102 protein-coding genes, 1 tRNA gene, 1 rRNA gene and 1 pseudogene (1 of these 105 running past the window's edge) are annotated in these 113,618 nt (G+C 66.0%); 58 read left to right on the forward strand and 47 right to left on the reverse strand.

Going from position 1 to position 113,618, the window contains the following annotated elements:
• The 3 genes from CFB49_RS00005 to CFB49_RS00020 form a co-directional block, all read right to left on the reverse strand.
• A 16S ribosomal RNA gene (locus CFB49_RS00005) occupies window positions 1–128 on the reverse strand; the annotation flags it as partial.
• A gap of 576 nt (window positions 129–704) precedes the next feature.
• Window positions 705–1,235, reverse strand: coding sequence for a cytochrome b (locus CFB49_RS00015; protein ID WP_172843425.1), 531 nt, complete (start codon window positions 1,233–1,235; stop codon window positions 705–707).
• Window positions 1,235–2,320 (reverse strand): catalase family peroxidase, encoded by a 1,086-nt coding sequence (locus tag CFB49_RS00020; RefSeq protein WP_089490575.1) that lies wholly within the window; start codon window positions 2,318–2,320, stop codon window positions 1,235–1,237. Before CFB49_RS00020 ends, CFB49_RS00015 begins: the two co-directional genes overlap by 1 nt.
• 158 nt (window positions 2,321–2,478) lie before the next feature.
• Here CFB49_RS00020 and CFB49_RS00025 point away from each other — a divergent pair, with 158 nt between their 5' ends.
• On the forward strand, window positions 2,479–3,000 hold the full coding sequence (locus CFB49_RS00025) for a sigma-70 family RNA polymerase sigma factor (RefSeq protein ID WP_089434307.1): 522 nt from the start codon (window positions 2,479–2,481) through the stop codon (window positions 2,998–3,000).
• A complete protein-coding gene (locus CFB49_RS00030) occupies window positions 2,997–3,755 on the forward strand; it encodes an anti-sigma factor family protein (RefSeq protein ID WP_069618831.1) in 759 nt (252 codons plus the stop codon). The genes CFB49_RS00025 and CFB49_RS00030 overlap by 4 nt, the downstream gene beginning before the upstream one ends.
• 246 nt (window positions 3,756–4,001) lie before the next feature.
• Here CFB49_RS00030 and CFB49_RS00035 read toward each other — a convergent pair whose 3' ends face one another.
• Both CFB49_RS00035 and CFB49_RS36595 read right to left on the reverse strand, forming a co-directional pair.
• Window positions 4,002–4,604, reverse strand: coding sequence for a hypothetical protein (locus CFB49_RS00035; RefSeq protein ID WP_089490493.1), 603 nt, complete (start codon window positions 4,602–4,604; stop codon window positions 4,002–4,004).
• A 570-nt stretch (window positions 4,605–5,174) separates the two neighbouring features.
• Window positions 5,175–5,492, reverse strand: coding sequence for an Imm53 family immunity protein (locus CFB49_RS36595; RefSeq protein WP_069618829.1), 318 nt, complete (start codon window positions 5,490–5,492; stop codon window positions 5,175–5,177).
• A gap of 707 nt (window positions 5,493–6,199) precedes the next feature.
• On the opposite strand from CFB49_RS36595, the gene CFB49_RS00045 reads away from it, so the two are divergent.
• Window positions 6,200–6,276: transfer RNA gene (locus CFB49_RS00045), tRNA-Val, on the forward strand.
• A 309-nt stretch (window positions 6,277–6,585) separates the two neighbouring features.
• Window positions 6,586–7,101, forward strand: a complete 516-nt coding sequence (locus tag CFB49_RS00050) for a DUF2628 domain-containing protein (RefSeq protein ID WP_069618828.1) — start codon at window positions 6,586–6,588, stop codon at window positions 7,099–7,101.
• 100 nt (window positions 7,102–7,201) lie between these two features.
• Here the strand turns inward: CFB49_RS00050 and CFB49_RS00055 are convergent, their stop codons facing one another.
• Window positions 7,202–8,083 carry a sigma-70 family RNA polymerase sigma factor gene (locus CFB49_RS00055; protein WP_089490494.1) on the reverse strand — a complete coding sequence of 294 codons (882 nt, stop codon included), beginning with the start codon at window positions 8,081–8,083 and terminating at the stop codon, window positions 7,202–7,204.
• Window positions 8,083–8,559: a carboxymuconolactone decarboxylase family protein gene (locus CFB49_RS00060; RefSeq protein WP_089490495.1), complete on the reverse strand. Its 477-nt coding sequence runs from the start codon at window positions 8,557–8,559 to the stop codon at window positions 8,083–8,085. Before CFB49_RS00060 ends, CFB49_RS00055 begins: the two co-directional genes overlap by 1 nt.
• A 577-nt stretch (window positions 8,560–9,136) precedes the next feature.
• Between CFB49_RS00060 and egtB the strand changes: the two genes are divergently transcribed.
• The 5 genes from egtB (at window position 9,137) to CFB49_RS00090 (ending at window position 12,800) form a co-directional block, all read left to right on the forward strand.
• Entirely contained in the window at window positions 9,137–10,360 is a 1,224-nt protein-coding gene (gene egtB / locus CFB49_RS00070) for an ergothioneine biosynthesis protein EgtB (RefSeq protein WP_069618825.1), read from the forward strand.
• Complete coding sequence (gene egtD / locus CFB49_RS00075; protein WP_089490496.1) at window positions 10,344–11,357, forward strand: L-histidine N(alpha)-methyltransferase; 1,014 nt, start codon at window positions 10,344–10,346, stop codon at window positions 11,355–11,357. The genes egtB and egtD overlap by 17 nt, the downstream gene beginning before the upstream one ends.
• Window positions 11,358–11,650: 293 nt before the next feature.
• On the forward strand, window positions 11,651–11,941 hold the full coding sequence (locus CFB49_RS00080) for a hypothetical protein (protein WP_089490497.1): 291 nt from the start codon (window positions 11,651–11,653) through the stop codon (window positions 11,939–11,941).
• 37 nt (window positions 11,942–11,978) lie between these two features.
• Window positions 11,979–12,233: a hypothetical protein gene (locus CFB49_RS00085; protein ID WP_089490498.1), complete on the forward strand. Its 255-nt coding sequence runs from the start codon at window positions 11,979–11,981 to the stop codon at window positions 12,231–12,233.
• Between the two features lie 198 nt (window positions 12,234–12,431).
• Window positions 12,432–12,800, forward strand: coding sequence for a hypothetical protein (locus CFB49_RS00090; protein WP_006477219.1), 369 nt, complete (start codon window positions 12,432–12,434; stop codon window positions 12,798–12,800).
• Between the two features lie 266 nt (window positions 12,801–13,066).
• Here the strand turns inward: CFB49_RS00090 and CFB49_RS00095 are convergent, their stop codons facing one another.
• The 3 genes and pseudogenes from CFB49_RS00095 to CFB49_RS35405 all read right to left on the reverse strand — a co-directional run.
• Window positions 13,067–16,093: a type III restriction-modification system endonuclease gene (locus CFB49_RS00095; RefSeq protein ID WP_089490499.1), complete on the reverse strand. Its 3,027-nt coding sequence runs from the start codon at window positions 16,091–16,093 to the stop codon at window positions 13,067–13,069.
• A complete protein-coding gene (locus tag CFB49_RS00100) occupies window positions 16,093–18,111 on the reverse strand; it encodes a site-specific DNA-methyltransferase (RefSeq protein WP_089490500.1) in 2,019 nt (672 codons plus the stop codon). Before CFB49_RS00100 ends, CFB49_RS00095 begins: the two co-directional genes overlap by 1 nt.
• 358 nt (window positions 18,112–18,469) lie before the next feature.
• Window positions 18,470–18,619: pseudogene (locus CFB49_RS35405) on the reverse strand (ABC transporter substrate-binding protein); the annotation flags it as partial.
• Window positions 18,620–18,687: 68 nt separating this feature from the next.
• Between CFB49_RS35405 and CFB49_RS00105 the strand changes: the two are divergent.
• Window positions 18,688–19,656 carry a response regulator transcription factor gene (locus CFB49_RS00105; protein ID WP_256979892.1) on the forward strand — a complete coding sequence of 323 codons (969 nt, stop codon included), beginning with the start codon at window positions 18,688–18,690 and terminating at the stop codon, window positions 19,654–19,656.
• A gap of 58 nt (window positions 19,657–19,714) precedes the next feature.
• On the opposite strand, the gene CFB49_RS35410 is transcribed toward CFB49_RS00105, so the two are convergent.
• From CFB49_RS35410 to CFB49_RS00120, 4 genes are read right to left on the reverse strand one after another with little or no spacing between them, the layout of a single operon-like run.
• Window positions 19,715–20,017 carry a hypothetical protein gene (locus tag CFB49_RS35410; RefSeq protein ID WP_143329228.1) on the reverse strand — a complete coding sequence of 101 codons (303 nt, stop codon included), beginning with the start codon at window positions 20,015–20,017 and terminating at the stop codon, window positions 19,715–19,717.
• Window positions 20,018–20,056: 39 nt separating this feature from the next.
• A complete protein-coding gene (locus CFB49_RS00110; RefSeq protein ID WP_089490502.1) occupies window positions 20,057–22,204 on the reverse strand; it encodes a peptidase domain-containing ABC transporter in 2,148 nt (715 codons plus the stop codon).
• Window positions 22,205–22,244: 40 nt separating this feature from the next.
• Window positions 22,245–23,504, reverse strand: a complete 1,260-nt coding sequence (locus tag CFB49_RS00115; protein ID WP_089490503.1) for an HlyD family secretion protein — start codon at window positions 23,502–23,504, stop codon at window positions 22,245–22,247.
• Window positions 23,501–24,859, reverse strand: coding sequence for a TolC family outer membrane protein (locus tag CFB49_RS00120; protein ID WP_249190578.1), 1,359 nt, complete (start codon window positions 24,857–24,859; stop codon window positions 23,501–23,503). The genes CFB49_RS00115 and CFB49_RS00120 overlap by 4 nt, the downstream gene beginning before the upstream one ends.
• Window positions 24,860–25,429: 570 nt before the next feature.
• Here CFB49_RS00120 and CFB49_RS00125 point away from each other — a divergent pair.
• The 3 genes from CFB49_RS00125 (at window position 25,430) to CFB49_RS00135 (ending at window position 27,900) form a co-directional block, all read left to right on the forward strand.
• A complete protein-coding gene (locus tag CFB49_RS00125; RefSeq protein WP_089490505.1) occupies window positions 25,430–25,918 on the forward strand; it encodes a CPBP family glutamic-type intramembrane protease in 489 nt (162 codons plus the stop codon).
• Between the two features lie 375 nt (window positions 25,919–26,293).
• Complete coding sequence (gene mchS3, locus CFB49_RS00130; RefSeq protein ID WP_143329229.1) at window positions 26,294–26,719, forward strand: MchS3 family protein; 426 nt, start codon at window positions 26,294–26,296, stop codon at window positions 26,717–26,719.
• A gap of 269 nt (window positions 26,720–26,988) precedes the next feature.
• Complete coding sequence (locus CFB49_RS00135; protein WP_179234844.1) at window positions 26,989–27,900, forward strand: cupin domain-containing protein; 912 nt, start codon at window positions 26,989–26,991, stop codon at window positions 27,898–27,900.
• 428 nt (window positions 27,901–28,328) lie between these two features.
• On the opposite strand, the gene fliR is transcribed toward CFB49_RS00135, so the two are convergent.
• The 9 genes from fliR to CFB49_RS00180 form a co-directional block, all read right to left on the reverse strand.
• Window positions 28,329–29,111 carry a flagellar biosynthetic protein FliR gene (fliR, locus tag CFB49_RS00140; protein ID WP_089434317.1) on the reverse strand — a complete coding sequence of 261 codons (783 nt, stop codon included), beginning with the start codon at window positions 29,109–29,111 and terminating at the stop codon, window positions 28,329–28,331.
• Window positions 29,112–29,139: 28 nt separating this feature from the next.
• A complete protein-coding gene (gene fliQ, locus CFB49_RS00145) occupies window positions 29,140–29,412 on the reverse strand; it encodes a flagellar biosynthesis protein FliQ (protein WP_006401718.1) in 273 nt (90 codons plus the stop codon).
• A 17-nt stretch (window positions 29,413–29,429) separates the two neighbouring features.
• Entirely contained in the window at window positions 29,430–30,191 is a 762-nt protein-coding gene (gene fliP, locus CFB49_RS00150; RefSeq protein WP_069618817.1) for a flagellar type III secretion system pore protein FliP, read from the reverse strand.
• 36 nt (window positions 30,192–30,227) lie between these two features.
• On the reverse strand, window positions 30,228–30,803 hold the full coding sequence (gene fliO / locus CFB49_RS00155) for a flagellar biosynthetic protein FliO (protein ID WP_089490508.1): 576 nt from the start codon (window positions 30,801–30,803) through the stop codon (window positions 30,228–30,230).
• Window positions 30,800–31,288 carry a flagellar motor switch protein FliN gene (fliN, locus tag CFB49_RS00160; protein ID WP_069618815.1) on the reverse strand — a complete coding sequence of 163 codons (489 nt, stop codon included), beginning with the start codon at window positions 31,286–31,288 and terminating at the stop codon, window positions 30,800–30,802. The genes fliO and fliN overlap by 4 nt, the downstream gene beginning before the upstream one ends.
• Complete coding sequence (fliM, locus tag CFB49_RS00165) at window positions 31,281–32,279, reverse strand: flagellar motor switch protein FliM (RefSeq protein WP_069618814.1); 999 nt, start codon at window positions 32,277–32,279, stop codon at window positions 31,281–31,283. Before fliM ends, fliN begins: the two co-directional genes overlap by 8 nt.
• 22 nt (window positions 32,280–32,301) lie before the next feature.
• Window positions 32,302–32,802, reverse strand: a complete 501-nt coding sequence (gene fliL, locus CFB49_RS00170; protein ID WP_176730209.1) for a flagellar basal body-associated protein FliL — start codon at window positions 32,800–32,802, stop codon at window positions 32,302–32,304.
• A gap of 255 nt (window positions 32,803–33,057) precedes the next feature.
• Window positions 33,058–33,780 carry an LrgB family protein gene (locus CFB49_RS00175; protein WP_089434319.1) on the reverse strand — a complete coding sequence of 241 codons (723 nt, stop codon included), beginning with the start codon at window positions 33,778–33,780 and terminating at the stop codon, window positions 33,058–33,060.
• Window positions 33,781–33,793: 13 nt separating this feature from the next.
• Window positions 33,794–34,267, reverse strand: coding sequence for a CidA/LrgA family protein (locus tag CFB49_RS00180; protein ID WP_069618811.1), 474 nt, complete (start codon window positions 34,265–34,267; stop codon window positions 33,794–33,796).
• Between the two features lie 142 nt (window positions 34,268–34,409).
• Between CFB49_RS00180 and CFB49_RS00185 the strand changes: the two genes are divergently transcribed.
• Entirely contained in the window at window positions 34,410–35,336 is a 927-nt protein-coding gene (locus CFB49_RS00185; RefSeq protein WP_089434320.1) for a LysR family transcriptional regulator, read from the forward strand.
• A 72-nt stretch (window positions 35,337–35,408) separates the two neighbouring features.
• On the opposite strand, the gene CFB49_RS00190 is transcribed toward CFB49_RS00185, so the two are convergent.
• Both CFB49_RS00190 and CFB49_RS00195 read right to left on the reverse strand, forming a co-directional pair.
• Window positions 35,409–36,971 carry a DHA2 family efflux MFS transporter permease subunit gene (locus tag CFB49_RS00190; protein WP_006491289.1) on the reverse strand — a complete coding sequence of 521 codons (1,563 nt, stop codon included), beginning with the start codon at window positions 36,969–36,971 and terminating at the stop codon, window positions 35,409–35,411.
• Between the two features lie 178 nt (window positions 36,972–37,149).
• Window positions 37,150–37,638, reverse strand: a complete 489-nt coding sequence (locus CFB49_RS00195; RefSeq protein ID WP_050015756.1) for a MarR family winged helix-turn-helix transcriptional regulator — start codon at window positions 37,636–37,638, stop codon at window positions 37,150–37,152.
• 175 nt (window positions 37,639–37,813) lie between these two features.
• Between CFB49_RS00195 and CFB49_RS00200 the strand changes: the two genes are divergently transcribed.
• Together CFB49_RS00200 and CFB49_RS00205 are read left to right on the forward strand one after the other, a co-directional pair.
• The gene (locus CFB49_RS00200) at window positions 37,814–38,110 is read left to right on the forward strand and encodes a multidrug ABC transporter ATPase (protein ID WP_089490576.1); all 297 of its coding nucleotides are present in this window, start codon (window positions 37,814–37,816) and stop codon (window positions 38,108–38,110) included.
• Window positions 38,111–38,400: 290 nt separating this feature from the next.
• Entirely contained in the window at window positions 38,401–39,972 is a 1,572-nt protein-coding gene (locus CFB49_RS00205; protein WP_089490509.1) for an efflux transporter outer membrane subunit, read from the forward strand.
• A 25-nt stretch (window positions 39,973–39,997) separates the two neighbouring features.
• Here the strand turns inward: CFB49_RS00205 and CFB49_RS00210 are convergent, their stop codons facing one another.
• From CFB49_RS00210 to gspG, 8 genes are read right to left on the reverse strand one after another with little or no spacing between them, the layout of a single operon-like run.
• On the reverse strand, window positions 39,998–40,786 hold the full coding sequence (locus tag CFB49_RS00210; protein WP_089434419.1) for a type II secretion system protein N: 789 nt from the start codon (window positions 40,784–40,786) through the stop codon (window positions 39,998–40,000).
• 36 nt (window positions 40,787–40,822) lie between these two features.
• Window positions 40,823–41,329 carry a type II secretion system protein GspM gene (gene gspM, locus CFB49_RS00215; protein ID WP_089434420.1) on the reverse strand — a complete coding sequence of 169 codons (507 nt, stop codon included), beginning with the start codon at window positions 41,327–41,329 and terminating at the stop codon, window positions 40,823–40,825.
• Window positions 41,326–42,699, reverse strand: coding sequence for a type II secretion system protein GspL (gene gspL, locus CFB49_RS00220; RefSeq protein WP_089490510.1), 1,374 nt, complete (start codon window positions 42,697–42,699; stop codon window positions 41,326–41,328). The genes gspM and gspL overlap by 4 nt, the downstream gene beginning before the upstream one ends.
• A 26-nt stretch (window positions 42,700–42,725) precedes the next feature.
• Entirely contained in the window at window positions 42,726–43,835 is a 1,110-nt protein-coding gene (gene gspK / locus CFB49_RS00225; RefSeq protein ID WP_089490577.1) for a type II secretion system minor pseudopilin GspK, read from the reverse strand.
• Between the two features lie 2 nt (window positions 43,836–43,837).
• Window positions 43,838–44,527, reverse strand: coding sequence for a PulJ/GspJ family protein (locus CFB49_RS00230; RefSeq protein WP_089434322.1), 690 nt, complete (start codon window positions 44,525–44,527; stop codon window positions 43,838–43,840).
• On the reverse strand, window positions 44,505–44,906 hold the full coding sequence (gspI, locus tag CFB49_RS00235; RefSeq protein WP_089434422.1) for a type II secretion system minor pseudopilin GspI: 402 nt from the start codon (window positions 44,904–44,906) through the stop codon (window positions 44,505–44,507). Before gspI ends, CFB49_RS00230 begins: the two co-directional genes overlap by 23 nt.
• A gap of 2 nt (window positions 44,907–44,908) precedes the next feature.
• Window positions 44,909–45,478: a GspH/FimT family pseudopilin gene (locus CFB49_RS00240; protein WP_069618802.1), complete on the reverse strand. Its 570-nt coding sequence runs from the start codon at window positions 45,476–45,478 to the stop codon at window positions 44,909–44,911.
• A gap of 39 nt (window positions 45,479–45,517) precedes the next feature.
• Window positions 45,518–45,970: a type II secretion system major pseudopilin GspG gene (gene gspG / locus CFB49_RS00245; RefSeq protein ID WP_012492990.1), complete on the reverse strand. Its 453-nt coding sequence runs from the start codon at window positions 45,968–45,970 to the stop codon at window positions 45,518–45,520.
• A 175-nt stretch (window positions 45,971–46,145) separates the two neighbouring features.
• On the opposite strand from gspG, the gene CFB49_RS00250 reads away from it, so the two are divergent.
• Entirely contained in the window at window positions 46,146–46,556 is a 411-nt protein-coding gene (locus CFB49_RS00250; RefSeq protein ID WP_006477247.1) for a type II secretion system protein N, read from the forward strand.
• 37 nt (window positions 46,557–46,593) lie between these two features.
• Here the strand turns inward: CFB49_RS00250 and gspF are convergent, their stop codons facing one another.
• The 3 genes from gspF to gspD are packed head-to-tail and all read right to left on the reverse strand — an operon-like array spanning window position 46,594 to window position 51,654.
• Window positions 46,594–47,811 carry a type II secretion system inner membrane protein GspF gene (gene gspF, locus CFB49_RS00255; protein ID WP_069618801.1) on the reverse strand — a complete coding sequence of 406 codons (1,218 nt, stop codon included), beginning with the start codon at window positions 47,809–47,811 and terminating at the stop codon, window positions 46,594–46,596.
• Window positions 47,812–47,815: 4 nt separating this feature from the next.
• On the reverse strand, window positions 47,816–49,306 hold the full coding sequence (gene gspE / locus CFB49_RS00260) for a type II secretion system ATPase GspE (RefSeq protein ID WP_012492991.1): 1,491 nt from the start codon (window positions 49,304–49,306) through the stop codon (window positions 47,816–47,818).
• 5 nt (window positions 49,307–49,311) lie between these two features.
• The gene (gene gspD, locus CFB49_RS00265) at window positions 49,312–51,654 is read right to left on the reverse strand and encodes a type II secretion system secretin GspD (protein ID WP_089434325.1); all 2,343 of its coding nucleotides are present in this window, start codon (window positions 51,652–51,654) and stop codon (window positions 49,312–49,314) included.
• 366 nt (window positions 51,655–52,020) lie between these two features.
• Between gspD and CFB49_RS00270 the strand changes: the two genes are divergently transcribed.
• Together CFB49_RS00270 and CFB49_RS00275 are read left to right on the forward strand one after the other, a co-directional pair.
• Window positions 52,021–52,518, forward strand: coding sequence for a lytic transglycosylase domain-containing protein (locus CFB49_RS00270; protein WP_069618799.1), 498 nt, complete (start codon window positions 52,021–52,023; stop codon window positions 52,516–52,518).
• A 154-nt stretch (window positions 52,519–52,672) separates the two neighbouring features.
• The gene (locus CFB49_RS00275) at window positions 52,673–53,986 is read left to right on the forward strand and encodes a GTP-binding protein (RefSeq protein WP_069618843.1); all 1,314 of its coding nucleotides are present in this window, start codon (window positions 52,673–52,675) and stop codon (window positions 53,984–53,986) included.
• A 129-nt stretch (window positions 53,987–54,115) separates the two neighbouring features.
• Here the strand turns inward: CFB49_RS00275 and CFB49_RS00280 are convergent, their stop codons facing one another.
• Window positions 54,116–54,394, reverse strand: a complete 279-nt coding sequence (locus tag CFB49_RS00280; protein ID WP_006401505.1) for an HU family DNA-binding protein — start codon at window positions 54,392–54,394, stop codon at window positions 54,116–54,118.
• A gap of 388 nt (window positions 54,395–54,782) precedes the next feature.
• Here CFB49_RS00280 and mnmC point away from each other — a divergent pair, with 388 nt between their 5' ends.
• From mnmC to CFB49_RS00325, 7 genes are all read left to right on the forward strand, one after another.
• A complete protein-coding gene (gene mnmC, locus CFB49_RS00285) occupies window positions 54,783–56,714 on the forward strand; it encodes a bifunctional tRNA (5-methylaminomethyl-2-thiouridine)(34)-methyltransferase MnmD/FAD-dependent 5-carboxymethylaminomethyl-2-thiouridine(34) oxidoreductase MnmC (RefSeq protein ID WP_089490511.1) in 1,932 nt (643 codons plus the stop codon).
• Between the two features lie 671 nt (window positions 56,715–57,385).
• Window positions 57,386–58,600, forward strand: a complete 1,215-nt coding sequence (locus CFB49_RS00300) for a cation:proton antiporter (RefSeq protein ID WP_069618797.1) — start codon at window positions 57,386–57,388, stop codon at window positions 58,598–58,600.
• A gap of 14 nt (window positions 58,601–58,614) precedes the next feature.
• Window positions 58,615–59,730: a YbdK family carboxylate-amine ligase gene (locus CFB49_RS00305; RefSeq protein WP_006490006.1), complete on the forward strand. Its 1,116-nt coding sequence runs from the start codon at window positions 58,615–58,617 to the stop codon at window positions 59,728–59,730.
• A 505-nt stretch (window positions 59,731–60,235) separates the two neighbouring features.
• The gene (locus tag CFB49_RS00310; RefSeq protein WP_043887672.1) at window positions 60,236–60,874 is read left to right on the forward strand and encodes a MarR family winged helix-turn-helix transcriptional regulator; all 639 of its coding nucleotides are present in this window, start codon (window positions 60,236–60,238) and stop codon (window positions 60,872–60,874) included.
• Between the two features lie 28 nt (window positions 60,875–60,902).
• Entirely contained in the window at window positions 60,903–61,613 is a 711-nt protein-coding gene (locus CFB49_RS00315; protein WP_089434424.1) for a glutamine amidotransferase, read from the forward strand.
• A 218-nt stretch (window positions 61,614–61,831) separates the two neighbouring features.
• Complete coding sequence (locus tag CFB49_RS00320; RefSeq protein ID WP_069618796.1) at window positions 61,832–62,944, forward strand: NADH:flavin oxidoreductase/NADH oxidase; 1,113 nt, start codon at window positions 61,832–61,834, stop codon at window positions 62,942–62,944.
• 177 nt (window positions 62,945–63,121) lie between these two features.
• Entirely contained in the window at window positions 63,122–63,652 is a 531-nt protein-coding gene (locus CFB49_RS00325; protein ID WP_069618795.1) for an SET domain-containing protein, read from the forward strand.
• 159 nt (window positions 63,653–63,811) lie between these two features.
• Here CFB49_RS00325 and CFB49_RS00330 read toward each other — a convergent pair whose 3' ends face one another.
• Window positions 63,812–65,296 carry a sensor histidine kinase gene (locus CFB49_RS00330; RefSeq protein WP_089490513.1) on the reverse strand — a complete coding sequence of 495 codons (1,485 nt, stop codon included), beginning with the start codon at window positions 65,294–65,296 and terminating at the stop codon, window positions 63,812–63,814.
• A 124-nt stretch (window positions 65,297–65,420) separates the two neighbouring features.
• Window positions 65,421–66,113, reverse strand: coding sequence for a response regulator (locus CFB49_RS00335; protein WP_006401494.1), 693 nt, complete (start codon window positions 66,111–66,113; stop codon window positions 65,421–65,423).
• A gap of 122 nt (window positions 66,114–66,235) precedes the next feature.
• Between CFB49_RS00335 and CFB49_RS00340 the strand changes: the two genes are divergently transcribed.
• Window positions 66,236–66,466 carry a DUF3717 domain-containing protein gene (locus tag CFB49_RS00340; RefSeq protein ID WP_006401493.1) on the forward strand — a complete coding sequence of 77 codons (231 nt, stop codon included), beginning with the start codon at window positions 66,236–66,238 and terminating at the stop codon, window positions 66,464–66,466.
• Window positions 66,467–66,558: 92 nt separating this feature from the next.
• Here the strand turns inward: CFB49_RS00340 and CFB49_RS00345 are convergent, their stop codons facing one another.
• Both CFB49_RS00345 and phhA read right to left on the reverse strand, forming a co-directional pair.
• On the reverse strand, window positions 66,559–66,936 hold the full coding sequence (locus CFB49_RS00345) for a 4a-hydroxytetrahydrobiopterin dehydratase (protein ID WP_256122001.1): 378 nt from the start codon (window positions 66,934–66,936) through the stop codon (window positions 66,559–66,561).
• Window positions 66,937–67,012: 76 nt separating this feature from the next.
• Window positions 67,013–67,906 (reverse strand): phenylalanine 4-monooxygenase, encoded by an 894-nt coding sequence (gene phhA / locus CFB49_RS00350; RefSeq protein ID WP_218828011.1) that lies wholly within the window; start codon window positions 67,904–67,906, stop codon window positions 67,013–67,015.
• A 138-nt stretch (window positions 67,907–68,044) separates the two neighbouring features.
• On the opposite strand from phhA, the gene CFB49_RS00355 reads away from it, so the two are divergent.
• Window positions 68,045–68,530 carry an Lrp/AsnC family transcriptional regulator gene (locus CFB49_RS00355; protein ID WP_006408082.1) on the forward strand — a complete coding sequence of 162 codons (486 nt, stop codon included), beginning with the start codon at window positions 68,045–68,047 and terminating at the stop codon, window positions 68,528–68,530.
• 66 nt (window positions 68,531–68,596) lie between these two features.
• Here CFB49_RS00355 and CFB49_RS00360 read toward each other — a convergent pair whose 3' ends face one another.
• Both CFB49_RS00360 and CFB49_RS00365 read right to left on the reverse strand, forming a co-directional pair.
• A complete protein-coding gene (locus tag CFB49_RS00360) occupies window positions 68,597–69,130 on the reverse strand; it encodes a class IV adenylate cyclase (protein ID WP_089490515.1) in 534 nt (177 codons plus the stop codon).
• A 195-nt stretch (window positions 69,131–69,325) separates the two neighbouring features.
• On the reverse strand, window positions 69,326–70,225 hold the full coding sequence (locus CFB49_RS00365; RefSeq protein ID WP_089490516.1) for a LysR family transcriptional regulator: 900 nt from the start codon (window positions 70,223–70,225) through the stop codon (window positions 69,326–69,328).
• 162 nt (window positions 70,226–70,387) lie between these two features.
• On the opposite strand from CFB49_RS00365, the gene CFB49_RS00370 reads away from it, so the two are divergent.
• From CFB49_RS00370 to CFB49_RS00495, 26 genes are all read left to right on the forward strand, one after another.
• The gene (locus tag CFB49_RS00370) at window positions 70,388–72,073 is read left to right on the forward strand and encodes a GMC family oxidoreductase (RefSeq protein ID WP_089490517.1); all 1,686 of its coding nucleotides are present in this window, start codon (window positions 70,388–70,390) and stop codon (window positions 72,071–72,073) included.
• 430 nt (window positions 72,074–72,503) lie between these two features.
• Window positions 72,504–73,283, forward strand: a complete 780-nt coding sequence (locus tag CFB49_RS00375; protein WP_006477266.1) for an ABC transporter ATP-binding protein — start codon at window positions 72,504–72,506, stop codon at window positions 73,281–73,283.
• Complete coding sequence (locus CFB49_RS00380) at window positions 73,280–74,035, forward strand: ABC transporter ATP-binding protein (RefSeq protein ID WP_050015804.1); 756 nt, start codon at window positions 73,280–73,282, stop codon at window positions 74,033–74,035. The genes CFB49_RS00375 and CFB49_RS00380 overlap by 4 nt, the downstream gene beginning before the upstream one ends.
• Window positions 74,036–74,112: 77 nt before the next feature.
• Window positions 74,113–75,312 (forward strand): ABC transporter substrate-binding protein, encoded by a 1,200-nt coding sequence (locus CFB49_RS00385; RefSeq protein ID WP_069618790.1) that lies wholly within the window; start codon window positions 74,113–74,115, stop codon window positions 75,310–75,312.
• Between the two features lie 127 nt (window positions 75,313–75,439).
• The gene (locus CFB49_RS00390) at window positions 75,440–76,324 is read left to right on the forward strand and encodes a branched-chain amino acid ABC transporter permease (RefSeq protein WP_089434335.1); all 885 of its coding nucleotides are present in this window, start codon (window positions 75,440–75,442) and stop codon (window positions 76,322–76,324) included.
• Window positions 76,324–77,301 (forward strand): branched-chain amino acid ABC transporter permease, encoded by a 978-nt coding sequence (locus tag CFB49_RS00395; RefSeq protein WP_069618788.1) that lies wholly within the window; start codon window positions 76,324–76,326, stop codon window positions 77,299–77,301. Before CFB49_RS00390 ends, CFB49_RS00395 begins: the two co-directional genes overlap by 1 nt.
• Window positions 77,302–78,093: 792 nt before the next feature.
• Window positions 78,094–78,261 carry a hypothetical protein gene (locus CFB49_RS36185; protein ID WP_179234845.1) on the forward strand — a complete coding sequence of 56 codons (168 nt, stop codon included), beginning with the start codon at window positions 78,094–78,096 and terminating at the stop codon, window positions 78,259–78,261.
• 101 nt (window positions 78,262–78,362) lie between these two features.
• Window positions 78,363–79,520: an ABC transporter substrate-binding protein gene (locus CFB49_RS00400; protein ID WP_069618787.1), complete on the forward strand. Its 1,158-nt coding sequence runs from the start codon at window positions 78,363–78,365 to the stop codon at window positions 79,518–79,520.
• Window positions 79,521–79,690: 170 nt separating this feature from the next.
• Window positions 79,691–80,746, forward strand: a complete 1,056-nt coding sequence (locus tag CFB49_RS00405; protein WP_089490518.1) for a branched-chain amino acid ABC transporter permease — start codon at window positions 79,691–79,693, stop codon at window positions 80,744–80,746.
• Between the two features lie 4 nt (window positions 80,747–80,750).
• Complete coding sequence (locus tag CFB49_RS00410; RefSeq protein ID WP_084044263.1) at window positions 80,751–82,535, forward strand: branched-chain amino acid ABC transporter ATP-binding protein/permease; 1,785 nt, start codon at window positions 80,751–80,753, stop codon at window positions 82,533–82,535.
• A complete protein-coding gene (locus tag CFB49_RS00415; protein ID WP_069618785.1) occupies window positions 82,535–83,290 on the forward strand; it encodes an ABC transporter ATP-binding protein in 756 nt (251 codons plus the stop codon). Before CFB49_RS00410 ends, CFB49_RS00415 begins: the two co-directional genes overlap by 1 nt.
• Before the next feature lie 511 nt (window positions 83,291–83,801).
• Window positions 83,802–85,781, forward strand: coding sequence for a tRNA uridine-5-carboxymethylaminomethyl(34) synthesis enzyme MnmG (gene mnmG / locus CFB49_RS00420; protein WP_089490519.1), 1,980 nt, complete (start codon window positions 83,802–83,804; stop codon window positions 85,779–85,781).
• The gene (gene rsmG / locus CFB49_RS00425; protein WP_089490520.1) at window positions 85,778–86,464 is read left to right on the forward strand and encodes a 16S rRNA (guanine(527)-N(7))-methyltransferase RsmG; all 687 of its coding nucleotides are present in this window, start codon (window positions 85,778–85,780) and stop codon (window positions 86,462–86,464) included. Before mnmG ends, rsmG begins: the two co-directional genes overlap by 4 nt.
• Window positions 86,465–86,515: 51 nt before the next feature.
• A complete protein-coding gene (locus CFB49_RS00430; protein WP_050015824.1) occupies window positions 86,516–87,295 on the forward strand; it encodes a ParA family protein in 780 nt (259 codons plus the stop codon).
• Window positions 87,296–87,326: 31 nt separating this feature from the next.
• Window positions 87,327–88,220 (forward strand): ParB/RepB/Spo0J family partition protein, encoded by an 894-nt coding sequence (locus CFB49_RS00435; protein ID WP_089490578.1) that lies wholly within the window; start codon window positions 87,327–87,329, stop codon window positions 88,218–88,220.
• A gap of 10 nt (window positions 88,221–88,230) precedes the next feature.
• Entirely contained in the window at window positions 88,231–89,361 is a 1,131-nt protein-coding gene (locus CFB49_RS00440; RefSeq protein WP_089490521.1) for an SLC13 family permease, read from the forward strand.
• Window positions 89,362–89,929: 568 nt separating this feature from the next.
• Window positions 89,930–90,454, forward strand: a complete 525-nt coding sequence (locus tag CFB49_RS00450; protein ID WP_050015828.1) for an ATP synthase subunit I — start codon at window positions 89,930–89,932, stop codon at window positions 90,452–90,454.
• A gap of 110 nt (window positions 90,455–90,564) precedes the next feature.
• On the forward strand, window positions 90,565–91,416 hold the full coding sequence (gene atpB / locus CFB49_RS00455; RefSeq protein ID WP_006477281.1) for a F0F1 ATP synthase subunit A: 852 nt from the start codon (window positions 90,565–90,567) through the stop codon (window positions 91,414–91,416).
• 75 nt (window positions 91,417–91,491) lie between these two features.
• Complete coding sequence (gene atpE, locus CFB49_RS00460; RefSeq protein ID WP_006482730.1) at window positions 91,492–91,761, forward strand: F0F1 ATP synthase subunit C; 270 nt, start codon at window positions 91,492–91,494, stop codon at window positions 91,759–91,761.
• 129 nt (window positions 91,762–91,890) lie between these two features.
• A complete protein-coding gene (locus tag CFB49_RS00465; protein WP_006477283.1) occupies window positions 91,891–92,361 on the forward strand; it encodes a F0F1 ATP synthase subunit B in 471 nt (156 codons plus the stop codon).
• A 2-nt stretch (window positions 92,362–92,363) separates the two neighbouring features.
• Window positions 92,364–92,903 carry a F0F1 ATP synthase subunit delta gene (locus tag CFB49_RS00470; RefSeq protein WP_014895498.1) on the forward strand — a complete coding sequence of 180 codons (540 nt, stop codon included), beginning with the start codon at window positions 92,364–92,366 and terminating at the stop codon, window positions 92,901–92,903.
• A gap of 44 nt (window positions 92,904–92,947) precedes the next feature.
• Window positions 92,948–94,489 (forward strand): F0F1 ATP synthase subunit alpha, encoded by a 1,542-nt coding sequence (atpA, locus tag CFB49_RS00475; protein WP_006756467.1) that lies wholly within the window; start codon window positions 92,948–92,950, stop codon window positions 94,487–94,489.
• Between the two features lie 118 nt (window positions 94,490–94,607).
• On the forward strand, window positions 94,608–95,483 hold the full coding sequence (gene atpG / locus CFB49_RS00480; RefSeq protein WP_034209645.1) for a F0F1 ATP synthase subunit gamma: 876 nt from the start codon (window positions 94,608–94,610) through the stop codon (window positions 95,481–95,483).
• Between the two features lie 66 nt (window positions 95,484–95,549).
• Window positions 95,550–96,944, forward strand: coding sequence for a F0F1 ATP synthase subunit beta (gene atpD / locus CFB49_RS00485; protein ID WP_034188169.1), 1,395 nt, complete (start codon window positions 95,550–95,552; stop codon window positions 96,942–96,944).
• Between the two features lie 121 nt (window positions 96,945–97,065).
• Window positions 97,066–97,491: a F0F1 ATP synthase subunit epsilon gene (locus tag CFB49_RS00490; protein WP_006477288.1), complete on the forward strand. Its 426-nt coding sequence runs from the start codon at window positions 97,066–97,068 to the stop codon at window positions 97,489–97,491.
• A gap of 255 nt (window positions 97,492–97,746) precedes the next feature.
• Window positions 97,747–99,474 (forward strand): AMP-binding protein, encoded by a 1,728-nt coding sequence (locus CFB49_RS00495; RefSeq protein WP_089490522.1) that lies wholly within the window; start codon window positions 97,747–97,749, stop codon window positions 99,472–99,474.
• Between the two features lie 736 nt (window positions 99,475–100,210).
• On the opposite strand, the gene CFB49_RS00510 is transcribed toward CFB49_RS00495, so the two are convergent.
• Window positions 100,211–101,023, reverse strand: a complete 813-nt coding sequence (locus CFB49_RS00510; RefSeq protein ID WP_089490524.1) for a transporter substrate-binding domain-containing protein — start codon at window positions 101,021–101,023, stop codon at window positions 100,211–100,213.
• Window positions 101,024–101,172: 149 nt separating this feature from the next.
• On the opposite strand from CFB49_RS00510, the gene hemE reads away from it, so the two are divergent.
• From hemE to CFB49_RS00530, 4 genes are all read left to right on the forward strand, one after another.
• Complete coding sequence (gene hemE / locus CFB49_RS00515) at window positions 101,173–102,267, forward strand: uroporphyrinogen decarboxylase (protein ID WP_306426961.1); 1,095 nt, start codon at window positions 101,173–101,175, stop codon at window positions 102,265–102,267.
• 451 nt (window positions 102,268–102,718) lie between these two features.
• Window positions 102,719–104,980 carry a primosomal protein N' gene (locus CFB49_RS00520; protein WP_069618777.1) on the forward strand — a complete coding sequence of 754 codons (2,262 nt, stop codon included), beginning with the start codon at window positions 102,719–102,721 and terminating at the stop codon, window positions 104,978–104,980.
• 430 nt (window positions 104,981–105,410) lie between these two features.
• Window positions 105,411–109,343, forward strand: coding sequence for a trifunctional transcriptional regulator/proline dehydrogenase/L-glutamate gamma-semialdehyde dehydrogenase (gene putA, locus CFB49_RS00525; RefSeq protein WP_089490526.1), 3,933 nt, complete (start codon window positions 105,411–105,413; stop codon window positions 109,341–109,343).
• Between the two features lie 84 nt (window positions 109,344–109,427).
• The gene (locus CFB49_RS00530; protein ID WP_050015844.1) at window positions 109,428–110,567 is read left to right on the forward strand and encodes a branched-chain amino acid ABC transporter substrate-binding protein; all 1,140 of its coding nucleotides are present in this window, start codon (window positions 109,428–109,430) and stop codon (window positions 110,565–110,567) included.
• Between the two features lie 188 nt (window positions 110,568–110,755).
• On the opposite strand, the gene CFB49_RS00535 is transcribed toward CFB49_RS00530, so the two are convergent.
• The 3 genes in view from CFB49_RS00535 to CFB49_RS00545 are tightly spaced (at most 50 nt apart) and all read right to left on the reverse strand, a layout consistent with a single transcriptional unit that may run on beyond the window.
• Complete coding sequence (locus tag CFB49_RS00535; RefSeq protein ID WP_249190576.1) at window positions 110,756–111,361, reverse strand: hypothetical protein; 606 nt, start codon at window positions 111,359–111,361, stop codon at window positions 110,756–110,758.
• A 20-nt stretch (window positions 111,362–111,381) separates the two neighbouring features.
• A complete protein-coding gene (locus CFB49_RS00540; RefSeq protein WP_089490528.1) occupies window positions 111,382–112,893 on the reverse strand; it encodes a class I adenylate-forming enzyme family protein in 1,512 nt (503 codons plus the stop codon).
• 50 nt (window positions 112,894–112,943) lie between these two features.
• A protein-coding gene (locus CFB49_RS00545) for an acyl-CoA dehydrogenase family protein (protein WP_089490529.1) crosses the window boundary here: on the reverse strand, window positions 112,944–113,618 show its final stretch. The gene runs 978 nt beyond the window's last position; the window shows 675 of its 1,653 coding nt (coding positions 979–1,653); its start codon lies off the right edge, out of view; the stop codon is at window positions 112,944–112,946.

Consider the following 113,618-nt stretch of genomic DNA (forward strand, 5'->3'; position numbering starts at 1 on the left):
TGTTCCGATGTATTACTCACCCGTTCGCCACTCGCCACCAGGTGCAAGCACCCGTGCTGCCGTTCGACTTGCATGTGTAAGGCATGCCGCCAGCGTTCAATCTGAGCCAGGATCAAACTCTTCAGTTTAAACCTGTTACTGTTTTCGGTTCAGTTAAGAACCGGTCGCTCACTCAAAGCTGACAGGAATATGAATTGCTTCATAAACCTGACTTACTTTAGTGTGAGACTCTTGATACTTTCGCTTTCTGATCCGAGGATCAGCTCGCTGCCATCAAGCGCCCACACTTATCGGCTGTTAATTTTTAAAGAGCATTCTGCGAGGAACTTCGTGTTTCCCGGCAGCGCTGCGTTTTCAGCAGCAGAGAAGCGAGATTATCAACCGTTTTTTGAGACTCGTCAACAACTTTTTTAACTACTTCGTTGCGACGACTGCGGTTTAATTTCGCGTGCACTGGAATCGATTAAACCGACTTCAACAGCACCGCTTCCCTCTTCTTCCCCCGCGCTGCGTTTCCGTTAGCGCGAAAGAGGCGTGATTCTATGCATCCGCCCCGGTCTCCGCAACCCCTTTTGTGAAATATTTTTGACGTGCTATGGCGGGGACCGTTGAGCCCTTCCTGGCGCCCATATATAGGCGACACGGCGGCGCAGCCTCGGTCGCCCGTGAACTGCCCCGCCGTATCGAACACAACCGTCCGTCGATTACCGCCCCACCATCGCCCTCACCACGCCGTCCCGCCGAATCAGCCCGTGATACAGCGCCGCGGCAAAGTGCGCGAGGAACGTCAGGAAGAAGAGATAGGCCAGCACGCGATGTGCAACCCGAAGCCAGGCGAACGTCACCGGATCAGCCGATACCAGCGCCGGCAGTTGCACGCCGCCGCCCAACGTCACCGGATACCCGCCCGCCGACAGCATCGCCCAGCCGATCAGCGGCATCGCCACCATCAGCGCATACAGCACCAGATGCGACCCGTGCGCGGCCACCTTCTGCCACCACGGCAGATCGTCGGGCAACGCCGGCGGCTTCGACAGCATCCGCACCACGATCCGCACACACACCAGCACCAGTACGGCCACGCCCAGCGGCTTGTGAATCGCCACCAGGATCTCGTGCCGCCCGGAAACCGACGCCACCATCCCCACCCCGATGAAAAGCATCGCGAGAATCATCGCGGCCATCACCCAGTGCAGCACCCGCGCCGGCAAACTAAACGTCGTCGAAGCCTTCATCACCGTCCCTCCCCACTCACTCGCGCCACGCCTGCCACGCCGGCCTCTTCACTCGTGCGCCGCAGATACGAATCCGCATACGCGGCCGAGCGCGCCGCCAACAACGGATCGCCCGACACCTGAATCCCCTGCGGCAGCACCGTCGGGTCGTAATTCACGTCGCGGCACGGGCCGCTGTCCTGCGCCTCCACGCGATCGAGCACGAGCGTGCCCGCATCGATCGTCGTGCGCTGCGCGGGCCAGACCTTCGTCGCGTCGTCCACCGGGTCGCCGGGCTCCGCCAGCGTGACCAGCAGCTTCCACTTCTGCGGGCCGGCCGCGATGCGCTGCGTCACGTCCTGCTGCAGCACGTTCGGATCCGCGGCCGTCGCGACGTCGCCGGCGCCCGCCGTCTGCTCCGGCACGACGCGCCACCGCACCGCCTGACGCTTGCCGGCCGCGTCGACGAAGTAGAACGCGTTCAGCCCGTAATAGCTTTCGGTGACGTAGCTCGCGCTCGGCTTCGCACCCTTCACCCATTGCAGGAACGCGCCCGCTTCCGGATGTGCGCCGAAAAACGCCTTCACCTTCGCCGGATCGGGCTTGCCCGTCTTCGGATCGGGCCGGGTCGCGAGCGTCTGTTCGTAGAACGCCTGCGGCGTCGCGACCGGAAACACCGGCATCGCGTTCATCCCGGTCCGCCATTGCTCGCCGTCCGGCGCGGTGAGCTTCAACGCGAGGCTGCGGATCGGTACGCTGCTGTCCGGCGCATAAGGATTCCCGCCCGGTAACGCGAAACGCCCGACCACCGGCGTGCGCACCGCCTTGAAGAACGGCGCGACCGAATACGCGCTCGCGGCGCCGTTGCCTTCGAAGTAGCCGGTCACGCACACGCCCTTCGCGTGATTACGCCGGTAGCCGGGATGGATGCCGCTGTTGGTCTGTAGCGCGTCGACGAGCCGGTGCGGGGTCAGACGCGCCGGCGCGAGCCACCCGCCGGCATATCCGAACGCCACGGCCATGCCGGCCACCGCGCCGCCGATCACGGCCCAGCGCCACCCGCCCCGCCCGGGCTCGCGCTGCGGCGAAGAAGAAGATTGCTTCATGAATGCACTCCCGATCGTCAGATCATTGTCGAACGCGTGTAGGACGCCGCCCACGCCGCTTTATTCCATGAAGAATTTTTTCGTATGCTGGAGGGAATAACCGATGCCGGCCGGCGTCCTACGCGGCATCTACAACCCTTTCGGCAACCGGCCCGGCCATGCCCTCCACCGCCCCCGACGACGAAGCATTGCGCGAACTCATCCCCCGGCTGCGACGCTTCGCGCTCTGGCTGGCGCGCGACGTCCACGCGGCCGACGATCTCGTCCAGTCGACGCTCGAGCGCGCGCTGTCGCGCTGGACGAGCCGTCGCGACGACGCGTCGCTGCGCAGCTGGCTCTTCACGATCCTGTACCGGCAATTTCTCGATGGCAAACGCAGCGCGAAGCGCTACGCGTGGCTGCTCGGCCGCATCCGCGACGACGACGAAGCGCACTGGCCGTCCGCCGAACGCGAATTCGCGGCGCGCGCGACGCTCGAAGCGTTCGGCCGGCTCTCGGACGAGCAGCGCAGCCTGCTGCTGCTCGTCGCGGTCGAGGGCTTCACCTATCAGGAAGTCGCCGACCTGCTCGAGGTGCCGATCGGCACCGTGATGTCGCGGCTCTCCCGCGCGCGCCAGGCGCTGCGCCAGCTCAGCGACGGCGAACTTCCTGCTCCTTCTCTCCGATTGATGAAGAAATGAACACGCCTCCGAACGAACACGACCTTCAGGCCTATGTCGACGGCCAGCTCGACGACGATGCGCGTGCCGCGGTCGAGCGCTATCTCGCGCTGCATCCGGCGCGCGCCGAACAGGTGAAGCAATGGCAGCAAGACGCGCAGCGGCTGCGGGCCGCGCTGGAAAGCGTGCGGATGCCGGCGGACAATCCCGCGCTGGATCCGGCCGCGATTCGTGGCCGACGGGCCGAGCGCGCGCGGATGCGGTTCGCGATGGCGGCTTCGTTCGTGTTCTGCGTCGGGCTCGGCACGTTCGGCGGATGGCAGGCGCGCGGGTGGAACGCGGCGCCGCCCATCGCGCCGATGAGCGATGCGGTCAAGGCTTACCAGATGATGGTGGTCGATCGGACGGCCAAGGTCGATTACCGGCCGACCGGTGCGGGCGATTTGCAAGGGTGGCTCACCAAAGGCGTGGGCGCATCGGCGAAGCTGCCGGATTTGAGCGCGGCGGGGTTCAGGCCGGTTGGTGGGCGGCTGTTCACGACGGACAGCGGGGCGACTGCTGCAATGGTGCTCTATGAGGATGATGCGGGACGGACGCTGAGCTTCTATCTCCGGCCAGCGGAATCGGGACATCGGCTGCTGCCGAACGGGCAACGCGTGGATGGCGCACTGCTCGCGCGGTATGGGTCGGTGAATGGGCTCAACTATGCGGTGGTCGGGCCGGCCGGGAGTCTTGGCGAGAAGGCAGTGGTGCAGGCGCTCGATCAGCAGACTTGAAGCAGTAGGATGCGCGCCCGGCTGGCGGTGGGTGGCAGCTGCCAGCGGCTTTTGTGGGGCGGCCCGACGGGCTTGAACGGGGCCCGCTCACCATTCGCATGCACAGCGTTTCGACTGACTTTCCCCGGCTGTTATGCACATTGAGCCGCGCCGGCGCCCTCACCTTTGGAATCACAGGGTTTCGAGTCGTCGCTGAACGGGATTTCCACATCGATCACGGGTAAGCGATCTGGCTTCCAAGGCGGGCTACGATCCTGTCCGTCCAGGTAGAGTCGCCACGGAGACCCGGCTGCCGGCAAGCATCTTGTTCGTTCGGCGCACAAACACCCAGTGCCAAACCCAGAGGAAAACCGCGACGCCGCCGGCGATGGAGCCAATGATATTGGGTATCAACGAAAGAACCTGGGCAGCACACCACCCGATGCCGCTGATCCGACCGAACGAGCGCAAACCCGACAGCGCCGGATTGATACGAGACTCCGCTTCCAGGGACTTCGCGACGTTGGAAATAATGAAGAAGTCCTCGATGAAGTTGTAGGGCAAGAGGAACATCAGCCAGACGCTGTTGGGTTCGGCCACACGCGATCCCCGGCTGACCGATTTCAGGATAGCCCTGAGGTCGCTCGCGTAGGCATAGACCAGAGCCAGGAAAACCGCGATGACGACGATGCTTCCGATTGGCCCAAGCACCGCTATTTCACCGAGAACGCCGCCGTCTTCGGAGGGATAGACAAGGGGATAGGCGAGCCCAAAGGCAATGGGGATGCTCAGAATGGCTTTGAGAATGGTCCGTGCCGTTGTGCCCATGTGTATCGGATGATGGAATCGATGCGTTGTCACCGGCAGCATAGCGAACGATCATCCTCGCCGGGCGACTTTGTCCTGCCCTATGCCGCCTTCTCTCGCGACGCCAGCCGAGTCGGCGTTTGAACCGCACCGGGAAATCGTGGCGTCGAGTTGAATGGAAGCGCGATATCCACGCCCCGTGAGGTCGCGCGAACACTCTCACCGAATTCCCGTACGCTCACCCGTTGAATGCACAGGATTTCGAGTGCCTTGGCTGGTCGATATCCACACGGCGTTCGAGTTGATTCGCATGGTCGAATGCATGGCGCTCACCTGTCCGGCGCACAGCGATTCGACTGGTTGGGCGTGCGGGTTGTCCACATACGCGATGTCGACAAGCGCACGACTCCCGATGTACGTTTCGCATGCACCCAGTTCTCAAGGCGTGCTTCTCTCCGTCCAGTCGCGTGCCCAAACATTCTGAGCGGCTTATCGAGGTCATGATTCGCCGAGATCCGGACCCAGCTTGTGATCCGTGCAAACGCTCACCTTTTGCCGGCACAGCGTTTCGCATCGTTTTGTGCCGCGGTTATCCACATATGAAGGCCGCGCGTTCCTTCATCGCTTCCGAAGTCACCTGGTCAGACAGACCCTGAGAATCTCGCCGGTTTCCGGAAAGACGACATCCTTCATCGACGTCCCGAGCGGATTCGCGTCATCGAAGCCGTGTCGATGGCAAACGAGCGGTTCCATTAGCGCCTCCGGTTGCGGGTAGCGCTTGTGGCGCCCTCGTCCTGCTTCGATTTCATCGTGTCCCTCGATCGCCCGATTGATCGCCTTGCCGGATGACATGCCGTCGAGCGTGGCGATCTCGATGCCGTGCACGTGTTCCCACACGCCATCGCAGTGAGATTCGTACCAGCGCTGCAGTGCAGTCAAGGAATCGGTCATGTCCCTGTGCCTGTCAGTTCATCCGGCTCACACCGCGGCGAGCCATCCGACGATCGCGTCGATGTTTTCGTCGGAGAGTTGCCCGACACGTTCGACACCCCCCGTAGCCGAGATCGAACTTCACGTTGAATCGCTCGCCCGTGTAGCGGCAACACAGTGCCGGCGATTTTACAGACACGAAGGCTCACGTATCGCTCGAGCGCTTCACAGCATTCCGCTTCGGCTGTCCGTGCGCTGCACGCAGTGCATATCCCGCACGGATCACAGTCGACGGACTGTGCTTATCCAAAGGTGTTAACAGAGTTCGTATATATACGTAGTGATAGTTAACAAACCCTGTGCCCCACAGTGGATAACCTCCGTAACGCACTGAATTTTCAACGCGAACCGAAATGCATAACCCTGGGTGCGCGACGTGAACAGCGTCCGGCAGCACAGAACAACTTTTCGTCGATTCACAGCCGCGCGGACATATCCTCAATCGTTCCACTGTGAATCCAGAGCGTTCCCGGACGGTTATCCAGAGGGCAATGTGGATAACACCACAGCACATCGACGCGTTTTCCTGTGATGCGAACAGATGAAGCTTCAGCGTGCCCGCATCGCCAGGCCACGTCGATCGCGAGCCACCGCGCACGCCGATTCGAAAAATTTTGACGAAGGGGCTTGTGCTCCCCCGAAACCCTCTCTATAATTCGCGGCTTCTTAGGCTCGTAGCTCAGTTGGTTAGAGCACCACCTTGACATGGTGGGGGTCGTTGGTTCGAATCCAATCGAGCCTACCAACGAACAAAATGAAGGGGTCCGGCAGCACAACTTGCCTACAGGCAACGCGGCTCGCCAACATACAAACGCCACGCGGCAACCTCGCGTGGCGTTTTTCTTTTCCGGTCCGAAACAACGCATGAAGCCCCGATGCGTTGCGCGAGCCACGGCCCGGCATCGCATCGTCATCAACCTCCGATTCGCCACACAGCTGCCGCTGCGCGGCGCGTAGAATCGTGTGCGCATCGACGCGGCGGCATCGCCCGTCACCCGACTTCCACCGCATCAAAACAACGACGCGCAATCCGCGCAACTGAGAGCACACGATCATGTCCGAGGCCACGACCGCCGCTTCATCCGCGAGCAACGACGAAATCGCCGCTTACGTCGGCACGAAGGCCGCCTGGTACGAACGAAAATGGGCGATCGCCGACTCGCGCAAGAGCCGGCAATCGTGGAACTGGGCCGCGTGCTTCCTGGGCCCAGCCTGGATGGCGTATCGATGCATGTACTGGCAGGCGGCCGTCGTGCTCGCCGTCACGCTGGGCATCACGCTGGTCGAGTTGCTGTACTTCCCGACATACTTCGAATCGAGCACGCTCGACCCGATTACCATCGGGATCGCGGTCTCGCTCGGCTGGTGCGGGAACAGCCTCTACAAGCGATACGTCGAACGCCAGATCGAAAAACTGCGCCCGCACGCGACGTCTCGCGAATCGTTTCTCGCGCTGCTCGAGGCGCAAGGCGGCACGAACTGGCTGGCGGCGGCCGGTTTCGCCGTCGCGACGCCGCTGCTCGGCGTACTGCTGTACATGATCGGCAACGTCGGAGGCGCGACGTCCTGATCGCGATAGCCGGCGATCGGCCACGCAGCGCAGAACGAAGAGGGCGGACGGCGCCGTCGCCATGCATCCACATCGCATACGGCGCACGCTCGCGCCGCCCTCAATGCAGATGCTTCAATTTGTCAGGATTCCGCACGACATAGATCGCGACGATCTTCCCGTCGTCGATCTCGAGCGCCGTCGTCTGCAGCTCGCCGTCGGCTTCCAGCGTGACGAAACCGGGCAACCCGTTGATGAACCCGGCCCGCACGAGCTTCGACGCATGCGTCGTGAACAGCTCGGCCAGGTACGCGTGCACCCGCATCACGCGTTCGAAGCCGAACACCGGCTTGCCGGCCGCCGTGCGCTTGCCGCCGCCGTCCGAATGCAGGCTCACGTCCTCGGCTAGCATCGCGCCGAGCGCGCGCATGTCGCCGCTGCGTGACGCCGCGAAGAACGCTTCGGCGAGTTCGATCCCGCGCTGCTTCTCGACATGAAAACGCGGTCGCGCCTCGCGCACGTGCGTGCGGGCCCGCGCGGCGAGCTGCCGGCATGCGGCCGGGTCGCGCTGGATCGTCGTGGCCACTTCGTCGAATTCGACGCCGAACACGTCGTGCAGCAGGAACGCCGCGCGTTCGAGCGGCGACAGCCGTTCGAGCGCGAGCAGCAGCGGCAGCGTGACATCGTCCTGTTCGTCTTCCTCGACGACCGGCTCGGGCAACCACGGGCCGATATAGGTTTCGCGCTGGTGCCGCGCGGACTTCAGTTGATCGACGCACATGCGCATCACCATGCGGCGCAGGAACGCCTCGGGCACGCGCACCTCGGTGCGGTCGACGTTCATCCAGCGGATGAACGCCTCCTGCACCATGTCCTCGGCATCCGCGACGGAGCCGAGCATCCGGTACGCGACGCGGATCAGCGTGCGACGCAGCGGATCGAAGCTCGCCGCGGCGTCGGCCCGTTCGTCGGCGCGGCCGCCGGCCGGGTCGAGGCTCGGCATCAAGCCACCAGCTTCGCGGCGGCGGCCTTCGCGTCGGCCGGGTCGACCCATAGCCCGAAGCCGACGGCGAGCCGGTTCCAGCCGTTGATCACGTTGATCATCACCGTGAGTTTCACCTGTTCCTCTTCGCTGAAATGGTCGTTCAGCGCCGCATAGGCCGCTTCGTGCGCCGCGTGGCCCTCCGACAGCCGCGTGAGCGCCTCGGTCCAGCCCAGCGCCGCGCGCTCGCGGTCGGTGTAGCAGGGCGCTTCGCGCCACGCGGACAGCAGGTAGATGCGCTGCTCGGTCTCGCCTTGCTCGCGCGCCTCGACGGTGTGCATGTTAAGGCAGTTCGCGCACGCGTTGATCTGCGACGCGCGGATCTTGACCAGCTCGATCAGCGTCGGCTCGAGGCTCCCGGCCGCGGCGACCGACACGGTCATCCACTGCTTCATCAGCGTGGGAGCGGCGGCAAACGGATTGAGTTTCGCAGTCATGTTGCTTCTCCTTTCGTGTGGGTTCCGCCGATATGACGAGCGAGCACCCCGCGCGTGTGACATCGACGCAGAAAATTTTTTACGGCCGGAGAAGAAAGCGACGTCACGCGAAGGGCGGAGCCGTTGAGCGGCGCACCAAGAAGGTCGCGATATCGACTGACGAATCGGCCGCCTGACGCCGCTCCTGCGGCGCATGCGCGCCATCGACCTTTCACGCATGCCGAGCGGCTGTCACCGGACGTCAGTAGGGCGCGGCCGCGGGCACGCGTATTGCGTTTGCCGGCCAGCCCGCTACGAAGGGCGCCGACGGTTCATTACTTACGCGTGCCGACGTCATGAATGCTTTCATTTTTCTTTCGTCTTCGTTTCATCCGAAATCCGATTCGCGACGTTCACATTTCTGGACCATACTGTTCTGCACGGGCAGATGAAGTGAAGCCGCATGAGCGGCCCGGCGCGCGCGCCGGCTGCCCGACGACGCAGCAGCAAATCGCCCGTCAGCCGCGCGCATCCCAGCGCAAGGCTTTCCCTTTTCCGGCAACGCAACGCAGCGAATCGCGACGTGAACGGTAAACCGATGAGCCTTCTTGCATCACAGCTTCAGCGCCGTTACCAGGACGTGCGCGCCCATAGCGTCGCGTTGACCGCGACGCTGTCCGCCGAAGACCAGGCCGTGCAGTCGATGCCCGACGCGAGTCCGACGAAATGGCATCTCGCGCATACGACCTGGTTCTTCGAAACCGTCGTGCTGATGCGCCGCGTGCCCGGCTACGCGCCGTTCGACGACGCGTTCCAGTTCCTCTTCAATTCCTATTACGAAGCGCTCGGCCCGCGCCATCCGCGGCCGCAGCGCGGGCTGCTTACACGTCCGTCGCTGGGCGACGTGCATGCGTACCGGCAATACGTCGACGACGCGATGCTGCGCACGCTGGCCGGCGCCGATGCGGCGCTGCTCGACGCGATCGCGCCCGAGCTCGTGCTCGGCCTGCATCACGAGCAGCAGCATCAGGAGCTGATCGTCACCGACATGCTGCATGCGTTCTCGTGCAACCCGTTGAAGCCGGCGTTCCGGCCGCATAACGCGACGGACGGCGACGCGCTCGCCGCGGGCGACGCCGGCCCGCTGCGCTGGCTGCCTCAACCCGGCGGCCTCGTCGAGATAGGCCACGACGGCGACGCGTTCTCGTTCGACAACGAACGGCCGCGCCACACCGCGCTCGTGCGGCCGTACGAGATCGCGAACCGCCTCGTGACGAATGCGGAATTCGCGGCGTTCGTCGCCGACGGCGGCTATACGCGTCCCGAGTTCTGGTTGTCCGACGGCTGGGCCACCGTACAGCGGGAAGGGTGGCAAGGCCCCGCGTACTGGATGCCGGACGACGACGATGCGGCCGCCACGCGCGTGCGGCGCACGTTCGGCCTGCACGGCGTCGAACCGCTGGCGCCCGACGCACCGGTGTGTCACGTGAGCTTCTACGAGGCCGCCGCGTATGCGGAATGGGCCGGCGCGCGGCTGCCGACCGAATTCGAATGGGAAACCGCGTTCGCGGCCGACGGGATCCGGCAGATGCTCGGGCACGTGTGGCAGTGGACGCGTTCGTCCTACGAGCCGTATCCGGGCTTTCGGCCGCTGGCCGGGGTAGCAGCCGAATACAACGGCAAGTTCATGGTCGGCCAGCAGGTCCTGCGCGGCAGCAGCATCGCGACGCCGCCCGGGCACGAACGGCCGACGTACCGCAATTTCTTTCCGCCGGCGGCACGCTGGCAATTCACGGGGGTGCGACTTGCGCGAGACGTCTGACCTGACGGCCACGAGCGGTGGCCTGCAACCCGCCCGCGATTCGCGGCCGAGCGCGTTCGAGCGCGACCTGATCGACGGACTGTCGCGCACGCCGCGCAGCATCTCGCCGAAATACTTCTACGATGCGGCCGGCTCCGCGCTGTTCGACCGCATCTGCGAACTGCCCGAGTACTACCCGACACGCACCGAGCTCGGCATCCTGCGCGATCGCGCGGCCGAGATCGTGCGGCGCGTCGGCCCGCATGCGGACATCGTCGAATTCGGCGCGGGTTCGCTCGAAAAGATCCGCGTGCTGCTCGACGCGTTCGCGGACAATTACGCGAACGCGCCGGCGCGTTACGTGCCGGTCGACATCTCCGCCGATTACCTGCACGGCGCCGCCGCGCGGCTGCGTGCGGCCTATCCGTGGCTGGACGTCGCGCCGCTCGCGGCCGATTACACGAAGGCCGAGCAACTGGCCGAGCTGACCGAAACGCCGCGGCGACGCATCGGCTTCTTTCCCGGCTCGACGATCGGCAACTTCTCGCCGGAAGAGGCCGACACGTTCCTGCGTGACGCCGCACGGCTGCTGCGCGGCGGCGGCCTGCTGGTGGGTGTCGATCTCGTGAAGGACGAGCGCACGCTGCATCTCGCATACAACGACGCGCAGGGCGTGACCGCGCAGTTCAACCTGAACCTGCTGGTGCGCGCGAACGCGGAGCTCGGCGCGGATTTCGACGTCGACGCGTTCTCGCACTGCGCGTTCTACGACCGCGAGCGGCAGCGCATCGAGATGCATCTCGTCAGCGACGTCGCGCAGACCGTGCACGTGCGCGGCCACGCGTTCCGCTTCGAAGCCGGCGAGCGCATCCACACGGAGAACTCGCACAAGTTCACGATCGACGGCTTCCACGCGATGGCACGCCGCGCGGGGTTCGCACCCGATACCGTGTGGACCGACGCGGACAACCTGTTCAGCGTGCACTGGTTGCGCAGCGTCGACGATATCCGCGCGTAACGCGCACTGTTGCGAGCCGCCCGCGCCGCAGGGCGAGGGCGGTTCGCTCCCCGTGCACACCGGCGGGTTCGATCCGATCGCCGGTTTCGTGCCGAAAATCCCCCTTTTTACCGACCCTGTGCATCGCTGCAACGGTGTGTGGAACGTCGCCTTTCCCTTGCTCCATCAGGCTTTGCGGGCACCCGTAAACGTCCGTTACCTGTCTCGCATACCCGTTTCACCTGTGTCAGCGTCCGGTGCCTAGACTCCGAACCGTAGTCACATGACGCACGACACGTGCAGGGAGTCGCGAAATGAGCAAGAAACTTATTCTCGGTGCAGTTCTCGGTGTAGCGGCGCTGGCAGCCTCGGGCGTCGCGTCGGCCCACGTCGACCTGTCGGTCGGCATCGGCGTGCCGGGCGTCTACACGGCGCCGGCGCCCGTCTACGTGGCGCCGCCTCCGCCGGTGATGTACGCGCCGGTCGGCTATCGCGACTACGGTTGGCGCGGCGACGGCTGGCGTCAGCGCGAATGGCGCCGCCATGAATGGCGCGAGCACGAGTGGCGCGATCGCGGTGGCTGGCGTGGCGGCCGCTGGGATTAAGCGGTCCATCTGATCGTCGCAACAGGAGAGTGAAAACATGATGTCAGTGCGATACATCAGGCTGTGTGCCGCCGCCACTGTCGTTGCGCTCGCAACGATCGGCACCGCGCATGCGGCGGGCTGCATGAAGGGCGCGGTGGTCGGCGGTGTGGCCGGCCACTATGCGGGGCACCACGCGGTGGTCGGCGCGGTCGGCGGCTGTATCGTGGGCCATCACATGGCAAAGAAGCACGCGCAAGAACAGGCCGCGCAGCACAAGGCCGCCGCGCAGGGCATGCAGCCGGCGCAGTAAGCGACCTCGTCACCGGGGCGATGCCGTGGCGTCGCTCCGGTGCTTCGTTCCCACCGTTCCTGCGTGCGCGTACACCGCGGATTGATCCGACGAATGCGTGGCGCGCGCGCGTCGTTACGATCATTTACAACGTCGTGCGGCGCGAATTTCGCGCGTTCATACAATGCAGTCACATCAACGCGCTCCGGGGAGTACAAGATGAAACAGCAACGATATCTGTCCGTCCTGACGGCCGCGCTGCTCGCGCTCGGCTCGGTGTCCGCCCATGCGGCGGCCGGCGGCAATGGCGGGGGCAACGGGGGCGGCCATGGCGCAGGAGGCTCGGGCGGCAACGCGGGCGGCATGTCCGGCGGCCACATGAGCGGCCAGGCGCTGAGCAACTCGAACGGCATGCACGCGGGCGACCGCGACAAAGGCCTCGCGCGCGCGGCCGACCGTTCCGACACGATCGCCGATCGCGCCGGCACGCAGCCGGGCCGTGGTCACACGCACGCGCATGGCCATACCGCGCATGCGTCGACGTCCACGCATCATTCGCATCGCAACGCATTCGGCCGCACGCTGTAAGTCCGGCCAGGGAATGCAGAAGAAGGGCGCTTCGGCGCCCTTCTTTCATGGAGAAAACGCAACGTGACGGGGCGGGTAAAAACATCGTGTCGACCCGATTTGCAACCAGCCGTAACCGCGGCGCCCGCCCGCGAGAATACGGATCGCTTTCACGCGGATGACAAGATGAGAACCGGCGGGAGCAACAGGCGCCGCCGGCACTCGGCACGATCGATAAAGGCGGAGCCACGCTGATAAAAATGGGCGGCTCGTCGCCGCCCTTCGTCTTACCGCCCGGCGCCCGCCAGCGGCGCCGCAGGTTCGAACAACGCATCGGGCTGCGCGACGCGCACGAAGCGCGCTGCGCCGTCGCCGTCGACCAGCGCACGGAAATGCGCTTCGCCGCACGCGAGCTTCGCGCGCTCGTGCTCGCTCGGCACGTGGCCGTCGGCATTCGGCGTATCGACGACGAAGTACAGCCGCTCGCCGCCGTCCTGTTCCGCGAGCACGGCCCAGTCCGGGTGATAGCTGCCGAGCGGCGTCTGCACGCGGAACCACGCCGGCAGCTTCGCGTACAGCTTCACGCCGTCGTGCGCTTCGAGTGCATCGGCGAACGCGCGCTCCGCGTCCGTCTCGCACACGACTGCCTCGTGGATCGACTTGCGCGCGTCGAGCCGCAGGTTGCGCAGGTAGCCGGTCAGCGCTTCGCTCTCGAACGATTCGAGCGCATGCACGTGGCGCTCGCCGAGCTTGCGGTACGCGATGCCGGCAACCAGCGCGAGCCGCTTGCAGCGGTTGATCGCGTCGGCCGCGACCGCGATGAACTGCTGCGGATTCACGCGGAAATCGTCGAGCCGGCCGCTGTCGGCGAGGATCGTCGCAAGCGAACGGCGCGTGAGCTGCGTGCGGTCCTGCAGCTCGGTGAGCAGGTCGGGCAGCGGCAATTCGCCTTCGTCGAGCAGCACCGTGCCGGCGCCGGCCACCTCGATCGCCTCGATGCCGGCCTTGCCGATGTCGATCTCGGCCTTGCGCCACTGCAGCCGCGCACGCGCGATGTCCGGCGCGTCGCGCAGCGCGGCCGTGCAGTCGCGCACCAGCTTCGCGTTGTCGAACTCGACGCGGTACACGGTGCGGTGGCGGATGCGATCCCACAGCGCGCGAAACTCCTCGCCGAACACGACGGCCTTGCCCGACGCATCGCGCCGCAATGCGATCGCGCGGCGCTCGTCGGCATTGCGCACCGCGAAGCGGCCCGACAGCTTGCGCAATGTCGCGACGATCGGCGCGCGCAGCGGTTCGAACGCCGCGGGCAGCACGAGCGCGCTCTGGCGCAGCGCATCCTTCAGCCGGTCGAGCACCTTGCCCTGCGCGTCGACGTAGCCCTGCTCATGCAGATGGTTCCACAGCACGCGCGACAGCTCGATGCCGAGCGCATGCGCGGGGCCGTCGTCTTCCTGCACCGGCAGCGCCGCGAACTGGTGTTCCTCGACGATCCCGAAACGGATGCCCGTATCGGCCTCGATTTCCTTCTGCAGGTTCTCCGCGAACGACTCGTAGCGCTCGGTCGCGATCACGGTCAGCGTGTTCACGCCCGGGTCGCGCACGCGTTCGCCGTCCTGGTCGACCGCGAGGCGCAGCCCGCGGCCGAGCGTCTGGCGGCGCTCGCGCTCGGTCTGGATGTCGCGCAGCGTGCAGATCTGAAACACGTTCGGGTTGTCCCAGCCTTCCTTCAGCGCCGAGTGCGAGAAGATGAACTTCAGCGGCGTGTCGAACGACAGCAGCGCTTCCTTCTCGCGCATGATCAGGCCGTACGCGCGCTCCGCGTTCTCGCGGGCCGCCGCGCTGCTTTCGCTCGTGTCGGTCCAGCCGCCCTTGCGGTCGATCGAGAAGTAGCCGTTGTGTGCGCGCTCGACTTCCTTGGCGATGTCGACGCCGTCGAACAGCGCACGGTAGGCCGGCACGCGCGCCGCGCGCGCATATTCCTCTTCGAAGATCAGCGCGTAGTCGCCCTTTACCGGCACGCCGTTCTCGTCGTAGCGGCGATAGCGTTCGACCGAATCGACGAAGAACAGCGACAGCACCTTCACGCCGCGCTCGGCGAGGCGCAATTCCTTGTCGAGATGCTCGCGGATCGTGCGGCGGATCATCTCGCGCTGCACGGCGAGCGTGTCGATGTCGCCGAACGCCTCGCCGAGCGACAGGAACGCCTCGCCTTCCGGATGGCGCAGCTCGACGTATTCGGCGCCCTTGACCGCGTGCACTTCGCCGATCCGCAGCCCCGCGTACAGCGCGCGTTTCGTCAGCCGCTCGAGATCGTCGCCGTCGGTGGCCGACACGATCTGGCGCTTCACGCCGGCCGCCGTCGCGACGTCGAGCTCGACGCGCGCGCTGATTGCGCCGCGCCGGTTCGACACGCCGACGAGCCGCACGTACGGCTTGTTGTGCGCATCCTCGACGATCGCCGACGCGATCTCGATCTGCTTGACGAGCTTGCGCTCGTACGCGTCGACCGCATCGAGCCGGTACACCATGTGGTGCCGGTCGACGTGCGTGGCCGAATAGCGCAGCGTGCAAAGCGGCGCCATCGCGGCGAGCGCTTCGCGCCCGCGCCCTTCGAGCCCGCCGTCGACGCTCTGCGGTTCGTCGACGATCACGATCGGCCGCGTCGCGCGGATCAGGTCGATCGGCTTCTCGCCGCCGGTCTTCTCGCTGTCCTTGTAGAGATTGTTGATCTCTTTCTTGTTGATCGCGGCAACCGTCATCACCATGATCTGGATCGCCGCGCTCGCCGCGAAGTGGCGCACCTGGCCGAGCTTCGCGGAGTCGTACAGGAAGTAGTCGTACGGCACGCCCGCGTACAGCGCGCGGAAATGATCCTCGGTGATCGAGAGCGTCTTGTGCACGCCTTCCTTGATCGCGATCGACGGCACGACGATCACGAATTTCGTGAAGCCGTAGCGGCGGTTCAGCTCGAAGATCGTGCGCAGGTACACGTAGGTCTTGCCGGTGCCCGTCTCCATCTCGACGGTGAAGTCGCGCGAGCCGGGCAGGCCGGACGGCGGCAGCCCGCCGCGCAACTGCACGTCGGCGAGATTGCGCGCGAGCGCGTCGTCGGTCAGCGACAGCCGGTTGCCGACGCCTTGCTCCGATACCGCGAAGCCGAGCGAACCTTGCGCGGCAGCCGTCGTGCCGGGCGCGGCGTTCGCGAGTACGCTGAAGTCGCCGCGATACGATTCCTGCCCGCGAAACAGGTCGCAGACGGCGTCGATCGCCTCGCGCTGGTAGTCGAGATCCGCTTCGAAATGCAGCCGCATCACAGGCTCCGCACGCGCTTCACGCCGTGCTGTTCGAGCAGCGCGGCGAGATTGAGCTTCGCGACGTCGTCGACGAAGCCGCTGTCGCGGAACAGGCACGTGACGTCGCGCGATGCGCCAGTCGCATCCAGCAGGTCGACGATGCCGTCGGCGAGTGGGCCCGCGTCGTCGCGCGAGATGCGCGCATCGAAGCACGCGACGATCGCGCGGCCGATCAGGTGTACCGTCTTGCCGGCCACCTGGTGATGCTCGACCGGCGTGCACAGGTCGAGGCCAAGCTTGAGCGTCAGCTCGGCGAGCAGGTCGTCCTCGGTGCGGCCGGTCTTCACGTGCTCGACGGATGCGAAGAGCGCATGATCGAAGTCGTCGCGGCGCGGGTCCCATTCGATCACGTTGGTCGTGTCGAGCCGGTACACGCGAAAACCGAGGTCGCCATAGCTCTCCGGATAGTCGCGCGCGACCTGCTGCGCGGCGCGGCGCAGGCGTTCCTTGGTGATTTCGGCGAGCGTCAGCGGCTTCTTCAGCTTCGCGCAGAAATCGGCGGCCGCCGTCTGCGTCTTGTCGCGGCGATCGAGCGACTCGGGCAACTGCACGAGGATATAGCGGCGCGCGCCGCCGTCGGTCGCGTTCACCTGCATCACCGCGTGGCCGGTCGAGCCGGAGCCGGCGAAGCAGTCGAGCACGATGTCGTCGCCGCGCGTGCACCAGCCGATCACGGCCGCCGCGAAGTCGACCGGCTTCGGCAGGTCGAACGGGATGCCGAGCGTCTTCAACAGCGCGTCGTCGGAGCCGGCGAACGGCAGCACCGACGGCACGTTCTCGTACATGTTCTCGTCGAGGTAGTAGATCCGCTGCGGCTGCGTGGTTTCATCCGGGCCGAATTCGATCTGGCCGCGCTCGAGCAGCGCCTGCATCGTCGCGGGCGGGTTGCGCCAGCCGCGCGCCGGCATCGCGCACGGCTTGCCGGTGACCGGGTGGATCAGCGGCGTGAAATATTCGTCCGGCGCCTTCTTCTTGTTCGGCCAGGCCATCGACACGAGGCGGTACACGCGGCCTTCCGCCGACAACCGGTCGTACATCACCTCGCCGCCGGACAGGTTGGTCTGCGCCTTCATCCACGCGCGGTACGCCTTTTGCGCGTCCTTCGGGTTGCCGCTGCGGTACACCGCGTCGTGCGCGGCGTCGAGCATGCGCTGCGCGTTGCGCTTCGGGCGCTTGAGCGGCGCGCGTTCGAGCAGCGTCTCGGCGTTGCGCGCGAACAGCACCAGCGATTCGTGCTGGTACGCGACGCCGCGCGCGTCGCCCTTCGGGTTGCGCTTGTCCCACACGGCCACGCCGAGCTCGTTTTCCTCGCCGAAGATCTCGCGCAGCATCAGGACCAGCGCATGCACTTCGTGCTCGTCGATGTGCACCGCGATCAGCCCCTCGTCGGACAGCAGCGCGTGCGCGAGCTTCAGGCGCGGGTACATCATGTTCAGCCAGTCGGTGTGGAACCGGCCGTTCGCCTCGGTGTTGGTGCTGCGCTTCACGCCGGCTTCGGTCTGGCCCGTCATCGCCAGATAGTGGCGGATGCTGTCGCTGAAGTCGTCCGGATAGACGAAATCGCTGCCGGTGTTGTACGGCGGGTCGATGTAGACGAGCTTCACCTTGCCGGCGTAGCTCTTGTGCAGCAGTTTCATCACGTCGAGGTTGTCGCCCTCGATCATCAGATGGCGCGTGTCGTCCCACGCGACGCTGTCGTCGGGGCAGGGCCGCAGCGTGCCCGTCGACGGCGTGAGCGCGGCCTGGCGCGCGGCGCGCTTGCCGTGCCAGTGAAAGCCGTAGCGCTCGTCGGCGTCGCCGACCGTGCGTTCGCCGACCAGCGCCTTCAGCACGTCGACGTCGACCGACGCGCCGTGCGGGCCTTCGGTCACGAGTTCGGGGAACAGCGCCTTCAGGCGCGCGACGTTGTCGGCGGTGAAATCCGTCGACATCGCCTGCGGGCTGGCCGCATCGAGTTTCTGCATCGTCTTTTCCATCGGAGCCCGGCCGCGCGCGCCAGGACGTCGGGCGCGCTCACGGCACCGGCGGCAATGGCCGCCCGGGCAAACCCGAAACGCTAGCGAGTCGGTCGGCGCAGGTCAAGCGCCGATGTGGGACGAACGTGCGCGCATCGGCCGCGATCGCCCGCCGGACGGGCTGGAAGCGGGTTCGGGCCGGTTGTCGCATGGGGCGGGCGGCGGTCGCGTCGTGGTGGAAAGGACGAAAAAAGGGCACGGTCGGCGCCCGGCGCCGGCGTGCCCGCATGGAGAATCCCGATGGCGGTGCCGCAGGGCCCGACGGGCCCACCCCGATAACCGCCTCGGATCAGAAACGCGTCCGGATGCCCGAGAAGCTCGCGTCGGCGCCGACCGGCAGCGACAGCAGCTCGACGTCGAGTCCGCCGACCATGATCGTGATCTTGCCGCCGTCGTCGGCGAAAGCGGGGGAGCGGCGAGCGCGCAGCCGAGGCTGGCTAACGGCGAGGGTGCGCAGGAAGGGGCGCATCGAGTCGTGTCCTTGGCTGTATTCGTATGGCGCGATGCTTGCTGCATCGTCTTAACGAGTATCGGGAGGTGAAACCTTCTGCAACCTTTCGCGGGTGGGCGGTTCGTTTAGGGGTTTTCAACGAATCCGGCGCGAATGCTGGAAGAGCGCCGCCCAGCCGGATTGCGCCGCAGGTTGAAACGGCAACAGGCCTATCTATGCTGATTTCTCGGCACTACGCTTTGGCAAGCACGAAGAGAATCATCCATTGCGCCCGGACCGACTACGGAAGTATGACATCACGACAAAAGCGTTGGTCGACGAGAACGCGTCGCGTTCGCAACGTGCGGACTCCGACTTCTCGTAATCTGTTCGGCTCGCTTTCTGACTTGATATTTCATTTCGACGATCCAATGAGTCTAACCACCATCGCCATTGCTGACGACCATCCGGTCGTGATCGAAATGCTGAAGCGCCTGCCGCAATGGGAACCGGATTTCCTCATTTCGCATTGCTGCAATAGCGGGGAGAGACTAATCGACGCATTGACGCGCTCGCCAGTCGATCTCATCGTCGTCGATTATTCGATGAATCGGGGCGACAAACCGATCGACGGCCTGAGGTTGCTACGCAAGCTGCGCGACGTCGCGGCGAGTGCGCAATGCGTGATGCTGACCGCGCAAAAAAATCCGAGCATCTTCGCGGCTGCGCTGCGACTGGGTGTGAAAGCCATCGTCAGCAAGGAAGATGGGATCGACGAGATCGTACGTGCGTGCCGACACGTGCGCGCCGGCCAAACGCGGTATTTTTCGCCGACGGTCCGCGCGATCGTCGAGCAATCCGGCGGGAGTGGCCGCGATACACTCGCAAGGTTGACACAGAAGGAGCTTGATGTCGTGCGCCTCTTCGCGTTAGGCCACTCGCTCGCGAGCATTGCAGAGAAGCTCGGCCGCTCCGTCAGTACTGTGTCGACGCAGAAATACACGGCGATGAAAAAGCTGCCGGCCGATACGAATACCAACCTGATCCGCTACGCGTACGAAAGCGGGCTGATTTGACGAGGGTTACGGCCGGCAAGTGACCATGAACGTCGCCGTGCCTTTGATGCGACCTGTCTCAATCGTCGAGGGGCTGAATGGGAAGCTCCAAGGATTCGATGACGCCCCCGATGCGCCGATTTCTTACGGTATGCCAGGCAGTGCCGGCCGATCCGCTGATCGGGCTGCTACCTTTCTCACTACCGATGGCGGTGCCCTTGGCCTTGCCCGAGATTGATTCGATCAACCTGCGGGGTACGGATGAGCCGACACGACTGACAACGCTCGCTGCGGTGATTTCCATCGTTGTCAATTCACGTATTTGCATTCTCCATGAAGTTGCATGTTGGCAATCGTCACGGGCTGGATCGGCATCGGCCATCCCTCCTCGCCGCGCGTAGCGAGCATTCGTGTTGCTACGCTATGCGGGCTGTGTCGGGAACAAGGCGTCGATATCTAGTTCCCGCGTGCGGCCATATGCAATTTCGATCGCGCGATCCGCACTCCGGATCGTCTCCGGCCGGTGCGCGATGATGATTCGCGTGACGTTCATGCCACGCACCGCGTCGTTGATCAGGGATTCGCGGTCCGTGTCGAGATGACTCGTCGCTTCGTCGAGCACGAGGATCGCGGGCCGGCGGTAGAAGGCACGGGCGAGCAACACGCGCTGGCGCTGTCCGCCCGACAGCGACGATCCCATGTCGCCGACGAGGCTCTGGTAGCCCATCGGCATCGCGACGATGTCGTCGTGAATCTGTGCGTGCCGCGCGGCTTCCTCGATTCGCGTGACGTCGGGCTGCGGATCGAAGAAGCTGATGTTGTCGGCAAGCGAGCCGGCGAACAGGATGTCGTCCTGCATCACGCAGCCGATCCGGTCGCGATACGGATACAGGCCGAACTTACGGATGTCGATACCATCGACGTGCACACTGCCGTGCTCGGGAGTCAGCAGGCCGAGTAGCAACTTCGCCATTGTCGTCTTGCCTTGACCCGACGGGCCGATGAGCGCAACCGACTCGCCGGAGGCGATCGAAAACGAGCAGCCGTCGAGCACCCACGGCTCCGTTTCCGCATAACGGAAATGCACGTCGCGTACATCGATCGCGGGTGGTGCTGCATGGCTCACGTCCGTCGATCGGCTGATCTTTGCTTCCATGTCGCCCTCGACGTCGGTGAGCACGATGTCGGCGAGACGCTCGCCGTGCAGGCGCAGCATTCTGAAATCGATCAGCGTTCCGATCAGCCCGGCGCCACGCGCCATGAACTGGTCGGCGAAACTGACGAACGCGACCAGCATCCCGGCCGAGAACTGTCCGTCGAGCACCTGCTTCGCCGCGAGCCAGACGAGCGCCACGCGGCCCGCACCGGAAATCACGCCATGCAGCGTCGAGAAGCCGATCGACAGCCGCTGGATCGCGATATGCTTGTTGGTGGTCTTGACGACCGCGTTCGCATAGGTGGCGACGCGCGCTTCCTGCTTGTTCGCAAGCTTGATCGCCTGCACGCCGCGGATCGATTCGAGCAGGTTCGACTGGGCGCGGGCCGCATACACGATCTGTTCCTCGTTCGCCTGCCGGAACGGCTGGTACGCGATCCATCGGATCGCGCCGTACACAGCGAACAGGCCGAGCACGAGCCACGTGAGTGCCGGGCTGTAGACGAACAGCATCGCAAGTGTTGCGGTCGCCATCACGCCGTCGAGCAGCGCGCCGATAAACTGCGTGGTCAGCGTTGCCTGGATCGTATTGATCGCACTGAATCGTGACACGACGTCGCCGATGTGGCGCTGTTCGAAATACGCCATCGGCAGCCTGAGCAGGTGCGCGCAGACGTTAGCGGTCCACTGTACGCAGAGCAGGCTCGAGAACCACGTCACCACCCATGAGCGCAACGCCGACACCGCGTTTTGAAACAGCACGACGAGCAGGAAACCGATGCCGAGCAGCGTCAGCAGGTCCGCATCGGCCGACACCAATACTTGGTCCATCACCCACTGCATGTAGAACGGCGTGACGATGCCGAACACTTCCAGCGCCGCGGACAGCAGCAGCACCTGCGCGAATATCGCGCGGATGCCCGTGACGTTGCCGACGAGCTTCGCCATCGAGATCGCTTCGCGCGCCTGGATACGCTCGAACGATGGCGAGGGCATCAGCTCCAGCGCGACGCCGGTGAAGTGTTCGGACACTTCGGAGAGCGGCACGTCGCGACGCCCGCGTGCCGGATCATGGATCGTGATCCGGCCGCGCGACACCGACTTCAACACGACGAAGTGATTCATGTCCCAATGCAGAATGCACGGGCGGTGCAGCTTGCTCAGTTCGCCGAGTTCGAGCCGCAACGCACGCGAAGCGAGGCCGAGCCGGTGTGCGATCAGCATCACATCGTTGAGGGTCGCCCCCTTCAGCGACGGGCTGAAGCGCCGGCGCAGACTGACGAGGTCGAGGTCGTGACCGAAATGGCTCGCGACCATGCCGACGCACGCGAGCCCGCACTCGGCCGCCTGCGTCTGCAGGATCACTGGCAGGTGGGGGCTCCGGCCGAATTGCAGCGCCTCGATCCATTTCATGATTGAACGGGCTCCGTAACGAATGTATTGAGGGCGCGCATCAGCTCGACACGCGGCTGCCGAGCGCATACAGCGGCTCGAGCACCCACTCGACCAGTTGGCGCCGGTCGATCAGCACGTCGGCCTCGAGCGCCATCCCGGGCCGTAGCGCCTCGTGTTTGCCGTACGCGACGATGTCCTGGCGATCGAGCGCGACGACGACGCGGTATAGCTGCTCCGGCACATTGGTGTGCCCGGTTAGGGTCGCGACTTCCTGCGGCGACAGCGCGGTACGCGACACCTCGGTCACGCGCCCGTACTGTTGGCCGAATTTCTGAAACGGGTACGCTTCGTAGCGCAACACCACGCGCGCGCCGGCGCGCACGAAGCCGATCGCGCGGCTCGGCACCATCAGTTGCGCCTCAAGCGGCGCGCCTTGCGGCAACAGCGACACCGCCGACTGGCCCGCGTTGACAATCTGCCCGGGCTTCGCGAGCAGCGCGGCGACGACGCTCGCCTGCGGCGCGCGCAGGATGATCGTGCGACGCGCTTCGTTCTCGGCGATCGACTGATCGACGTCCGCGAGCTTGCGCTGGATGTCGTTCTGCTGATTACGGGTGGTGAGCGGCAGCTCGCGTAACTGCTGGCGGGTCTGGTCGAGTTGCTGGCCGACGTCGAGGCGCTGGCGGGCGAGCTCCTGCAGCCGCGCTTGCGCGTCGAGCAGCACGCCTTCCTGCTGCTCGACTTGGCTGTTCGACGCATAGCCCTGGTCACGCATCGACTGCAGCTTGTCGAGCTGGCGTTGCGCGAGTTCGGCCTGGCGGAGCCGCTGCGCGTTCTGCCGCGCGATCTGTGTGAGTTGGTCGTCCAGTGCGGCCGCGCGCGTCCGCAGGCCGCGCTGCGCTTCGCCGCTCAGTTGCGACTGGCTAGTCAGATCTGTCTCCAGGCGCGAGCGCTGAAACTTCAATTGCCGGGCGACCGTTTCGCGCGTTCCGCCCAGTTCGGTCGCCACTTCGGCCGAGATCGCCAGCAGTTCCGCACCGGCCGCCACCGTCTGTCCTTCGCGGACGCGCGTGCCGACCACGGTGCCCGTCAACGGCGGTGCCACCGTCAGCAGCCCCGTCGCCGGCAACAGCTGACCGGTCACGCGCTCGCGTTTCGTGTAGCTGCCGAACACAAAAAATGCGACGACTACCAACGTCAATGCGGTCGCGACGCCGATCATCAGCCAGCGCCAGGGCGGCGAGTACAGGCTGACGGTACCCAGCAGCTTGTGCCTGGTCGCGTCGAGCGCTTCCTGGCGGAACAAGGAATCGGTCATGATCGGATCCCCGCGGCAGGCACTGAGCCGTCAGCGCGGCAACCGATGCCGGCCACGTCGTCGTCGCCGAGCGTGCCAAGCGCGGCGGACAGTTGCAGCCGCGCACGCAGGTAGCGGTAGCGGGCGTCGGCGAGATCGCGGATGGCTTCGAAATAGCGCTGCTGGGCATTCAGTTCGTCGATCTGAGTGCGCAGTCCGACTTCGCGCCCGAGGCGGGTCGATTTCACCTTGCTGTCGGCCGACGCGAGCACGCGTTCCTGCGCGCGGATTAGCGCGACGCCGTTGGTGATGCCGAGATAGGCCGCACGGGCGCGCTCGCGGGCCTTGCGGCGCGCATCCTCGAGCGCGTCGCGTGCCTGGTCACGCCGACGGTAGGCTTCGCGGCTCGCCGACAGCGGGCCGCCGCCGGCGAACAGCGGGATCGTGACCGTCACGCCGATCATTGACGAACGGGTTTTCGACGTCGTGCCGAACACAGTGTCGAGTCCGTTCTCGTTGGCGCCACGGCTCCAGTTCGTGCCGTAGCTTGCCTGCAGGTTCACGACCGGCAGGTGCGCGCCCGTCGCGGTGACGATGTCGGCCTGCGACTGGTCGAACTGCTTGCCCGCGATCCGCACGTCGATGTTGTTGCGGGCTGCGTCGTCCATTGCGGTCGCGAGATCGACCGGCGCGGCCTGCGGCGCGCATTGCCACGAGATCGGCGATAGCTCTGCCGCCGGCAACCCTGTGATCCGCTGCAGCGTGCCGCTCGCGATCGCCAGATCGGTTTGCGCGCTCACCGTGCGCGCCAGCGCTTCGTCGAGATTCGCGCGCGCCTCGTCGACGTCAGTTCGCGTGCCGTCGCCGATCCTCAGCGCGGCCTGCGCCTGGTCGAGTTGCTTATGGAACGCCTGCTGCGCGGCTTCGGCGGCCTGCAGCACTTCGCGTCCGAACAGGACGTCGAAATAGGCGCCGGCGACATCGATGATCAGGGATTGCGCCGCCTTCTCGTACTCGATGTCCGCCTGATCGGCGAGCGTGCCGCCGCGCTCAAAATTGGCGACGCGGGACAGATCGAGCAGCGGCTGCGTGACGGTTGCGGAAGCGCTGTGACGGCGGACCGCTGCCGCATACGCCGCGGTGGGCTGGTCCTGCTTCGTGTAGCCGCCGTTGAGCTCGACGCGCGGCAGCAGGTCAGCAAGACCTTGCCAGCGCTTCTCGCGGCCGGCGAGTTGAGCGTTGCGCGCCGCGCTGATGCTCGCATCGAAGCGCCGCGCCGCGTTCACCGCGTCGAGCAGGTTAGCTGCGTGAGCCGGCCATGCGGCACTGAGCCAGCCGAGAATGGTCATCAGCCGGAAGGATTGTGTCGAGAGCATCTGCCTGTGTGCGGGCGCTACCTGTCGGTCGGTCGCGGGAACCGCGGTGAAGTTACGCCGCAAAGTAGAGGATTATTCACGACTGCATGACGGCACGATATCGTCGTTCGTCCAATTTCCGGCCGGTGCCTGCGCGGTTGCGAATGGAATGCGACTGAGCACCGAGCGGAAATAGCGGCACGCTGCGTAAAGCAGAGGTATGCGCGTCTGCGGGGGGAACGCCGAGGAAGTCCGGTCGGAGCGATATGCCGTCACCAGCTAACCGATCGACCGTTTACAAACTTCGTTAGTTGCGACGGCGGCACGAGTGATCCCATGTTGGCGGATGTGGACGTGCACCTGTTTTTCGGCAAGCGGCGACTTCAGCAAAAATTGGATGTTTCACTATTTCCATAAATAAAAAGGAAGTCAACGATATAACCATGTGCAACGCTTGGGTGACTTTAACAACCTAGGCGGCCAGTGGTTTTTGACATTTTGGAGTGCCGGGCAGAAGCAGGCCTGAGCTTTACCAAAAACTATCGAGCGGATATTTTCGAAATTTTTCCTCTGAATTGGTGACGAATCGCAATGAAAGACAGCTCTAATAACAGCGTGATTCGCACTATCTCGCGTAGCCCGGTGCTCGTTTCCGCGCTTCTGACGTGCATTCTCACATACGTCGCCGGCATTGTTGTCTGGGGTGGCCAATTTATATTCGGACTTCCACTAGGTTCCTCCTCCGGTGCACTGCCTGAAATAGTGAAGTACGACCTATTGACCCGCCTGCTTGTTGGCTCGCTCGCTGCACCGATAGTGGAAACATTTCTCTTCCAGTGGCTTCCTATTCGGTTGATTCGCCGCACATTCGGAGGAAGCGCTTGGTCAGCGACCGGTGCTTCCGCTCTTGTGTTCAGTGCAACGCACGGCTACAGCGTTCTGTACGTGGCAGTCGCTTTATGGGGCGGGTTGATTTTCGCAACGGTCTTCGTGCTGCGTGATTACCCCGGTGGCCGTCCCTTTTTGGTCGTCGCCACCGCCCATGCTGTCCGCAACACGCTGGCAAGTATCCTCATCTGACGCGAACGCATCATTCCCTGGTCAATCGGTGGATTCGTCGCCAACTGGCCGGATGAATAGGCCCTGAACCCTCACACGAAATCTTGATGATTCGGTCGAGGCGGCGCCTGTGCCTCTGGACGAATAGGCCAGCACGTCGTCGCCAGCCGATTGGCACGCTCCCCATCGCATCGAGACCCATGTCGATAAATCGAATGTCATCATCGGGTAGGGAGGGAGATAACTACTCCCGACACGGCAAACACAGGCACGGCAACAATTGGATTTTTTGCTATAGACGCGATGCACTAGTAAGACTAATTTTTGCAAGAGGCCGAACCAAAGGAATGTTTTCGATTTCGCCATCGAAACCATCTTGCGACCGGAGTTGAGCTAATGGATAAGAAAATTGTCGCTTTTTTAATTTTCGTAAATTTATTTGCATCAAGCATGCGCCATTCGAAAGCGGACTCTACTGATGACTTCGAGAAAACCAGCGTATTCTCTCTGGGCTTGATCGGATTTGTTGGCCATATCAGCCCGCAAGAGGAGATGTACAGAAGAATAATGAAAACTTCGAATGCAAAATCATATTTCGAGGAAATGCTGGAATCAAAGGAAGCGACCATTGAATCAAAAATGTACGCCATGTGTGGCCTGCGGGAAATGGATCGCCAGTCTTTTAAAAAACACAAGGGCGAATTCCCGCCGTCGATCAAGGTTTCAATTATGAAGGGGGATTTGTTGTTAAAAGAGAATGTTTCCGACGTGTTGTACAGGATAAGTAAATTCGGTTGCAAAACCAAGGAAAATGAGCCGTGAGAATTATTTCGAAATCTGACGCTGGAAAAATTTTGGGTGGCCTAGACTTGTCCGGGGAAGCGGAGTCGAGCAATGTAGTTGACTTACGCGGCACGAAAATGAACGGCTGGGTAGATGCAAATGGAACCTGTTGGGCTCCCGACTCGTCGTCGTCAACCATGTATCCCAACTGGGGCGAAGACGGCGATGGCTGACCAATTTACTCGACATTAATACATCAGGCCCGCGTAACGGGTCTGATGTATCGCCTATATAAATTACCTCTTGCGATGATCAACTTTCCAATCGAAAAGGAAGCGTTTCTGAAGAGCTTCTTTGAAAAAAAGCCAGCGTTATTTCGAGGTGCCGCATCAGGCTGCAGATTCGATTGGCTTAGTGTCGATGAGGCAATATATGCCAGCCAATCTAGTCCATTAAAAATCAAGATTCATTCTGGAACAGAGTATCTTTCTCCCGAGAGCTACGAGTGGAAGTGCATTGAGGTTGGTGTTTTGAAAAGCCAGCTGAACGCCACCGAAATCCATCGCCACTTCGATGATGGAGCTACATTGGTTTTTAATAGAATAGAATCGCTGTCCCTTAAGATCAGAAATATATGTCGACAGATATCCGATTTTTTGTCAATGAACGTTGTGGCAAATGGTTACCTCTCGTTCGGAAAACAAGGATCCTTTGGTGATCACTGGGACACGCACGATGTTTTCGCGGTGCAGCTAATTGGAAGGAAAAATTGGAAGATTTACAACTCAACATTCAAACTACCGATTGAAGGTCAAACCAGCAGGGACCAAAAACACCTTCGTCCGAGTCGTCCCGAGTTGGATTTCACTCTGGAGGAGGGGGACATTGTCTATATCCCTCGCGGATGGTGGCATTCGGCAACGGCCCTTGGTGAGCCAACGTTTCATATTGCGGCCGGCATTCACACGAATAAATACCTGGACTACATCGATTGGATAGTGAAAACAAAATTGAAGAACAGCGAGATTTTGCGGACTTCATTGCCTCTTCATCATATGGGACTTTTCAATATGGAGAAAATTATCGAAGATGTAAATCAGGAGATTCTCAGCCCTCAAAATATTACTGAATATATTGAAAGCATAAGCTCGCAAACTGTTGTGGCATCTGACATAGGGGTGACCGAGTATGCAAAAAGATTACCTCGCCAAAGAGATTAGCCTTGAGTCGGCGTACACGTTGCATACATGGTATTGGCTACGTTACAAGCTGCGCGCAAGACCGAGTAACTTCCGGTATCAAAGCGGCCTTCACTTGCATGCCGACATTCCATATGCCTCGTGCGAGGAGCGATAGGCACTTGATCTGCGGTCGGGGTAGGTAATTGCACAACCAGGGCGCCCGACACCACTAAGACACTTGAAAACAGTTCGTGATGGTGAGTTGATCGCATTGCGGTACGCAGGCCCAACTTCACGATAGTCACACTGGCAATATCCGGGGCGGCGAGATGTATTCCGCGCCCGCGCCGCCGACCACAGTCCGTAAATGATCCTGCAGAAATTGCGGTTTTGTTGCGCTTTATTTTTTTGATACCAGCTGAATCGCGGGGTTGTTGCGTCTCGGCTGCAATGACAACTCCACACGCCTACCGCCACCCGATCAACACCCGCCCCATCGCATCGAGCCCCATGTCGAACAGGTGCGACACGAACGGCACGAGGTTCGGGATCATCAGTTGCACGAGCAGCAACCCGACGATCAGCGTGACGGGAAAGCCGATCTGGTACATGCCGATCTGCGGCGCCGCGCGGTTCAGGATGCCAAGCGCGAGGTTCGCGATCAGCAGTGCCACGACCACCGGCAGCGACAGCAGCAGCCCCATCTCGAACACGGTCGCGCCGAACGCGGCAAGCGTGCGCCAGCCCGGCGCGTGCAGCAGCTCGCCCGACACCGGCAGCGACTGGAACGACGCGGCGAGCGCCGCGAATACCTGCAGGTGGCCGTCCACGGCGAGGAACGCGAGCATCGCGACCGCGTTCAGGAACCGCCCCATCGCGGGTGTCGCGCCATTCGAATGCGGATCGAAGAAGGTCGCGAAGCCGAGCCCCATCGACAGCCCGATGAAGTCGCCGGCCGCTTCGACGGCCGCGAACACGAGCTGCATCGTGAAACCCATCGCGACGCCGATCAGGAACTGCGTGACGAGGATCCAGATGCCCTGCGCGGAGAACACGGTGACGTCCGGCATCGCGCCGAGCGTCGGCGCGACGACCAGCGCCATGAACGCGGCGACGCCGATCTTCACGCGCACCGGCACGGCCGCGTGGCCGACCATGGGCGCCGTCGCGACGAGCGCGAGCATCCGCACGAACGGCCACAGGAACGCCGTGAGCCAGCCGTTGAGCTGCGCGTAGGTGACCGAGAACATTGCGGAAAAAGCAGGCCGGACGCGCCGCTCAGCCGGCGCCGAGCGTCGCGACGTGCAGCAGCGTCTGCCGCAGGTAGTCGAGCATCGTCGTCAGCATCCACGGGCCGGCGATCACGAGCGTCGCGGCGACCGCGAGCAGCTTCGGGATGAACGACAGCGTCGCTTCGTTGATCTGCGTCGCGGCCTGGAACAGGCTCACGACGAGGCCGACCGCGAGCGCGACCAGCAGCAGCGGGGCCGCGAGCAGCAGGCCCACCATCATCGCCTGGTGCGCCAGCGTCATCACTTGTTCGGGCGTCATCGCGCGTGTTCCTCCGCTTAACTGAAGCTCTGCGCGAGCGAGCCGATCAGCAGTTGCCAGCCGTCGACGAGCACGAACAGCATCAGCTTGAACGGCAGCGACACGGTGGACGGCGACACCATCATCATCCCCATCGACATCAGCACGCTCGCGACGACCATGTCGATGATCAGGAACGGGATGAACACCGTGAAACCGATCTGGAAGCCGGTCTTCAGCTCGCTCGTGACGAACGCGGGCACCAGCAGCGACAGCGGCACGTCCTCGGGGCCCTGCATCGGCGCGGCCTTCGAGATCTTCGCGAACAGCGCGAGATCGGTCTCGCGGGTCTGCTTCAGCATGAAGGTCTTGAACGGTGCGACGCCGCGCTGCACGGCCTGCTCCATCGGCATCGAGCCGTCGGAGAAGGGCTTGTAGCCGTCGTTGTACGCACGGTCGAGCACCGGCGACATCACGAAGAAGGTGAGGAACATCGCGAGCCCGACGAGCACCTGGTTCGGCGGCGTCGTCGCGGTGCCGAGCGCCTGGCGCAGCAGCGACAGCACAATGATGATGCGCGTGAAGCTCGTCATCATCAGCAGCATCGCCGGCAGGAACGACAGCATCGTGAGCAGCAGCATCGTCTGCACGCTCAGCGAATAGGTGGTGCCGCCGTGCGGGCCCGGGCTCGCGTTGAACGCGGGCAGGCCGTTCGCCTGCGCGCAGGCAAGCGCGGGCGCGAGACAGAGGATCAGCACGGGCGCGACGCGCGCCGCGTGACGCAGGAATGCGTGTTTCATCGGAATGCTGAGACTGAAAGAGGGCGCGACGCCATGTCAGCGGTCCTTGCCGCGACCGAGGCGTTTCGCGGCTTCGCCCGCGAGCGCGTCGCGAAAACGCGAGCCGAACGTGCCGGGCAGGGCGCCGTCGGACGGATTGCCGCCGGCGGGTGCGTCGGTCGAGGTCGACTCCACGGTCGCGGCGGTCGCCACCGAACCGGCCGGCAGCGTATGCAGCAGGCGCACGTTGCCCGGCGCGACGCCGAGCACGAGCCAGGTGTCGCCGATCTCGACGATCGTCGCGCTTTCCTTCGCGCCGAGCCCGACGCTCGACACGACCTTCAGCGGGCCGCCGCGTCGCGCGGGCTGAAAGCCGAAGCGGCGCGCGAGCCATGCGCACGCGAACACGAGGCCGATCACGACCGCGAGCCCGACGAGCGTCTGCAGCACCGCGCCGATGCCGAGCGACGGCACGGCCGAGCCGACCGTCACGCTCGACGCGATCGAACCGGCGTGGTTCACCGCGTTCATGTCGGCGGCGCCGGCCGGCGTGCACGCGAGCGATGCGGCGACGGCAAGCGCCGCCGCTGCGATCGCGCGACACACGCGCCGGCCGGGCTTCACGACGTTCATCGATTCAGCTTCCGGATGCGTTCGGCGGGCGTGATGATGTCGGTGAGGCGAATACCGAACTTGTCGTTGACGACCACGACTTCGCCCTGCGCGATCAGGCAGCCGTTCACGAGCACGTCCATCGGCTCGCCGGCCATGCCGTCGAGCTCGACGACCGACCCCTGCGCGAGCTGCAGCAGGTTGCGGATCGCGATCTTCGTGCGGCCGAGCTCCACGGTCATCTTGACCGGGATGTCGAGGATCATCTCGATGTCGTTGTGCGTCGAGCTCGCCGCGGCCTTCGACAGCGGCTGGAACACGCCGGCGCCCGTCGCACCCGCCGGCACCGGCTGCTGATTCTGCTCGGCGAGCGCGGCCGCCCAGTCGTCGAGGCCCTGCTCTTCGTCGGCCGCGGCCGGCGCCTTCGCGTCGGCGGCCGACGCCGCGAGGGCCGCATCGGCCATCGCCTGCATGTCGTCGTCGGGCGTCTGGTTCAGCTCACTCATATCCACCTTCCTTCATCGAATCGCTCGCGCCGATCATCTTCTGCACGCGCAACGCATATTGACCATTGAAAATTCCGTAGCCGCATTCCATCACCGGCACGCCGTCGACCTTCGCGGTGATCGTGTCCTCGATCTCGAGCGGCAGCACGTCGCCCGCGCGCAGGTTCAGGATCTTCTCGAACGTCGACGAGATCTCGGCGAGATTCGCGGTCAGCTCGACCTCGGCGGCCTGCACCTGCTGCGACAGCACGCGCACCCAGCGGCGGTCGACCTCGAGCGCCTCGCCCTGGATCGGCGAGCTGAGCACGTCGCGGATCGGCTCGACCATCGAGTACGGCATGCAGATGTGCAGCGTGCCGCCCGTCGGCCCGAACTCGATCGAGAACTGCGTGACGATCACGATCTCGTTCGGCGTCGCGACGTTCGCGAACTGCGTGTGCATCTCCGAGCGCACGAATTCGAACTGCAGCGGCCGCACGCTCTTCCACGCGGTCGTGTAGTGCTCGAACACGAGGTTCAGCAGCTTGCCGATGATCCGCTGCTCGGTGGCCGTGAAATCGCGGCCCTCGACGCGCGTGTGGAAGCGCCCGTCGCCGCCGAACAGGTTGTCGACGACGAAGAACACGAGGTTCGGGTCGAACACGAACAGCGACGTGCCGCGCAGCGGCTTCACGTGCACCAGGTTCAGGTTCGTCGGGATCGGCAGGTTGCGGGTGAATTCGCTGTACTTCTGCACCTTCACCTGGCTGACGGAGATTTCCGCCGTGCGCCGCATGAAGTTGAAGATGCCGATCCGCAGCAGGCGCGCGAAGCGGTCGTTGATGATCTCGAGGCCGGGCATCCGGCCGCGGACGATCCGCTCCTGCGTCGCGATGTTGTAGGGGCGGACGCCCGATGTGTCGCGCTGCTCGTCGACCGCATCGGTTTCGCCCGTGACGCCCTTGAGGAGGGCATCGACCTCCTCCTGGGACATGAACTCCTGGTGACCCATACGCGCTCCTTTCGCGGCCGCGTTACTGGACGACGAATTCGGTGAACAGCACCTCGTCGACCTTCGCGCGCTGGTTGCCCGGCTGGGTCGGCTGCTCGATCAGCGCGCGCAGCTCCTTCGCGAGCGAACGTTTGCCGTCCGGCGTCGCGAGCTCCTCGGGATGCTTGTTCGACAGCGCGAGCAGGATCCGGCTGCGAATTTCCGGCATCCGCGCGGTCAGTTGCTCCTGCGCCTTCGGGTCGGTGAGCTTCAGCGACAGGCCGACGCGCAGGTAGTGCTGCGCGCCGTCGTCGGACTGCAGGTTCACGGTCAGCGGGTCGAGCGCGAAGAACACCGGCGCGGCAAGCGGCGCCGGCTCGGCGGGTGCGCTCGCATGGCCGACGCCTGCCTTGCTCAGGAACACGTACATGCCGCCGGCGGCGGCGGCGGCCGCGCCCAGCGCGATGACGGCGATGAGCGCGATGCGCTTGAACTTGCCGGAGGAAGCCGGCTTGTCGGCGGTCGGGGTTGCAGTCGTGGCCATGTGAATGCGTGCGTGATGTCTCGTAGCATGCATTGTTCGGCATCCGGGCCGAGGCCGATGGGCGGAAAAGAGGGGGGAATTGCGGCTATCTCAGCCGATTGTCGGCCGGGTGTCGGTCAGATGTCGGCACGATGCGGGGCAGGAACGGCGGCGGAAACGATCGGGCGGGGCGGGGGGCGTGCGGCCGGCGGGACCCGGGCCATCACACAAGGAAGGAGCGCGGCAGGCGGGCAGCGGCGCCTGCCCGTGCGGGCGTCAGATCGGCAGCAGCGACAGCAGCGGCGCGATCAGCACCATCGCGACGCCCGCGATCATCATCGTCAGGCTCGACACGACGCCTTCCTCGCTGCCGATCTCGCGTGCCTTCGCGGTGCCCACGCCGTGCGCGGCCGCGCCGAACAGCGCACCGCGCGCGAGCCGCGTGCGCATCGGCACGAGCGCGAGCACCAGTTCGCCGAGCAGCATCCCGCAGATACCGGTCGCGATCACGAAGAGGGCCGTGAGGTCCTTCGGCGCGTGGATCTTGTCCGACACGGCGAGCGCGAACGGCGTCGACACCGAGCGCGTCATCAGCGAGCGCTGCAGCTCGGGCGACAGGTGCAGCAGCTTCGCGAGCAGCAGCGATCCGCACACGCCCGCGGCGATCCCGACCGCGACGCCGACCGACAGCGACAGCCAGTGGCGGCGAATCAGGTCGCGATAGTCGTAGATCGGCACCGCGAACGCGATCGTCGCCGGGCCCAGCAGCCACATCAGCCAGCGCGTGTCGCGGAAATAGACCGAATACGGGATGCCGGTCAGCAGCACGAGCAGCACCAGCACGCCCGGCACGAACACGAGCGGCGAGAACAGCAGCGTCTTCTTGTATGCATAGAGCCGCTTCGACGCGAAATACAGCACGATCGTCAGCACGAAGCAGCCGACGGAGATCGCGGTATTCACGCGGTCGGCGGGCAGGTTCGCTAGTGCGGCGAGCATGAGCGGCTCCGGCTCAGTGCGCGACGGCGCTCAGGCGCGCGCGGCGGCGTTCGGCGAATACGCGCTGCGCGGCGAGCCGGCGTTCGAGCTTCGCGGCGAGATCGACCGCGACGGCCACCGCGACCATCACGAACGCGGTGCCGGCGAGCATCACCAGCGCGATGCGCCAGCCGTCCTCGCGGAACAGCCCGCCGTACTGCACGGCCGCGACGGCGGCCGGCACGAAGAACAGCAGCATGTCGGACAGCAGCCAGTTCGCGCCGTCCTTCACCCATGCCGGTGCGACGCGGCCCGAGAACAGCAGCACGAGCAGCACCGCGAGGCCGATCACGCCGGACGGAATCGGCAGCCCGACCTTGCGCACGGCCCAGTCGACCGCCATCCACAGCACGCCGAGCGCGGCGGCCTGCAGCACGATCCGGCCCGTGTGCGCGAGGCTGCCCGAAGCGGCAGGGCGGGCGGCGGCAGTGGCGGACGGCTTGTTCATGGCGGGACTCCCTACAGATGTTTCTGTCGATGGCGTCAGTATAGGGTTTCCCCTAACCATAAATAAAATGACTTGTCTCTATCCTTGTCATTCCAATTCGGAATTCGCTTGAATTCAGCTGCACCAATCTGGGGAGTGATCGATGGAATTGCGCGCGCTGCGGTACTTCGTCGAGGTGGTTCGCCAGCAGAGCTTCACCGCGGCGGCCGACAAGCTGTTCGTCACGCAGCCGACCATCAGCAAGATGGTGAAGGCGCTGGAAGACGAGATCGGTTCGCCGCTGCTGCTGCGCGACGGCCGGCAGATGGTGCTGACCGACGCCGGGCGGATCGTGTTCCAGCGCGGCCAGGACGTGCTCGCCGCGCAGGCGCAGCTGCAATCGGAGCTGAACGATCTCGGCACGCTCGGACGCGGCGAGCTGACGATCGGCATCCCGCCGCTCGGCGGTTCGCTGTTCACGCCGATCATCGCCGCGTACAAGCAGCGCTACCCGAACATCGAGCTGAAGCTGTTCGAGCAGGGCGCGCGGATGATCGAGGCCGCGCTGACGTCGGGCGAGCTGGAACTCGGCGGGCTGCTGGAGCCGGTGGATCCCGGCACGTTCGAGCGGCTGCCGATGGTGCGCGCGCCGCTGTGGCTCGTCGCGCCGCGCGAGTCGCGCTGGGAGGACCACGCGGCCGTGCCGCTCGCCGATCTCGCGCGCGAATCGTTCGTGTTCTATGCGGAAAGCCTCGCGCTGCACGACGCGGTGCTCGATGCATGCCGGCAGGCCGGTTTCACGCCGTCGATCGTAAGCCGCAGCGGCCACTGGGATTTCATGGCCGCGCTCGTGCATGCGGGCGTCGGCATCGCGCTGCTGCCGGAGCCGTATTGCCGGCGGCTCGACGCGGGCCAGTTCACGTGCCGGCCGATCGTCGAGCCTGAAATCACGTGGGCGATCGCGCTCGGCTGGCTGAAGAAGGGCTACCTGTCGCACGCGGCGCGCGCGTGGCTCGACGTCGCGCGGGCGACGCTGCCGCTCGCGCCGGGCGACGATCTGGCGTTCGGGGGATTGCGGGCGAGGGAGTGATGGCCGGGCCGCCGGGCGATGAAGCGAACGGTGAAACGAAAAGGGCGGCCGTGATGGCCGCCCGTCGGATCATCAATGCCCCATCGCCGGCCCCGCGCCCTTCTTCGGCTTCGTGATCCACACGAGCGCCGCGAGCGCGATGAACACGCCCGCCGACAGGTGGAAGAAGTCGTTCGTCGCCATCATGAAACCCTGCTGCGTGACGAGCTGGTTGAGCTGCGCATTGGCCGTCTGCCCGACGATGCCGAGCTGCGCGAGCGCGCCCTGGTAGTCGGTCGTGTTCTGCGCGTAGACGCTCACCGATTCCGACAGCCGCGCATGATGGTAGATCGCGTCGTTCTCCCAGAACGTCGAGCTGGCCGCGGTGCCGATCGCGCCGGACAGCGTGCGCAGGAAGTTCGACAGCCCCGACGCGCTCGCGAGCCGCTCGTCGGAGATGCTCGACAGCGTGATCGTCGTCATCGGCACGAAGAAGCACGCGACGCCGATGCCCTGCACGAGCCGCGGCAGGATCACGTGGTTGAACGGCACGTCGAGCGTAAACGTCGCGTTCCACAGCGACACGCCCGCGAACACGATGAACGCGAAGCTCGCGACCATCCGCAGGTCGAGCCGGTGCATGTTGCGGCCGATCAGCGGCGACAGCACGAGCGCGAGCAGCCCGACCGGCGCGGTCGCGAGGCCGGCCTTGCCGGCCGTGTAGCCCATCACCGTCTGCAACCACAGCGGGAAGATCACGACCGAGCCGAAGAACGCCATGAAGCCGAACGAGATGATCAGCGCGCCGAGCGCGAAGTTGCGGTCCTTGAAGAGCGACAGGTCGACCACCGGCTCCTTCTCGGTCGCCTCCCACACGAGCATGAACGCGAGCGACACGACCGCGATCAGCGCGAGCGCGACGATGAACGACGAGTTGAACCAGTCGCGGTCCTTGCCGAGGTCGAGCATCATCTGCAGGCACGACACGCCGATCACGAGCAACGCGAGGCCGATCGCGTCGATCCGCTGCTTCGACGTCTTCGTTTCGCGGCCGCGCAGCAGGAAGTACGCGCAGGTCGCCGAGAACACGCCGATCGGCAAATTGATGTAGAAGATCCACGGCCACGTGTAGTTGTCGCTGATCCAGCCGCCCAACAACGGGCCGAAGATCGGCGCGACGATCACCGTCATCGCCCATAGCCCGAGCGCGAGCCCGCGTTTCGCCGGCGGGTAGCTGCGCATCAGGATCGTCTGCGACAGCGGCACCATCGGCCCCGACACGAGGCCCTGCAGCAGCCGGAACGCGATCAGCGTCTCGAAGTTGGTCGCGAGGCCGCACAGCGCCGACGCGATCGTGAACGCGAGCACCGACAGCGTGAACAGCCGCACCTCGCCGACCCGCCGCGCGAGCCAGCCGGTCAACGGCACCGCGATCGCGGACGCGACCGAGTACGACGAAATCACCCATGTGCCTTCGCTCGTCGCGACGCCGAGGCTGCCCGAGATGGTCGGCACCGCGACGTTCGCGATCGACGTGTCGAGCACTTCCATGAAGGTGCCGAGCGCGAGCCCGACGGTCAGCAGCGCGAGCGCGCCGCCGGTCAGCGGCGCCGGTTCGGCGGCGGGGGAGGGGGCGGATGCCGTGGTGGCGGACATCGGAATCTCCTAGACGCGGCGCGCGGGACGCGCCGGCACAACGCACGGGCGCGCGACGCAGCGCGGCCCGGCCGGGTGGAATGAAAAAGGGGAAAAGCGGAGCACGTGCCCTGTCATCTTCTGCCCAGACAGATAAATAAGCGATTGTTTAAATCCGGACATGGAGGCTCCGTACGCATCAGCAGTCGGGTTCGTCGGGCGTCGGGCAGCCGGTCGAACCGGGCCCGTTGGCGATGAAGCGCTGCAGCAGGCCGATGAGCGTCGCCAGTTCGTCGGCCGAGAAGCCTTCGAGCTGCGCGTTCAGCACGGTCGCGACCAGCGACGGCAGCGCGCGGGCGGCTTCGATGCCGCGCTCGGTCAGCGTCAGCTCGATCATCCGGCGGTCCTGCTCGCTGCGCGCGCGTGCGATCAGCCCCTTGCGTTCGAGCCGGTCGAGCATGCGCGTCATCGACCCGCTGTCGTACGACATCTTGCGCGACAGTTCGAACGGCGTGCGCGCGTAGCCGCGCGACAGCAGCAGGATCACGCCGATCTGCTGCGCGGTGAGGTCGAGCGGCTCGAGCGCACGATCCATCCGCTCGACGAGCGCCTGCTTCGCCTTCGACAGGTAATAGCCGAGGCTCGTTTCCAGCGCGATGTTCTCGGGATCGTAGAGGCCGCCGGTCATGCGATTGCGCGCGCAGCAATAGTGCGTTTCGGGTTTGAACGCGCCCAGTATCTTGAAAAATGATTGCTTAGTCAATATTATTTAGGTCAACCAGTTACGACGTGCATGTTGCACTGCCGGAGACTATGTTCTGACCGATTGGCCCGCGCTGCCGGGCACCCCGAGGATGTTCGCGATGCTGTTCCTGAAAAATGCCGCCGGCGCGCTGCGCCGCAACCTGACCGATACCGCTCATCATGTGTTCTCCGGGCCGCACCGCGGCTGGAAGATCGCGCTGTACGTGACGATGCTGGTCGTGCCTGGCGGCTCGCTCGCGGCGCTCGGGTTCGCATGGTTCGATCATCGCCGGCAGCGCAACGCGAAGGGCGGCGCCCGCCGCACGACCCAGTCGGCCCCGTCCGTGACGGAGCCGTCGACATGGCGGGCCACCGCCGAGTCCGTCCCGGTGCCGGTGCCCGTGCGCTGCCACTGACGCCGCACCGCTGCCGCTTTCCCGAACGTCCAGCCCGTCCCGCCTGATCGCCGGCCGCGTCACGCGTGGCGGGCGTCGCGCGCCCGTTCGCACGTCCGTTTTCCCGCAAGCCGGCCGTAATGGCCGGTAAACCGGCCAGCTGCGCCGGTAACACATCCGGGCCGCCGCGCACCGTACCCTTACGGCTGCGCAGCTTTCCCGCCGTCAGTTACCATTTGTCCGCCAGCGGCATGACGACCGCATCGCGCGGCGCCGCTCGCCGGCCGTCACGCCCAGACAGGAAAACCACCATGCCGTACGCCCCCCTCCCGCGCGCCGTTCGCCCGCTGAGCGCCGCCGTCGCCATTGCGACGGCCGTGCTGCTCGCCGGCTGCGCCGTCGGGCCCGACTATCACCGGCCCGACACGTCGATTCCCGCCGCCTTCAAGGAAGCGCCGGCCGGCTGGAAAGTCGCGCAGCCCGCCGATCGCGCCGACCGCGGCGCATGGTGGACGGTCTACAACGATCCGCAGCTCGATGCGCTGATCGGCAAGCTCAACGCGTCGAACCAGACCATCGCGCAATCGGCGGCCGCCTACCGGCAGGCGCGCGCGCTCGTCACCGAGGCGCGTGCCGCGTATTTCCCGACCGTCGGGCTGACCGCATCGGGCTCGCGCGCGCGGTCGCCGCGCACATCGCTGTCGTCGGGCGCGTCGTCGAGCTTCGGCAGCGGGTCGACCGGGTCGATCAACAACAGCTACAGCGTCGGCCTCGACGCCAGCTGGGAACCCGACCTGTGGGGCAAGGTGAGCCGCACCGTCAGCGCGCAGCGCGCCGGCGAAGCGGCCGCGGCGGCCGATCTCGCGAACGCGCGGCTGTCGCAGCAGGCACTGCTCGCGCAGACCTATTTCCAGTTGCGCACGTCCGATGCGCTGCAAAAGCTGCTCGACGACACCGTGAAATCGTACGAACGCTCGCTGCAGCTCACGCAGAACCAGTACGCGCAGGGCGTCGCCGCGCGCGCGGACGTGATCCAGGCGCAGACGCAGCTGCAGAGCGCGCAGGCCGCGCAGATCGACAACGGCGTCGCCCGCGCGCAGTACGAGCATGCGATCGCGACGCTGATCGGCGAGCCTGCGTCGACCTTCTCGCTGCCGCCGAACCCGCTCGCGGCCGAGCCGCCGGTCACGCCTGTCGACGTACCGTCCGCGATCCTCGAGCGCCGGCCCGACATCGCGGCGGCCGAGCGCCGGGCGGCGGCCGCGAACGAGCAGATCGGCGTCGCGATCGCCGCGTTTTTCCCCACGCTGACGCTGTCGGCCACCGGCGGCTTCCAGAGCTCGGTGTGGTCGCAGCTGTTCACGCTGCCGGCACGGTTCTGGACGGTCGGCCCGCAACTCGCGGCCACGCTGTTCGACGCGGGGCTGCGCGCCGCGCAGACCGACGCCGCGCGCGCGACCTACGACCAGGACGTCGCCGCCTATCGCCTCGCGGTGCTCACCGCGTTCCAGGACGTCGAGGACAACCTCGCGTCGCAGCGGATCCTCGCGCAGGAAATCGACGTGCAGCGGCAGGCCGTCGACAGCGCCGAGCACGCGCTCGCGATCGTCACGAACCAGTACAAGGCGGGCACGGTCGCGTACCTGAACGTGCTGACCGCGCAAACCACCGCGTTTACCGCGCAGCAGAAGCTCGCGACGATCGCCGGGCAGCGGATGGTGTCGTCGGTCGGGCTCGTGAAGGCGCTCGGCGGCGGCTGGAACGTGTCGGAGATGGCGCGCGAGAACGGCGACATGGCGGCGCCGGCGCCTGTGCCGGCGTCCGGTGCGGCCGCGCCCGCGGCCACCGCGCCGTCGGTCGCAGCGCCGCTCGCGCAGAAGTAGGAAGGAAAGCGGGCGACGCGCGTAATCAGCGCTGCGCGTCGCCGAAGATCAGCGAAACCTGGTTGTTGCCGATCGGGTGGCCGAGCAGGTTCAGCAGCCCGGCGAGGTTCGCCTGCTGCTCCGGCGCCGCATGCGCGGTCCCGCGGAACGACCCCTGGCCGGGGCCGAAGCTGCCGTGCCCGTCGAGGAACAGCGGGCCCTGCGTCGTCGACAGGTCGAGATCGGCGCCCGCGCCCTTCGCCTGCAATACCGCGCGGTACGAACCGAGCGGCTTCACGCGCGACACGCGCGAACTCATCGAATCGATCGTCACCGTCAGCTGGCCGAACGCGTTGTTGCCGATGAGCCGCCAGTCGCTCCAGCGGAGCCGCACGTCGCCCTGCAGGTCGAGCGTGTTGAACGGCGTACCGAGCCCCGTGAGCAGCGACGCGGGTACGGCCATCGTCCCCGCCGACAGCACCGCGCCGCGCCACGTCGCGTCGAGCGTGACCGCATCGGGCATCGCTTCCGTCTGCCGCATGTGCATCTGCACGCGCCCGGTCAGCAGCGGCCAGAAGCGCGTGGTCCATTCGACCCGGCCCGGCAGCAGCGTCGCCGCGCTCTGGTCGGCGCCAGGCGCGAGCATCAGCGTGCCCGAGCCGTGCCACAGCGACCCGTCCGGATCGACGAGATTCACGTGGCCGCCGGTCGCGCGCGCGAACTGCGGCGCGATCCACGCGGCCGGCGCGAGCGCGACGAGCGTCACCGCCGTCGCCACGCCGCCCGCCAGCACCCACGGCAACACGGTGACGAGCCGTCTCACCCATGGCCGCATCGGCCGGCCTTCGTTTGCGTCATCCACTGCGGTCATCTATTTCTGGACGGACGGTTGCATCACGGCCGTCAGATCCACCTGACCGTCTTCCTTCAGGGCCGTGGCATGCGCTTCGCCGACCTGCACCTTGAACTGCCGGCGCGCATCGTCGAGCCACTGGGTCCATGCCGGGAACGACACGTTCTTCATCTGGACCTGCACGCCGTTGCCGACGATCTGCACCTGCGCGCCCTGCAGCCCGTGATCGGACAGCGATGCAGTGAGCGCATCCTTCAGCGCGAGGCCGGTCGGCGCGACACCCTGCGCGGCGACCGACAGCGATTTCGCCTCGTTCGCCTGCGCGGTCATCTGCGCGAGCTCGTGACGCATCGTCGGCAGCTCGCGCTGGATTCGCGCACGGCCTTCCTGCGCGGGCGACCACAGCACCGAATACGCAATCGCGACCGCCAGCACGGCGCCGCCCCAGCCGAGCAGCATTTTCTCGCGCGGCGAGCGCTCGCCCCAGAACTGGGCCAGCGTCTGGTTCAGTTGTTCGGTTTTCATGAGCGGCTCCGGATCGTCCATTTGCCCGTGTTGCTGTCGACTTCGCCGGACAGTCCGTTACGCGCGAGGCGCTGCGTGAAATCGGGATCGACCTTGACCTCCGGCTTGAAGCCGACGTCGAGCCGCCGGTCGTGATAGTCGAGCGACGCGATGCCGTTCAGCGGCAGCGCCCCCATCGAGCGCGCCAGGCCGCTCGACAGCGCGAGGAAATCGTTCGGCGACAGTTCGCCGGCCGCGAGGCGCAGCTGGTCGAGCTGGCGCTGCATCTGCGCGGGCGGGTCGAGCACGGTGGTCGTCTTCGGGAACGCAGACAGCAGCGTCTCGGTAATCTGCGCGGACAGCGCATCGCGCTCGCGCGACAGCTTCCACCAGTGCACGTTCATCCCGATCACAGCGACGCCGAGCGTCGCCGCGGCGAGCGCGATCGGCACGCGCAGGCGCTTGAGCGTCGCGCGGTCGAAGCGCCACGGCTGAGACTCGAATTCGAACTGGCACAGATCGAACTTCTCGGCGAGCGCCCGGCGCGCGAACGTATCGAACGACAGCGGTGCGGCGCCCGGCAGCAGCGGCGCGTCGGTGCTGCCGACCGACGCGAGCCGCGGCTCCGCGCCCGGCTCGCCGAGTTCGTACAGTTCGACGTCGCCGCCGCCCGCGAGCGCGGCCAGCGTGCCGGCCGCGCGCGACGCGGGCGCCGCGAAACCTTCGCCAAGCGCGCCGCGCGCGACCGCCAGCTCGAGGCGCCGCGCACCGGCCGCGGCCGGCAATGCGCCGGCTTCGACGAGTACCGGTTCGACCGCCGTCGCGAGTCCGAGCACCGCGGCGACCGTCGCCGGGCGGGCAGCCGGCCCGGTGACGTCCGCGACGAGCGCGGCGGCGTCGGTCGCCTCGCCGTCGGCCGGCACGGTGGATGCGGCCTCGGCCGACCCACGCGGCGCCGGCAGGCAGCGGGTCGCGGGAACCGCGCTCAGGTGTCGGTGGCCGGCCGCGGTAAACGCGTCGCAGATCGCGCGGAACCACGCGCGATCGACGACGGCCAGCACGCGGCGCCCGTCGGGCAGCGGGGCCGGGTCGAGCGCGATGTGGCAGCCGAGCGGATCCTGGATCAGCTGATCCTCGACGATGTTGGGCAGCGCCTGGCGCAGCTTCGGCCCCTTCAGCGGCGGCACGGTCGCGGCCAGCAGCAGCACGTCGCGCGCGGCGACGATCAGCACCGTCGCGTTCGCGCGCGGCAGCAGCGCGAGCGCGGCGCGGCCCGCGCGCTGCACGTGGCCGGCCTTGTCGACGAGCGTGAACGGCAGCTCGGGCCACTGCCATTCCTGCAACGGCACGGCAGGCTCGCGCGGCGGCAAAGAAACAATCAACGTGCTCACAAGAGCTCCTCTCCCGATTGGCGTCGTTATAGCTGGTCGCGGATGCGCACGACCCGTGTCGAGTGCGTGGTCGGATCACGATACACGAGCGAGGTGCGGTCGACCTCCGCGCGTTCGTGCTGAATCCGGCCGTGCACGATGAAATAGCTCGAATTGACGTCGACGAGGCTCGAGTCGATCGTCACGTTCGGCTGCGCGCCGGCGCCGCGCAGCGCGAGCTGCACGTCGCCGACGTTCCGGAAAAACACCGTCTCGCGGCGCGCCACGAGCGCCTGCGCGGACGACACGCTCATTCCCGGTATCAGCGCGGCGATCACTTCGGCCGGCGCGGTGTTCATGTTCACGGGCGTCGTGGTCGGCAGCACGGTGACGAACGGGCGCAGTCGCGCGACCATCTCCGGCGTCACGCCGTCGACGTCGAGCAGGCTGTCGACGCGCGTCATCATCAGCGGCGCGGGCCCACGATCGCCGCCGGCCATCCCCGGATCGTCGGTGAAGCCGCTGCCCTGCATGTCGCCGCTCGTCACCGGCGCGGTCGCGGCGTTTGCGGCCGTCCCGCCGCCGCCGGGCAGGTTCGGCATCTGGAACCGCGTGGCCGAATGCAGCAGCCCCGCGCGCACCTGCAGCGCGATGCGCTTCGCGAACGCGCTGTCGTAGCCGAGCGTCGTCAGCAGGCGCTGGAACGCCTGCATCTGCGTGACGTTCAGCTGCAGCACGCCGGGCGCCGGCGACGACACGAGGTTGCGCAGGTTGAACTTCGCCTGCGCATCCTCGATCGAGCCGGACAGATAGGTGTCTTCGGCGTCCGTGTCGTTGGGCGCGCCGATCCGGCCGAGGAAATCCGACAGCTTCGTCTTCGCGATCGGCACGCCCCAGATCCCGCCGAGATACGTGATGCCGGGCGCCGTATCGCCTTCGGAGCGCAGGATCATCCGGGTCCAGTCGAGCGCGCCGCGCGCGACCCACTGCGCCTGCGCGATCACGCGCTGGTTCTCGATGCGGCGGATCTGCACCTGCTGGCGCCACAACATCCCCGAGACGAGGATCGCCGACAGCGCGACCACGAGCAGCGCGGTGATGATCGCGGCGCCGCGCTGGCGGCGGGCAGGCATTCGACGGGCTGGGCGCGCACGCATCGTCATTCCCCGACGAGGAAGATGCGCGTGACCGGCACGCGCAGCGACGTCGCGCCGATGCTGACCTGCAGCCCGGTCACCGCGCGCGCCGGCGGCGCGTTGCCGATCTGCGGCACCTTCAGCGCGTCGTTGTTCTGCGCGAGCGCTTCGTCGGCCGTCTGCAGGTTGGTGGTCCAGCCCACGCGCGGCACGTACAGCTTCGCGTCGATCGCGCCGACGCCGCCCATCAGCGCGACCCAGCTCCAGCCTTCGACGCTGCTGTCCTTCAGCACGGTGCGCAGCCGGTTCGTGTCGTCGATCGGCGGCGACGCATAGCGCACGACGCGCCCGCCGGCGATCCGGTAGCGGACCACCTGCAGCCGCGGCGCGACGCCCGGCACGTCGAGCTCGCGCACGATCTGCAGCGTGTTGCCGGCGACGCCGATCGCCGGCTGGCCGGCCTCGTCGTCGGTCGCGGCGAGTCGCGCGTCGATGCGCATCTGGTCGAACATCTGCGCGAACACGCGCTCGTCTTCCATCGCGGCCGCGACCTTGTCGCGACCGCGCATGATCTGGTCGAGCCCGCGCCATGCGAGGATCGCGACCACCGCGAGAATCGCGATCGCGATCATCAGCTCGATCAGCGTGAAGCCGCGGGCGGGGCGGGCGAACGGGCGTCGCATCGGCGCGTCAGAGCGGGCGGCTGGTTTCATTCGCGACCACCGTCACCATTTGCGCGAGCACGCCGGCACGGCCGGGCATGCTCACCGAAATCCGCACGCGCCGGAACACCGGGTTCGGCGTGGTGCTCACGCGCTGCGTGCACACGAGCTGCACGTTGCCTTGCGAGCAGTCGAAACTCTGTTCGCCGACCTCCGGCCACGCATGCGTGAGCCGCAGCTGCGCGAGCGCGTTGTCGGCGCTCCAGCCGGCGAGCAGGCGGCGATGCAGGTCGGACGCATTGGTCGCCATCGTGCCGACCGCGCGGATCGACGCGGCGAGCGCGACCGCGATGATCGCGAGCGCGACCAGCACCTCGATCATCGTGAAGCCGCGGGAAGGGGAAACGGAGAAGGGCAGGCGACGACGCATCGTCATTGCACCTCGTAGCGGCCGTTGCCGGTGCCGACGATCGTCGCGCTGCCGGCGGCCGAATGCAGCGTCACGCGCACCGGTGTGTCGATGCTCTCGGTGCCGAACACGACGCGGTTCGCGCGCGTGTCCGACCCCGGGTAATCGATGTCCGCGCCGGTGACGCCGCCGTCCCAGTCGCGCGGGCGCAGCAGGTCGTCGCGCAGCGTGCGCCAGCCGTCGGGCGAACTCACGTCGAACTGGAAGCCGTGCGCGGTCGGCTGCCACGCGATCGGCCGCGCGCGCACCTGCGCTTCGTCGCCGGCCGTCTCGAACAGCAGCGCGATGCGCTGCGCTTCCTCGCGCAGGTCGGTGCGCGGATTACGCGTCAGCGACAGCGACGCGAGCGACACGAGCAGCCCCGCGATCACGAGCACGACCAGCATTTCGAGCAGCGTGAAGCCGCGCGCGCGACGGCGCGCCGCACGGTGCTTCGTCAAGCCGCCATCGGCACGTGCCGGTACGGACGGCACCGCACCGCGACGCACCCGGCAATCGCGGCCGCAGCGGGAGGTCGTGCGAATGGCGAGCATGAAGAACGGAAATGAAACGTCGGGCCGATCAGCGCCGGCTTACTGCCACGAGCCGATGTCGGAGTCGTTGCTTTCGCCGCCTTCCTTGCCGTCGGCGCCGTAGCTGAACACGTCGATCTCGCCGTGCACGCCCGGGTTCAGGTACTTGTACCCGTTGCCCCATGGGTCGTTCGGCAGGCGCTCGAGATAGCCGCCGTCCTTCCAGTTGTTCGGGATCGGATCGTTGGTCGGCTTCTGGATCAGCGCGTTCAGGCCCTGCTCCTGGGTCGGATAGCGGCCGTTGTCCAGACGGTACAGCTTGAGCGCCTGCATGATCGTGCCGATGTCCTGCTTCGCGGCGATGCGGCGCGCCTCGTCGGGGCGGCTCATGATCTTCGGCACGATCAGCGCCGCCAGGATCCCGAGGATCGCGACCACCACCATGATCTCGATCAGCGTGAAACCGCGCTGACGACGCACGGCCGCGTTGCGGCGAGTGATCCACGTTTGCATGACTGACTACCTCTTTCCAAAAAATGTCGTCGATTGAGTGACGCACCCGGCGCACCGGACGATTGCCTGACAGCAACCTTCCGGACCGGCGGGCGCGGAGCACGCATTGTAAGGCGCGCATCGCCGAGGGCTTTCACCCAACGCAAATTTCATATACATCCGTACAATAGCGCGCATGAACGCGCTCTCGATCCGGATCCTTTCCCTCGCCCTCTTCGCGGGTTTGTGCGCGACGGCCACCTACTGGGTCGTCACGCTGTCGGCCCGCGAAGCACCGCTGCCCGCCGCCGCCGCGCGGCTGCCGATCCGCACCGAGGACGCCGCCGCGCTCTTCGGCGGTCAGCTCGACAAGAATCCCGTCCAGGACATCCACCTGTTCGGCATTCTCGCGCTCGACCACGGCGGCGCGGCGATCGTCGGCGTCGGCGGCGAACCGCCGCGCGCCGTGTCGCTCGGCGCGGAGGTCACGTCCGGCGCGAAGCTCGCCGAAGTCCGGCCGCGCTCGATCATCGTCGACCGCAACGGCGCCCGCGCCGAAATCCAGCTCCCGGCGAACACGCCGTCCCCCGCGATCTACATGCGCTGAACGGTAGCGGCCCGTCCGTCGGAATCGGGCCGCACCGTCACTGCACCATGTTGTTCAGCTCGATGATCGGCAGCATCACGGCCAGCACGATCACGAGCACGATGCCGCCCATCGCGAGGATCAGCAGCGGCTCCAGCAGGCTCGTCAGGAACATCGTGCGGCGCTCGAGTTCGCGCGCTTCGCCTTCGGCCGCGCGATCCAGCATCGTCGTCACGTCGCCCGTCGCTTCGCCCGAACGAATCAGGTGCACGAGCACCGGCGGAAACGTCTTCACGTTGTTCAGCGCGCGCGACAGCGCGGAGCCTTCGCGCACGCGCACGATCGCATCGTCGATGTTCGCGCGCATCGCGCGGTTCGACAGCGTCTCGCCGGCCGCCTGCAACGCGCGCAGGATCGGCACGCCGGCCGCGGTGAGAATGCCGAGCGTGCTCGCGAAGCGCACCGTGTTGTAGCCGCGCACGAGCTTGCCGGCGAGCGGCGCGGTCAGCACCCAGCGGTCGAACGCGAGCCTCGGCCCGGCGCGCGACAGCGTCGTCTTCACGAACCACACGACGAGCGCGACCGCGATCAGGATCGCCCACCACCAGTGCCGCACGAATTCCGACAGCGCCATCATCACGACCGTGAGGATCGGCAACTGCTGCTTCGTGCTCGCGAACACGTTGACGACCTGCGGCACGACGTAGCTCAGCAGGAACGTGACGATGCCGAACGCGATCAGCGTGACGATGCCCGGATACGTGAACGCCAGCAGGATCTTCTGCTTCAGCGCGTTGCTCTGCTCGATGTAGTCGGCCAGGCGCGACAGCACGATGCCGAGCTTGCCGGTGTGCTCGCCCGCGGCAACGAGTGCGCGGTAGATTTCCGGAAAATCGCGCGGATGCTGGCCCAGCGCATTCGCGAGCGAATGGCCGCCGAGCACTTCCGCGCGGATCGCGGCCATCAGTTCGCGGATGTAGTCGCGCTCGGCCTGCTCGGTCAGCACGCCGAGCGCCTCGTCGAGCGGCAGCCCCGCGATCAGCAGGCTCGCGAGCTGGCGCGTGAGGATCGCCTGCTCGCGCTGTGACAGCTTGCGGCCGAACGCGAGCCGCTGCGAACGTGCGCCGCGCGTCGCGCTGGCGGCCGGCTCGACGACGAGCGGCGTCAGCCCCTGCGTGCGCAGCTGGCCGCGCGCGGCACGCGCGCTGTCGGCATCGATCACGCCTTTCTGCGCGCGCCCCGCCGAATCGATTGCTTCGAAACGGAATGCCGGCATTGCGCTATGCGCCTCCCGTCACGCGCAGCACTTCCTCGAGCGACGTCGCGCCGGACGCGAGCCAGCGCTCCGCGTCGTCGCGCAGCGTGCGCATCCCTTCCGCTCGGCCGGCGGCGAGAATTTCAGCATCGGCCGCGTTGCGGTGAATCAGCGAGCGGATCGAATCGTCGATCACCAGCAACTCGTACACACCGCGCCGGCCCGCATAACCGGAATGTCCGCACTTCGCGCAGCCGACCGGATGCCATACGGTGCGGCCGTCCTCGTGCCGCTCTTCCTTGCAGACGGGGCAGAGCTGGCGCACGAGGCGCTGCGCGAGCACGCCGAGCAGCGACGACGCGAGCAGGTACGGCTCGACGCCCATGTCGGTCAGGCGCGTGACGGCGGACGCCGCATCGTTCGTGTGCAGCGTCGCGAGCACGAGGTGGCCCGTCAGCGACGCCTGCACCGCGATCTGCGCGGTTTCGAGGTCGCGGATTTCGCCGATCATGATCACGTCCGGGTCCTGGCGCAGGATCGAGCGCAGCGCGCGGGCAAAGGTCATCCCGATCCGCTCGTTCACCTGCGTCTGGCCGATGCCGGACAGATCGTATTCGATCGGGTCCTCGACGGTCATGATGTTGGTCGTCGCGGTTTCGAGCCGCGACATCGACGCATACAGCGTGGTCGTCTTGCCCGAACCGGTCGGGCCGGTGACGAGCACGATGCCGTGCGGGCGGCCGATCAGCTTGTCGAACTGGACGAGCGTGTCGCGCCCCATCCCGAGCGCTTCGAGGTTCAGCCGCTGCGCATCCTTTTCCAGGAGACGCAGCACCGCGCGCTCGCCGTGCCCGGTCGGCAGCGTCGACACGCGCACGTCGACCGGCCGGCCGCCGACGCGCAGCGTGATGCGGCCGTCCTGCGGCAGCCGCTTCTCGGCGATGTCGAGCTGCGCCATGATCTTGATCCGCGAGATCAGCGCGCCGTGCAGCGCCTTCTTCGGGCGCACGACGTCGCGCAGCGTGCCGTCGACGCGAAAGCGCACGACCGACGCATTCTCGAACGGCTCGATGTGGATGTCCGACGCCTGTTCGCGTGCCGCTTGCGTGAGCAGCGCGTTGATCATCCGGATGATCGGCGCGTCGTCTTCCGATTCGAGCAGATCCTCGACTTCCGGGATGTCCTGCATCAGCCGCGACAGGTCGACTTCGCCTTCGACCTCGCCGACCACCTGCGCGGCGCTGCCGTCCTGGCGCGCGTAGGCCTGGTTGATCGCCTGCGCGAGCTCGTCGGCCGGCACGCGATGCACGGCGATCGAGCCGAAGTTGCGCGCGATCTCCGCGAGCGCGGCATCGCTCGTGCGTTCGCTGATCCACACCTCGAGCGTGTCGTCGAGCTGGTGCGCGATCAGCACCTGGCCGCTCTTCGCGAAGCCGTACGGCAGCAAACGCGCGGCGAGCGGCGACGGCGGCTGGCGTTCGCCCGGCGCGCCGTCGTGGGCGGAGGACGCGAGCACGTCGCTCACTGCGACGCTCCCGGCGCGGTGGTCAGCGGCTGTTGCGGCACCGCCTGCTGAGGCACGCTTTGCGGCTGCGCGGGCGTCGCCTCGGGCAGCGGCTGGGCCGGTACCGGCGCGACCTGGCGCTGCAACTGCTGGCGGCGCATCTTGTCGAGATCGAACAGGTTGCCGGCCGGCGTGCCGCCCTGGCTCGGACCCAGCGGCATCGGCGGGACGACCGGGTCGTCCTTGTCGCGGATCACGTTGTTGTCCGACTTGTACGCGCCCGTCACGCCCTGGATGTAGTCGTAGCGGTTCGCGGTGACTTCCTGCGCGGTGCTGCGATCGGAAATGATCACCGGACGCAGGAACACCATCAGGTTGGTTTTCGCGCGCTGCTTCGATTCCGAACGGAACAGCTGGCCGATCCACGGGATGTCGCCGAGCAGCGGCACCTTGCTGTTCGACACCTGGTAGTTGTCCTGCATCAAGCCGCCGAGCACGATGATCTCGCCGTTGTCGGCCAGGATCGTCGACTGGATCGAGCGTTTCGTGAAGGTCGGGCCGGTCTGCGCGTTCGTGGTGCCGCTGACGACGGCCGAATCCTCGGTATAGAGCTGCAGCTTCAGGATCCCGCCGTCGGTGATCTGCGGCTTCACGTGCAGCGTCAGGCCGACGTCGCGGCGATCGTAGGTATTGAACGCATTGCTCGTCGTGCCGCTCGTCAGGTTCGAATACGAGCCGGTCGCGATCGGCACGTTCTGGCCGACGACGATCTTCGCTTCCTCGTTGTCGAGCGTGATCAGGTTCGGCGTCGACAGCACGTTCGCGTCGCTCACGCCCGCGAAGTATTGCAGCAGCGCGCCGAGCCCCTGCACGCCGAACATGTTGTGCAGCCAGCCGATGTTGAGCCCCTGGGACAACTGCCCGAGGTTGGCGGCCAGCCCGCCGCCGGTGACTCCGCCGGCTGCGTTGGTCAGGCCGCCCGCCGTCAGGTTGATGATGCTGTTGCCCAACCCCAGCCCGGGGTTCAGGTTCGTGCCGCCGAGGAACTGGCCGCTCGCGACCTGCCACTGGATGCCGAGGTTGCCCTGCGTCGTCGAGTTCAGCTCGACGATCAGCGCTTCGATATAGACCTGCGCGCGCCGCGCGTCGAGCTGGTCGATCACCGAGCGCAGGTTCCGGTAAACCGGATCGGACGCGGTGATGATCAGCGAGTTGGTGGCCGAATCGGCCTGGATCATCCCGCCTGGCTGGTTGTCGTCACCGCTCTTGTCCTTGTCGCCGCCGAGCAGGCCGCCCGTGCCGAGGCCGCCGCCGGACGAGCCGCCGCCATACGCCGACGAGGACGACGAACCGCCGAGGCCGCCCGACGGCAGCGGCGGGGTGCCCGACGTGCCGGTCGAGAAGTTGCCGCTCGACGACGAGCCGCCGTTCTGGTTGAAGCTGTTCGCATCGTTGGACGACGCCGACGAGCCGCTGTCGTTGCCGCCCTTGCCGAGCATCCCGCGCAGCGTCTTCGCGAGCTTCACCGCATCGGCGTTGCGCAGCGGCACGACGTGCATGTTGCCGGGCACCGCGCTAGGCGCGTCGAGCTGCTGCGCGAGGCGTTTCGCGGCCGCGAGGCGCGAGCCGTTCGATGCGCGCAGCAGCAGCGAGTTGGTGCGCGGGTCGGCCGTGACCGACACCTTCAGCGTCGCGTCGCTGTTGCCGATCGCACCCGGGTCGAGCATCTTCTGCATCTGCGCGGCGAGGTCGATCGCGTTCGCGTTGCGCAGCGTCACGACCTGCACCTGCGCACCCGCGGCGCTGTCGATGCCCGAGATGATCTGCGCGATGCGGCGCACGTTGTCCGCATAGTCGGTCACGACGATCGTGTTGTTCGCCGGGTAGGCCGTCACCGTGTTGTTCGGCGAGATCAGCGGCCGCAGCACGGGCAGCAGGTTGTTCGCCGATTCGTTGTGCAACTCGAACACCTGCGTGATCACCTGGTCGCCGCGCGCCTGCGGCGCATTGCCGACGTAGGTCGGCACGCCCTGCAGCTTCGCGTCGGCTTCCGGCACGACCTTCAGCACGCCGTGATCCTGCACGAGCGCGAAGCCCTGCATGCGCAGCGCGGACTGCAGCGTCTTCAACGCCTGGTCTTCCGGCACCGGCCGTTCGGCGACGAGATTGAGCTGCCCCTTCACGCGGGGGTCGACGATGATGGTCTTGCCGGTCGCGGCGCCGATCGCTTTCGCGACCTGGTCGATGTCCGCATTCACGAAGTTGAGCGTGACCTGAGCGTAGGCAGCCTGCGAGACGATGATGCCCGCCACGAGCAGGGTCGTGGCGATACGCCGCATAACGAAGCGATTTCTTGTCATGGATGAATGGGTCGATGCCGGCTCAGGCCACTTCCGGCGGTAGTGCTGGGATCCAAGTCCGAAAGAGGCGACATTAGCAGTTTTTCATGTCCGAAATATCACATTGATCCGAAGACTGTCTCACATACGACATGTGTCCGGCGAATCGTATGCGATATGTAAGGATCCGCGTAACCCTGCGCATGCCGGCCGTCGCCCCGATTTCGAGATGAATCGACACGGAAATGCGGTATAAACGGGCTGCCGTATTCCTGCTGTCGCAATCGGACGGTCTGCCGGTATGATACGGGCGGCGCGTTTCTCGTCGCACTAATAACAGGCACGGGTTTTCCCGAGCTTCGCGCAATTCCTTTCCGTTTCCGCACGATGAACAGACGATTCGCTTCGCTCGCGTTGATCGCCGCCGGCGCGTGGTTCGCCAGCGGCAACGCACGCGCGGATTGTTTCGACGAAGCGGCCAAATATCAGCAGGTCAATCCGCTGATCCTGCGCGCGATCGCGTGGCAGGAGTCGCGCAACCGGCCCGGTGCGCTGAACAAGAACACGAACGGCTCGGTCGACTACGGCCTGATGCAGATCAATTCGATCCACCTGCCGACGCTGTCGCGCTACGGGATCGGCCGCGACACGCTGATGGAGCCGTGCAAGAACGTGTACATCGCCGCGTGGCATCTCAAACAGAAGATGAACCGCTACGGCAACACGTGGCAAGCGGTCGGCGCCTACCATTCGGAAACGCCGTCGCTGCGCGACAAGTACGCGCGGCAGATCGCCGGCATCCTGACGCAATGGAAGCTGCTGCCGCCCGCGCAGACTGCTCAGGCCGCTCCGGCTACTCAGGCCACGCAGGCCGCCGCTCAGTGATTCGGCGCCGCGTCGCCGGCTGACGCCGGGCCGGCCGGCGCGCGTTTGATGCACAATGCGGGCTGACGCCGCCGTTTCACCCGCGTGCGGGCCGATCGCGCCCCGGCAGGGCGCCGCGGCCGCTTTTTCATCTTTTCCGTTGGTGCATATCATCATGAATCCGGCAATGAAACAGCCGTTGCCCGTCACCGTGCTGTCCGGTTTCCTCGGCGCCGGCAAGACCACGCTGCTCAACCACGTGCTCGCGAACCGCGCGGGCCTGAAAGTCGCGGTGATCGTCAACGATCTCGCCGCGGTCAACATCGACGCGTCGCTCGTGCGCGATGCGCAGGCGCTGTCGCACGTCGAGGAACGCCTCGTCGAGATGTCGAACGGCTGCATCTGCTGCACGCTGCGCGACGATCTGCTCGTCGAGATCCGCAACCTCGCGTCCGAAGGCCGCTTCGACGCGATCATGATCGAATCGACCGGTATCGCGGAGCCGATGCCGATCGCCGAAACGTTCACGTTCGTCGACGACGACGGCGCGTCGCTGTCGGCGATCGCGCGGCTCGACACGCTCGTCACCGTGGTCGACGCGTACAACTTCCTGCGCGACTACGGCTCCGACGACGCACTCGCGACACGCGGCATCGCCGCGTCGGAAGACGACGACCGCACGCTCGTCGAGCTGCTGATCGAGCAGATCGAATTCTGCGACGTGCTGGTGATCAACAAGGCCGACCTGGTCGGCGCGGACGATCTCGCGCGCCTGCAGCACATCCTCGCGCGGCTCAATCCGCGCGCGCACCAGGTCGTATCGACGTTCGGCAACGTGCCGCTCGACGAAGTGCTGAATACCGGCCGCTTCGATTTCGACGAAGCCGCGAACGCCCCCGGCTGGCTCGCATCGCTCGACCACGGTCACACGCATTGCGACGACCCCGACTGCCATGACGACCATCACGCGCACGTGCACGGCGAAGCGGACGAATTCGGGATCGGCAATTTTGTTTACCGTGCGCGCCGGCCGTTTCACCCGGCACGTCTCTGGGCGCTGCTGCATCAGGAGTGGCCGGGCGTGCTGCGCAGCAAGGGGTTCTTCTGGCTCGCGACGCGCAACGACATCGCGGGTTCGCTGTCGCAGGCGGGCGGCGTATGCCGGCACGGGCCGGCGGGTTTGTGGTGGGCGGCGCAGGATCGCGCGGAATGGCCGGACGACGACGAGCTGCTCGCCGAAATCCGCGCCGAATGGCTCGGCGATCTCGACGATCGCACGGTCGGCGATCGCCGACAGGAACTCGTGCTGATCGGCATCGCACTCGACGCCGACGCGTGGCGCACGAAACTCGATGCATGCCTGCTGACCGATGCGGAATTCGCGCTCGGCGCAGCGGGATGGGCCGCGTTCGACGATCCGTTCCCGGCGTGGGACGTCGATTCGCACGACGACGACGATCACGGCGACACGCAGATCGTGCACGCATGATCGCGTGGTAACGGCTTGTAAAAACAACCGTTAACTTTTGCAAGGGCGGCGCGAACTGTGGCGAAAATGCCGCGCGCGCCCAACAAAAAACCCGCCGAGAGGCGGGTTTTTTCTGGAACAGGCGCGGGTTTAACGCTTGTTGACGGCGTCCTTGAACGCCTTGCCAGCCGTGAACTTGACCGTCTTGGCTGCCGGGATCTTGATGGTTTCGCCCGTCTTCGGGTTGCGGCCCGTACGTGCTGCGCGCTTGCCCGAACCGAAGCTGCCGAAGCCGATCAGCTGAACCGCATCACCCTTCGACACGGCCTTCTTGATGACTTCGAGCAGCGTGTCCAGCGTTTCGCCGGTTTGAGCCTTGCTGGCGCCCGTTTGGGCGGCGACGGCGTCGATCAGTTCCTGTTTGTTCATTAAGGTTCCTTTATCAGGTTAGGTTGACACGAACAGCGCGAACGCGCCGATTATACGTGCGCGAACCGTGCCGTCGAGAGTCAGACTCCGACGACACAGCGCCGAATCCTGGCCCGCGCGACGCGCCCTCCGGCTTGCCGGCGGCCACCCCGCGGTACGGCGTTGCTATGATAGCGCAGCGCAAACCCAATAACGACAAGGGTTTCAAAGATTTTCATCGGTATTTCGCCGAATGAATCGTCGATTGCCCGTTTTTTGACCTGCGCCAACCGGACAGGACACGCAGCGTGGTCCGCCCATGCGCCGCCCCGTTGCCCTTTTCCAACGGCCGGCCGGACGGCCTCCCGCAATCCCTTGCCAGGCTTGGCTGCCACGTTTTTTGTTTCGCATGCCCGACCGACTTGTTTACGCCACGCTCGCGCTTCGCGACGACGGCACGCTCGTTTCGCCCGAGTTCGGCGAGCTTCATCGCGGCGCATCCGGCACGCTCGCGCACGCACATCGCGCGTTCGTCTCCGGCAACGGGCTGCCCGCGCGCTGGCAGCGCCGCCGGACGTTCACGATCGTCGCGACCGAATTCGGCGCGGGCGCCGGCTTCCTTGCGGCGTGGGCCGCGTGGCGCGACGATCCCGCGCGCTGCGAGCGGCTGCATGTCGTCGCGGTCGAGTCGCATCCGTTCTCGCGCGACGACCTGCGCCGCGCGGTTGCGCACATGGTTGCGGACACAACCATATCGGCAGACGTCGACGCGTTGATCGACGCATGGCCGATGCGGGTACCGGGCGTTCACCGGCTCGAATTCGACGAAGGGCGCGTGGTGCTCACGCTCGCGTTCGGCGAAGCGATCGACCTGTTGAAAAAGCTCGTCGCGCGCGCCGATGCGTTTTTTCTCGAGGGCGCCGCGATATCGAGCGACGGGATCCGCGCACTCGCGAAACTCGCCGGCGAAAACGCGACGTTTGCGACACGTGCAAAGTCCGACGACGTGAAGCACGCGCTCGGCGACACAGGTTTCACATTCCGCGAAGTCGACGATCGTCTCGTCGGCGAATATGCGCCGCGCTGGCGCGCGCGCCGGCACGAGCCGCCGCGTGCGCTGCCCGTTGCAGCGCGCCGCGCGATCGTGATCGGCGCGGGCCTCGCCGGCTGCGCGGTCGTCGAACGTCTGGCCGCGCGCGGCTGGGACGTCACGCTGATCGAGCGGCACGAACGGATCGCGAGCGAAGCGTCGGGCAATCCGGCCGGGGTTTTCCACCCGCTGATGACGCGCGACGACAACGTCGCGAGCCGGCTCACGCGCGGCGGCTTCCTGCACGCGATCGCACGCTGGCGTGCACTCGAACACGCAGGACATGCATTCGCACGCAGCACGCGCGGGATGATCCATCTCGCCGAATCGGCCGACGATTTCGCGCGAATGCGCGACGCCTTCGATGCGTTCGGCGCGCCATCCGACTACGTGGCGCTGCTCGATGCCGATGCCGCGCGCGCGCATCTGAATCTGCCGGTCGCGCACGGCGGCCTGCTGTTCCCGCACGGCGGCGCCGTCTGGCCGGCCGGGCTGTGCGCCGCCCAATATGCGGCGGCCGGCGAGCGCGTGCGCCTGCTCGCGTCCACCTGCGTCGCACGGCTCGAACGGCGGGGCGACACCTGGCATGCGCTCGACGATACGGGCGCCACGCTCGCCGAGGCACCCGTCGTCGTGCTCGCGAACGCGGGCGACGCCGCGCGTCTTGCCGGGCTGCGGCATGTCGCGCTGCAACCGGTACGCGGCCAGCTCACGCTGCTGCCGCCGGGCACGACGGCGCCGCTGCCGTGCCCGGCGATCGGCGACGGTTACGCGGTGCCGCTCGAAGACGGCACGCTGCTGATCGGCGCCACGTTCGAACCCGACGACACCGATCCCGCGATGCGCGCGGCCGGCCACGCCGAAAACCTCGACCGCGTGCGGCACCTGCTGCCGGGCCTGATCGGCGACCTGCCGGATCCGGCCACGCTGCGCGGCCGCGTGGCGTTCCGCTGGGTCGTCGGCGACCGTCTGCCGCTCGTCGGCCCGCTCGCCGACGAAGCGCAGGCCACCGCGAACGCACGCGCGCTGGGCGGTGCGCAGGCGCGCGACCTGCCGCGCACGCCGGGCCTCTACGGCGCATTCGGCTTCGGTTCGCGCGGCCTCGTATGGGCTGCGCTCGGCGCCGAGCTGATCGCGTCGCAACTCGAAGGCGAGCCGTGGCCGCTCGAGCGTGAACTCGCCGACGCGGTCGATCCCGCCCGCTTCCTGATCCGCGCACTGCGCGCCCGCCGCGTCGGTTCGACCGGCTGACCGGCCGCGCGCATCCGTCACAGTCTCCCGATTGTTCCGCGCAAGGTTATCCACGCGACGCTGTGGATAACCGCGCGGAATCCGCGCGCACTTCGTGTGCAATCACAGTGGACGTAAACTGGGCAACTCGGCACGGCTGTGATGCGACCCGAAAGTTGCTCAACTCAAACCGCTGTGCGCGAACAGCCTGTGCAACCGGTTATGGTTTCGCCAACACCTTGATCTGCCAGCGTAAACCGGAGTTATCCACAGAACTGTGCGCCCTTTGTTAACTTCTACTACGTATATATACAAGTAAACCTTTGAAACCAAAGGCCTGCCGTGCCGCACAGCACCTCGAGTGGATTCAATCGGTTCCGGAGCGAAAAAGCTGTGGCACAATCGGTTTCCTTCGCGTTCGTTCGGCCAAGCGCCGGGCATGCTTCAATGGAACGGTCGGCACGATTTCGAATCTGAATCTTCGAGACTGCGCAGTCCGTTCACACACCAGGCCGACAATCCAGATCGGCAACCTGAACGACGTTCCGCCTTGTGGCGGAACAGGCGGACCCCATGTACCGCCATCGTCGAGCACAACAATCACATTCGGGGCAATACCCAGCCGGCGCGCATCCATTCCTGTCGCTTGACCCGCGTCGCTGGCGGTTGCTTCCAAAGGAGAAGTCACCACGATGAAGTCGGCGTTCTCATTCCTGCCCAACTGGCCGCTCGCGCCGGATGCCGTGTTCTGGGCCGGGCTCGCGCTGTTCGCAGCCGGCCTGTGCGGGGAGCTGTGCTATCGCGCGTGGCGCCTGCCGCGCATCACCGGCTATGCCGTGATCGGCCTGATCGCCGGTTCGTTCGGATTCGGCGTGATCGACACCAGCACCGACGAAACCTCGCGGCTGCTGATGGACGTCGCGCTCGGCCTGCTGCTGTTCGAACTCGGCAGTCGCCTCGACCTGCGCTGGATCCGGCGCAATCCGTGGCTCGTTGCGTCCAGCCTCGCGGAAGCCACGCTCACGTTCGTGCTCGTGCTGTTCGTGATGCTCGCGCTCGGCGTATCGGGGATGGTCGCGCTGGTGCTGTCGGCGATTGCGATCGCGACGTCGCCGTCGATGGTGATCCAGCTCAAGACCGAACTGCGCGCGGAAGGGCAGGTGTCGCAACGCCTGATCACGCTCACCGCGCTCAACAGCGTGTACGCGATCGTGCTGACCAAGCTCGTGACGAGCTGGCTGCACCAGGAAGCGTACGGCAACGTTTTCGCGACGATCCTGCAACCGCTCTACCTGCTCGCCGGTTCGTTCATCGTCGCGTATCTCGTCGCGCGTTCGTGCAACTACCTGTTCCGTCACATGACCGCGACGATGCGCGACGAGCATTCGTTCGTCGCGCTGTTCGGGCTCGTGATGCTCGCGATCGCCGTCGCGCAGGCGCTGAAGCTGTCGACGCTGCTCACGCTGCTGCTCGCCGGCATCATCGTGAAGAACCTCGAAGCGCGGCCGCAGCTGTGGCCCGAGCACTTCGGCACGGCCGGCTGGCTGCTGACGGTGGTGCTGTTCGTGCTGACGCTCACGTCGTTCACGTGGGGCGACATCGCGCTCGGCGGGCTGCTCGCGATCGTGCTGATCATCACGCGGCTCGCCGCGAAGCTGGCCGGCGTCGTCGCGTTCGCGAAGCCGAGCGGCCTCGGGATGAAGCAGGGCATCGCGCTCGGCATCGCGCTCACGCCGATGTCCGCGCTGTCGTACCTGCTCGTCGACGATACCTACCAGCTCTATCCCAATTTCGACCCGCACCTGCGCGCGATCGTGATGTGCTCGATCGTGATCCTGCAGCTCGTCACCCCGTTCGTCGTCTATCGCTGCCTGTCGGCGGTCGGCGAACGCAGCGACGGCAACTGATTCCGGAACCTGCCATGGCACTCGAAACCTTCGTCAATTCCGAACCGTTCACGTTCGGCGTCGAACTGGAGATCCAGGTCGTCAACACGCACAACTACGACCTGACCAAAGCGGCGTCCGACCTGATGCGCCTGATCCAGGGCGAGACCTTTCCCGGCAACATCACGCCGGAAATCACCGAAAGCATGATCGAACTGTCGACCGGCATCTGCCATTCGCACGAGCAGGCCGTCAGCGAACTGCATGCGATCCGCGACGTGCTCGTGAAGGCGGCCGACCAGCTCAACGTCGGGCTGGCCGGCGGCGGCACGCATGCGTTCCAGCAATGGAGCGACCGGCAGATCTACGATGCGCCGCGCTTCCAGTACATCTCCGAGCTGTACGGCTATCTCGCGAAGCAGTTCACCGTGTTCGGTCAGCACGTGCACATCGGCTGCCCCGATCCCGACAGCGCGCTGTTCCTGCTGCACTCGATGTCGCGCTTCATTCCGCACTTCATCGCGCTGTCCGCGTCGTCGCCGTTCGTGCAGAACGTCGACACGGGCTTCCATTCGGCACGCCTGAATTCGGTGTTCGCGTTCCCGCTGTCGGGCCGCGCGCCGTTCGTGCTGACCTGGGATTCGTTCGAGGAGTACTTCACGAAGATGGTGAACACCGGCGTCGTCAACTCGATGAAGGACTTCTACTGGGACATCCGGCCGAAGCCCGGCTACGGCACGATCGAGGTGCGCGTGATGGACACGCCGCTGTCGGTCGACCGCGCGGCGGCGATCGCCTGCTACATCCAGACGCTCGCACGCTACCTGCTGACCGACCGGCCGCTGAAGCTGTCGGAGGACGATTACCTGGTCTACACGTTCAACCGTTTCGAAGCGTGCCGTTTCGGGCTCGAGGGCACCTGCGTGAATCCTCAGACGGGCGAGCGCCGCACGATCGCGGAGGACATCCTCGATACGCTCGACCGGATCGCGCCGCATGCGGCCGCGCTCGGGTCGCGCGCGGCGCTCGACGAGATCGGCGCGCTCGCGAAGGCGCGCGTGAACGACGCATCGTGGTTGAGAACCGTTTTCAAACAGGAAAAATCGCTGAACGAGACGGTCCGGCAGCAGTGCTTACGTTGGCGCGAGTGAAAAAATGTTTTGCAGATTGCAGGATCGACCGCGTCGCGATTCGCTGAACGATTATCGGCGCCCTGTCGCGCCGAAATCGTTGCCAGGCGCCGTCGAAATCTGTGGATAACCTGATATTCCGCTGCAAAGTCAATGGTCTGCAGGCAGGATAACCCGGTGGATCATTCCCGCGCGGCCGATGACTGATCCGAACAGGAAAATACCGGCACGCCCCGTTTCGCGGGCGCGCGACATTGCGCGCACAACGAAAAATTCCGGTTATCCAGCGATTTTCCACAGCATGCGGGGGATAACTTAGCTGTGCGATTTTCCGCTCTCGCTTAGAATGTCGGCTTTGCGGACACCGGAACGATGCGTGTCTCTCCGGTCGCCGCGAACGCGACCGCCGCGTGTGCCTCGCGACGGCCGTGCTGACGCACTCGAGAGAGGGCGTCTGTTTTGAGATAGATTCGATCTCCACACTACGGCCGCTCGGCCATCCGGGCGGCGGCAAAGCGAAAAGACTATGAGCGAAGGCGTTTACGGGAACCAGGCTGCGGGACGTGTGACCCACAGCCTGCTGCGGTTGAGCACGGCCATGCGGAGCGAGGCATGGGATTGGGCGGAAGGCGCTGGCCTCACGCCGACGCAAGGCGAGATTCTCGTGCTGCTGCTGCAGCGCAAGGGCCCGATGCGGCTCGGCGAGATCGCGCGCGAGACGCAGCTCACCGCGGCCACCACGAGCGATGCGGTCAGCACGCTCGAGACGAAGGGGCTCGTCGAGAAGCGCCGTGCGCTGGACGACGGCCGGGCACTGGCCGTCCGCCTGTCGGCGCGTGGCCGCACGGCCGCGAAGAAGGCGCTGCAATGGCCTGAATTCCTGACGAAAGCGGTCGGCAAGCTCGGCGCGGACGAGCAGGGCACGCTGTATCGCGCGCTGCTGAAGACGCTGCGCGAGCTGCAGGTGGCCGGCGCGACGCCGCCGCAGCGCATGTGCCTGACGTGCACGCATTTCCAGCCGGGCAAGCCGTCGAAGAAGACCGTGCATCACTGCGCGGTGCTCGACATCGCGATGTCCGACAGCGATCTGCGTCTCGACTGCTCGGTGCAGGAAGAAGCCGACGCGGCGACGCAGAAGAAGACCTGGAAGATTTTCGCAGGCTGACGTCCGTCGATCGACCGGGAGGCCGATGATGAACGCTGAAGTCGTGGCGATCCGCCACGTGCATTTCGAGGATCTCGGAAGCTTCGAGCAGGTGCTCGGCGAACGCGGTCGACGGGTGCGCTATGTCGATGTCGGATCGTCGCGGGTCGAAGTCCTCGACGTGCTCGAGCCGTCGCTGCTCGTCGTGCTCGGCGGGCCGCTCAGCGTGTACGACGACGCGCAGTATCCGACGATCGCGCCGCTCCTGGCGCTCGTGCGCCAGCGCATCGACGCGGGGCTGCCGATCCTCGGCATCTGCCTCGGTGCGCAGTTCATCGCGCGGGCGCTCGGCGCACGCGTCTATCCGGCCGCGCGGCACGAGCTCGGCTGGGCGCCGCTGACGCTCACCGACGCCGGCCGCGCGTCGCCGCTGCGCCATCTCGACGGCGCGACGACGTCGATGCTGCACTGGCATGGCGATACGTTCGACCTGCCGGGCGGTGCGATCCATCTCGCGTCGACGCCGGCTTGCCGCCATCAGGCGTTCGCATGGGGGCAGCACGTGCTGGCGCTGCAATGTCATCCCGAGATCCGTACCGATCGCTTCGAACCGTGGCTGATCGCGAACGCCGGCGAAATCGCCGCGACGCCCGGTATCGACGCGCGCCAGTTGCGCGCCGATACCGCGCAGCACGGCCCCGCGCTCGAGACGGCCGCCCGGAGCATGTTCGCGGAGTGGCTCGGCGGCGTCGGACTCTGACGTCGCGGGCGGCCCCGCCCCGCCGCAAAGGCGGGCCTGCCTGCGTCCGTCGCGTGCCGGCGCATCGCCGTCCATTGCCCATTCCGTTTGTTCCACGCCCCGCCGGCGTCCGGCCGGCCATACCTGACCATCCGCTTACTGCCGAGCGCGCCGTCTGCACGCTTCAGGCGTGCGTGCTACGCTCGTCCGCTCTTTCCCTTTCCTGGCGAGCGGCTTCCATGACTGCGCTGTTTTCTCCGTTCACGCTGCGCGGCGTGACCCTTCCGAACCGGATCGTGATTTCCCCGATGTGCCAGTACTCGGCCGAACGCGGCGAAGCGACCGACTGGCACATGATTCATCTCGGCCATCTCGCGCTGTCGGGCGCCGGGCTGCTGTGCATCGAAGCGACCGCGGTGGAACCCGATGGACGCATCACGCAGGGCGACCTCGGCCTGTGGGACGACGTGACCGAAGCCGCGCTGAAGCCGGTGCTGGCCGCGATCCGCAAGCATTCGCCGATCCGCATCGCGATGCAGTTGTCGCATGCGGGGCGCAAGGCGTCGAGCGCGGCGCCGTGGGAGGGTGGCCAGCTGGTGCCGGTTGCCGACGGCGGCTGGCTGCCGCATGGCCCGTCGCCCGTGCCGCACAAGGACGGCGAGACGCCGCCGCTCGCGCTCGATGCGGCGGGCTTGAACCGGATCCGCGAAGCGTTCGCGGCGTCGGCCCGACGGGCCGCGCGGCTCGGTATCGATGCGATCGAAGTGCACGCGGCGCACGGCTACCTGCTGCATCAGTTCCTGTCGCCGCTCGCGAACCGGCGCACCGACGAATACGGCGGCTCGCGCGAGAACCGGATGCGGTTTCCGCTCGAGATCTTCGAGATCGTGCGCGCCGCGTTTCCGGAGGATCGGCCGGTCGGCGTGCGCGTGTCCGCGACCGACTGGGTCGAAGGCGGGTGGGAGCTCGACGATACGATCGCGTTTGCGCACGAACTGAAGCGCCGCGGCTGCGACTGGATCGACGTGTCGTCCGGCGGCGTGTCGCCGCTGCAGAAGATTCCGCTGTCGCCCGGCTACCAGGTGCCGTTCGCGCAGGCCGTGAAGCGGGCGGTCGGCATGCCGACGATCGCGGTCGGCCTGATCAACGAACCCGAGCATGCGAACCGGCTGATCGAGGCCGGCGATGCCGATTTCGTCGCGATGGCGCGCGCGATGCTGTACGACCCGCGCTGGCCGTGGCATGCGGCGGCCGAGCTGGGCGCGCAGGTGACGGCGCCGCCGCAGTACTGGCGTTCGCAGCCGCGCGAGCACAAGGCGCTGTTCGGCGACGTCTCGTTCGGCCAGCGCTGAGCGCATCGCGCAATATTGCGCGCGATGTTGAACGAAGCAATCTTGAACGTGTAGGATGCGGATGATTCGCCGCATGACCCGACGCGGCACCGACCGGTGCCGCGTTTTCGTTTGGCGCGGCGCCCGGCCGCGATCGCGGTCGCTTCCGTTCAAGTCGTCTTCACAAGGATTGGTTCGATGAGTTCACGCAGGATCGCGGTGCGCCGCTCGGGAGTACACGGCAAGGGCGTGTTCGCCGTGGCGCCGATCAAGGCCGGCGAACGCGTAGTGGAATACAAGGGCGAGCGAATCTCGTGGAAGGAAGCGCTGCGCCGCCATCCGCACGACCCGAGCGAGCCGAATCATACGTTCTACTTCGCACTCGACGAAGGCGGCGTGATCGACGGCAAGGTCGACGGCAACAGCGCACGCTGGATCAACCATTCGTGCGCGCCGAACTGCGAAGCCGAGGAGGTCAAAGGCCGCGTGTACATCCACGCGCTGCGCGACATCAGCCCGGAAGAAGAGCTGTTCTACGACTATGGCCTCGTGATCGACGCGAAGCTGACGAAGAAGCTCAAGCGCGAATACGCGTGCCACTGCGGTGCGGCGTCGTGCCGCGGCACGTTGCTCGCGACGTCCGACGAAGGCGGGAAGAAGAAAAAGAAGAAGGACAAGAAGGACGGCAAGCCTGCGTCCGGTTCGAAGGACAAGAAGAACAAGAAGTGATGCAGGCGGCAGCGCATCGCGCGCTGCCGCTGTCGCTCAGCCGGCGGCTGCCGCGTCGTGGCGGCCGTCATTCGCTTTCCGTCTTTCCGTTCTTGTTCTGGCGGGGCGCCTCGGGTCGACGGGCCAGCGATTGCCCGCCGCGACTCGGTCGGTGGCCGTTCAGTGCGTCGGCGCCGCAGCCGGCGTTTCGCTGGCCGGCTTTTCCGTACGCATAGCGAGCGGCACGCGCACTACGAAGCGCGAGCCGCCTTCCGGTGCATCCTCGTACGACACGGTGCCGCCGTGCATCGCGATGATGTCGTGCACGATCGCGAGTCCCAGCCCGGCGCCTGTTTCGACACCGTTGCCGCTTTGCGCGTCGCCGCGGAAGAAGCGCTTGAACAGGTCGGCCTGCTGGTTCGCGGGCACGCCGGGGCCGTTGTCCTCGACGACGATCTCGGCGGCCGGCTGGCCGTCCTCGAGCGCGGCGCGCGCGACGTTCACCGTGATCCGCGCGCCGTCCGGCCGCGCGAGCGGCACGTACTTCAGCGCATTGTCGAGCAGGTTCGCGATCACCTCGCGCAGCAACACCGGGTTGCCGCGCACGATCAGCTTCTCGTCGTCGCCCGGCTCGTCGCTGCGCTGGAAGCCGAGGTCGACGTGCGATGCGAGCGCGCGCGGCACCCATTCGGCGCCGGTCTCGAACGCCATCGCCGCGAGATCGACGTCGACGAAGCGCGCGGCCTGTTCGCCCGGCTCGGCCCGCGCGAGCGACAGCAACTGATTGGACAACCGTACCGCGCGGTCGGCGGCCGCGCGCAACTCGCGCACCGCGGCGAAAGTCTGCTGCGGGTCGCGCGCGACGGCCGCCTGCTCGGCATGCAGCTTCACCGCGGTGAGCGGCGTGCGCAACTGGTGGGCGGCATCGGCGATGAACTTGCGCTGTGCGTCGAGCGCGGTTTTCAGGCGGCCGAGCAGCGCGTTCATCGCGCTGGTCAGCGGCCGGATCTCCAGCGGTACATCGGTTTCGTCGACCGGTTCCAGCGACGTGTGGGTTTGCCGGTTCAGCGAATCGGCGAGATGCGTGAGCGGGCCCAGCTGCTGGTTCACGACGCGCCACACGATGCCCCAGCCCGCGAGCAGCAGCAAGAGGAGCGGCATCATGATCGCGACGAGGAATTCGGCCGCGATCCGGTAGCGGTGCCGCACCGGCTGCGCGACTTCGACGACCATCGGCCGGCCGCCCTCGACGTTGTCGACGCGCACCTGCGCGACCCGCACCGCGCGGTTGTCGTATTCGGCCTCGAACACGTACGCGTGATGCATCCGGCGCACGTTGATGCCCTGCAGCGGCAGCTTCGGATCGCCGGCGAGTTCCTCCTCGCCGTCGCTGATCCGGTATATCAGCGCTTCGGCCGGATCCGAGAACATCGCCTGCGCGAGCGGCGGCACCGTGAACGGCGCGTCGGGGCCGGCGATCTGAATCTGCTTGGAGATGGCGGTCGCAAGGTCGGCGAGCGAGCGGTCGATCACGTGCTGCGTGTATTGCCACGCGAGCCAGTAGGCGATCAGGCCGCTCATCAGCGCGAGCATCGACAGCGGGGCGGCGAGGCGCCGGAGCAGCGAGCGGCGCAGGCTGGTGGTCACAGCCGGATCAGAAGACATTTCGACGGGCAAAGGGATAAGCGCCGCTCACGGGGAGCGGCGCGGTCGTGCGCCGGGAACGGCAACGCGAAGCGGCATGCATGGCGCCGGCGGCACGCGGCCGGCCGGCGCGGCGTCGCTCAGCTCAGACGCTCGCCGTCTGGCGGATTTCCTGCAGCAGGTAGCCGAAGCCGCGGACCGTGACGATTTCGACGCGGCACTGCTCGAGCTTCTTGCGGACGCGGTGTACGTAGACTTCGATCGCGGTGTCGCCGAGATCGCCGCCGAAGTGCGTGAGGTGATCCTGCAACTGCGCCTTGCTGACGACGCGGCCGTGACGCAGCAGCAGCATTTCCAGCACCGCGAATTCGCGCGGCGACAGTTCGAGCGGCTTGTCGTCGTTGAAGATGCGGCGGTCGACGCCCGACAGGCGGACGCCGCCGAGCGACACTTCGGGACGCGGCATGTCGCTGTGCGGGCCGCTGCGGCGCATCACCGCGCGGATGCGCGCCTCGAGCTCGGCCGGCTCGAACGGCTTGAGCATGTAATCGTCGGCGCCGGAGTTCAGGCCCTGGATCCGGTCGTTCAACTCGTCGCGGGCGGTCAGCACGATCACGGGCGTGTGGCGGTTGGTCTGGCGAAAGCGCGTGAGCAGCGTCATGCCGTCGATGCCCGGCAGGCCGAGGTCGAGGATCACGAGTTCGTGGCGGTTCTGTGCCAGCGCCTGTTCGGCAAAGATGCCGTCATGCACCATGTCGACGGTGAAGCCAGCCTGCTCGAGGCTGCTCTGGATACCGCGTGCGATGGGGCGGTCGTCTTCGATCAGAAGGAGTCGCATGAAGTTCGCTCAAGTACAATGGGTTGGCGGTTCAGGCACGCGGACAGCACGAAGCCGTTTCCACAGGAACGCCGCATCGCCTGACATCAAGCATGGCGGCCAGCGAACGATTAAATCCAATCATGTCCGATATTTCGATCCACGACCTCGAAGCCGCGATCAATTTCTGGCGCGCCCGCTCGCCGTCGAGCGGCGACGAACTCAAACTCTGCGAAGAGGCCAGCGCGCTCTCCAAGCCGTATGCGCTGCTGATTGTACAGCGCGAAAGCGCGCTGCAACTGGAAGGATTGGACCCCAAGGCGAGGAAAGCGTACGAGACTTACGTGCGCCTTAAGGATGGCTTGGAAAGCTGAAGGCTTTCGCTGAGTACATCCTAGAAAACGTTCAGCGAAATGAAAAGTTGACGCGCCGCGCACCGGAAGGCGCGCGGCGGCGGAGGCGGGACTCAGGCGCCCGGTTGCGCGTGCGCGGCGGCGCCGTCGATGAACCGCGCGAGTTCGATGTCGCGTTCGGTCAGGCCGTCGGCGTCGTGGGTCGACAGCGTGACGTCGACGCGGTTGTACACGTTGAACCATTCCGGATGGTGGTTCATCTCCTGCGCCTTGATCGCGACACGCGTCATGAAGCCGAATGCCTCGTTGAAATCGGCGAAGCGCAGGCGGCGCTGGATCGCGTCGCGGCCCGGCACGGCCGTCCACTGCGGCAGGCCTTCGAGCCGGGTCTTGCGTTCTTCGGATGTGAGCTTGTGGATCATCTTGCACCTCTCGTTCGGTAACGGCGCCCGCGCGCGGCTGCGCCGCGCGGCGAAGCCGGCATCGTTCATTGTTCCATAGTTGCGGAAAGGGCGACGGGCGGCCGGCCGACGGTCGTCGGCACCCCGTGCCGCGGCGCCCCGCGCGTTATGCGTCGGCGTCGTCGGGCCACCCTTCGCCCGTGCCGCGATGCAGCACACGATCGGTGTCGAGCACCGCGCCGGCCGCGAATTCGGGCAACCCCGCGAGCCGGTCGGCCAGCGCGCGGCCATCGACGTCGGCGAGCGCGAACAGCTGCGCGAAATCGTCGATCACGAAGTAGGTCTTCTGGAACGTGTCGATCCGGTACTTCGTGCGCATCACGCGCTCCAGGTCGAACCCGAGCCGGTTCGGCGCCGCGCTTTCGAGGCTGTACAGGCTTTCGCCCTTGCTCGACACGATCCCGGCGCCGTAGATCGACAGCCCGTTCGTGCCGCGCGGGTCGCGGATCAGCCCGAATTCCACCGTATACCAATAGAGGCGCGCGAGCCGCGCCAGCGCCCCTTCGTCGTCGGCGACCGCGAGGGCGGTGCGGCCGTACGCCTGCATGTAGTCGGCGAACACCGGGTCGATCAGCAGCGGCACGTGGCCGAACAGGTCGTGGAAGCAGTCGGGTTCCTGCAGGTAGTCGAGCTGGTCGGGACGGCGCATCCACCAGGTGACCGGGAAACGCCGGTTCGCGAGATGCGCGAAGAACACGCGGTCGGGCACGAGGCCGGGCACCGCGACGATTTCCCAGCCGGTCGCGGGCTTCAACTGGCGATTCACGTCGGCGAACGACGGCACGCGATCGGCCGGCAGCTCGATCTTGCCGAGCCCGGCGACGAACGCGTCGCACGCGCGGCCGCGCAGCAGCGCCGACTGGCGCGCATAGAGCTGCTTCCACACCGCGTGGTCGACCTGGCCGTAGCGCTGCAGCGGCTGGTCGATGGTGATATCGGCGCGGGTTTCGAGGCCCGCGTCGAACTGCTCCTGCAGTTTCGCGGTGACGACGGTGGACATGATCAGGCTCGGCACGCTGTGGTTGGGACCATGCAAGTGTAGAGCGGACGACGCGCGGATTGGGCGCATAGTTGGCATAAATTCGCTTGATGATGCGATAATCACGCATCAAATCACGGATCAATGCGGAGAATGCTCATGCTGGAACTCGATCACTTCGATCTCGCGCTGCTGGACGTGCTGCAGCGCTTCGGTCGCGCGACGCATCAGCAGTTGGGCGAGGAGGTGCCGCTGTCGCCGTCGCAGATCGGTCGGCGGCTGCAGCGGCTGGAAGCGGCCGGCGTGATCGAAGGCTACCGCGTGATGCTGCGGCCCGAAAAACTCGGGCTCGGCGTGACCGCGTTCACGAGCCTGAAGCTCAAGCATCACGGCGATTCGATCATCGAGCAGTTCCAGCAGCAGATCGACGTGCTGCCCGAAGTGCTCGAATGCCATGCGGTGGTGGGCGATGCCGACTACCTGCTGCGGATCGTCGCGCCGGATCTGAACGCGCTGTCGCAGTTCGTGATGAAGAAGCTGATGCGCGTGCCGGGCGTCGACAGCGTGCGCTCGAACATCGTACTGACGACCTTCAAGCGCAACGGTGCGTTGCCGCTCGCGCATCTGGCGCCGGGCGCCGCGTGACAGCGAGGCGGCCACGGCATCGGCGCTGAAGGCGGCACGCGCGGTACCACCTTCGACGGGGCCGGATCAGGCCGTTTCGGGCTGGGCGTCGGCGTTCAACAGATCGACGTACGCGACCGCGACGAGATCGTCCTGCGCGACGCCGAGTTTCGCGAACACCTCGTGCGCTTCGGCTTCGCCGCCCGCTTCGTCGTCGTCGGGGCCGAGCACGACTTCGAGCTCGATGAAATCGCCGAGGCCGTCGACGCGGTCGAGGTGGATACGCGTGCGGCCGGTGAGGTACACGTGCCGCTCCTTCGTCACGATCCCGCGCGTGGTCAGCGCGGTCGCGAGCAGCGAATGCATCGCGTCGGGGTTCGTCACCGGGCTGCGCGTGTAGTACGACGCCTTCGGGCCGTCGCGATCGTCGCGCTGGTAGAAGATCAGCTCGGCCGGCGTGCCGTCCTCGAAGCGGCGCAGCTTGAGCCGCCCGCGCGGCACGTCATAGAAGAAATCCTGCTGGCGGTAGAAGAGCGGGGCTTCGGTCGCGAGCTGGGCCGCCCGTTCGCGCAGGCGGTCGAATTCGCGGGCGCGGGCTTTGATCTCGATGTTGCGGGCCATGCGGGTCTCCTTCAATCGGGGTCTCGCGGTGTGCGAACGCACAATCTAGCAAAAAGCCTGCGGTGGTGGCGTGACGCGCGGACGGGACGCGGCGACACGACGCGGGGCACGCGATTCCGCTCCCGACGGCGATCCGCCGTATGCGTCAGGTGCCGAAATCCGCTGCGTAACCGGCCGCATCGACATCAGCCACGCTCATATCGCCCACTGCGCGTCGATCAACCGCAGCGCGGCCGCGATCGCCGGCTCGTCGCGCCGCTCGGCGAGCGTCACGAACGTCAGTTCGGTCGGCACGGTCACGCGTTCGACGATCGTCAGCGCATGCGCGTGCGCCTCGGCCAGCGCGGTCGAATCCCGCGCGAGCGTCAACCCGATCCCCGATTTGACGAGATCGAGCATCGATTGCTCCTGGTCGACCTCGGCGACCTTCATCGGCTGCGCGCCGGCCGTCGCGAAGCGGCGCGACAGCAGCCGATGGTGCGCGGACGCGGGCGGCGTCCAGATCCACGGCAGCGCGGCGAGCGCGCGCCAGTCGTGCGCGCGCTGTACGCGCTCCTTCCAGCCGGCCGGCGCGAGCACGCGGTATTCGAAGCGCGTGAGCGTGACGGTGTGGAACAGCGCGCCGTCGCGCGGCGAATCGTCGTCGGGCCGGCCGATGTAGTAGCCGACGTCGAGCGCCTGCGCGCGCACCTGTTCGAGCACCCAGCCCGACATCCCGTGGCGCAGCGCCGTTTCGATCTGCGGATGGGTCTCGACCAGCGCGCGCAGGAAGCCGCCGAGCCGCAGGAAGCCCGGATCGAGGATCGTGCCGATCCGCAGCCGGCCGCGCACCTCGTGCCGCAGCGCGGCAGCGGCCCGCTGCACGTCTGCCGCTGCGGCGAGCGCGCGCTCCGCGTGCGGCAGCAGCGTCTGCCCGTCGCGCGTGAGCGCGAGCCCGCGCGACGTGCGCGTGAACAGCACGATGCCGAGCGTTTCCTGCAGATGCTTGATCTGCAGGCTGACGGCCGGCTGCGTCAGATGCAGCTGCACGGCGGCGCGCGTCAGGTTGCCTTCGCGGGCGACCGTCGCGAACGCGCGAAGCAGGGTGAGATCCATCGTCGTGATATGAGCGTGGCTTATAACGCAGTTCAGCATAACTCATTGGATCGGCGGCCGGGCGCGGGAGTACGCTGCTTCGATCGCGTCGTCCGCGACGCACTATGCTGAAAGCGACGCGCGGAATCGATGCGCGGTACACAACAAATCAGGAGACACGCCGTGAGTACTCAACGCACGCTCGAGGGCGAATTCGACTATGTGATCGTCGGCGCGGGCACCGCGGGCTGCGTGCTCGCGAACCGCCTGACGGAGGATCCCGACATCAGCGTGCTGCTGCTCGAAGCGGGCGGCAAGGACGACTATCACTGGATCCATATCCCGGTCGGCTATCTGTACTGCATCGGCAACCCGCGCACCGACTGGCTGTACAAGACGCAGCCCGAGGCGGCGCTCAACGGCCGCGCACTGTCGTATCCGCGCGGCCGCGTGCTCGGCGGCTGCTCGTCGATCAACGGGATGATCTACATGCGCGGCCAGCGCGAGGATTACGACAACTGGGCGCACGAAACCGGCGACGCCGGCTGGTCGTGGGACAGCGTACTGCCGATCTTCAAGCGCAGCGAGGATCACCATGCGGGCGCAAGCGATGCGCACGGCGCGGGCGGCTACTGGCGCGTCGAGAAGCAGCGGCTGCGCTGGGAGATCCTCGAATCGTTCGCGCAGGCCGCGCAGCAGACGGGCATTCCCGCCACCGACGATTTCAACCGCGGCGACAATGCCGGGGTCGGCTACTTCGAAGTGAACCAGAAGCGCGGCGTGCGCTGGAATACGTCGAAGGCGTTCCTGCGGCCCGCGATGGCGCGCCCGAACCTGACCGTGATCACCGGCGCCCATGCGCAGCGCGTGATCTTCGACGGGCGGCGAGCGGTCGGCGTCGAGTACCGCGGCGGCGGCGCCGATTACGTCGCGCGGGCACGCTCGGAAGTGCTGCTGACGTCGGGCGCGGTGAATTCGCCGCAACTGCTCGAACTGTCGGGTGTCGGCGACGGCCGGCGGCTGCAGGCGCTCGGCATCGACGTCGTGCAGGATCTGCCGGGCGTCGGCGAGAACCTGCAGGATCACCTGCAATTGCGGATGGCGTTTCGCGTCGACGGCGTGCGCACGCTCAACACCCTGTCCGCGCACTGGTGGGGCAAGCTGATGATCGGCGCCGAATATGCGCTGCTGCAGCGCGGTCCGATGTCGATGGCGCCGTCGCAGCTCGGCGCGTTCGCGAAATCGGATCCGGACGATCCCGCGCTCACGCGCCCCGATCTCCAGTACCACGTGCAGCCGCTGTCGCTCGAACGCTTCGGCGAGCCGCTGCACGGCTTCAACGCGTTTACGGCGTCAGTCTGCCATTTGCGGCCGACCTCGCGCGGCAGCGTGCACGTCACGAGCGCCGATCCGGGCAGCGCACCGACGATCGCGCCGAACTATCTGTCGACCGATCACGATCGTCACGTCGCCGCGAACGCGCTGCGCCTCACGCGCCGGATCGCATCCGCGCCGGCGCTCGCGCGCTATCGCCCCGAGGAAATCCTGCCGGGCCTGCAGTACCGGACCGAGGCCGAGCTGATCGACGCGGCCGGCGTCGTCGGCACGACGATCTTCCATCCGGTCGGCACGTGCCGTATGGGGCGGGCGGAGGATGAACGCGCGGTGGTCGACAGCCGGCTGCGCGTGCGCGGCATCGCGGGGTTGCGGATCGTCGATGCGTCGGTGATGCCGTTCATCACGTCGGGCAACACCAATTCGCCGACGCTGATGATCGCCGAGCGCGCGAGCGACATGATTCGCGCCGACCGCCGTGCGGCGCGCGAAACGACGTCGGTGCGAACCGAGGCCGCGGCGACGGCTGCATGACGGCTCGCTGACCCGCGCGCCAGCGGGCCGCGACGCGGATGCCCGCTGATTCGCTATGCGAAACAAGCTGCCGGCGCGTCCGCTCGAACGGCAAGATCCGTGCAAGCCGCGCCGTCGCGCGGCTTTTTTCATCGCGCGCGTGCCAGGCCATGCAGCAGTCAACGCGTGATGATGCACGTATCAAAAAAGCACGGTGAATGACCGCGCGCCGTCGCGTCCGATAGGGCGGCGACCCCTATAAGTGCAAATCCCGATGATTGCACTGCACCAACGGCGCGACAATGTTGCGCAATGTGCATACGCGTCGGCGCGGGAGACCACCCTCGAGGCGTACCACGGCGCCCGGGGCAGCCCGCTGATCCGCTGACCTGTTCGCGGCCGCTTGCGCCAGGCTTCCCGGTGCTTCGCCTGACTTCGTACGGAAGGGAACATGATTCTCGGCGACACGATTCTGGAAACACGCGGACTGACGAAGGAATTCAGGGGCTTTACCGCCGTGAACGGCGTCAACCTGCGTGTGCGTCGCGGCGCGATCCACGCATTGATCGGGCCGAACGGCGCGGGCAAGACCACCTGTTTCAACCTCCTCACCAAATTTCTGACGCCGACGGCCGGCCAGATCGTCTTCAACGGCATCGACATTACCGACGAGCGGCCCGCGCAGGTCGCGCGGCGCGGCATCATCCGCTCGTTCCAGATCTCGGCCGTGTTTCCGCACCTGACCGCGCTGCAGAACGTGCGCATCGGCCTGCAACGCGCGCTCGGCACCGAATTCCATTTCTGGCGCAGCGAACGCACGCTGAAGCGGCTCGACGATCGCGCGATGGACCTGCTCACGCAGGTCGGCCTCACCGATTTCGCGCACGTGCCGACCGTCGAGCTGGCCTACGGCCGCAAGCGCGCGCTCGAGATCGCGACGACGCTGGCGATGGAGCCCGAACTGATGCTGCTCGACGAGCCCACGCAGGGGATGGGCCACGAGGACGTCGACCGCGTGACCGCGCTGATCAAGAAGGTCGCGAGCGGCCGCACGATCCTGATGGTGGAACACAACATGAACGTGATCGCGGGGATCTCCGACACGATCACCGTCCTGCAACGCGGCGAGGTGCTGGCCGAAGGCTCGTATGCGGAAGTGTCGAAGAATCCGCTCGTCATCGAAGCCTACATGGGCAGCGCCGACGCGGCGCTCGCGGGGGCGCACGCATGAAGCACAGCGAACGGGAGGAACGCGAATTGAGCGGCGTCGAGAGCGGTACGCCTGCGCTGGAAATCACGGGCCTGGAGGCTTGGTACGGGGAATCCCACATATTGCACGGCGTCGACCTGACCGTGCATCGAGGCGAGGTCGTCACGCTGCTCGGCCGCAACGGCGCGGGCCGCACGACGACGCTGCGCGCGATCATGGGCCTCACGGGCCGCCGCAGCGGGTCGATCAAGGTCGCCGGGCACGAGACGATCGGCCTCGCGACGCATCGCATCGCGCATTACGGCATCGGCTATTGCCCCGAGGAGCGCGGGATCTTCTCGAGCCTGTCGTGCGAGGAGAACCTGATGCTGCCGCCGCTGATCGGGCCGCGCGAGCATTCGATGTCGCTCGACGAGATCTACGCGATGTTCCCGAACCTCGCGTCGCGCCGGCAGAGCCAGGGCACGCGGCTGTCCGGCGGCGAGCAGCAGATGCTCGCGGTCGCGCGAATTTTGCGCACCGGCGCGAACCTGCTGCTGCTCGACGAGATCTCCGAAGGCCTCGCGCCGGTGATCGTACAGGCGCTCGCACGGATGATCGTCGCGCTGAAGGCGCGCGGCTACACGATCGTGATGGTCGAACAGAATTTCCGCTTCGCCGCGCCGCTCGCCGACCGCTTCTACGTGATGGAGCACGGCAGCATCGTCGAGCATTTCCGCGCATCCGAACTGGAAGGCAAGATGCCGACCCTGCACGACCTGCTCGGAGTGTGACGCCGCGTCGTTTCCCTTGCCGCTAGCCGTGGCGGCCCTCGAACAACCACAACGCATCAGAACAACAGGAGACGTCAATGAAAATGAAGACCCTCGCACAGGCCTGTGTCGCGCTCGCGACCGCCGCGTTCGCCGCCGGCGCCGCGCACGCCGCGGATACCGTGAAGATCGGTTTCGTTACCGACATGTCGGGGCTTTATGCGGACATCGACGGCCAGGGCGGTCTCGAGGCGATCCGCATGGCGGTCGCCGACTTCGGCGGCAAGGTGCTCGGCAAGCCGATCGAGGTCGTGTACGCGGATCACCAGAACAAGGCGGACATTGCCGCGTCGAAGGCGCGCGAATGGATCGACCGCGGTGGGCTCGACCTGCTCGTCGGCGGCACGAATTCGGGGACGGCGCTGGCGATGGCCAAGCTCGCCGCGGAGAAGAAGAAGGTCTACATCAACATCGGCGCGGGCGCGGACACGCTGACGAACGAGGAGTGCACGCCGTACACGGTGCACTATGCGTACGACACGATGGCGCTCGCGAAAGGCACCGGCTCGGCGGTGGTGAAGCAGGGCGGCAAGACGTGGTTCTTCCTGACCGCGGACTACGCGTTCGGCAAGGCGCTCGAGAAGAACACGTCGGACGTCGTGAAGGCGAGCGGCGGACAGGTGCTGGGCGCGGTGCGGCATCCGCTGTCCGCGTCGGATTTCTCGTCGTTCCTGCTGCAGGCGCAATCGTCGAAGGCGCAGATTCTCGGCCTCGCGAACGCGGGCGGCGACACGATCAACTCGATCAAGGCCGCGAAGGAATTCGGCATCACGAAGACGATGAAGCTCGCCGGGCTGCTGATGTTCATCAACGACGTGCACAGCCTCGGCCTCGAGACGACGCAGGGCCTCGTGCTGACCGACAGCTGGTACTGGAACCGCGATGCGGCATCGCGCCAGTGGGCGCAGCGCTACTTCGGCAAGATGAAGAAGATGCCGTCGAGCCTGCAGGCGGCCGACTACTCGTCGGTGACGACCTACCTGAAGGCCGTGCAGGCCGCCGGGACGACCGACTCCGACAAGGTGATGGCCGAGCTGAAGAAGATCAAGATCAGCGACTTCTACGCAAAGGGCTATATCCGCCAGGACGGCAGCATGATCCACGACATGTACCTGATGGAAGTGAAGAAGCCGTCGGAATCGAAGGAGCCGTGGGACTACTACAAGGTGCTCGCAACGATTCCGGGCGAGCAGGCGTTCGGCACCAAGCAGGAAACGCGCTGCGCGTTGTGGAAGTAAGCATCGGATAGCGGCGCGCACCGGCGCGCCGCACGGTGGCGGTGGCAGCGATGTGCCCGCTGCGCCGCCCGCGTGCGGGTGGCTCAAAGTTGCGTACGCAACGAAACTCATTCTGACGGCTAAGTCGATGGAAATCTTTGGCATTCCGTTGCCGGCGATGCTGAGCCAGTTGCTGCTCGGGCTCGTCAACGGCTCGTTCTACGCGATCCTGAGCCTCGGGCTCGCGGTGATCTTCGGGCTGCTCAACGTGATCAACTTCGCGCACGGTGCGCTGTTCATGCTGGGCGCGATGCTCGCGTGGATGGGGCTGTCGTATTTCGCGCTGCCGTACTGGGCGATGCTCGTGCTCGCGCCGTTGATCGTCGGCGCGTTCGGGATCGCGATCGAGCGCTCGATGCTGCGCTGGCTGTACAAGCTCGATCACCTGTACGGGCTGCTGCTCACGTTCGGCCTGACGCTCGTCGTCGAAGGCGTGTTCCGCTCGATCTACGGCGCATCCGGCCAGCCGTACGACGTGCCGTCGCAGCTGTCCGGCGCGACCAACCTCGGCTTCATGTTCCTGCCGAACTATCGCGCGTGGGTCGTCATCGCGTCGCTCGCGGTGTGCCTCGCGACGTGGTTCGTGATCGAGAAGACGCGCCTCGGCGCGTACCTGCGCGCGGGTACCGAGAACCCGAAGCTCGTCGAGGCGTTCGGCGTGAACGTGCCGATGATGATCACGCTCACCTACGGCTTCGGCGTCGCGCTCGCCGCGTTCGCGGGCGTGCTGGCGGCGCCGGTGATCCAGGTGTCGCCGCTGATGGGCCAGCCGATGATCATCACCGTGTTCGCGGTGGTCGTGATCGGCGGAATGGGCTCGATCCTCGGATCGATCGTCACGGGCCTGCTGCTCGGCGTGATCGAGGGCTTCACGCGCGTGTTCTATCCCGAAGCGTCGGCCACCGTCGTGTTCGTGATCATGGCGATCGTGCTGCTGTTCCGCCCGGCGGGCCTCTTCGGCAAGGAAAAATGATGCAGAGAAAAGTGCTCTACGGCGTACTGCTCGCCGCACTGCTCGCCGCGCCGTTCATCGGCGCGTATCCGGTGTTCGTGATGAAGGTGCTCGCGTTCGCGCTGTTCGCGGCCGCGTTCAACCTGCTGATCGGCTATACGGGGCTGCTGTCGTTCGGCCATGCGATGTTCCTCGCGACGGCCGGCTATGCGACCGGCTATTCGATGCAGACGCTCGGTTTCACGCCGGAGCTCGGCGTGCTGGCCGGCACCGTCGCCGCGACGCTGCTCGGGCTCGTCGTCGGGCTGTTCGCGATCCGCCGGCAGGGCATCTACTTCGCGATGATCACGCTCGCGTTCGCGCAGATGGTCTATTTCATCTATCTGCAGGCGCCGTTCACGCACGGCGAGGACGGCCTGCAGGGCGTGCCGCGCGGCCGCCTGTTCGGGCTGCTCGACCTGTCGAACGACGTCACGCTGTACTACGTCGTGCTGGCGGCGGTCGTGGCCGCGTGCGCGTTCATCGTGCGGGTCGTCCATTCGCCGTTCGGCCAGGTGCTCGTCGCCATCAAGGAGAACGAAGCGCGCGCGATCTCGCTCGGCTACGACACCGACCGCTTCAAGCTGCTCGCGTTCGTCCTGTCGGCCGCGCTCGCGGGGCTGGCCGGCTCGTTGAAGGTACTGGTGCTCGGCTTCGAGACGCTGTCGGATGCGTACTGGACGATGTCGGGCCTCGTCGTGCTGATGACGCTCGTCGGCGGGATGGGCACGCTGTTCGGGCCGCTGCTCGGCGCCGCGCTGATCGTCGCGCTGGAAGACCGGCTCGGCGACATCGGCGAATGGCTCGCGTCGACGACCGGCGTCGCGTGGTTTCATTCGCTGGGCGAATCGACGACGATCGTCACCGGGCTGATCTTCATCGCATGCGTGCTGGCGTTCCGGCGCGGCATCGTCGGCGAGATGGTCGCGAGGATCAAGCCGCTCAGGGCGTCGTCGTGAGCATGCCGTGCGCGTCGCCCGCGTTGATGCGAAGCACCATCCGGCGCACGTCGGAAGGGCGTCGCCGCGGGCTCGGGCCATCGCCGCGCGGCAGGCTGGTGCCCCATTTTCGTGCGGCAATGCACCATAGGGGTAAATGCTAAGTTGTCGTGGTGCTTAAGCCTCTTTAAGATTCACCCTAGTTCTGATGCACCGCGAAACGAATTTGCAGGTGGAGAACGAGGAGACAATCGAGGCACAAAGTGCCCGGACCCCAAAGCGCTGTTGGACGGAATCCAACAGCGCTTTTTCATTTGCGTGCACGAATTCCCTCGATGGTGCATCGGCCCGCATGCCGGCCGATGGGGCTGCCTTCCGCGTTTGCATTCGCACCGCGTCTTTCCGCGCTTCGCCGCGTTCCTGTTGTTCCGTTTCCCGCGATCCGTTCGCAGATGATGCGCAATCCTGCACAGGCGCTCCGGGCTTACCCGGTTGGCGTGCGCGAAAGGCGTCCGTTACACTCGGCTTTCGCCGACCGTGCGGTCGGGAAAATCGGTCGGCAGTTCTCCTACAAGCAAAATGCAGAAGAGGGAGTACGGTTGGATGAGCAGCGCAGCACGGTGGACCGGGGCAGGAGACGCGGCGGGCGCCGTTCGTTCGTCATGGGTTGCCCGATGGGTCATCGGGGCATTTCCGAGCCGTTCCGCGGCCTGTATGCGCGTCCCGGCGCCATCGCGGGCCGTTGCGCTCGCGTCCGTCTCTGCATCCGTATGCGCAATCGCATGAGCGGCCGGCTTTCCGATATGTCATCGCTTGCCGCGCGTGCCGACCATCGATGCGCGCGCAACGAGCTTCCGCACGCTTCCTCATTTCTTCGCTTTCTTCATCCTGACGACACCGCTGCTGCGCATCGTGACGGTCGAACGGCCGTTTCAATCGGCGCGCCGCGCATGGTGGCGTGTCGCGGGAAAACGAGCGTAGGCGCGGTCAGGCGAGATAGTTAAATTATTAACTTGTTTTGGGAACCGGGAGCCGCCCGAGCGACCCGTGGCTTTTTCGAGCAGCGTTTGGAGACAACGTAAATGAAGATGAATCGATGGATGGAGGCCCTGCTTGCCGCGGGCCTCGTGTGTGCGGCGGCCACGGCGTCGGCGCAGGTGAAGATCGGCGTGACGCTGTCGGCCACCGGGCCGGCCGCGTCGCTCGGGATTCCGGAAAAGAACACGATCGCACTGCTGCCAAAGGAGATCGCGGGCAAGAGCGTGCAATACATCGTGCTGGACGACGCGTCCGACACGAGCCGGGCGGTGCAGAACGTGCGCAAGCTCATCGACGAGGACCACGTCGACGCGATCATCGGCTCGTCCGTCACGCCGAACTCGCTCGCGATGCTCGATCCGGTGTCGCAGGGCAAGACGCCGACGATCTCGCTCGCGGCGAGCGCGCAGATCATCGCACCGATGGACGCGAAGCGCGCATGGATGTTCAAGGTGCCGCAGAACGACCAGTTGATGGCCGACGCGATCGCCGGCTACATGGCAAAGCACGGCGTGAAGACGGTCGGCTTCATCGGCTTCGCCGATGCGTACGGCGACAGCTGGTACAAGACGTTCGACGCGGCGGCCGCGAAGAACGGGCTGAAGCTCGTGTCGAACGAACGTTACAACCGGACCGACGCGTCGGTGATGGGACAGGTGCTGAAGCTGCTGGGCTCGAACCCGGACGCGGTGCTGATCGCCGGCTCCGGCACGCCGGCGGCGCTGCCGGCCAAGACGCTGAAGGAGCGCGGCTACAAGGGCAAGGTCTACCAGACGCACGGCGTCGCCAACAACGATTTCCTGCGCGTGTGTGGCAAGGATTGCGAAGGCGAGATCCTGCCGGCCGGCCCCGTGCTCGTGACCGACCAGCTGCCCGATTCGAATCCGGTGAAGAAGCCGGCGCTCGGCTACAAGGCCGCGTACGAGAAGGCTTACGGCGCGGGTTCGCTGTCGACCTTCGGCGGCCATGCGTGGGATGCGGGTCTGCTGCTGCAGCGGGCGATCCCGGACGCGCTGAAGAAGGGCCAGCCGGGCACCGAGGCGTTCCGCGAAGCGCTGCGCGCGTCGATCGAAAGCGTGAAGGACCTGCCCGTCTCGCACGGCGTGATCAACATGACGGCGACCGATCACAATGGCTTCGATACGCGTGCACGCGTGATGGTGCAGATCGTCGACGGCAAGTGGAAGTTGCAGGGCGAGTAAGCATCACGTGAAACCGGCACGCGGGGCGCGAACGGCGCCGCGCATGCCGTCGGCAGGGCGGCGCGCGTCACGGCCGCATCCTTGCCGCCTGGAACGGCCGGGGCCCGCCGCGCGCCCCGGCCGTTTCCGCCTTTCGTTTCTCCGCAGCATTCTCTCGATACACGAAACGTATGGATCTCTCGATTGCGGCGATCCTCGCGCAAGACGGCATCACGACCGGCGCCATTTATGCATTGTTGTCGCTGGCGCTCGTGCTGGTGTTTTCCGTCACGCGGGTGATCTTCATTCCCCAGGGCGAATTCGTCGCCTACGGTGCGCTCACGCTGGCCGCGTTGCAGGCGCAGAAATTTCCCGCCACCTGCTGGCTGCTGTTCGTGATGGGCATCGCATGCTTCCTGCTCGAAGCCGGCGGCCTGATCCGACATCGCGAACGCCGCCATCAGCTCGGCCGCACGCTCGCGACGCTCGGCAGCCGCTATATCCTGCTGCCGCTCGCGGTGTTCGCGATCACGCGCAGTTTTGCCGCGCAGCCGATGCCGATGCTCGCGCAGATCGCGCTGACGCTCGCGATCGTCGTGCCGATGGGGCCGTTCGTCTACCGGCTCGTGTACCAGCCGATCGCCGAAGGTACGACGCTGCTGCTGCTGATCGTGTCGGTCGCCGTCCATTTCGCGATGGTCGGCCTCGGCCTCGTGATGTTCGGCGCGGAAGGCTCGCGTACCAACGGGTTCTCGGACGCGTCGCTCGCGATCGGCAGCATGGCGGTGTCGGTACAGAGCATCCTGGTCGTCGTCACGGCACTCGTGCTGATCGGCGCGCTCTACGTGTACTTCGGCCGCACGATCGCCGGCAAGGCGCTGCGCGCGACGTCGGTGAACCGGCTCGGTGCACGTCTCGTCGGCATCGGCACGACCGAAGCCGGGCGGCTCGCGTTCACGTTCGCGGCGGGGCTCGGCGTGCTGTCCGGGATCCTCGTCGGCCCGCTGACGACGATCTACTACGACTCGGGCTTCCTGATCGGCCTGAAGGGCTTCGTCGGCGCGATCATCGGCGGGCTCGTCAGCTATCCGCTCGCGGCCGCCGGCTCGTTGCTCGTCGGCGTGCTCGAATCGTATTCGTCGTTCTGGGCGAGCGCCTACAAGGAGGTGATCGTGTTCACGCTGATCATTCCGGTGCTGCTGTGGCGGAGCTTCGTGACGCCGCATGCGGAAGAGGAAGAGGAGTGACGCGATGAAGACGATGGTACGCAACAAGACCTTCTGGCTGTTTCTCGTGGTGCTGTTCGCATTGCCGGTGCTGCCCGGCGCGCTGCAGGTGCCCGAATACTGGATCACGCTGCTGAACTACATCGGCTTGTACGCGATCGTCGCGATCGGGCTCGTGCTGCTGACGGGCGTCGGCGGGATGACCAGCTTCGGGCAGGCCGCGTTCGTCGGCATCGGCGCGTATGCGACCGCGTTCCTGACGACGCGCTACGGCGTATCGCCGTGGCTCGCGCTGATCGTCGGCGTCGTGCTGACGGCGCTCGTCGCGCTCGTGCTCGGCGCGGTGACGATGCGGCTGTCCGGGCACTTCCTGCCGCTTGGCACGATCGCGTGGGGCCTTGCGCTGTTCTACCTGTTCGGCAACCTCGAACTGCTCGGCAAGTACGACGGGATCAACGGCATTCCGGCGCTGAACCTGTTCGGCATCGTGCTCGAAAGCGGCCGCAGCCTGTATTTCCTGATCTGGGCCGTGGTGCTGGCCGCGATCGTGTCGGTGCAGAACCTGCTCAACAGCAGGCCCGGCCGCGCGATCCGCGCGCTGCGCGGCGGCGGCGTGATGGCCGAGGCGATGGGCGTGAACACCGCGTGGATGCGCGTGGTGATCTTCGTCTACGCGGCCGTGCTCGCGGCGGTATCGGGCTTCCTGTACGCGCACCTGCAGCGCGCGGTGAACCCGACGCCGTTCGGCCTGAACCACGGGATCGAATTCCTGTTCATGGCCGTGGTGGGCGGCGTGTCGCACGTATGGGGCGCGGTGCTCGGCGCGGCGATCCTGACCGTGCTGCAGGATTACCTGCAGACGCTGCTGCCGAAGCTGCTCGGCTCGGAAGGCAACTTCGAGATCATCGTGTTCGGCGTGCTGATGGTGCTGCTGCTGCAGTACGCGCGCCAGGGCGTATGGCCGTTCGTCGCGAGGCTGTTCCCGCGCGGGCCGCGCGCGCATGTGCCGGAGCAGGCCGACCCGCTGCCGCAGCGCGCGAAGCCGGTGGCCGGCGAGCCGCTGCTCGTCGTCGACAACGCACGCAAGCAGTTCGGCGGCCTCGTGGCCGTGAACGATGTCAGCTTCGACGTGAAAGCCGGGCAGATCATCGGGTTGATCGGCCCGAACGGTGCGGGCAAGTCGACGACGTTCAACCTCGTGACCGGCGTGCTGAAGCCGACCGGTGGCGCAATCACGTTCCGCGGCGAGCGCATCGACGGGCTGACGTCGCGTCAGATCGTCCGCCGCGGCATCGGCCGCACGTTCCAGCACGTGAAGCTGCTGCCGACGATGACGGTGCTCGAGAACGTCGCGATCGGCGCGCATCTGCGCGGTCATACCGGCGTGTGGCGCAGCATTGCGCGGCTCAATGCGCACGAGGAAGCGCAGCTGCTGGCCGAAGCCGCACGCCAGATCCGCCGTGTCGGACTCGAGACGCACATGTACGACGAAGCGGGGAGTCTCGCGCTTGGTCAGCAGCGGATTCTCGAAATCGCGCGGGCGCTGTGCTGCGATCCGACGCTGCTGCTGCTCGACGAGCCGGCCGCAGGGCTGCGTTACCAGGAGAAGCAGCAACTCGCCGACCTGCTGCGGCGGCTGAAGGCCGAAGGGATGAGCGTGTTGCTCGTGGAACATGACATGGATTTCGTGATGAACCTCACCGATCGGCTGGTGGTGATGGAGTTCGGCACGCGGATCGCGGAAGGGCTGCCACAGGATGTACAGCAGGACCCGGCCGTGCTTGAAGCGTATCTGGGCGGGGTGGAGTGATGACGGACACGACGATGCCGATTCTCGAGGTGCGCGGGCTGGCGGTGCGGTACGGGAAGGTGGAAGCGCTGCACGGTGCGGCAATCAAGGTCGGGGCGGGGCAGATCGTCAGCGTGATTGGCCCGAACGGCGCCGGTAAATCGACGCTGCTGAACGCGATCATGGGGGCGCTGCCGGTCACGGGGCACGCGTCGGGCGCGGTCGTGTATCGCGGCAACGACGTCAGCGCGTTGCCGGTCGAGCAGCGCGTCGCGCGCGGGATGTGCCTCGTACCGGAAAAGCGCGAGCTGTTCAGCACGATGACGGTCGAAGACAACCTCGTGCTCGGCGCGTACCGACGCAAGCAGGCGGGGGAATCGAACTTCCTCGATCAGATCGATCACGTGTTCGCGCTGTTTCCGCGGCTCAAAGAGCGCCGCAGGCAGGCGGCTGGCACGCTGTCCGGTGGGGAACGGCAAATGCTGGCGGTCGGCCGTGCGCTGATGGGCAAGCCCGACCTGCTGATGCTCGACGAGCCGAGCCTCGGGCTGGCGCCGCTGATCGTGAAGGAGATCTTTCATATCATCAGCGCGTTGCGCGGCACCGGCGTGGCGACGCTGCTGATCGAGCAGAATGCACGGGCGGCGCTGCAAATCTCCGACTACGGCTATGTGCTGGAAACGGGCGAGTTTGCACTGGAAGGGCCGGCGGCCGAGCTTGCGCAGAATCCGCGTGTGATCGAGACGTATCTTGGGTTAGCGAAGAAGACGGCTTGATTGCTGGTGCGGCGGACGCGAAGCGGGCGGCGTGTTTCACGTGAAACACGCCGTTTTTGTTTGCGAGCCGGGCGCAGTTTCGCGTCTACGGTTCAAGGCCCGGGATAAGTCGGGCGGGAACAGGTGGAAGCGCTGTGCGGTGCCGCGCAGACGGGTTCCACTGGTCGACGGTGCGCCGCACTTCAGTGGACAAGTGCCGGGACAATCGACGGAAATGCTGTGTGGATGGCACCGGGTCTCGGGTCCGGAGTGCGGGGCCGGTCCACAGACATTGGGCGGTTCGGCTGGGGCACACATGCTTTGCACAGGCTCGACGATGTGCGTTGAATCGTTCATCGGCCACGCTGAACCGGACCTGCGACGGCAAATTTGCGTGTTCCCGACTAAAAAATCGCCGAAATGCACAGGCCCTACCATTCGGACGGCCTTCGGGCGAAAAGCGAACCCGCTATAATTCGGCCCATACATTTCTCAGATAGGTTCGTGCGCAGCTCCGCGTACGGAATCCACCATGCTTTTTCCCACAGAATTTGACGTCATCGTCGTCGGTGGCGGCCATGCCGGCACGGAAGCCGCGCTGGCGTCCGCCCGTATGGGCGCAAAGACACTGCTGCTGACCCACAACATCGAAACGCTTGGGCAGATGAGCTGCAATCCGTCGATCGGCGGCATTGGCAAGGGCCATCTGGTCAAGGAAGTCGACGCGCTGGGCGGTGCAATGGCCGCCGCGACGGATGAAAGCGGTATTCAGTTCCGGATCCTCAATTCGTCGAAGGGGCCGGCCGTGCGCGCGACGCGTGCACAGGCCGATCGCATCCTGTACAAGGCCGCGATCCGCCACCGGCTCGAAAACCAGCCGAACCTGTGGCTGTTCCAGCAGGCCGTCGACGATCTGATGGTCGAAGGCGACCGCGTGGTTGGCGCCGTCACGCAAATCGGTATCCGCTTCCGCGCCCGTGCAGTCGTGCTGACGGCCGGAACGTTCCTCGACGGCAAGATCCACGTCGGCCTGAACAACTATACGGGCGGTCGCGCGGGCGATCCGGCGGCCGTGTCGCTGTCGTCGCGCCTGAAGGAACTGAAGCTGCCGCAGGGCCGGCTGAAGACCGGTACGCCGCCGCGTATCGACGGCCGCACGATCGACTTCTCGAAGCTCGACGAGCAGCCGGGCGACCTCGATCCGATTCCCGTGTTCTCGTTTCTGGGCCGCGCGCAGCAGCATCCGCAGCAACTGCCGTGCTGGGTTACGCATACGAACGAGCGCACGCACGACATCATTCGCGGCGGTCTCGACCGTTCGCCGATGTATACAGGCGTGATCGAAGGCGTCGGGCCGCGCTATTGCCCGTCGATCGAGGACAAGATCCACCGGTTCGCATCGAAGGAATCGCACCAGATCTTCCTAGAACCGGAAGGGCTGACGACCAATGAGTTCTACCCGAACGGGATCTCGACGAGCTTGCCATTCGATGTTCAACTGGAGCTCGTGCATTCGATGCGCGGCCTCGAAAACGCGCACATCCTGCGCCCCGGTTACGCGATCGAGTACGACTACTTCGACCCGCGTGCACTGAAGGCGTCGCTCGAGACGAAGGCGATCAACGGACTGTTCTTTGCGGGTCAGATCAACGGGACGACCGGCTACGAAGAAGCGGCGGCGCAGGGTCTGCTGGCCGGCCTTAATGCGGGCCGCTACGTGCAGGAAAAGGATGCGTGGTGCCCGCGTCGTGACCAGGCGTATCTGGGCGTGCTGGTCGACGATCTCGTCACGCGCGGCGTGGCGGAGCCGTACCGGATGTTCACGAGCCGGGCCGAGTATCGCCTGAGCCTGCGCGAAGACAATGCCGACATGCGCCTGACCGAAATCGGCCGCGAGCTTGGGCTGGTGGACGATGCACGTTGGGACGCCTTCAGCCGGAAGCGCGACGCTGTTTCACGTGAAACCGAACGCCTGAAGTCCACGTGGGTTACGCCGAAGACGCTGCCTGCCGAGGAGGCAGCCGCGCTGCTCGGCAAGGCGATCGAGCACGAGTACAGCCTCGCCGAGCTGCTGCGCCGCCCCGGTGTGAGCTACGACGGCGTGTGCGGGCTGAAGGGTGGCGAGTGCGGCCCTGCGGAGCCGTTGACCGACGATCCGGTGCTGCTCGAGCAGATCAAGGAGCAGGTCGAGATCGGCATCAAGTATCAGGGCTATATCGAGCGCCAGGCATCGGAGATCGAGCGCAACGATGCGAACGAGAACACGCGCCTGCCGGACGGTATCGATTACCGGGAGGTTCGCGGTCTGTCGTTCGAGGTGAGCCAGAAGCTCAACGAGTTCCGGCCGGAAACGATCGGGCAGGCGTCCCGCATCTCGGGCGTCACGCCGGCGGCAATCTCGTTGCTGATGGTGCACCTGAAGCGTCGCGGCCTGGGCCGCCGTAGCGGCACGGCTGCAGAGGCCGCTACGGCCGCGGAGCAGGGGGACGACACCGTCCCGACGCAACAATGACGGCGCGTCGCGCGCCGGCGGTTAATCGGGACGTACTGGAACAGATGCTCGTCGAAGGTACGGCGGCACTCGACCTCACGCTGACGGATACGCAACGCAACCAGCTGCTCGACTATGTCGCGCTGCTCGGCAAGTGGAACGCGGTCTACAACCTGACTGCGATCCGCGATCCGAAGCAGATGCTGATCCAGCACATCCTCGATTCGCTTTCCATCGTTCCGCATCTGCGCGGCCGTGCGTCCGCGCGTGTGCTCGACGTCGGCTCGGGCGGCGGGCTGCCCGGTATCGTGCTGGCGATCGTCGAGCCGGGCTGGCAGGTCACGCTGAACGACATCGTGCAGAAGAAATCGGCGTTCCAGACGCAGACGCGCGCGGAGCTGAAGCTCGCGAACCTGTCGGTCGTTACCGGCCGGGTCGAATCGCTGCAGCCGAGTGTCGACGTGCCGGAAAAATTCGACATGATCGTATCGCGCGCTTTCGCGGACCTGTCCGACTTCGTTAAACTTGCTCGACATCTGGTCGCGCCAGGCGGATCGATCTGGGCAATGAAGGGCGTTCACCCGGACGACGAGATTGCACGGTTGCCGGAAGGCAGCCGCGTGAAGCAGACGATCCGGCTGGCGGTGCCGATGCTCGATGCGGAGCGGCATCTGTTCGAAGTGGCCGTCGACGACGCGAATTGAAGGCGCGCGGTAGCGCGCCGTTTGTTTGAAGGTAAAGGGAACACACCAACGATGGCAAAGATCTTCTGCGTTGCGAACCAGAAGGGGGGCGTCGGCAAGACGACGACATCGGTCAATCTCGCCGCAAGCCTTGCAGCGCAGGAGCAACGAGTCCTGTTGATCGATCTCGACCCTCAGGGCAACGCGACGATGGGCAGCGGGATCGACAAGGCCGCCTGCGAAGCAACCGTGTACGAAGTGCTGGTCGACGGCGTGTCGGTCACCGACGCGCGTGTGCGTCCGGAAGGCGTCACGTACGACGTGCTTCCTGCGAACCGCGAGCTGTCCGGCGCCGAGATCGAACTGATCAGTATCGACAACCGCGAGCGCCGGCTGAAGGCCGCGCTCGAGCACGTGGCCGACGACTATGATTTCGTGCTGATCGATTGCCCGCCGACGCTGTCGCTGCTGACGCTGAACGGCCTGTGCGCGGCGCATGGCGTCGTGATCCCGATGCAGTGCGAGTACTTCGCACTGGAAGGGTTGTCGGATCTCGTCAACACGATCAAGCAGGTTCACGCGAACATGAACCGCGACCTGAAGATCATCGGCTTGCTGCGCGTGATGTTCGATCCGCGCATCACGCTGCAGCAGCAAGTTTCTGATCAACTGAAAGCGCACTTCGGCGACAAGGTGTTCGACGCGGTGATTCCGCGCAACGTGCGCCTGGCGGAAGCGCCGAGTTACGGGTTGCCGGGCGTGGTGTTCGATCGCAGCTCGCGTGGCGCGCAGGCGTATATCCAGTTCGGTGCCGAGATGATCGAACGCGTGCGCGCGTTCGAGGTGTCGTGATCCGGACATGAGCGAAGCGAGGAAGAAAGACATGAACGCGGTACCAAAGAAGAAGGGCTTGGGACGTGGCCTCGAAGCGCTGCTCGGCGGCAGTGCCGATATCACCGAAGCGGTGAAGATCGAAGGCGCACCGAACACGCTCGCGCTCGGCAAGCTGCAAGCCGGCAAGTACCAGCCGCGTACGCGGATGGACGAGGGCAGCCTGCAGGAGCTTGCGGCAAGCATTCGCGCGCAGGGCGTGATGCAGCCGATCCTGGTACGGCCCATTTCATCAGACAAATACGAGATCATCGCGGGCGAGCGGCGGTTCCGCGCGGCGCGCCTGGCCGGCCTCAATGAAGTACCCGTGCTGGTGAAGGACGTATCCGATCAGGCCGCCGCCGCGATGGCGCTGATCGAGAACATCCAGCGCGAGGACCTGAATCCGCTTGAAGAGGCGCATGGCATCCAGCGCCTGCTCGACGAGTTCGGTTTCACGCACGAACAGGCCGCCGAATCGGTCGGACGCTCGCGCAGTGCGGTGTCGAACCTGCTGCGCCTGCTGAACCTCGCGTCGCCGGTGCAGACGATGCTGCTGGCCGGCGATCTCGACATGGGGCACGCACGCGCGCTGCTCGCCGTCGATGCGGCCACGCAGATCGCGCTCGCGCACCAGGTGGTCAACAAGCGCATGTCGGTGCGCGAGACCGAGAAGCTCGTCGCACACACGACGAAGGAAGCGCCGGCCGTGAAGGCGCGTGCGAAGGACGATGGCGGTCGCGATACGCGTCGCCTCGAGGAGGAGTTGTCCGACCTGCTCGCGTCGACGGTGAAGATCAAGCTCGGCCGCCGCGGGCGAGGGCAGGTGCTGATCGACTTCGGCAACCTCGATGCGCTCGAGGGCATTCTCGCGCGATTGCGCGGTAACGTCGCAACAGAAGAATAACGGGGCAGGTATGCAGGAAACGGGCGCACCGGCGCCGCGCCGGTGGCTCGGCTGGCTTGCGCAGGAACCGGTACTGGCGGTGCTCGCACTTGGGCTGATCGTGCTGCAATGGGTGCGTCCGCAACCATTTTCGGTCCTCGCCGAACGCGTCGACTGGCAGACGGTCGCGACGCTCGCGGGCTTGCTGATGTTGACGAAGGCGCTCGAGCTGTCTGGCTGCCTGATGTGGCTCGCGCATCGCATCGTGCATCATGTGCATTCCGAGCGCGGGCTCGCGATGCTGCTTGTCGGCTTCGCCGCGGTGTTGTCGATGTGGCTCACCAACGACGTCGCGCTGTTCGTCGTCGTGCCGTTGATGGTGTCGCTGCGCGCGCTGACGCCGCTGCCGTTCCGGCGGCTCGTGATCGTCGTCGCGCTGGCCGTCAATGCGGGGTCCGTCGCGACACCGCTCGGCAATCCGCAGAATCTTTTCCTGTGGCAATTGAGCGGCGTGTCGTTCGGCCGCTTCGTCGTCACGCTCGGACCGCTCGCCGTCGCGCTGATGGCGCTGTTGCTGGCGCTGACCGCGGTGATGTTCCGCGCGAAGCCGCTGGACCTGTCCGGCGACGCGGCGGCCTTTCCCGTACAACGCATGCACGCGCTGATCGCGGCGGTGCTGTTCGCCGCGTTCGTGCTGCTCGCCGATGCGCATCATCCGCTGCCGGGCCTCGTCGGAGTCGCGATCGTGCTGCTCGCCGTCAAACGCGACGCAGTCCTGAAGATCGACTGGCTGCTGCTGCTGATCTTCGTGCTGATGTTCGTCGTGTTGCGCAGCGCGGCTGCGCTGCCCGTCGTGCACGACGCGATCGCGCACGCGCAGATCGATTCGCCGCTGCGCGTCTATGCCGCCGGCGCCGTGCTGTCACAGGTGATCAGCAATGTGCCGGCCGCGATCCTGCTGTCGGAATTCACGCACGACTGGCGCGCGCTTGCCTTCGGCGTGTCGGTCGGCGGCTTCGGTTTCGCGATCGGTTCGCTCGCGAACCTGATCGCGGTGCGTCTCGCGAAGGAGCCGCGCATGTGGCTGCCGTTCCACGTCGTTTCGATTCCGTTCGCGCTGGTGAGCGCGGCGCTCGGCGCGTGGCTGCTCATGCACGGTTGAGCGAGGCCGGTGCATGCGGCACAGGCGTGCCGTTCGGGTGCGGTGCGGGGCGCACAGCGTCCGTGGTGATCGACCGTTGTGGACAAGTGTTGTCATCCACAGTCGAACGTCTGTGGCGGCGCGACAACTGATTGGATGAATCGATGCGCGAACATCCGGTCGAATTTCGCGCGTCGCGTGCGGTGATCCGGTCGCCGCGCGGTGCTTGTTCCGGAGCGTCGCGCCGAGTCGTTCCCGATTGCGGCATTGCACCGAATTCCCGGCGTCGATCGTGCGCGTCCTCCTGGCCCGCCTCGGGCATCGTTTCCCCGCCATTTGCCCCGTCGCCGGACTTTTTCGCGCAAGAAATACCGCTGCAAGAACTCGACCTTACAACTGTCATCGTACGTCGTCGAATCGGGCGTTTTTTCACATCATGAGGCGTCGTTTTACGCAGGTTTTTGTCGCGTCTAAAGCCTTGAATCACTTGCAACTATCGCTTACAATCGCCCGGATTTGTTAGCTAGGCACCCCTGAAAGCTTTCAGAAAGCTTGGGGTCGGGTTCAAGGATTTCAGCGGAAGATTGCGATGGCGGGTCAGGCGCCGGACGACAGGCACGATGATCAGCGCACGCAACGCACCGCTTCGGCGGCCGGCGAGCGGCGTGAATCCGACGATGACTGGGATGTCGAGCAGCAAGATAACAACATCGTTCCGCTGACGCGGGCCGAGGCCGAAAGGCTGTTCGGCCCGAACGTGAGCAAGCCCTCGCGCGTGACCCCCTACAAGGTGGTGTTCGCGCAAGTGGTCCTGTCCCTGGTTGCAACGCTGGCGTGGTGGCTGTTTTCGAAGTCGCCGGGCGCCGCTGCGCAATCCGCGTTTCTGGGCGGAGCGATCGGCTGGGTGCCCAGTGCGGTATTCGTGGCGCGACTGAAGGCAGGTGGCTCGGCCACCGTGATGAGCTGGGTGATGGGCGAAGCCCTGAAACTCGCTCTGACGATCGGGATGTTCACCGCGGTGGCGTTCGGCTGGGCCGGCGTGCACTGGGTGCCGTTCCTCGTCACGTACCTCGTCGTGCTGAAGACGTACTGGATCGCGCTGGCCTGGCGGTAAGGAACAAGCAGCGTGCGGTTTCGACAACGAACCGCACCGGCCCGTTCCCGCAATAGCGTGTTGCGGAACGGGGCAAAACGATTTTCGACAATTTGGGTGGCATTAACGATATGGCAGCTAGCGAAGGCACGCGCGGTCCGGATCCGTCCGAGTACATTGCGCACCACTTGCAGAATTTCTCCACCTCGCATCAGACGTCGATTTTCGACATCCACGTCTGGAATCTCGACACGCTGTTCTGGTCGATCGTTTGCGGCATCGTGACGATCGTCCTGCTGCGTCTGGCCGCCCGCAAGGCGACGTCGGGCGTGCCGGGCCGTTTCCAGTGCGCGATCGAAATGCTCGTCGAAATGGTCGAAGACCAGTCGAAGGCCATCGTCCACGGCAATCGCACCTTCATCGCGCCGCTCGCCCTCACGGTGTTCGTGTGGGTCGCGCTGATGAACTCCCTCGACTTCCTCCCGGTCGACCTGCCGGGCCGCGTGATCGGCCTGCTCGGTCTGTCGGACGTGATTTCCCACCATCGCATCGTCCCGACGGCCGACCTGAACGGCACGCTCGGCATCGCGCTCGGCGTGTTCGTCCTGATGATCTACTACAGCATCAAGATCAAGGGCGCGGGCGGCTTTGCGCATGAGCTGCTGTCGGCCCCGTTCGGCGGCCACCCGGCGCTGTGGATCCCGAACCTCGCGCTCAACATCGTCGAATACGTTGCAAAGACCGTTTCGCTCGGCATGCGGCTGTTCGGCAACATGTACGCGGGTGAGCTGTTGTTCCTGTTGATCGCCCTGCTCGGCAGCATGTGGAGCTTCGGTGGCGACGCAACGTTCCTCGGCTTCGTTGGTCATGTGATCGCGGGTAGCGTCTGGGCAATCTTCCACATCCTGATTGTTCTGTTGCAGGCATTCATTTTCATGATGCTGACGCTGGTGTATCTCGGCCAGGCGCACGACACGCACTAAGCGCGACGTGCAACAAAGAGTCTTCGTTTTAGTTTTTTAAATCTCAGTTCCAAGTCTTTTCACAAAGGAGTGATCATGCAAGCTTACATCGCCAACATCCAGGGTCTGACCGCCATCGGTATCGGCATCATCATCGGCCTGGGTGCAATCGGCGCCTGTATCGGTATCGCGCTGATGGGTGGCAAGTACATCGAAGCCTGCGCACGTCAGCCGGAACTCATCAACCCGCTGCAAACGAAGATGTTCCTGCTGGCTGGTCTGATCGACGCTGCATTCCTGATCGGCGTTGGTGTCGCAATGCTGTTCGCGTTCGCGAACCCGCTCCTGTCGAAGCTCGCAGGCTAAGGTTCCTCGGAAATATGCGTCCGGCGTGAGCCGGCGCAGGGCGGAACGGAGACTTGGGGCGCTGATCGAATGCAACTCGATGAGCGCCTTACCGTTTCATTTTTCCGGAATAGCAGATAAGGAAACACCGTGAATCTCAACGCAACTCTGTTTGCGCAAATGGTCGTGTTCCTGGTCCTCGCGTGGTTCACGATGAAATTCGTGTGGCCGCCGTTGATCAACGCCCTCGACGAACGTTCGAAGAAGATCGCCGACGGCCTCGCCGCCGCGGAGAAGGGCAAGGCGGAACTCGACGCAGCGCACAAGCGCGTGGACCAGGAACTCGCGCAGGCCCGCAACGACGGCCAGCAGCGCATCGCCGACGCTGAAAAGCGTGCCCAGGCGGTCGCCGAGGAAATCAAGGCCAACGCCCAGGCTGAAGCCGCCCGCATCGTCGCCCAGGCGAAGGCGGAAGCAGAACAGCAAATCGTGAAGGCGCGCGAAGCGCTGCGTGGCGAAGTCGCCGCGCTGGCCGTGAAGGGCGCCGAGCAGATCCTGAAGCGCGAAGTCGATCAAACGGCCCACGCCCAACTGCTGAATCAACTGAAAGCCGAGCTCTGATCATGGCCGAACTTGCAACCATCGCCCGCCCTTACGCAGAAGCGCTGTTCCGCGTGGCCGAGGGCGGTGACATCGCCGCCTGGTCCACGCTCGTGCAAGAGCTGGCCCAGGTTGCGCGTCTGCCGGAAGTGCTGTCGGTCGCGTCGAGCCCGAAGGTGACGCGCACGCAAGTAGCCGAGTTGCTGCTTGCTGCGGTGAAGTCGCCGGTCGCGGCCGGCGCCGAAGCGAAGAACTTCGTGCAGATGCTGGTCGACAATCATCGCATCGCGCTGCTGCCGGAAATCGCCGAGCAGTTCGAGGCGCTCAAGAACGAACGTGAAGGTGCAGCCGACGCCGAGATCGTGAGCGCGTTCCCGCTGAACGGCGCGGATCTCGAAAGCCTCGTCTCGGGCCTCGAACGCAAGTTCAAGCGCAAGCTGAAGCCGACGGTCGAAGTCGATTCGTCGCTGATCGGCGGCGTGCGCGTGACGGTCGGCGACGAAGTGCTCGACACCTCGGTTCGCGCGCGCCTCGCATCGATGCAGGCTGCCTTGACCGCCTGAGCGCCACGCCGGCACGCAACAGAATTGACTATCAGGAGCGAATAATGCAACTCAATCCCTCTGAGATCAGCGAGCTGATCAAGAGCCGGATCCAGGGCCTTGAAGCGAGCGCAGACGTTCGCAACCAGGGCACCGTGATCTCCGTGACCGACGGTATCGTGCGTATCCACGGCCTGTCGGACGTGATGCAGGGCGAAATGCTCGAGTTTCCGGGCAACACGTTCGGCCTCGCGCTGAACCTCGAGCGCGACTCGGTCGGCGCGGTGATTCTCGGCGAATACGAACACATCTCGGAAGGCGACATCGTCAAGACGACGGGCCGCATTCTCGAAGTCCCGGTTGGTCCGGAACTCGTCGGCCGCGTGGTCGATGCGCTCGGCAACCCGATCGACGGCAAGGGCCCGGTCAACGCGAAGCTGACCGACGCGATCGAAAAGATCGCCCCGGGCGTGATCTGGCGTAAGTCGGTGTCGCAGCCGGTGCAGACGGGCATCAAGTCGATCGACGCGATGGTGCCGATCGGCCGTGGCCAGCGTGAGCTGATCATCGGCGACCGTCAGTGCGGCAAGACCGCGGTGGCGCTCGATGCGATCATCAACCAGAAGGGCAAGGACCTGATCTGTATCTACGTCGCGATCGGCCAGAAGGCTTCGTCGATCATGAACGTGGTTCGCAAGCTCGAAGAAACGGGCGCGATGGAATACACGATCGTCGTCGCCGCTTCGGCTTCGGATTCGGCAGCGATGCAGTACCTCGCTCCGTACGCCGGCTGCACGATGGGCGAATACTTCCGCGACCGCGGCCAAGACGCGCTGATCATCTATGACGACTTGACCAAGCAGGCTTGGGCATACCGTCAGATCTCGCTGCTGCTGCGCCGCCCGCCGGGCCGTGAAGCATACCCGGGCGACGTGTTCTATCTGCACTCGCGTCTGCTCGAGCGTGCGGCTCGCGTGTCGGAAGAGTACGTCGAGAAGTTCACGAACGGCGAAGTGAAGGGCAAGAGCGGCTCGCTGACGGCGCTGCCGGTCATCGAAACGCAGGCAGGCGACGTGACCGCGTTCGTTCCGACGAACGTGATCTCGATTACCGACGGCCAGATCTTCCTGGAAACCGACCTGTTCAACGCAGGCATCCGCCCGGCAATCAACGCCGGCGTGTCGGTGTCGCGCGTCGGTGGCGCCGCTCAGACGAAGGTCGTGAAGAAGCTGTCGGGCGGTATCCGTACCGACCTCGCGCAGTACCGTGAACTGGCCGCGTTCGCGCAGTTCGCATCGGACCTCGACGAAGCGACCCGCAAGCAGCTCGAGCGCGGCCGCCGCGTGACGGAACTGCTGAAGCAGCCGCAGTACCAGCCGCTGCAGGTCTGGGAACTGGCCGTGTCGCTGTACGCCGCGAACAACGGCTACCTCGACGATCTCGACGTCAAGCAAGTGCTGTCGTTCGAGAAGGGCCTGCGCGACAACCTGAAGACCAGCCACGCTGACCTCATCAAGCGCATCGAAGACACCAAGGATCTCTCGAAGGACGACGAAGGCGCGCTGCGCGCGGCGATCGAATCCTTCAAGAAGTCCGGTGCCTATTGATCCGCGAGTGACACACCGAGGCCGCGCGGGGGCTGATGTGCCCGCGCCGCTTCGGTGAGCGATGCATGAGCCCCGAGTAAGCGCGAAAGCGCTAACTCGGGGCGCAAAGGAGCAAGCTATGGCTGGAATGAAGGAAATTCGCGGCAAGATCAAGAGCGTGCAGAACACGCGCAAGATCACGAAGGCGATGGAGATGGTCGCTGCATCGAAGATGCGTCGCGCGCAGGAACGCATGCGCGCCGCTCGTCCGTATGCAGACAAGGTCCGTGCCATCGCCGCGCACATGAGCCGTGCGAACCCGGAGTACCGCCACCCGTTCATGGTGGCGAACGACGGCGCGCAGACGGCCGGCATCATCCTCGTCACGACGGACAAGGGTCTGTGCGGTGGTCTGAACACCAACGTGCTGCGTGCGACGGTGCAGAAGTTCAAGGAGCTGGAAGAGAAGGGCCAGAAGGTCGAAGCCACCGCGATCGGCGGCAAGGGTCTCGGGTTCCTGAACCGCTTCGGCGCGAAGGTGATGTCGCAGGTCGTGCACCTCGGCGACACCCCGCACCTGGACAAGCTGATCGGCGCCGTGAAGACGCAGCTCGATCTGTACTCGGAAGGCAAGCTGTCGGCGGTTTATATCGCTTACACGCGCTTCGTCAACACGATGAAGCAGGAAGCCGTGATCGAGCAGCTGCTGCCGCTGTCGTCGGAACACTTCGAAGCCGATGACGGTACGCCGGCGACGTCGTGGGACTACATCTACGAGCCGGACGCGCAGGCAGTCGTCGACGAACTGCTCGTGCGTTACGTCGAGGCGCTGGTGTATCAGGCCGTCGCGGAAAACATGGCGTCCGAGCAATCGGCGCGCATGGTCGCGATGAAGGCCGCGTCCGACAACGCGAAGACGGTGATCAGCGAACTGCAGCTCGTATACAACAAGAGCCGTCAGGCCGCGATCACGAAAGAACTGTCGGAGATCGTCGGCGGCGCAGCCGCTGTTTAAGCGCGCGCCCGGGACGACAACTGCGCCTTTGCGCGAGTAAAGAATCAGGTATTTAAAGGAAAAGCGATGAGTACTGCTGCTTTGGTAGAAGGCAAGATCGTACAGTGCATCGGCGCCGTTATCGACGTGGAATTCCCGCGCGACAGCATGCCGAAGATCTACGACGCGCTCATTCTCGATGGCTCGGAACTGACGCTCGAAGTCCAGCAACAGCTGGGCGACGGCGTGGTCCGTACCATTTGTCTGGGTGCATCCGACGGCCTGCGCCGCGGCCTGACCGTGAAGAACACGGCAAAGCCGATTTCGGTGCCGGTCGGCAAGCCGACCCTCGGCCGAATCATGGACGTGCTCGGCCGTCCGATCGACGAAGCCGGCCCGATCGAAAGCGAACATACGCGCTCGATCCACCAGAAGGCACCGGCGTTCGACGAACTGTCGCCGTCGACCGAACTGCTCGAAACGGGTATCAAGGTCATCGACCTGATCTGCCCGTTCGCGAAGGGCGGCAAGGTTGGCCTGTTCGGCGGTGCCGGCGTGGGCAAGACCGTCAACATGATGGAGCTCATCAACAACATCGCGAAGGAACACGGCGGTTACTCCGTGTTCGCGGGCGTGGGCGAGCGTACCCGTGAAGGGAACGACTTCTACCACGAAATGAAGGACTCGAACGTTCTCGACAAGGTCGCGCTGGTGTACGGCCAGATGAACGAGCCGCCGGGCAACCGTCTGCGCGTCGCGCTGACCGGCCTGACGATGGCCGAGCACTTCCGTGACGAAGGCCTCGACGTGCTGTTCTTCGTCGACAACATCTACCGTTTCACGCTGGCCGGTACCGAAGTGTCGGCACTGCTCGGCCGTATGCCGTCGGCAGTGGGCTATCAGCCGACGCTGGCTGAAGAAATGGGCAAGCTGCAAGAGCGCATCACGTCGACCAAGAAGGGCTCGATTACGTCGGTCCAGGCCGTGTACGTCCCTGCGGACGACTTGACCGACCCGTCGCCGGCGACCACCTTCGGCCACCTGGACGCAACCGTCGTTCTGTCGCGTGACATCGCTTCGCTGGGTATCTACCCGGCGGTCGACCCGCTCGACTCGACGTCGCGCCAGATCGACCCGAACGTGATCGGTGAAGAGCACTACTCGATCACCCGTCGCGTTCAGCAGACGCTGCAGCGCTACAAGGAACTGCGCGACATCATCGCGATTCTGGGCATGGACGAACTGTCGCCGGAAGACAAGCTGTCGGTCGCACGTGCGCGTAAGATCCAGCGTTTCCTGTCGCAGCCGTTCCACGTCGCAGAAGTGTTCACGGGCTCGCCGGGCAAGTACGTGCCGCTGAAGGAAACGATCCGTGGCTTCAAGATGATCGTCGACGGCGAGTGCGACCACCTGCCGGAACAGGCGTTCTACATGGTCGGCACGATCGACGAAGCCTTCGAAAAGGCCAAGAAGATCCAGTAACGGCTTGAGTGAGTCGCAAGCCGGCGTGTGCCGGCCGGAGCAATAAGTCAGCAATGACTTGTATGCCGGCCGCCCGCGCCGGCCGCAATACGCTCAACCCGTGGATGAGATTGGAGTCGATATGGCAACCATCAAAGTAGACGTCGTCAGCGCGGAAGAGCAGATCTTCTCGGGCGAGGCGAAATTCGTCGCGCTGCCGGGCGAAACGGGTGAGCTGGGCATTCTGCCGGGCCACACGCCGCTCATCACCCGGATTCGTCCGGGTGCGGTGCGCATCGAAGTCGAGGGCGGCAACGACGAATTCGTGTTCGTCGCGGGCGGCATTCTCGAAGTGCAGCCGGGCGCCGTGACGGTGCTCGCCGATACCGCGATCCGCGGCAAGGACCTCGACGCGGCGAAAGCCGAGGAAGCGCGCAAGCGTGCCGAGGAAACGCTGCAGAACGCGAAGTCGGACCTCGACCTCGCAAAGGCGCAATCCGAGCTCGCGACCGCGATGGCGCAGCTCGAGGCGATCCAGCGTCTGGCGAAGATCCGCAGCCGGCACTGAGCCGCGCGCGTATCCCGCGAAAGAAAGCAGCCTTCGGGCTGCTTTTTTTTCGCCCGTCGTTTTCGTCTGTTTTTTTGCGGGCCGGACCGTATCGTCCGGTCGTGCTATTCCACCCGGCCGCCGCGATTCGATGTCAGAGTGTCGTCAGCCGCGCACGGCATCATCCGCGGAGAGGCTATCCGTCGCGACGGCGGCGGAGCGGACCCGCGCGAGCCGCGTGTCGGGCCGATCAGACGAAAACGGACGGAGACATCGATGGCAGCAGACCTTGGCAAGGGGGCGCTGATCGCGCCCGAAAACGGACTGTCGTACGTGCGCGGCGCGACCGACGTGCCGCTATCCGAAGCGACGATCAGCCGGTTCCTGCTCGACACGGCCGGCCGTTTTCCCGATCGTCCGGCCGTCGTGTTCCGCGAACAGCAGATTCGCTGGACCTGGCACGAATTCGCACACGAGGTCGACGTGCTGGCCGCGGGGCTCGCCGCGCTCGGGATCGTGAAGGGCGACTGCGTCGGCATCTGGTCGCCGAATCGCAGCGAATGGCTGCTCACGCAGTTCGCGACCGCGCGGATCGGCGCGGTGCTCGTCAACATCAACCCGGCCTACCGGCTGTCGGAGCTCGAATACGCGCTGAACAAGGTCGGCTGCAAGGCCGTGATCGCGGCCGAGCGCTTCAAGCGTTCCGCATACGTCGAGATGCTGCAAACCATCGCGCCGGAGCTCGCGACCGCGACGCCGGGCGAGCTGCACGCGGCGCGCGTGCCGAGCCTGCGTACGATCGTGTCGATGGGCGAGACGGCGCCCGCCGGCATGTTCCGCTTCGCGGACGTGATGGCGCGCGGCCGCCGGGCCGTCGATCCGGCGCTGCTCGATGCGATCGGCGCGACGCTCGACGCCAACGATCCGATCAACATCCAGTTCACGAGCGGCACGACCGGCAGCCCGAAGGGCGCGACGCTCACGCACCGCAACGTCGTCAACAACGCGCGCTCGATCGCGATGGCGATGCGTTTCACCGAACAGGATTCGCTCTGCATCCCGGTGCCGCTCTATCACTGCTTCGGGATGGTGCTGGCCGTGCTCGCCTGCGTGTCGACGGGCGCCGCGATGGTGTTTCCCGGCGAAGCGTTCGACCCGGTCGCGACGCTCGCGGCGGTGGCCGAAGAACGCTGCACCGCGCTGCATGGCGTGCCGACGATGTTCATCGCGGAGCTCGATCACCCGGAATTCGCGACATTCGACCTGTCGACGCTACGCACCGGGATCATGGCCGGCTCGCCGTGCCCGATCGAGACGATGAAGCGCGTGGTGGCGCAGATGCATCTGTCCGAAATCACGATCGCGTACGGGATGACGGAAACGAGCCCCGTGTCGTTCCAGAGCTCGACCGACGATCCGCTCGAAAAGCGCACGACGACGGTCGGCCGCATCCAGCCGCATCTCGAAGTGAAGATCGTCGATCCGAGCGGCAACATCGTGCCGGTCGGCGCGACGGGCGAGCTGTGCACGAAGGGCTATTCGGTGATGCTCGGCTACTGGGACGACGACGTGAAGACGCGCGAGGTGCTGGTCGACGGCTGGATGCATACGGGCGACCTCGCGACGCTCGACGAGGACGGCTATTGCAACATCGTCGGCCGCCTGAAGGACATGGTGATTCGCGGCGGCGAGAACGTCTATCCGCGCGAGATCGAGGAATTCCTGTTTCGGCATCCGAAGATCCAGAGCGCGCAGGTATTCGGCGTGCCCGATGCGAAGTACGGCGAGGAGCTGTGCGCGTGGATCGTGCTGCGCGCTGACGAGCAGATGACCGAGGACGACGTGCGCGCGTTCTGCAACGGGCAGATCGCGCACTACAAGATTCCGCGCTATATCCGCTTCGTCGACGAACTGCCGATGACGGTGACGGGCAAGGTGCAGAAGTTCGTGATGCGCGAGCGGATGATCGAGGAACTGAAGCTCGACGTGCAGAAGACCGCCTGAAGCGGGACAGCGCGGGAAAAACATGGCGGCCTGCGGGCCGTCCCGTGTAGCCGGCTACGTTTTCGACGGACGAAAAAAAGCGGGCTTATTAGCCCGCTAAAAACCACACGCTACGGGGTTAGCGCGAGGAGACCAAAGATGAAACCGGATCCGGCGGGGGGCCGGAAACGACTCCAACAGGGATGCCCCTCGGAAGGGCTTCGGTACGTGACCGACTGGCTCGCAGCGCTTCGCGTCCGCTCACACTTGGCACACGAGACCGCATCCGTGTTGAAACCGTTGAGGCCCATTGTGGGCGAATTAATGACCCGTGGCGGTAACAAAGTGTTTCAGGTTGTAACGCCCGCCAGATAAGGCTTTCCGGGATTTTTTGCTGTTTTCGGGGTCCTGAAAAAGGTCATATTTACCCATCTTTTCCGCTGCGTTTTCAAGGTATGCGCGCGATGGGTTTTTCACGCGTATCGGGCGCGATGAATTGCCGATTTTCACGCGAGAAAGTGCATGGCGCGACCGATACCGCGCATGACGATTCATTCGTCAGAAAGATTTTGAAACGTGATCGGAATGCGTGGAAGTCGGCCATTCGGCCAATTCGGCGGGTTTCGCGCCGCCGGAAGGCCCGGCGCAGCGACGGCAATGTGTAACGGCGGCATGCCGACCGCCGCTCCATGCGGGATGTCGGGACCCAGCGGCCGCGGGGCGATGCCCGTGATCGGCCGCCGTGGCACAGGTCCGCTTACTTCAGCCACTTGTCGGCAATTGCCTGGTATTCACCCGTCGACAGCGCGAGATGCAGCCACTGGTCGACGTATTGCTGGAACACGACGTCGCCGCGCGGCACCATGTACGCTTTCTCGCCGAACTGGAACGGTTTGTCCGGATGCACCGAGCAGAGGCCCGGATTCAGCTTTTGCTGCAGCAGCGTCTCGGACGCATCCGTCACCATCACGTCGGCCTTGCCCGCGAGGATCTGCTTGAAGATCGTCACGTTGTCCGGATAGACGCTCAGGTTCGCATGCGTGAAGAACTGCTTCGCGAAGCGCTCGTTGGTGCCGCCCGGATTCACGATCACGCGCGTGTCGGGCCGGTCGATCTGCGCGACGGTCTGGTACTTGTCCGCATCCGCGCAGCGCACGATCGGCGTCTTGCCGTCGACCACGTACGGCTGCGTGAAGAACACGCGCTTCTGGCGCTCGAGCGTCGTCGACACGCCGCCCACCGCGATGTCGCACTTCGCGACGAAGTCGTGGGTGAGGTTCGGCCAGCTCGTCTTCACGTAGTCGGTCTTCACGCCGAGCGATTTCGCGAGCGACTCGGCCATGTCGATGTCGATGCCCTCGAAGCGGCCGTCCGCGCGGTAGTACGAATACGGCTTGTAGTCGCCCGTCGTGCACACGCGCAGCGTGCCGCGCGCGAGCACGTCGTCGAGCCGTGAGCCGGCGGCCGCGGCGCTCGCGGGCGTGGCCGGGGTCGCCCCCTGCGCGTGCGCGGCAGCGCAGCAAAACGCGGCGGCAGTGGCGAGGGCGGTAAGCGTGGCGAATGTCTTCATCGGTCTCCTCCTTCGTTTCGTTCGATATGAGCGTCCGATCATAACGGAGCCATCGCGCGCGTCATATGGCCGCCATCGCATCGGCATGCGCAGCCCGAGCACGGCTGTCCGGTAAAATGCCGGTTTGCCTTCGCATCGTCGCTCCTACCGTGGCCCATAACCTGCTCAACGACACCTTCCTGCGTGCGCTTCTGCGCGAGCCGACCGACTACACGCCGATCTGGCTGATGCGCCAGGCGGGCCGCTACCTGCCCGAATACAACGCGACGCGCGCGCGCGCCGGCAGCTTCCTCGGTCTCGCGAAGAATCCCGACTACGCGACCGAAGTGACGTTGCAGCCGCTCGAGCGCTTCCCGCTCGACGCCGCGATCCTGTTCTCGGACATCCTGACGATTCCCGACGCGATGGGGCTCGGCCTCGACTTCCAGGTCGGCGAAGGGCCGAAGTTCGCGCATCCGGTGCGCACCGAGGCCGACGTCGCGAAGCTCGCGGTGCCGGACATCGAGGAGACGCTCGGCTACGTGACCGGCGCCGTGCGCGAGATCCGTCGCGCGCTCATCGACGGCCAGGGACGGCAGCGCGTGCCGCTGATCGGCTTCTCGGGCAGCCCGTGGACGCTCGCGTGCTACATGGTCGAAGGCGGCGGCTCGGACGATTTCCGGACGGTGAAGTCGATGGCGTATTCGCGCCCGGACCTGATGCATCGCATTCTCGACGTGAACGCGCAGGCGGTGGCCGCGTACCTGAATGCGCAGATCGAAGCGGGCGCGCAGGCGGTGACGATCTTCGATACGTGGGGCGGCGCGCTGGCCGACGGCGCGTACCAGCGCTTCTCGCTCGACTATATCCGCCGCGTGGTGTCGCAGCTCAAGCGCGAGCACGACGGCGAGCGCGTGCCGGTGATCACGTTCACGAAGGGCGGCGGGCTGTGGCTCGAAGAGATCGCGGCGACCGGCGTCGACGCGGTCGGGCTCGACTGGACCGTCAACCTCGGCGCCGCGCGCGAGCGCGTCGCGGGGCGCGTCGCGCTGCAGGGCAATCTCGACCCGACGATCCTGTTTGCGCCGCCGGCCGCGGTGCGCGAACAGGCGCGCGCGGTGCTCGACAGCTACGGCAACCATCCGGGCCACGTGTTCAACCTGGGGCACGGCATTTCGCAATTCACGTCGCCCGATCACGTCGCCGAACTCGTCGACGAAGTACATACCCACAGCCGCGCGATCCGTAGCGGAGCGGCGCGCTGAACGCAAGCGCCGTCATGTTGCACTGCGGGATGGTGATGTTTCGTTTTTGAAACTAAACAGGACGCAACCCCGCTCCCGTTGGCGATTCGGTGCTTGTCAAGACTTGACTTATACACATTTTCCACGTTGCAGCGCGGTAGAGCCCCGTATCGGTCAATTTGTCTCGCTATGGTGGGGTAATTTGAATAGCAGCCTTATGGAATAAGGCTTCGCGGGGCACCGCCGGAAGCGGCGAAAAACAGCGGAAAGCACGGCCCGGCGCGCGTTGCGGCCATTGAGCGGCGAGTTCTCAACAAAGTTATCCACAGGCTGGGCAGGGTATACGGCGATTCCTAATGCGAATCCAAAACTTAGCGCCGAATCTGACGTTTTACTTTAAGTTCGCCGTCGCGATACGGGCGCGGCTGCAGGTCGTCCGTATGCTGTGGATCGCCGCTGCCGGAGCGCGTGGATGAGCGACACCTACCTGCGCGTGGCGCTCGACCACCCGCTCGCGACCCTGTTCGACTATCGCTGCGACGCGCAGCCGGCACCCGTGCCCGGCACGCTCGTGCAGGTGCCGTTCGGCAAACGGCAGGCCGTCGGGCTCGTCTGTGAAGTCACCACTCATACCGATGTACCGCCGTCGCGGCTGCGCGCGGTCGATACGATCTGCACGGAGCTGCCGCCGCTGTCGGCGGACTGGCTCGCGCTCGTGTCGTTTGCCGCCGACTACTATCAGCGCGGGCGCGGCGAAGTCGCGTTACCGGCGCTGCCGCAGGCGCTGCGCGATGCCGGGCGCTGGGGGCGGCTGCTCGCGCCGGAAGTGCGCTACCGGCCGACCGAAGCCGGCCGCGCGGCGCTGCCCGACGCATTGCCCGCGCGCGGCGCCGCGCTGCGCCGGCTCGCGCAGGCGCTGGTCGATACCGGTTCGCTGGCGCTGCCCGACGCGCGTGCGCTGCATCCGAAGGCGGCCGCGACGCTCGACGACTGGGCGGCGCGCGGCTGGGTCGACGTCGAGGAGATCGGCTGGGCCGATGCGCCTGTGGTCAACCCTGTGGATAACCTGTCGACAAGCAGTGGACGCGCTGTGCCGCCGGCGTTGACGGACCAGCAGGCCGAAGCGCTCGATGCGATCCGCGCGGCGCAGGGCTTCGCGCCGTTCCTGCTGCACGGCGTGACGGGCAGCGGCAAGACCGAGGTCTATCTGCATGCGCTTGCGTCGCTGCTCGACGCGCGGCCGAATGCGCAGGCGCTCGTGCTCGTGCCGGAAATCAACCTGACGCCGCAGTTCGAGGCCGCGTTTCGCGCGCGCTTCGCGGGCGCGCTCGCCGACGATGCGATCGTCACGCTGCACAGCGGGCTCGCCGAGGGCGAGCGGGCGCGCAACTGGCTCGCCGCGCACACGGGCCGCGCGCGGATCGTGCTCGGCACGCGGCTCGCGGTGCTCGCGTCGATGCCGACGCTCGCGCTGATCGTCGTCGACGAGGAACACGAGCCCGCGTACAAGCAGCAGGAAGGATTGCGCTATTCGGCGCGTGACCTGGCGGTGTGGCGCGCGAAGCAGCTCGGCATCACTATCGTGCTCGGCTCGGCCACGCCGTCGCTCGAAAGCTGGTGGCAGGCCGAGCAGGGCCGCTACACGCGGCTCACGCTGTCGCGCCGCGCGGTGGCCGACGCGACGCTGCCGACCGTGCGGCTGATCGATCTCGAAGAGGAGCGGCGGCGCGGGCGCGCGTCGATGGGCGGGCTGTCGGGGCCGCTCGTCGCGGCGCTGAAGGCGCGGCTCGAACGCGGCGAACAGAGCCTCGTGTTCCTGAACCGACGCGGTTACGCGCCGCAACTCGCGTGCGACGCATGCGGGTGGGTGGCCGGTTGCCCGCGCTGCAGCGCGTACGTCGTGCTGCACAAGCCCGAGCATGCGCTGCGCTGCCATCACTGCGGCTGGGAAGCGCGGATTCCGCGCTCGTGTCCCGAGTGCGGGAACGTCGACATCGCGCCGCTCGGGCGCGGCACCCAGCGCATCGAGGAGGCGCTCGCGGAGGCCGTGCCGGGCGCGCGGATCCTGCGGATCGACGCGGACAGCACGCGCCGCAAGGGCAGCGCGCAGGCGCTTTTTTCCGACGTGCACGCGGGCGAGGTCGACATCCTGGTCGGCACGCAGATGATCGCGAAGGGGCACGACTTTCAGCGCGTGTCGCTCGTCGGCGTGCTCAATGCCGATACCGCGCTGTTCTCGCACGACTTCCGCGCGAGCGAGCGGCTGTTCGCGCAGCTGATGCAGGTGAGCGGCCGCGCGGGGCGCGCCGGCCTGCCGGGCGAGGTGATGGTGCAGACGCGCTACCCGCGCCACGCGCTGTACCACGCGCTCGGACGGCAGGACTATGTGGGCTTCGCGAATTCGCAGCTCGGCGAGCGTCGCGACGCCCACCTGCCGCCGTTCGTCTACCAGGCGCTGCTGCGCGCCGAAGGGCGCACGCTCGATGCGGCGCTCGCGTTCCTGCTGCAGGCCGCGGCCGCATTGCCGGGGTTGCCCGGCGCCGATCGCGTGACCGTGTACGACGCCGTGCCGATGACGATCGTCAAGGTCGCGAACGTCCACCGCGCGCAGTTGCTGCTCGAAAGCGCGTCGCGGGCGGCGTTGCAGCATGCGCTGCGCGCATGGCAGCCGGAGCTGCGCGCGCTGAAGGGCGTGCTGCGGTGGAGCGTCGAGGTCGATCCGCTGGATATCTGAGCGGCGCCCGCGCGGCCGTCGCGCGGCGTCGCCGGATATCGGGCCGCCGGATAGCCGAACCCTCGCCCGGCGCGCAAACGTCCGGCGCGTGCCGGATCGGGCCACCGGCGCCGTCGGTGCCCAACCTTTCTCCCCGTCGCGTACCCGCCGCCGGCCCCTCGCTACGTCACCCCAGTGCAACCCATTTTCGGCCGCTTCCGCGCATGCCGAGGGTTGCACGCGCGTGCCGGGCCAGCCGATCAGGGAAAACACCGAGCCCTCGACCACGGGCAACCCCTAGGTTGCAACCTCATAAGTGGCTGATTATATTGACTAACTTCTGGGTGCAACCCACCTCTCAATTTGGTTGCACCTTTTTATTGCGTGCCGTAGGATTTCGCGCATCCTCTTACACCACACTGCCGGGCTCGCACCGGCGCACGAACCCACCATGGCAAGCACGACTCTCGGCGTCAAAGTCGACGACCTTCTCCGCTCGCGCCTGAAAGACGCGGCAACGCGTCTCGAGCGCACTCCCCACTGGCTGATCAAGCAGGCGATCTTCGCGTATCTCGAGCGGATCGAGCACGGCCAGTTGCCGCCCGAGCTGTCGGGCCACAGCGGCGTGACGGAGCTCGCCGACGGTCAGGCCGCGGACGGCGACGACGACAACTCGCCGCATCCGTTCCTCGAGTTCGCGCAGAACGTGCAGCCGCAATCGGTGCTGCGCGCGGCGATCACGGCCGCATACCGCCGTCCGGAACCGGAATGCGTGCCGTTCCTGCTCGGCCAGGCGCGTTTGCCGGCGAATCTGCAGGCGGACGTGCAGGCGCTCGCGACGAAGCTGGTCGAGGCGCTGCGCGAGAAGAGCTCGGGCGGCGGCGTCGAAGGGCTGATCCACGAGTTCTCGCTGTCGAGCCAGGAAGGCGTCGCGCTGATGTGCCTCGCCGAAGCGCTGCTGCGCATTCCCGACCGCGCGACGCGCGACGCGCTGATCCGCGACAAGATCAGCAAGGGCGACTGGCGCTCGCACGTCGGCCACGCGCCGTCGCTGTTCGTGAACGCGGCGACCTGGGGGCTGATGATCACCGGCAAGCTCGTGACGACCAACAGCGAAGCCGGCCTGTCGTCGGCGCTCACGCGCCTGATCGGCCGCGGCGGCGAGCCGCTGATCCGCAAGGGCGTCGACATGGCGATGCGCCTGATGGGCGAGCAGTTCGTCACCGGCGAAACGATTTCCGAAGCGCTCGCGAACAGCCGCAAGTACGAAGCGCGCGGCTTCCGCTACTCGTACGACATGCTCGGCGAAGCGGCGACGACCGAAGAGGACGCGCAGCGTTACTACGCATCGTACGAACAGGCGATCCACGCGATCGGCAAGGCGGCCGGCGGCCGCGGCATCTACGAAGGCCCGGGCATCTCGATCAAGCTGTCGGCGCTGCATGCGCGCTACTCGCGCTCGCAGCAGGACCGCACGATGAGCGAGCTGCTGCCGCGCGTGCGCGCGCTGGCGTTGCTCGCGCGCCGCTACGACATCGGCCTGAACATCGACGCGGAGGAAGCCGACCGTCTCGAACTGTCGCTCGACCTGCTGGAAGCGCTGTGCTTCGACCCGGATCTCGCGGGCTGGAACGGCATCGGCTTCGTCGTGCAGGGCTACCAGAAGCGCTGCCCGTTCGTGATCGACTACCTGATCGATCTCGCGCGCCGCAGCCGTCACCGCCTGATGATCCGCCTCGTGAAGGGCGCGTACTGGGATACCGAGATCAAGCGGGCGCAGGTCGACGGCCTCGAAGGCTATCCGGTCTACACGCGCAAGATCTACACCGACGTGTCGTACCTCGCGTGCGCGAAGAAGCTGCTCGCGGCGCCTGACGCCGTGTATCCGCAGTTCGCGACGCACAACGCGTACACGCTGGCCGCGATCTATCACCTGGCCGGCCAGAACTACTACCCGGGCCAGTACGAATTCCAGTGCCTGCACGGAATGGGCGAGCCGCTGTACGAGGAAGTCACCGGCCGCGACAAGCTGAACCGTCCGTGCCGCGTGTACGCGCCGGTCGGCACGCACGAGACGCTGCTCGCATACCTCGTGCGCCGCCTGCTGGAAAACGGCGCGAACACGTCGTTCGTGAACCGCATCGCCGATAAGACCGTGTCGGTGAAGGAACTGGTCGCCGATCCGGTCGACGAAGCGTCGAAGGTCGTGCCGCTCGGCGCGCCGCATGCGAAGATTCCGCTGCCGCGCAACCTGTACGGCGACGAGCGTCCCAATTCGATGGGCCTCGACCTGTCGAACGAACACCGTCTCGCGTCGCTGTCGTCCGCGCTGCTCGCGAGCGCGCACCACCCGTGGCGCGCGGCGCCGATGCTCGCCGACGACGCGCTCGCCGACGCCGCGGCGCGCGACGTGCGCAACCCGGCCGACCAGCGCGACGTGGTCGGCACGGTCAGCGAAGCGACGGCCGAACACGTGAGCGCGGCGCTCGCGCACGCGGTGGCCGCCGGGCCGATCTGGCAGGCGACGCCGGTCGATGCGCGCGCCGATTGCCTGGTGCGCGCGGCCGACCTGCTCGAAGCGCAGATGCACACGCTGATGGGCCTGATCGTGCGCGAAGCCGGCAAGTCGCTGCCGAACGCGATCGCCGAGATCCGCGAAGCGGTCGACTTCCTGCGCTACTACGCGGCGCAAATCCGCGGCGAATTCTCGAACGATACGCACCGTCCGCTCGGCCCCGTGGTCTGTATCAGCCCGTGGAACTTCCCGCTCGCGATCTTCATGGGCCAGGTGGCCGCGGCGCTCGCCGCCGGCAACACGGTGCTCGCGAAGCCGGCCGAACAGACGCCGCTGATCGCCGCGCAGGCCGTGCGCCTCTTGCGCGAGGCCGGTGTGCCGGCCGGCGCGGTGCAACTGCTGCCGGGCACGGGCGAAACCGTCGGCGCGGCGCTGGTCGCCGATCCGCGCACGCGTGCGGTGATGTTCACGGGCTCGACCGAAGTCGCGCGCCTGATCAACAAGACGCTGTCCGCGCGCCTCGATCCGGACGGCAAGCCGATTCCGCTGATCGCCGAAACGGGCGGCCAGAACGCGATGATCGTCGACTCGTCGGCGCTCGCGGAGCAAGTGGTCGCGGACGTGATGCAGTCGTCGTTCGACTCGGCCGGTCAACGGTGTTCGGCGCTGCGCGTTCTGTGTCTGCAGGACGACGTCGCGGACCGCACGCTGACGATGTTGAAGGGCGCGATGCACGAGCTCGCGCTCGGCAACCCGGACCGGCTGTCGACCGACGTCGGCCCGGTGATCGACGCGGAAGCGAAGCAGACGATCGACACGCACGTCGCGGCGATGAAGGACAAGGGCCATGCGGTCACGCAACTGCCGATGCCCGACGCGTGCGCGCACGGCACGTTCGTGCCGCCGACGCTGATCGAGATCGGCAGCATCGACGAGTTGAAGCGTGAAGTGTTCGGCCCGGTGCTGCACGTGGTGCGCTACCGCCGCAGCCAGCTGGACAAGCTGCTCGAGCAGATCCGCGCGACCGGCTACGGGCTGACGCTCGGCATCCACACGCGGATCGACGAGACGATCGCGCACGTGATCTCGAATGCGCACGTGGGCAACATCTACGTGAACCGCAACGTGATCGGCGCGGTGGTCGGCGTGCAGCCGTTCGGCGGCGAAGGGCTGTCGGGCACGGGCCCGAAGGCCGGCGGCGCGCTGTACCTGCAGCGGCTGCTCGCGACGCGTCCGTCGGGCCTGCCGCGCTCGCTCGCGCAGTCGCTGGTGGCGGACGGCGCGACCGAAAGCGATGCGCGCGGCAACCCGGCGGCGGCGCTCACGACGCTGCGCGACTGGCTGATCGAGCAGCGCGAGCCGGCGCTGGCCGCACGCTGCGACGGCTATCTCGCCCAGGTGCCGGCCGGCGCGACCGCGGTGCTGACCGGCCCGACGGGCGAGCGAAACACGTATACACTCGGCCCCCGCGGCACGGTGCTGTGTGTCGCGGCCACGCCGGGCGGCGCGCGCGCGCAGTTCGCGGCGGTGCTGGCGACGGGCAACCGCGCGTTGTTCGCCGGCGCGGCGGGCGAGGCGCTGGTGGCCGCACTGCCGGCGTCGCTGAAGGTGCACGCGGCCGTGCGCAAGCAGGCCGATGCGCCGTTCGACGCGGTGCTGTTCGAGGGCGACAGCGACGAGCTGCAGACGCTCGTGAAGGACGTCGCGCAGCGCCCGGGCCCGATCGTATCGGTGCAGGGCGTGTCGGCGGGCGCGTTCGAGAACGGCGACGCGGAAGACTACGCGCTCGAGCGGTTGCTGACGGAGCGCTCGGTGAGCGTGAATACGGCCGCGGCGGGCGGCAATGCGAATTTGATGACGATCGGCTGATCATCCTTGCCGTTCGGATCAAACAAAGGAAGCGGCCAGGCGATCCCGAAGCCGCTCCATTTACCCTGGTACCAAGGAGATGCTATGCAACACACGATGAAAAAAGTGGCAGGCGCGACGTTCGTCGCGGTCATGTCGCTGGCGGGGACGGCCCATGCGGACGACGTGAAGATTGGTTACGCAGGGCCGATGACGGGCGCGCAGGCGCACTACGGCAAGGATATGCAGAACGGGATCGTGCTCGCGCTGGAAGACTTCAACGCGACGAACCCGAAGATCGGCGGCAAGGCCGTGAAGTTCGTGCTCGACACGCAGGACGACCAGGCCGACCCGCGCACGGGTACGACGGTCGCCCAGAAGCTGGTCGACGACGGCATCAAGGGCATGCTCGGCCACTTCAACTCGGGCACGACGATTCCCGCTTCGCGCATCTACGCGAACGCGGGCATTCCGGAAATCGCGATGGCGACGGCGCCGGAATACACGCAGCAGGGTTACAAGACGACCTTCCGCATGATGACGTCCGACACGCAGCAGGGGTCGGTGGCTGGCACGTTCGCGTCGAAGGATCTCGGCATGAAGAAGATCGCGATCGTCGACGACCGCACGGCCTACGGCCAGGGTCTCGCCGACCAGTTCGAGAAGGCCGCGAAGGCCGGCGGCGCGACGATCGTCGACCGTGAATTCACGAACGACAAGGCTGTCGACTTCAAGGCGATCCTGACGAAGCTGAAGGCGGCGAAGCCGGACCTCGTCTACTACGGTGGCGCGGATTCGCAGGCAGCGCCGATGGTCAAGCAGATGAAGGCGCTCGGCATCACCGCACCGCTGATGAGCGGCGAAATGGTGAAGACGCCGACGTTCCTGAAGATCGCGGGCAACGCGGCCGAAGGCACGATCGCCTCGCTGGCCGGCCTCCCGCTGGAAGAAATGCCGGGCGGCAAGGCTTACGCGGACAAGTACAAGAAGCGCTTCGGCGAAGACGTGCAGACGTACTCGCCGTACGCGTACGACGGCGCGATGGCGATGCTGAACGCGATGAAGAAGGCCGATTCGACCGATCCGGCGAAGTACCTGCCGGTGCTCGCGAAGACCGACATGGCCGGCGTCACGTCGACGCACGTCGCGTACGACGCGAAGGGCGACCTGAAGAACGGCGGCATCACGATGTACAAGGTCGAGAAGGGCGACTGGAAGCCGCTGAAGAGCATCGGCGGGAAGTAAGTAGTTTGATGTGGTGTGACGTGTGGGCGGCGTTGCGACGCGTCGTCCCGCGCTTCATGCGAAAAAGCCACCGGGTCCGGTGGCTTTTTCTTTGGTGGGACACGGCCGACGGGCATAGGGATCTTGCAGGCAGGGGCGCCGCGTGCGTACATCGAGACCGCATCGCCATGATCGGCTGCGGTGTGGCGTTACTTGCCGTCGCAGCACTTGTTAGGGCAATCGGGCAGGAAGGAAATTTCCACGCGCCGCCCATTGTCCACGTCGCCATGCGAATAGACGCGGACGCTCTTCTTGATGGCTCCACGTAAAAAACCGAGTTGCTCCAGCAGTGCATACGCGGTTTGCAATCTTGATTGCGCAAGGGCCAGTGCTCCCGGTTCACTTTCCTCGGCATGGCCGCTGATCAGTGTTGTCTCCTTGGTTAGGTGATTTGCGTAATTGAGCTTTTGGTCGGCTGTCCATTTTGCAATGCGAGCGATTTCGGCGTTCGATATGTGAGAGCTATCTCTCGAAAAAAAGATGTCGACGTTCTCGCTGGCGATGCATGCGAATGCCGGACTGGAAGTGATCAGGCATAGGCCAATAATAAATTTAGGCATGTAAATGACGTGTCTTGCAATGCTGTCGGCATTGTTGATGGTCGCCGTTGCTTGACCGCGGCCCTGTCTCGGTAAATGGAATGTCCTGTCCGGAGACGCTATTCCAGATAAGAAGCGTTGATCAATCGGACAAGTATGATTCGCTATCCGCAATTTCTTATGCGAGGAGAATATGAGTGCGCGGATTGTAAGCACGCAGACCCAATCCTGGGTACTTAGTCACTACGATGGACGCGCAGCAGAAACTTCTGCAACTTGCCCGTCGGCGTGCGCGGCAACGCCTGCACGAACGTGAATTCGCGCGGGACCTTGTACGCGGCGAGCCGCTCGCCGCAGAACGCGCGCAGCGCATCCGCATCGGGCGCCGCGTTCGCCCGCATCACCACGTGCGCGACGACCGTCTCGCCCCAGTCCGGATGCGCGACGCCGACCACGGCCGCCTCGGCGATGTCCGGGTGCGCGCCGAGCACGTCCTCCACTTCCTTCGAATAAACGTTCTCGCCACCGGTGACGATCATGTCCTTCAGCCGGTCGACGATGAACAGATAGCCATCCTGATCGATCCGCGCGAGGTCGCCGGTGCGATACCAGCCGCCCGGCGCGAACGCGGCGCGCGTCGCGGCCGCGTCGTCGAGATAGCCGAGCATCATGCTGCCGGTCTTCAGCCAGATCTCGCCGGTTTCGCCCGGCAGCGCATCGACGCCGTCCGTCCGCACGACCCGCAGGTCGACGCCCGGGCCGCCGTGGCGGCCGATCGAGCCGGCCTTCGCGATCTGCTCGTCCGGATACAGCGTCGTGCCGGCCGGCCCGGTTTCGGTCATCCCGTACACCTGGAAGAACGCGCGGCTGCGATACGCCCGCGCAAGCCGTTCGGCCTGTGCGGCGCCGGTCGGGCCGCCGCCGTACAGCCACGCGCGCACGCTCGACAGGTCGAACGCCGCGAAACCGTCGACCGTGTCGAGCGGCAGCGTGTACGACACCGGCGCGCCGAAATACAGCGTCACGCGCTCGCGTTCGACGGTCTGCAGGAAGCGCAACGGATGGTAATCGCGCAGCAGCACGACGGTGCCGCCCGCGACCAGCGTGCCGCCGAACCAGTTGTTCAGCGGCGACGAATGCCAGATCGGCATCGCCATCAGCGTGCGCTCGTTGCGGTCGATCCCGATCGCGAGCGCCGCCTGCATCGCGGCGAGCGTCACCGTGTGATGACTGTGCACGCAACCCTTCGGGCGGCCGGTCGTGCCGGACGTATAGAGGATCTGCGCGACGTCGTCGTCGGCCGGTTCGATGCCCGCGAGGCCGTCCATCGTCGCGCACATCGTGTCGAAGTTCGGCACGCCGTCGAGTTCGCCTTCGGTCACGAGCCGCCGCGCCGGATGCACGATCCGCTCGACCACCGGTGCGAGCGCCACGTCGAACAGCAGCGCGGTGCTGCCGCTGTGTTCGAGCACGTAGTCGACTTCCGGCGCCTGCAGCTTGTGGTTGACCGGCACGAACGCCGCGCCGAGGCGCCATGCGCCGAACATCAGGTCGACGAAGGCCGGCGTGTTGAAGCACATCGCGGCGACGCGGTCGCCGGCCGCAACGCCGAGCGCGCTCAGCACGGCCGCCGCGCGGTGCGAACGCAGGCGCGCGGCCGCATACGTGATCGTCGCGGATTCGCTGACGAGGAACGGTTTGTCGGGCGTCGCACGGGCGGCGCGGTCGAGGGCGGCGACGAGGTTCATCGAGGCTCCGGGCGGGCGAACGAACGGGAATTCGGGTGAACGGGCCGGCGTCAGGCCGGGTACGCGCGCTGCAGCAGCGCGGCCACGTCGATCGCGCGCGGATCGAAGCCGCCCGCGATACGGCCCCAGTCGGGCGCGGCGAGTCGCGTCGCGACGAACGCGTCGGCGACCGCTGCCGGCGCATCGCGACGCAGCAGGCACGCCTGCGCGACGAGCGCGAGCCGCTGCGCGAACACGCGGCCCGACGCTTCGAGCGTGTCGGCCGGGGCGGCGAGCATCGCGCGCAACGCGTCGAGCGCCGCGCGGACGCGCGGCTCGCCCGCGCCGAGGTCGGCGAGTTCGTCGAACAGCGCGGCGGCCGCGTCGGGCTCGCGCGACACCGCGCGCAGCACGTCGAGACACATCACGTTGCCCGAGCCTTCCCAGATCGAGTTGACGGGCGCCTCGCGGAACAGGCGCGCGATCGGGCCGTCGTCGACGTAGCCGTTGCCGCCGAACACTTCCATTACCTCGCCGGTCAGCTCGACCGCGCGCTTGCAGACCCACAATTTCGCGGCGGGCGTGACGATCCGCTTCCATGCGCGCTCGCGCGGCGAGTCGTCGCGCTCGAACGCGTCGGCGAGCCGCATCGCGAGCGACAGCGCCGCCTCGCTTTCGAGCGCGAGATCGGCGAGCACGGTGCGCATCAGCGGCTGCTCGGCGAGCGCGCGGCCGAATGCGTGGCG

Origin of the sequence: Burkholderia sp. AU17457 (assembly GCF_002223255.1) — a bacterium.
Taxonomy (GTDB): Bacteria; Pseudomonadota; Gammaproteobacteria; order Burkholderiales; family Burkholderiaceae; genus Burkholderia; species Burkholderia sola.

What these genes read in the sequence shown, in the direction of transcription:
- CFB49_RS00435 (WP_089490578.1), top strand. Translation starts at nt 87,327, where the DNA reads ATGAACGCGGTACCAAAGAAGAAGGGCTTGGGACGTGGCCTCGAAGCG.
- CFB49_RS00015 (WP_172843425.1), bottom strand. Translation starts at nt 1,235, where the DNA reads ATGAAGGCTTCGACGACGTTTAGTTTGCCGGCGCGGGTGCTGCACTGG.
- atpE (WP_006482730.1), top strand. Translation starts at nt 91,492, where the DNA reads ATGCAAGCTTACATCGCCAACATCCAGGGTCTGACCGCCATCGGTATC.
- CFB49_RS00395 (WP_069618788.1), top strand. Translation starts at nt 76,324, where the DNA reads ATGCAGAGAAAAGTGCTCTACGGCGTACTGCTCGCCGCACTGCTCGCC.
- CFB49_RS00060 (WP_089490495.1), bottom strand. Translation starts at nt 8,559, where the DNA reads ATGACTGCGAAACTCAATCCGTTTGCCGCCGCTCCCACGCTGATGAAG.
- gspI (WP_089434422.1), bottom strand. Translation starts at nt 44,906, where the DNA reads ATGCGTCGTCGCCTGCCCTTCTCCGTTTCCCCTTCCCGCGGCTTCACG.
- CFB49_RS00035 (WP_089490493.1), bottom strand. Translation starts at nt 4,604, where the DNA reads ATGCTGCCGGTGACAACGCATCGATTCCATCATCCGATACACATGGGC.
- CFB49_RS00080 (WP_089490497.1), top strand. Translation starts at nt 11,651, where the DNA reads ATGAGCAAGAAACTTATTCTCGGTGCAGTTCTCGGTGTAGCGGCGCTG.
- fliM (WP_069618814.1), bottom strand. Translation starts at nt 32,279, where the DNA reads ATGGGTCACCAGGAGTTCATGTCCCAGGAGGAGGTCGATGCCCTCCTC.
- CFB49_RS00510 (WP_089490524.1), bottom strand. Translation starts at nt 101,023, where the DNA reads ATGAAGACATTCGCCACGCTTACCGCCCTCGCCACTGCCGCCGCGTTT.
- CFB49_RS00250 (WP_006477247.1), top strand. Translation starts at nt 46,146, where the DNA reads ATGAACGCGCTCTCGATCCGGATCCTTTCCCTCGCCCTCTTCGCGGGT.
- fliP (WP_069618817.1), bottom strand. Translation starts at nt 30,191, where the DNA reads ATGAAACACGCATTCCTGCGTCACGCGGCGCGCGTCGCGCCCGTGCTG.
- fliN (WP_069618815.1), bottom strand. Translation starts at nt 31,288, where the DNA reads ATGAGTGAGCTGAACCAGACGCCCGACGACGACATGCAGGCGATGGCC.
- putA (WP_089490526.1), top strand. Translation starts at nt 105,411, where the DNA reads ATGGCAAGCACGACTCTCGGCGTCAAAGTCGACGACCTTCTCCGCTCG.
- CFB49_RS00050 (WP_069618828.1), top strand. Translation starts at nt 6,586, where the DNA reads ATGTCCGAGGCCACGACCGCCGCTTCATCCGCGAGCAACGACGAAATC.
- CFB49_RS00300 (WP_069618797.1), top strand. Translation starts at nt 57,386, where the DNA reads ATGAAGTCGGCGTTCTCATTCCTGCCCAACTGGCCGCTCGCGCCGGAT.
- gspK (WP_089490577.1), bottom strand. Translation starts at nt 43,835, where the DNA reads ATGCGTGCGCGCCCAGCCCGTCGAATGCCTGCCCGCCGCCAGCGCGGC.
- CFB49_RS00125 (WP_089490505.1), top strand. Translation starts at nt 25,430, where the DNA reads ATGAAAGACAGCTCTAATAACAGCGTGATTCGCACTATCTCGCGTAGC.
- mchS3 (WP_143329229.1), top strand. Translation starts at nt 26,294, where the DNA reads ATGGATAAGAAAATTGTCGCTTTTTTAATTTTCGTAAATTTATTTGCA.
- atpD (WP_034188169.1), top strand. Translation starts at nt 95,550, where the DNA reads ATGAGTACTGCTGCTTTGGTAGAAGGCAAGATCGTACAGTGCATCGGC.
- CFB49_RS00200 (WP_089490576.1), top strand. Translation starts at nt 37,814, where the DNA reads ATGCTGTTCCTGAAAAATGCCGCCGGCGCGCTGCGCCGCAACCTGACC.
- CFB49_RS00315 (WP_089434424.1), top strand. Translation starts at nt 60,903, where the DNA reads ATGAACGCTGAAGTCGTGGCGATCCGCCACGTGCATTTCGAGGATCTC.
- CFB49_RS00410 (WP_084044263.1), top strand. Translation starts at nt 80,751, where the DNA reads ATGAAGACGATGGTACGCAACAAGACCTTCTGGCTGTTTCTCGTGGTG.
- CFB49_RS00025 (WP_089434307.1), top strand. Translation starts at nt 2,479, where the DNA reads ATGCCCTCCACCGCCCCCGACGACGAAGCATTGCGCGAACTCATCCCC.
- gspD (WP_089434325.1), bottom strand. Translation starts at nt 51,654, where the DNA reads ATGACAAGAAATCGCTTCGTTATGCGGCGTATCGCCACGACCCTGCTC.
- CFB49_RS00120 (WP_249190578.1), bottom strand. Translation starts at nt 24,859, where the DNA reads ATGCTCTCGACACAATCCTTCCGGCTGATGACCATTCTCGGCTGGCTC.
- CFB49_RS00335 (WP_006401494.1), bottom strand. Translation starts at nt 66,113, where the DNA reads ATGCGACTCCTTCTGATCGAAGACGACCGCCCCATCGCACGCGGTATC.
- mnmG (WP_089490519.1), top strand. Translation starts at nt 83,802, where the DNA reads ATGCTTTTTCCCACAGAATTTGACGTCATCGTCGTCGGTGGCGGCCAT.
- CFB49_RS00115 (WP_089490503.1), bottom strand. Translation starts at nt 23,504, where the DNA reads ATGACCGATTCCTTGTTCCGCCAGGAAGCGCTCGACGCGACCAGGCAC.
- CFB49_RS00375 (WP_006477266.1), top strand. Translation starts at nt 72,504, where the DNA reads ATGATTCTCGGCGACACGATTCTGGAAACACGCGGACTGACGAAGGAA.
- egtB (WP_069618825.1), top strand. Translation starts at nt 9,137, where the DNA reads ATGAGCCTTCTTGCATCACAGCTTCAGCGCCGTTACCAGGACGTGCGC.
- CFB49_RS00385 (WP_069618790.1), top strand. Translation starts at nt 74,113, where the DNA reads ATGAAAATGAAGACCCTCGCACAGGCCTGTGTCGCGCTCGCGACCGCC.
- CFB49_RS00495 (WP_089490522.1), top strand. Translation starts at nt 97,747, where the DNA reads ATGGCAGCAGACCTTGGCAAGGGGGCGCTGATCGCGCCCGAAAACGGA.
- CFB49_RS00325 (WP_069618795.1), top strand. Translation starts at nt 63,122, where the DNA reads ATGAGTTCACGCAGGATCGCGGTGCGCCGCTCGGGAGTACACGGCAAG.
- fliR (WP_089434317.1), bottom strand. Translation starts at nt 29,111, where the DNA reads ATGTTCTCGGTCACCTACGCGCAGCTCAACGGCTGGCTCACGGCGTTC.
- CFB49_RS00305 (WP_006490006.1), top strand. Translation starts at nt 58,615, where the DNA reads ATGGCACTCGAAACCTTCGTCAATTCCGAACCGTTCACGTTCGGCGTC.
- rsmG (WP_089490520.1), top strand. Translation starts at nt 85,778, where the DNA reads ATGACGGCGCGTCGCGCGCCGGCGGTTAATCGGGACGTACTGGAACAG.
- CFB49_RS00090 (WP_006477219.1), top strand. Translation starts at nt 12,432, where the DNA reads ATGAAACAGCAACGATATCTGTCCGTCCTGACGGCCGCGCTGCTCGCG.
- CFB49_RS00400 (WP_069618787.1), top strand. Translation starts at nt 78,363, where the DNA reads ATGAAGATGAATCGATGGATGGAGGCCCTGCTTGCCGCGGGCCTCGTG.
- phhA (WP_218828011.1), bottom strand. Translation starts at nt 67,906, where the DNA reads ATGTCCACCGTCGTCACCGCGAAACTGCAGGAGCAGTTCGACGCGGGC.
- CFB49_RS00230 (WP_089434322.1), bottom strand. Translation starts at nt 44,527, where the DNA reads ATGAAACCAGCCGCCCGCTCTGACGCGCCGATGCGACGCCCGTTCGCC.
- CFB49_RS00355 (WP_006408082.1), top strand. Translation starts at nt 68,045, where the DNA reads ATGCTGGAACTCGATCACTTCGATCTCGCGCTGCTGGACGTGCTGCAG.
- CFB49_RS00470 (WP_014895498.1), top strand. Translation starts at nt 92,364, where the DNA reads ATGGCCGAACTTGCAACCATCGCCCGCCCTTACGCAGAAGCGCTGTTC.
- CFB49_RS00365 (WP_089490516.1), bottom strand. Translation starts at nt 70,225, where the DNA reads ATGGATCTCACCCTGCTTCGCGCGTTCGCGACGGTCGCCCGCGAAGGC.
- gspG (WP_012492990.1), bottom strand. Translation starts at nt 45,970, where the DNA reads ATGCAAACGTGGATCACTCGCCGCAACGCGGCCGTGCGTCGTCAGCGC.
- CFB49_RS00180 (WP_069618811.1), bottom strand. Translation starts at nt 34,267, where the DNA reads ATGAACAAGCCGTCCGCCACTGCCGCCGCCCGCCCTGCCGCTTCGGGC.
- CFB49_RS35410 (WP_143329228.1), bottom strand. Translation starts at nt 20,017, where the DNA reads ATGGCCGATGCCGATCCAGCCCGTGACGATTGCCAACATGCAACTTCA.
- CFB49_RS00405 (WP_089490518.1), top strand. Translation starts at nt 79,691, where the DNA reads ATGGATCTCTCGATTGCGGCGATCCTCGCGCAAGACGGCATCACGACC.
- CFB49_RS00110 (WP_089490502.1), bottom strand. Translation starts at nt 22,204, where the DNA reads ATGAAATGGATCGAGGCGCTGCAATTCGGCCGGAGCCCCCACCTGCCA.
- CFB49_RS00430 (WP_050015824.1), top strand. Translation starts at nt 86,516, where the DNA reads ATGGCAAAGATCTTCTGCGTTGCGAACCAGAAGGGGGGCGTCGGCAAG.
- CFB49_RS00415 (WP_069618785.1), top strand. Translation starts at nt 82,535, where the DNA reads ATGACGGACACGACGATGCCGATTCTCGAGGTGCGCGGGCTGGCGGTG.
- atpG (WP_034209645.1), top strand. Translation starts at nt 94,608, where the DNA reads ATGGCTGGAATGAAGGAAATTCGCGGCAAGATCAAGAGCGTGCAGAAC.
- CFB49_RS00280 (WP_006401505.1), bottom strand. Translation starts at nt 54,394, where the DNA reads ATGAACAAACAGGAACTGATCGACGCCGTCGCCGCCCAAACGGGCGCC.
- CFB49_RS00175 (WP_089434319.1), bottom strand. Translation starts at nt 33,780, where the DNA reads ATGCTCGCCGCACTAGCGAACCTGCCCGCCGACCGCGTGAATACCGCG.
- fliQ (WP_006401718.1), bottom strand. Translation starts at nt 29,412, where the DNA reads ATGACGCCCGAACAAGTGATGACGCTGGCGCACCAGGCGATGATGGTG.
- CFB49_RS00085 (WP_089490498.1), top strand. Translation starts at nt 11,979, where the DNA reads ATGATGTCAGTGCGATACATCAGGCTGTGTGCCGCCGCCACTGTCGTT.
- CFB49_RS00135 (WP_179234844.1), top strand. Translation starts at nt 26,989, where the DNA reads ATGATCAACTTTCCAATCGAAAAGGAAGCGTTTCTGAAGAGCTTCTTT.
- CFB49_RS00490 (WP_006477288.1), top strand. Translation starts at nt 97,066, where the DNA reads ATGGCAACCATCAAAGTAGACGTCGTCAGCGCGGAAGAGCAGATCTTC.
- CFB49_RS00030 (WP_069618831.1), top strand. Translation starts at nt 2,997, where the DNA reads ATGAACACGCCTCCGAACGAACACGACCTTCAGGCCTATGTCGACGGC.
- CFB49_RS00380 (WP_050015804.1), top strand. Translation starts at nt 73,280, where the DNA reads ATGAAGCACAGCGAACGGGAGGAACGCGAATTGAGCGGCGTCGAGAGC.
- CFB49_RS00210 (WP_089434419.1), bottom strand. Translation starts at nt 40,786, where the DNA reads ATGCGGCCATGGGTGAGACGGCTCGTCACCGTGTTGCCGTGGGTGCTG.
- CFB49_RS00100 (WP_089490500.1), bottom strand. Translation starts at nt 18,111, where the DNA reads ATGGAAAAGACGATGCAGAAACTCGATGCGGCCAGCCCGCAGGCGATG.
- gspM (WP_089434420.1), bottom strand. Translation starts at nt 41,329, where the DNA reads ATGAAAACCGAACAACTGAACCAGACGCTGGCCCAGTTCTGGGGCGAG.
- fliL (WP_176730209.1), bottom strand. Translation starts at nt 32,802, where the DNA reads ATGGCCACGACTGCAACCCCGACCGCCGACAAGCCGGCTTCCTCCGGC.
- CFB49_RS00340 (WP_006401493.1), top strand. Translation starts at nt 66,236, where the DNA reads ATGTCCGATATTTCGATCCACGACCTCGAAGCCGCGATCAATTTCTGG.
- CFB49_RS00330 (WP_089490513.1), bottom strand. Translation starts at nt 65,296, where the DNA reads ATGTCTTCTGATCCGGCTGTGACCACCAGCCTGCGCCGCTCGCTGCTC.
- CFB49_RS00450 (WP_050015828.1), top strand. Translation starts at nt 89,930, where the DNA reads ATGGCGGGTCAGGCGCCGGACGACAGGCACGATGATCAGCGCACGCAA.
- CFB49_RS00345 (WP_256122001.1), bottom strand. Translation starts at nt 66,936, where the DNA reads ATGAACGATGCCGGCTTCGCCGCGCGGCGCAGCCGCGCGCGGGCGCCG.
- CFB49_RS00390 (WP_089434335.1), top strand. Translation starts at nt 75,440, where the DNA reads ATGGAAATCTTTGGCATTCCGTTGCCGGCGATGCTGAGCCAGTTGCTG.
- CFB49_RS00095 (WP_089490499.1), bottom strand. Translation starts at nt 16,093, where the DNA reads ATGCGGCTGCATTTCGAAGCGGATCTCGACTACCAGCGCGAGGCGATC.
- atpB (WP_006477281.1), top strand. Translation starts at nt 90,565, where the DNA reads ATGGCAGCTAGCGAAGGCACGCGCGGTCCGGATCCGTCCGAGTACATT.
- CFB49_RS00185 (WP_089434320.1), top strand. Translation starts at nt 34,410, where the DNA reads ATGGAATTGCGCGCGCTGCGGTACTTCGTCGAGGTGGTTCGCCAGCAG.
- CFB49_RS00270 (WP_069618799.1), top strand. Translation starts at nt 52,021, where the DNA reads ATGAACAGACGATTCGCTTCGCTCGCGTTGATCGCCGCCGGCGCGTGG.
- CFB49_RS00520 (WP_069618777.1), top strand. Translation starts at nt 102,719, where the DNA reads ATGAGCGACACCTACCTGCGCGTGGCGCTCGACCACCCGCTCGCGACC.
- CFB49_RS00530 (WP_050015844.1), top strand. Translation starts at nt 109,428, where the DNA reads ATGCAACACACGATGAAAAAAGTGGCAGGCGCGACGTTCGTCGCGGTC.
- CFB49_RS00540 (WP_089490528.1), bottom strand. Translation starts at nt 112,893, where the DNA reads ATGAACCTCGTCGCCGCCCTCGACCGCGCCGCCCGTGCGACGCCCGAC.
- CFB49_RS00320 (WP_069618796.1), top strand. Translation starts at nt 61,832, where the DNA reads ATGACTGCGCTGTTTTCTCCGTTCACGCTGCGCGGCGTGACCCTTCCG.
- CFB49_RS00440 (WP_089490521.1), top strand. Translation starts at nt 88,231, where the DNA reads ATGCAGGAAACGGGCGCACCGGCGCCGCGCCGGTGGCTCGGCTGGCTT.
- CFB49_RS00275 (WP_069618843.1), top strand. Translation starts at nt 52,673, where the DNA reads ATGAATCCGGCAATGAAACAGCCGTTGCCCGTCACCGTGCTGTCCGGT.
- CFB49_RS00190 (WP_006491289.1), bottom strand. Translation starts at nt 36,971, where the DNA reads ATGTCCGCCACCACGGCATCCGCCCCCTCCCCCGCCGCCGAACCGGCG.
- CFB49_RS00195 (WP_050015756.1), bottom strand. Translation starts at nt 37,638, where the DNA reads ATGACCGGCGGCCTCTACGATCCCGAGAACATCGCGCTGGAAACGAGC.
- CFB49_RS00310 (WP_043887672.1), top strand. Translation starts at nt 60,236, where the DNA reads ATGAGCGAAGGCGTTTACGGGAACCAGGCTGCGGGACGTGTGACCCAC.
- CFB49_RS36595 (WP_069618829.1), bottom strand. Translation starts at nt 5,492, where the DNA reads ATGACCGATTCCTTGACTGCACTGCAGCGCTGGTACGAATCTCACTGC.
- CFB49_RS00020 (WP_089490575.1), bottom strand. Translation starts at nt 2,320, where the DNA reads ATGAAGCAATCTTCTTCTTCGCCGCAGCGCGAGCCCGGGCGGGGCGGG.
- atpA (WP_006756467.1), top strand. Translation starts at nt 92,948, where the DNA reads ATGCAACTCAATCCCTCTGAGATCAGCGAGCTGATCAAGAGCCGGATC.
- gspF (WP_069618801.1), bottom strand. Translation starts at nt 47,811, where the DNA reads ATGCCGGCATTCCGTTTCGAAGCAATCGATTCGGCGGGGCGCGCGCAG.
- mnmC (WP_089490511.1), top strand. Translation starts at nt 54,783, where the DNA reads ATGCCCGACCGACTTGTTTACGCCACGCTCGCGCTTCGCGACGACGGC.
- fliO (WP_089490508.1), bottom strand. Translation starts at nt 30,803, where the DNA reads ATGAACGTCGTGAAGCCCGGCCGGCGCGTGTGTCGCGCGATCGCAGCG.
- CFB49_RS00240 (WP_069618802.1), bottom strand. Translation starts at nt 45,478, where the DNA reads ATGCTCGCCATTCGCACGACCTCCCGCTGCGGCCGCGATTGCCGGGTG.
- CFB49_RS00205 (WP_089490509.1), top strand. Translation starts at nt 38,401, where the DNA reads ATGCCGTACGCCCCCCTCCCGCGCGCCGTTCGCCCGCTGAGCGCCGCC.
- CFB49_RS00360 (WP_089490515.1), bottom strand. Translation starts at nt 69,130, where the DNA reads ATGGCCCGCAACATCGAGATCAAAGCCCGCGCCCGCGAATTCGACCGC.
- CFB49_RS00055 (WP_089490494.1), bottom strand. Translation starts at nt 8,083, where the DNA reads ATGCCGAGCCTCGACCCGGCCGGCGGCCGCGCCGACGAACGGGCCGAC.